The organism is Archangium violaceum (assembly GCF_016859125.1).
In the GTDB taxonomy this organism is placed as follows: domain Bacteria; phylum Myxococcota; class Myxococcia; order Myxococcales; family Myxococcaceae; genus Archangium; species Archangium violaceum_A.
Genome location: NZ_CP069338.1, coordinates 2,377,912 through 2,491,531, shown reverse-complemented (window position 1 = coordinate 2,491,531; position 113,620 = coordinate 2,377,912). Strand labels below are relative to the sequence as shown.

General features: G+C 68.8%; 96 protein-coding genes and 2 pseudogenes (2 of these 98 running past the window's edge). 49 read left to right on the top strand and 49 right to left on the bottom strand.

The features are described 5' to 3' along the window. Together JQX13_RS10695 and JQX13_RS10690 are read left to right on the top strand one after the other, a co-directional pair. Positions 1–173, top strand: the 3' end of a protein-coding gene (locus JQX13_RS10695; RefSeq protein WP_203408933.1) for an energy-coupling factor transporter transmembrane component T family protein. 439 nt of this gene lie to the left of the window's left edge; only the last 173 of its 612 coding nucleotides appear in the window; the start codon falls outside the window, past its left edge; its stop codon occupies positions 171–173. Then, a complete protein-coding gene (locus JQX13_RS10690) occupies positions 170–790 on the top strand; it encodes a biotin transporter BioY (protein WP_203408932.1) in 621 nt (206 codons plus the stop codon). The genes JQX13_RS10695 and JQX13_RS10690 overlap by 4 nt, the downstream gene beginning before the upstream one ends. Here the strand turns inward: JQX13_RS10690 and JQX13_RS10685 are convergent. Next, positions 726–1,895 carry a cytochrome-c peroxidase gene (locus tag JQX13_RS10685; protein WP_203408931.1) on the bottom strand — a complete coding sequence of 390 codons (1,170 nt, stop codon included), beginning with the start codon at positions 1,893–1,895 and terminating at the stop codon, positions 726–728. The two genes, JQX13_RS10690 and JQX13_RS10685, sit on opposite strands and share 65 nt — an antisense overlap. Before the next feature lie 547 nt (positions 1,896–2,442). On the opposite strand from JQX13_RS10685, the gene JQX13_RS10680 reads away from it, so the two are divergent. The 3 genes from JQX13_RS10680 to JQX13_RS10670 all read left to right on the top strand — a co-directional run bounded on the left by JQX13_RS10680 (position 2,443) and on the right by JQX13_RS10670 (position 5,853). Continuing rightward, the gene (locus JQX13_RS10680; protein WP_203408930.1) at positions 2,443–3,969 is read left to right on the top strand and encodes a GspE/PulE family protein; all 1,527 of its coding nucleotides are present in this window, start codon (positions 2,443–2,445) and stop codon (positions 3,967–3,969) included. Positions 3,970–3,999: 30 nt separating this feature from the next. Continuing rightward, positions 4,000–4,659, top strand: coding sequence for a PEGA domain-containing protein (locus JQX13_RS10675; protein ID WP_203408929.1), 660 nt, complete (start codon positions 4,000–4,002; stop codon positions 4,657–4,659). Positions 4,660–4,782: 123 nt separating this feature from the next. Then, positions 4,783–5,853, top strand: coding sequence for a chemotaxis protein CheB (locus JQX13_RS10670; protein WP_203408928.1), 1,071 nt, complete (start codon positions 4,783–4,785; stop codon positions 5,851–5,853). Positions 5,854–5,924: 71 nt separating this feature from the next. Here the strand turns inward: JQX13_RS10670 and agmC are convergent, their stop codons facing one another. Beyond that, on the bottom strand, positions 5,925–7,886 hold the full coding sequence (gene agmC / locus JQX13_RS10665; protein WP_239014673.1) for an adventurous gliding motility protein AgmC: 1,962 nt from the start codon (positions 7,884–7,886) through the stop codon (positions 5,925–5,927). Between the two features lie 33 nt (positions 7,887–7,919). Next, complete coding sequence (locus JQX13_RS10660; RefSeq protein WP_203408926.1) at positions 7,920–9,773, bottom strand: OmpA family protein; 1,854 nt, start codon at positions 9,771–9,773, stop codon at positions 7,920–7,922. Positions 9,774–10,066: 293 nt separating this feature from the next. Here JQX13_RS10660 and JQX13_RS10655 point away from each other — a divergent pair, with 293 nt between their 5' ends. From JQX13_RS10655 to JQX13_RS10640, 4 genes are all read left to right on the top strand, one after another. Further along, complete coding sequence (locus JQX13_RS10655) at positions 10,067–10,501, top strand: tellurite resistance TerB family protein (protein WP_203408925.1); 435 nt, start codon at positions 10,067–10,069, stop codon at positions 10,499–10,501. 246 nt (positions 10,502–10,747) lie between these two features. Beyond that, a complete protein-coding gene (locus tag JQX13_RS10650; RefSeq protein WP_203408924.1) occupies positions 10,748–11,938 on the top strand; it encodes a cytochrome P450 in 1,191 nt (396 codons plus the stop codon). A gap of 129 nt (positions 11,939–12,067) precedes the next feature. Further along, the gene (locus JQX13_RS10645; protein WP_203408923.1) at positions 12,068–13,906 is read left to right on the top strand and encodes a hypothetical protein; all 1,839 of its coding nucleotides are present in this window, start codon (positions 12,068–12,070) and stop codon (positions 13,904–13,906) included. A gap of 68 nt (positions 13,907–13,974) precedes the next feature. Beyond that, positions 13,975–15,450 carry a hypothetical protein gene (locus tag JQX13_RS10640; RefSeq protein ID WP_203411970.1) on the top strand — a complete coding sequence of 492 codons (1,476 nt, stop codon included), beginning with the start codon at positions 13,975–13,977 and terminating at the stop codon, positions 15,448–15,450. 8 nt (positions 15,451–15,458) lie between these two features. Here the strand turns inward: JQX13_RS10640 and JQX13_RS10635 are convergent, their stop codons facing one another. The 3 genes from JQX13_RS10635 to JQX13_RS10625 form a co-directional block, all read right to left on the bottom strand. Then, a complete protein-coding gene (locus JQX13_RS10635; RefSeq protein ID WP_203408922.1) occupies positions 15,459–16,793 on the bottom strand; it encodes a hypothetical protein in 1,335 nt (444 codons plus the stop codon). A gap of 168 nt (positions 16,794–16,961) precedes the next feature. After that, positions 16,962–17,843 (bottom strand): SDR family oxidoreductase, encoded by an 882-nt coding sequence (locus JQX13_RS10630; RefSeq protein ID WP_203408921.1) that lies wholly within the window; start codon positions 17,841–17,843, stop codon positions 16,962–16,964. A gap of 89 nt (positions 17,844–17,932) precedes the next feature. Next, positions 17,933–18,547, bottom strand: a complete 615-nt coding sequence (locus JQX13_RS10625) for a TetR/AcrR family transcriptional regulator (RefSeq protein ID WP_203408920.1) — start codon at positions 18,545–18,547, stop codon at positions 17,933–17,935. 143 nt (positions 18,548–18,690) lie between these two features. Here JQX13_RS10625 and JQX13_RS10620 point away from each other — a divergent pair, with 143 nt between their 5' ends. Then, positions 18,691–19,371, top strand: coding sequence for a GNAT family N-acetyltransferase (locus JQX13_RS10620; RefSeq protein ID WP_203408919.1), 681 nt, complete (start codon positions 18,691–18,693; stop codon positions 19,369–19,371). On the opposite strand, the gene JQX13_RS10615 is transcribed toward JQX13_RS10620, so the two are convergent. From JQX13_RS10615 to JQX13_RS10590, 7 genes and pseudogenes are all read right to left on the bottom strand, one after another. Beyond that, entirely contained in the window at positions 19,310–20,632 is a 1,323-nt protein-coding gene (locus JQX13_RS10615; protein WP_203408918.1) for a family 16 glycosylhydrolase, read from the bottom strand. The two genes, JQX13_RS10620 and JQX13_RS10615, sit on opposite strands and share 62 nt — an antisense overlap. A 74-nt stretch (positions 20,633–20,706) precedes the next feature. Continuing rightward, positions 20,707–20,892 (bottom strand): hypothetical protein, encoded by a 186-nt coding sequence (locus JQX13_RS53885; protein WP_239015570.1) that lies wholly within the window; start codon positions 20,890–20,892, stop codon positions 20,707–20,709. Positions 20,893–20,962: 70 nt separating this feature from the next. Then, positions 20,963–21,394, bottom strand: a pseudogene (locus JQX13_RS53880) (glycoside hydrolase family 18 protein); the annotation flags it as partial. A gap of 131 nt (positions 21,395–21,525) precedes the next feature. Then, positions 21,526–22,686, bottom strand: a complete 1,161-nt coding sequence (locus JQX13_RS10605; protein ID WP_203408917.1) for a DUF7305 domain-containing protein — start codon at positions 22,684–22,686, stop codon at positions 21,526–21,528. Positions 22,687–22,709: 23 nt separating this feature from the next. After that, positions 22,710–23,519, bottom strand: a complete 810-nt coding sequence (locus JQX13_RS10600) for a tetratricopeptide repeat protein (RefSeq protein WP_203408916.1) — start codon at positions 23,517–23,519, stop codon at positions 22,710–22,712. Beyond that, positions 23,516–24,157 (bottom strand): RNA polymerase sigma factor, encoded by a 642-nt coding sequence (locus JQX13_RS10595; protein WP_203408915.1) that lies wholly within the window; start codon positions 24,155–24,157, stop codon positions 23,516–23,518. The genes JQX13_RS10600 and JQX13_RS10595 overlap by 4 nt, the downstream gene beginning before the upstream one ends. Beyond that, positions 24,154–25,233 (bottom strand): hypothetical protein, encoded by a 1,080-nt coding sequence (locus tag JQX13_RS10590; RefSeq protein ID WP_203408914.1) that lies wholly within the window; start codon positions 25,231–25,233, stop codon positions 24,154–24,156. Before JQX13_RS10590 ends, JQX13_RS10595 begins: the two co-directional genes overlap by 4 nt. Positions 25,234–25,616: 383 nt before the next feature. Here JQX13_RS10590 and JQX13_RS10585 point away from each other — a divergent pair, with 383 nt between their 5' ends. Further along, on the top strand, positions 25,617–26,768 hold the full coding sequence (locus JQX13_RS10585; protein WP_203408913.1) for a S1 family peptidase: 1,152 nt from the start codon (positions 25,617–25,619) through the stop codon (positions 26,766–26,768). A gap of 100 nt (positions 26,769–26,868) precedes the next feature. On the opposite strand, the gene JQX13_RS10580 is transcribed toward JQX13_RS10585, so the two are convergent. Beyond that, the gene (locus JQX13_RS10580) at positions 26,869–27,429 is read right to left on the bottom strand and encodes a DUF1697 domain-containing protein (protein ID WP_203408912.1); all 561 of its coding nucleotides are present in this window, start codon (positions 27,427–27,429) and stop codon (positions 26,869–26,871) included. 137 nt (positions 27,430–27,566) lie between these two features. On the opposite strand from JQX13_RS10580, the gene JQX13_RS10575 reads away from it, so the two are divergent. The 4 genes from JQX13_RS10575 (at position 27,567) to JQX13_RS10560 (ending at position 32,615) form a co-directional block, all read left to right on the top strand. Then, entirely contained in the window at positions 27,567–29,354 is a 1,788-nt protein-coding gene (locus JQX13_RS10575) for a hypothetical protein (protein ID WP_203408911.1), read from the top strand. 70 nt (positions 29,355–29,424) lie between these two features. Next, positions 29,425–30,504 carry an NAD(P)H-dependent flavin oxidoreductase gene (locus tag JQX13_RS10570; RefSeq protein WP_203408910.1) on the top strand — a complete coding sequence of 360 codons (1,080 nt, stop codon included), beginning with the start codon at positions 29,425–29,427 and terminating at the stop codon, positions 30,502–30,504. A 106-nt stretch (positions 30,505–30,610) separates the two neighbouring features. Continuing rightward, the gene (locus tag JQX13_RS10565; RefSeq protein WP_203408909.1) at positions 30,611–31,801 is read left to right on the top strand and encodes a hypothetical protein; all 1,191 of its coding nucleotides are present in this window, start codon (positions 30,611–30,613) and stop codon (positions 31,799–31,801) included. After that, entirely contained in the window at positions 31,788–32,615 is an 828-nt protein-coding gene (locus tag JQX13_RS10560; protein WP_203408908.1) for an SEC-C domain-containing protein, read from the top strand. The genes JQX13_RS10565 and JQX13_RS10560 overlap by 14 nt, the downstream gene beginning before the upstream one ends. A gap of 62 nt (positions 32,616–32,677) precedes the next feature. Here the strand turns inward: JQX13_RS10560 and JQX13_RS10555 are convergent, their stop codons facing one another. Next, positions 32,678–33,130 carry a hypothetical protein gene (locus JQX13_RS10555; protein ID WP_203408907.1) on the bottom strand — a complete coding sequence of 151 codons (453 nt, stop codon included), beginning with the start codon at positions 33,128–33,130 and terminating at the stop codon, positions 32,678–32,680. A gap of 318 nt (positions 33,131–33,448) precedes the next feature. Here JQX13_RS10555 and JQX13_RS10550 point away from each other — a divergent pair, with 318 nt between their 5' ends. Then, a complete protein-coding gene (locus JQX13_RS10550) occupies positions 33,449–33,796 on the top strand; it encodes a hypothetical protein (protein WP_203408906.1) in 348 nt (115 codons plus the stop codon). 85 nt (positions 33,797–33,881) lie between these two features. Here JQX13_RS10550 and JQX13_RS10545 read toward each other — a convergent pair whose 3' ends face one another. After that, positions 33,882–34,538 carry a hypothetical protein gene (locus JQX13_RS10545; protein ID WP_203408905.1) on the bottom strand — a complete coding sequence of 219 codons (657 nt, stop codon included), beginning with the start codon at positions 34,536–34,538 and terminating at the stop codon, positions 33,882–33,884. Between the two features lie 189 nt (positions 34,539–34,727). On the opposite strand from JQX13_RS10545, the gene JQX13_RS10540 reads away from it, so the two are divergent. Further along, the gene (locus JQX13_RS10540; RefSeq protein ID WP_203408904.1) at positions 34,728–34,922 is read left to right on the top strand and encodes a hypothetical protein; all 195 of its coding nucleotides are present in this window, start codon (positions 34,728–34,730) and stop codon (positions 34,920–34,922) included. Between the two features lie 4 nt (positions 34,923–34,926). Here the strand turns inward: JQX13_RS10540 and JQX13_RS10535 are convergent, their stop codons facing one another. Both JQX13_RS10535 and JQX13_RS10530 read right to left on the bottom strand, forming a co-directional pair. Continuing rightward, positions 34,927–35,595: a potassium channel family protein gene (locus JQX13_RS10535; RefSeq protein WP_203408903.1), complete on the bottom strand. Its 669-nt coding sequence runs from the start codon at positions 35,593–35,595 to the stop codon at positions 34,927–34,929. Positions 35,596–35,601: 6 nt separating this feature from the next. After that, positions 35,602–37,395: a TrkH family potassium uptake protein gene (locus JQX13_RS10530; RefSeq protein WP_239015272.1), complete on the bottom strand. Its 1,794-nt coding sequence runs from the start codon at positions 37,393–37,395 to the stop codon at positions 35,602–35,604. 185 nt (positions 37,396–37,580) lie between these two features. On the opposite strand from JQX13_RS10530, the gene JQX13_RS10525 reads away from it, so the two are divergent. Beyond that, positions 37,581–41,222 carry a two-component regulator propeller domain-containing protein gene (locus tag JQX13_RS10525; RefSeq protein WP_203408901.1) on the top strand — a complete coding sequence of 1,214 codons (3,642 nt, stop codon included), beginning with the start codon at positions 37,581–37,583 and terminating at the stop codon, positions 41,220–41,222. A 25-nt stretch (positions 41,223–41,247) separates the two neighbouring features. Here JQX13_RS10525 and JQX13_RS10520 read toward each other — a convergent pair whose 3' ends face one another. Further along, positions 41,248–41,850, bottom strand: a complete 603-nt coding sequence (locus tag JQX13_RS10520) for a hypothetical protein (RefSeq protein ID WP_203408900.1) — start codon at positions 41,848–41,850, stop codon at positions 41,248–41,250. A gap of 89 nt (positions 41,851–41,939) precedes the next feature. Here JQX13_RS10520 and JQX13_RS10515 point away from each other — a divergent pair, with 89 nt between their 5' ends. Next, a complete protein-coding gene (locus JQX13_RS10515; RefSeq protein WP_203408899.1) occupies positions 41,940–42,710 on the top strand; it encodes an SIMPL domain-containing protein in 771 nt (256 codons plus the stop codon). A gap of 73 nt (positions 42,711–42,783) precedes the next feature. Here the strand turns inward: JQX13_RS10515 and JQX13_RS10510 are convergent, their stop codons facing one another. From JQX13_RS10510 to JQX13_RS10500, 3 genes are all read right to left on the bottom strand, one after another. After that, complete coding sequence (locus tag JQX13_RS10510; protein ID WP_203408898.1) at positions 42,784–43,242, bottom strand: DUF2267 domain-containing protein; 459 nt, start codon at positions 43,240–43,242, stop codon at positions 42,784–42,786. A 116-nt stretch (positions 43,243–43,358) separates the two neighbouring features. Continuing rightward, positions 43,359–44,789, bottom strand: a complete 1,431-nt coding sequence (locus JQX13_RS10505) for an IgA Peptidase M64 (protein ID WP_203408897.1) — start codon at positions 44,787–44,789, stop codon at positions 43,359–43,361. 25 nt (positions 44,790–44,814) lie between these two features. Then, the gene (locus JQX13_RS10500; RefSeq protein ID WP_203408896.1) at positions 44,815–46,311 is read right to left on the bottom strand and encodes a PEGA domain-containing protein; all 1,497 of its coding nucleotides are present in this window, start codon (positions 46,309–46,311) and stop codon (positions 44,815–44,817) included. A 420-nt stretch (positions 46,312–46,731) separates the two neighbouring features. Here JQX13_RS10500 and JQX13_RS10495 point away from each other — a divergent pair, with 420 nt between their 5' ends. After that, a complete protein-coding gene (locus JQX13_RS10495) occupies positions 46,732–47,745 on the top strand; it encodes a diacylglycerol/lipid kinase family protein (protein WP_203408895.1) in 1,014 nt (337 codons plus the stop codon). A 15-nt stretch (positions 47,746–47,760) separates the two neighbouring features. On the opposite strand, the gene JQX13_RS10490 is transcribed toward JQX13_RS10495, so the two are convergent. Next, positions 47,761–48,570: a hypothetical protein gene (locus JQX13_RS10490; protein ID WP_203408894.1), complete on the bottom strand. Its 810-nt coding sequence runs from the start codon at positions 48,568–48,570 to the stop codon at positions 47,761–47,763. A 309-nt stretch (positions 48,571–48,879) separates the two neighbouring features. Here JQX13_RS10490 and JQX13_RS10485 point away from each other — a divergent pair, with 309 nt between their 5' ends. From JQX13_RS10485 to JQX13_RS10450, 8 genes are all read left to right on the top strand, one after another. After that, complete coding sequence (locus JQX13_RS10485) at positions 48,880–50,901, top strand: endo-1,4-beta-xylanase (protein WP_203408893.1); 2,022 nt, start codon at positions 48,880–48,882, stop codon at positions 50,899–50,901. 181 nt (positions 50,902–51,082) lie between these two features. Next, on the top strand, positions 51,083–52,270 hold the full coding sequence (locus JQX13_RS10480; RefSeq protein ID WP_203408892.1) for a glycosyltransferase family 4 protein: 1,188 nt from the start codon (positions 51,083–51,085) through the stop codon (positions 52,268–52,270). Between the two features lie 546 nt (positions 52,271–52,816). Beyond that, positions 52,817–53,854, top strand: a complete 1,038-nt coding sequence (locus JQX13_RS10475; RefSeq protein ID WP_203408891.1) for an AraC family transcriptional regulator — start codon at positions 52,817–52,819, stop codon at positions 53,852–53,854. 180 nt (positions 53,855–54,034) lie between these two features. Next, positions 54,035–55,051, top strand: a complete 1,017-nt coding sequence (locus tag JQX13_RS10470; RefSeq protein WP_203408890.1) for an Rpn family recombination-promoting nuclease/putative transposase — start codon at positions 54,035–54,037, stop codon at positions 55,049–55,051. Positions 55,052–55,167: 116 nt separating this feature from the next. Then, on the top strand, positions 55,168–56,211 hold the full coding sequence (locus tag JQX13_RS10465) for a nucleoside hydrolase (RefSeq protein ID WP_203408889.1): 1,044 nt from the start codon (positions 55,168–55,170) through the stop codon (positions 56,209–56,211). Positions 56,212–56,286: 75 nt separating this feature from the next. Continuing rightward, positions 56,287–56,976: an NUDIX hydrolase gene (locus JQX13_RS10460; protein ID WP_203408888.1), complete on the top strand. Its 690-nt coding sequence runs from the start codon at positions 56,287–56,289 to the stop codon at positions 56,974–56,976. Positions 56,977–57,066: 90 nt separating this feature from the next. Then, positions 57,067–57,954, top strand: coding sequence for a bifunctional transcriptional activator/DNA repair enzyme AdaA (locus JQX13_RS10455; protein ID WP_203408887.1), 888 nt, complete (start codon positions 57,067–57,069; stop codon positions 57,952–57,954). Between the two features lie 148 nt (positions 57,955–58,102). After that, entirely contained in the window at positions 58,103–59,221 is a 1,119-nt protein-coding gene (locus tag JQX13_RS10450) for an aldo/keto reductase (protein ID WP_203408886.1), read from the top strand. Positions 59,222–59,465: 244 nt separating this feature from the next. On the opposite strand, the gene JQX13_RS10445 is transcribed toward JQX13_RS10450, so the two are convergent. Both JQX13_RS10445 and JQX13_RS10440 read right to left on the bottom strand, forming a co-directional pair. Then, complete coding sequence (locus tag JQX13_RS10445; RefSeq protein WP_203408885.1) at positions 59,466–59,870, bottom strand: hypothetical protein; 405 nt, start codon at positions 59,868–59,870, stop codon at positions 59,466–59,468. 574 nt (positions 59,871–60,444) lie between these two features. Continuing rightward, positions 60,445–61,131 carry an alpha/beta fold hydrolase gene (locus JQX13_RS10440; protein ID WP_203411969.1) on the bottom strand — a complete coding sequence of 229 codons (687 nt, stop codon included), beginning with the start codon at positions 61,129–61,131 and terminating at the stop codon, positions 60,445–60,447. Positions 61,132–61,561: 430 nt separating this feature from the next. Between JQX13_RS10440 and JQX13_RS10435 the strand changes: the two genes are divergently transcribed. After that, complete coding sequence (locus tag JQX13_RS10435) at positions 61,562–62,887, top strand: FG-GAP repeat domain-containing protein (protein ID WP_203408884.1); 1,326 nt, start codon at positions 61,562–61,564, stop codon at positions 62,885–62,887. A 258-nt stretch (positions 62,888–63,145) separates the two neighbouring features. Next, the gene (locus JQX13_RS10430) at positions 63,146–64,147 is read left to right on the top strand and encodes a transglycosylase SLT domain-containing protein (protein WP_203408883.1); all 1,002 of its coding nucleotides are present in this window, start codon (positions 63,146–63,148) and stop codon (positions 64,145–64,147) included. Positions 64,148–64,767: 620 nt separating this feature from the next. Here JQX13_RS10430 and JQX13_RS10425 read toward each other — a convergent pair. Continuing rightward, positions 64,768–65,814 (bottom strand): twin-arginine translocation signal domain-containing protein, encoded by a 1,047-nt coding sequence (locus JQX13_RS10425; protein WP_203408882.1) that lies wholly within the window; start codon positions 65,812–65,814, stop codon positions 64,768–64,770. 140 nt (positions 65,815–65,954) lie between these two features. After that, on the bottom strand, positions 65,955–66,845 hold the full coding sequence (gcvA, locus tag JQX13_RS10420; RefSeq protein ID WP_203408881.1) for a transcriptional regulator GcvA: 891 nt from the start codon (positions 66,843–66,845) through the stop codon (positions 65,955–65,957). Positions 66,846–66,957: 112 nt separating this feature from the next. Here gcvA and JQX13_RS10415 point away from each other — a divergent pair, with 112 nt between their 5' ends. Next, entirely contained in the window at positions 66,958–68,184 is a 1,227-nt protein-coding gene (locus JQX13_RS10415) for an MFS transporter (protein ID WP_203408880.1), read from the top strand. Between the two features lie 49 nt (positions 68,185–68,233). Here the strand turns inward: JQX13_RS10415 and JQX13_RS10410 are convergent, their stop codons facing one another. Further along, complete coding sequence (locus JQX13_RS10410) at positions 68,234–69,061, bottom strand: DJ-1/PfpI family protein (RefSeq protein ID WP_239014672.1); 828 nt, start codon at positions 69,059–69,061, stop codon at positions 68,234–68,236. 163 nt (positions 69,062–69,224) lie between these two features. On the opposite strand from JQX13_RS10410, the gene JQX13_RS10405 reads away from it, so the two are divergent. Continuing rightward, positions 69,225–70,259 carry a GlxA family transcriptional regulator gene (locus JQX13_RS10405; protein ID WP_239014671.1) on the top strand — a complete coding sequence of 345 codons (1,035 nt, stop codon included), beginning with the start codon at positions 69,225–69,227 and terminating at the stop codon, positions 70,257–70,259. 414 nt (positions 70,260–70,673) lie between these two features. On the opposite strand, the gene JQX13_RS10400 is transcribed toward JQX13_RS10405, so the two are convergent. The 10 genes from JQX13_RS10400 to JQX13_RS10355 all read right to left on the bottom strand — a co-directional run bounded on the left by JQX13_RS10400 (position 70,674) and on the right by JQX13_RS10355 (position 79,032). After that, entirely contained in the window at positions 70,674–71,615 is a 942-nt protein-coding gene (locus JQX13_RS10400; protein WP_203408879.1) for a DMT family transporter, read from the bottom strand. Between the two features lie 80 nt (positions 71,616–71,695). After that, positions 71,696–72,724: a zinc-binding dehydrogenase gene (locus JQX13_RS10395; RefSeq protein ID WP_203408878.1), complete on the bottom strand. Its 1,029-nt coding sequence runs from the start codon at positions 72,722–72,724 to the stop codon at positions 71,696–71,698. 31 nt (positions 72,725–72,755) lie between these two features. Then, complete coding sequence (locus JQX13_RS10390; protein WP_203408877.1) at positions 72,756–74,183, bottom strand: class I adenylate-forming enzyme family protein; 1,428 nt, start codon at positions 74,181–74,183, stop codon at positions 72,756–72,758. A 5-nt stretch (positions 74,184–74,188) separates the two neighbouring features. Then, entirely contained in the window at positions 74,189–74,752 is a 564-nt protein-coding gene (locus JQX13_RS10385; protein WP_203408876.1) for a coronafacic acid synthetase, read from the bottom strand. Positions 74,753–74,754: 2 nt separating this feature from the next. After that, a complete protein-coding gene (locus JQX13_RS10380) occupies positions 74,755–75,894 on the bottom strand; it encodes a beta-ketoacyl-[acyl-carrier-protein] synthase family protein (protein WP_239014670.1) in 1,140 nt (379 codons plus the stop codon). Beyond that, entirely contained in the window at positions 75,891–76,370 is a 480-nt protein-coding gene (locus tag JQX13_RS10375; RefSeq protein ID WP_239014669.1) for a 3-hydroxyacyl-ACP dehydratase FabZ family protein, read from the bottom strand. The genes JQX13_RS10380 and JQX13_RS10375 overlap by 4 nt, the downstream gene beginning before the upstream one ends. Positions 76,371–76,375: 5 nt before the next feature. Then, complete coding sequence (locus JQX13_RS10370) at positions 76,376–76,798, bottom strand: acyl-CoA thioesterase (RefSeq protein ID WP_203408875.1); 423 nt, start codon at positions 76,796–76,798, stop codon at positions 76,376–76,378. Next, on the bottom strand, positions 76,795–78,192 hold the full coding sequence (locus JQX13_RS10365) for an aminotransferase class III-fold pyridoxal phosphate-dependent enzyme (RefSeq protein WP_203408874.1): 1,398 nt from the start codon (positions 78,190–78,192) through the stop codon (positions 76,795–76,797). Before JQX13_RS10365 ends, JQX13_RS10370 begins: the two co-directional genes overlap by 4 nt. A 2-nt stretch (positions 78,193–78,194) precedes the next feature. Further along, the gene (locus JQX13_RS10360; RefSeq protein WP_203408873.1) at positions 78,195–78,461 is read right to left on the bottom strand and encodes an acyl carrier protein; all 267 of its coding nucleotides are present in this window, start codon (positions 78,459–78,461) and stop codon (positions 78,195–78,197) included. A 181-nt stretch (positions 78,462–78,642) separates the two neighbouring features. Continuing rightward, positions 78,643–79,032, bottom strand: a complete 390-nt coding sequence (locus tag JQX13_RS10355) for an aminoacyl-tRNA deacylase (protein WP_239014668.1) — start codon at positions 79,030–79,032, stop codon at positions 78,643–78,645. 572 nt (positions 79,033–79,604) lie between these two features. Between JQX13_RS10355 and JQX13_RS10350 the strand changes: the two genes are divergently transcribed. Then, on the top strand, positions 79,605–79,802 hold the full coding sequence (locus tag JQX13_RS10350; protein ID WP_203408872.1) for a fascin domain-containing protein: 198 nt from the start codon (positions 79,605–79,607) through the stop codon (positions 79,800–79,802). A gap of 257 nt (positions 79,803–80,059) precedes the next feature. Further along, on the top strand, positions 80,060–81,415 hold the full coding sequence (locus JQX13_RS10345; protein WP_239014667.1) for an MEDS domain-containing protein: 1,356 nt from the start codon (positions 80,060–80,062) through the stop codon (positions 81,413–81,415). Between the two features lie 42 nt (positions 81,416–81,457). On the opposite strand, the gene JQX13_RS10340 is transcribed toward JQX13_RS10345, so the two are convergent. Next, positions 81,458–81,979 (bottom strand): hypothetical protein, encoded by a 522-nt coding sequence (locus tag JQX13_RS10340; protein ID WP_203408870.1) that lies wholly within the window; start codon positions 81,977–81,979, stop codon positions 81,458–81,460. A gap of 150 nt (positions 81,980–82,129) precedes the next feature. After that, a complete protein-coding gene (locus JQX13_RS10335; protein WP_239014666.1) occupies positions 82,130–82,669 on the bottom strand; it encodes a TetR/AcrR family transcriptional regulator in 540 nt (179 codons plus the stop codon). A gap of 94 nt (positions 82,670–82,763) precedes the next feature. Here JQX13_RS10335 and JQX13_RS10330 point away from each other — a divergent pair, with 94 nt between their 5' ends. Together JQX13_RS10330 and JQX13_RS10325 are read left to right on the top strand one after the other, a co-directional pair. Beyond that, entirely contained in the window at positions 82,764–83,942 is a 1,179-nt protein-coding gene (locus JQX13_RS10330; protein ID WP_203408868.1) for an MBL fold metallo-hydrolase, read from the top strand. Between the two features lies 1 nt (position 83,943). Then, positions 83,944–84,612, top strand: a complete 669-nt coding sequence (locus JQX13_RS10325) for an NAD-dependent epimerase/dehydratase family protein (protein ID WP_203408867.1) — start codon at positions 83,944–83,946, stop codon at positions 84,610–84,612. Positions 84,613–84,678: 66 nt separating this feature from the next. Here the strand turns inward: JQX13_RS10325 and JQX13_RS10320 are convergent, their stop codons facing one another. Next, positions 84,679–85,317: a glutathione binding-like protein gene (locus tag JQX13_RS10320; protein WP_203408866.1), complete on the bottom strand. Its 639-nt coding sequence runs from the start codon at positions 85,315–85,317 to the stop codon at positions 84,679–84,681. A 104-nt stretch (positions 85,318–85,421) separates the two neighbouring features. Here JQX13_RS10320 and JQX13_RS10315 point away from each other — a divergent pair, with 104 nt between their 5' ends. From JQX13_RS10315 to JQX13_RS10305, 3 genes are all read left to right on the top strand, one after another. After that, the gene (locus JQX13_RS10315) at positions 85,422–86,354 is read left to right on the top strand and encodes a LysR family transcriptional regulator (RefSeq protein WP_203408865.1); all 933 of its coding nucleotides are present in this window, start codon (positions 85,422–85,424) and stop codon (positions 86,352–86,354) included. Between the two features lie 102 nt (positions 86,355–86,456). Further along, a complete protein-coding gene (locus tag JQX13_RS10310) occupies positions 86,457–87,074 on the top strand; it encodes a TetR/AcrR family transcriptional regulator (RefSeq protein ID WP_203408864.1) in 618 nt (205 codons plus the stop codon). Positions 87,075–87,124: 50 nt separating this feature from the next. Further along, complete coding sequence (locus JQX13_RS10305; protein WP_203408863.1) at positions 87,125–88,291, top strand: FAD-dependent oxidoreductase; 1,167 nt, start codon at positions 87,125–87,127, stop codon at positions 88,289–88,291. A gap of 105 nt (positions 88,292–88,396) precedes the next feature. Here JQX13_RS10305 and JQX13_RS10300 read toward each other — a convergent pair whose 3' ends face one another. Further along, positions 88,397–89,833 carry an alpha/beta fold hydrolase gene (locus JQX13_RS10300; RefSeq protein WP_203408862.1) on the bottom strand — a complete coding sequence of 479 codons (1,437 nt, stop codon included), beginning with the start codon at positions 89,831–89,833 and terminating at the stop codon, positions 88,397–88,399. Between the two features lie 118 nt (positions 89,834–89,951). On the opposite strand from JQX13_RS10300, the gene JQX13_RS10295 reads away from it, so the two are divergent. Then, positions 89,952–90,935: an AraC family transcriptional regulator gene (locus JQX13_RS10295; protein ID WP_203408861.1), complete on the top strand. Its 984-nt coding sequence runs from the start codon at positions 89,952–89,954 to the stop codon at positions 90,933–90,935. Here the strand turns inward: JQX13_RS10295 and JQX13_RS10290 are convergent. Further along, positions 90,857–91,510, bottom strand: a complete 654-nt coding sequence (locus JQX13_RS10290) for a class I SAM-dependent methyltransferase (protein ID WP_239014665.1) — start codon at positions 91,508–91,510, stop codon at positions 90,857–90,859. The genes JQX13_RS10295 and JQX13_RS10290 overlap by 79 nt on opposite strands. A 205-nt stretch (positions 91,511–91,715) precedes the next feature. Further along, positions 91,716–94,751 carry a kelch repeat-containing protein gene (locus JQX13_RS10285; RefSeq protein ID WP_203408859.1) on the bottom strand — a complete coding sequence of 1,012 codons (3,036 nt, stop codon included), beginning with the start codon at positions 94,749–94,751 and terminating at the stop codon, positions 91,716–91,718. A 111-nt stretch (positions 94,752–94,862) separates the two neighbouring features. On the opposite strand from JQX13_RS10285, the gene JQX13_RS10280 reads away from it, so the two are divergent. Continuing rightward, entirely contained in the window at positions 94,863–95,912 is a 1,050-nt protein-coding gene (locus JQX13_RS10280) for a hypothetical protein (protein WP_203408858.1), read from the top strand. A gap of 19 nt (positions 95,913–95,931) precedes the next feature. On the opposite strand, the gene JQX13_RS10275 is transcribed toward JQX13_RS10280, so the two are convergent. Further along, positions 95,932–101,199 (bottom strand): trifunctional serine/threonine-protein kinase/ATP-binding protein/sensor histidine kinase, encoded by a 5,268-nt coding sequence (locus JQX13_RS10275; RefSeq protein ID WP_203408857.1) that lies wholly within the window; start codon positions 101,197–101,199, stop codon positions 95,932–95,934. Positions 101,200–101,453: 254 nt separating this feature from the next. Between JQX13_RS10275 and JQX13_RS10270 the strand changes: the two genes are divergently transcribed. The 6 genes from JQX13_RS10270 (at position 101,454) to JQX13_RS10245 (ending at position 109,910) form a co-directional block, all read left to right on the top strand. Continuing rightward, complete coding sequence (locus JQX13_RS10270; RefSeq protein ID WP_203408856.1) at positions 101,454–102,260, top strand: protein phosphatase 2C domain-containing protein; 807 nt, start codon at positions 101,454–101,456, stop codon at positions 102,258–102,260. Between the two features lie 4 nt (positions 102,261–102,264). Beyond that, positions 102,265–104,133 (top strand): hypothetical protein, encoded by a 1,869-nt coding sequence (locus JQX13_RS10265; RefSeq protein WP_203408855.1) that lies wholly within the window; start codon positions 102,265–102,267, stop codon positions 104,131–104,133. Positions 104,134–104,237: 104 nt separating this feature from the next. Continuing rightward, positions 104,238–105,308: a cysteine hydrolase family protein gene (locus tag JQX13_RS10260; RefSeq protein WP_203408854.1), complete on the top strand. Its 1,071-nt coding sequence runs from the start codon at positions 104,238–104,240 to the stop codon at positions 105,306–105,308. 91 nt (positions 105,309–105,399) lie between these two features. After that, positions 105,400–106,197 carry a hypothetical protein gene (locus JQX13_RS10255; RefSeq protein WP_203408853.1) on the top strand — a complete coding sequence of 266 codons (798 nt, stop codon included), beginning with the start codon at positions 105,400–105,402 and terminating at the stop codon, positions 106,195–106,197. Positions 106,198–106,284: 87 nt separating this feature from the next. Continuing rightward, positions 106,285–108,315, top strand: coding sequence for a bifunctional metallophosphatase/5'-nucleotidase (locus JQX13_RS10250; protein ID WP_203408852.1), 2,031 nt, complete (start codon positions 106,285–106,287; stop codon positions 108,313–108,315). A gap of 122 nt (positions 108,316–108,437) precedes the next feature. Next, the gene (locus JQX13_RS10245) at positions 108,438–109,910 is read left to right on the top strand and encodes a HAMP domain-containing sensor histidine kinase (protein ID WP_203408851.1); all 1,473 of its coding nucleotides are present in this window, start codon (positions 108,438–108,440) and stop codon (positions 109,908–109,910) included. A gap of 9 nt (positions 109,911–109,919) precedes the next feature. Here JQX13_RS10245 and JQX13_RS10240 read toward each other — a convergent pair whose 3' ends face one another. The 4 genes and pseudogenes from JQX13_RS10240 to JQX13_RS10225 form a co-directional block, all read right to left on the bottom strand. After that, on the bottom strand, positions 109,920–110,288 hold the full coding sequence (locus JQX13_RS10240) for a cation transporting ATPase C-terminal domain-containing protein (RefSeq protein WP_203408850.1): 369 nt from the start codon (positions 110,286–110,288) through the stop codon (positions 109,920–109,922). 67 nt (positions 110,289–110,355) lie between these two features. Beyond that, positions 110,356–111,036: pseudogene (locus JQX13_RS56195) on the bottom strand (cation-transporting P-type ATPase); the annotation flags it as partial. Beyond that, positions 111,033–111,539 (bottom strand): universal stress protein, encoded by a 507-nt coding sequence (locus JQX13_RS10230; protein ID WP_203408849.1) that lies wholly within the window; start codon positions 111,537–111,539, stop codon positions 111,033–111,035. The pseudogene JQX13_RS56195 and the gene JQX13_RS10230, both read right to left, overlap by 4 nt. Positions 111,540–111,559: 20 nt before the next feature. Beyond that, positions 111,560–111,985 (bottom strand): universal stress protein, encoded by a 426-nt coding sequence (locus JQX13_RS10225; RefSeq protein ID WP_203408848.1) that lies wholly within the window; start codon positions 111,983–111,985, stop codon positions 111,560–111,562. Positions 111,986–112,392: 407 nt separating this feature from the next. Between JQX13_RS10225 and JQX13_RS10220 the strand changes: the two genes are divergently transcribed. Continuing rightward, positions 112,393–113,145, top strand: coding sequence for a hypothetical protein (locus tag JQX13_RS10220; protein ID WP_203408847.1), 753 nt, complete (start codon positions 112,393–112,395; stop codon positions 113,143–113,145). Between the two features lie 126 nt (positions 113,146–113,271). Beyond that, positions 113,272–113,620, top strand: the beginning of a protein-coding gene (locus tag JQX13_RS10215) for a sigma 54-interacting transcriptional regulator (RefSeq protein WP_203411963.1). It continues 1,289 nt past the right edge of the window; the window shows 349 of its 1,638 coding nt (coding positions 1–349); the start codon lies at positions 113,272–113,274; its stop codon lies beyond the right edge, outside the window.

Here is a 113,620-nt window from a genome sequence, read left to right as displayed (position 1 = left end):
TTCCCCTCCTGGCCACGTGGCTGCATGAAATCCAGGAGGCCCAGCGCGTGCGCGGGCTCGAGCGTGAGCCGCTCGCCGTGCTCGTGCCCCTGCTCGTCAAGACACTCCGTACCGCCGACACGCTCGCCGAGGCCATCGACGCGCGCTGTTTCGATTCCGAGGAGCCCTCGTGAAGACCCGCGACCTCGTCCACGTCGCCCTGTTCGCCGCCATCCTCGCCGTGCTCGGGGTGATGCCGCCCATCGCGCTGCCCTTCATCCCCGTGCCCATCAGCGTGCAGACGCTGGGCGTGATGCTCGCCGGCTCCTCGCTCGGAGCGCGCAAGGCGGGCCTGTCCATGCTGCTCTTCCACGTGCTCGTGGCCGCGGGGCTGCCGCTGCTCGCCGGAGGCCGTGGCGGGCTCGCCGTCTACGCCGGGCCCACCGGTGGCTTCTTCGTGGGCTTCCTGCCCGGGGCCTTCCTCGTCGGCTGGCTCACCGAGCGCGCCTGGACGCGGCTCTCGGTGCCGCTCGCCTTCGCCATCAACCTGCTCGGAGGCGCCTTCGTCCTCTATGCCCTCGGCATTCCCTGGCTCGCCGTGGCCGCGAAGCTGCCGCTCGCCAAGGCCGCGCTGGGCTCGCTCGCCTTCCTCCCCGGGGACTGTGTGAAGGCCGCCATCGCCGCCTCCACCGCCGTCACCCTCAAGCGCGCCTGGCCTCTCATTCAGGCACCCCGTCCCGCCGCGCCTACTTCTCCGCCCCCGTCATCGACTCGAGCAGCTTCACCAGGGCCCGCTTCTCCTCGTCAGTGAGCTCCAGCGGCTTGATGGTCTCCGACACCACGCCCGCGTAGTTGCCCACCGCCTCGCCGCCCTTGTCGTACAGCTCGATGACGTCCTCGAGCGTCTTCACCTCGCCGGTGTGCATGTACGGGGCCGTGAGCGACACGTTGCGCAGCGTGGGCGTCTTGTAGGCGCCCTCCATCTCCGACGCCTTGTCCCGCAGATCCCCGCGCAGCCTCTGCAGCCGCGTGGACTCGACACCCGTGGGCGCGTCGCTGTAGGGCCCCGCCGAGTTGAAGGGCCACGCGAGCATCTCGGTGCCCCCCGTCGCCACGCCGCGTTGGCTGCCGCTCTGGTCCTTCACCCCGACGTTGTGGAACTGGTCGTCGCTGAGCATCGGGCCCTTGTGGCACGCGGCGCACTGGCCCTTGCGCACGAAGGTCTTCAGCCCGAGGTAGGCGGGGTCCTTGTCGGCCGTGCCGGCCTCTACCGCCTCGAGGAAGCGGACGACGTCCTGGTCGAAGGGCGCGTCGTTGCGGTTGAGCGTGCGCTCGTACGCGGCGATGGCCTTGCCGAAGTTGGCCAGCAGCAGGTTGTCGTCCGTCTCCTCGGAGGGCAGCTTGCCGAAGAGGGCGCGGTAGTCCTCCGCGTAGAGCTCGGAGAGGCGGGCGCGCAGGATGTCGGGGCTGGAGGCCATCTCCACTGGGCTCAGGAGGGGCAGCAGGGCCTGGTTCCACAGCCGGTCCGCGCGTCCGTCCCACATGAACCATGTGCTGTAGCCCGAGTTCAACACGGTGGGCGGGTTGCGTCCGGTGAGCTGGCCGTCGCAGCCGATCGCCGTGGGCGTGTCCACCGTCCGGCCCGCGCCGTCATGGCAGCTCTGGCACGAGACGGTGCCGCACCGGGACAGGCCCGGGTCCTTGAAGAGCCGCAGGCCGAGCGCCGCCGCCGCGGGGTTGTCGCCGTACTTGTTCGTGGGATCCTTCGGCGGCGCGTGCGTGGGGGTGTGCAGGCTCTGGAGCAGCTCGAGCTCGTCGATGTTGGGGAACGGCTCCTCGGGCTCCGTACAGGACAGGCCCAGGGAGCCCGAGAGGGCGCCCACCAGCAGCCAGGTGCGCAGGGGGTGACGGCTCATCGACTGTCTTCCTTCTCGGTACCAGTGCTTCGGGGACCCTGGACGGGCCCACCCGGGTAAGCACTGTAACCGTGGAATATTCCGTCAGGCCAGCACCAGGGGGTGAGAGCGAGGCTCGCTCAAGGTGTAAGGACGGTGAGGGGGTTCTCCACCTGCTCCACGCCGGTGGACCGGCCAACTCCAGCAGCGGCTTCTTCGAGGCCACGTCCTGGACCTCGCCCTCCAGGACGAGCACGTCGTCCTCCTCGAGTGACAGGTGCACCGGACGCGGCGTGAGGTGGATGTGAGGATGGTGCTCCATCGCGTCGCGGATGGAGTCGAGGTCGCCACGGCGCGAGATATCCTCCGGATCTGCTCGACTTGCTGGGGAGGTATTGCTTGTCCGCTCTCTTCATGGAGCCGTGCCCGGTGGGCGAACAAGCCTCGCGGGCCAAGAATGGTTGCTGCGGCGGTGCGGATTCTCGCTGAAGATCGCTGCCATTCCCGCACACCGGACGTCCGTGGAATTGAGACGCGAGGACCCACCTGCTAGCGTGTGGGCTCTCACATGATCCAGCTTCTCCGAAGAGCCGCCCAGGCCACGTGGGTGCTGACCCTACTGGTGCTCGTCGGGAGCATCGGCGCGTGGCTCTACCAGAATCCCCTCGAGGACATGGACACCGCGCGCCGGCTCGGCACGCGCTTCCTGGGACTCGCCATCACACCCGCGGTGCTGGGCTGTGTGGGGCTGTGCCTGGCGCTGGGCGCGGGAGGCGCCTGGGCGGAGAGCCGGGTCCGTCGCTCGCGCCAGTCCTTCGCGCGGCGGCAGTCCCTGTCCCCGCTGGCGGTGGTGGACGCGGACGTGGCGGTCGCCGTGCGCGAGATGCTCGCCGAGCTGCAAGTCGTGCTGCGCGGCTACGTGCTGCGCGCCGAGCCGGACATGATCGCCTTCGTGGACATGCTGCTGGATGGGGCCATCCGCGTGGGCGCCAGCGACGTGCACATGCACCCGCTGGAGAAGGGCACGCGCATCGCCTTCCGCGTCCATGGCGTGCTCGAGGAGGTGATGATGCTGCCGCGCGAGCACCACCCGCGCCTCATCAACCGCCTCAAGGTGCTGGGCAAGGCGGTCCTCTTCCGCTCGGACCGGCCCCAGGACGGCCACTTCTCCATCAGCACGCAGGAGGGCCCCGCGGACATCCGTCTGTCATTGCTGCCCACCAACCACGGCGAGTCCGTGGCGCTGCGCATCGCCCGGAGCACCGTGCGCCTGCCCGAGCTGACCCGGCTGGGTTTCCCTCAGGGCGTCCTCACCACCTACCAGCGCCTGCTGGATGCTCCCCAGGGCGTCATCTTCGTCGCGGGCGCCACCGGCAGCGGCAAGACGACGACGCTGTACGCCTCGCTGGGCTACATCAAGCAGACGCGCGGGGACCTGACGCGCATCGCCACCATCGAGGATCCGGTGGAGTACGACGTGCCGCTCTTCTCCCAGACGCAGGTGAACGCCGAGCAGGGCTTCACCTTCGCCCAGGGTCTGCGGTCCGTGCTGCGCCAGGATCCCAACGTCATCATGGTGGGAGAGATTCGCGACGCGGAGACGGCGCGCACCGCCATCCAGGCCGGCCTCAGTGGACACCTGCTGCTCACCACGGTGCACGCGAGCTCGTCCGCGGGCGTCTTCAACCGGCTCATCGAGATGGGCGTGGAGCCCTTCCTGCTCGCGTCCGCCACGGTGGCGAGCATCTCGCAGCGGCTCGTGCGCGCGCTGTGCCCGCATTGCCGTGTGCCCACCAGCCCGGAGATCGACGAACTGGCGCGCCTGGAAGCGGCGGGCCTGCCCACCACGGGTCCGTTCTTCACGGCGGCGGGTTGTCAGCGCTGCGACGGCTCCGGCTACCTGGGACGCGCCGCCCTCTACGAGGTGCTGCGTGTCAGCCCGGCCATCCGCGAGTGCGTCAACACCAAGGTTCCCACGTCGCAGACGCACGACATCGCGGTGCAGGAGGGCATGATTCCGCTGCTCGCCGCGGGGTTGGAGCGCGTGAATTCCGGAGTCACGTCGTTGCGCGAGGTCTTCCGTGTGGTGGGTTGAGTCGTCCGGTGCATCCCTGGAGGTGGAGTCGTGAACGGTAACGCACCGCGTCCACAGGAGCCCTCCACCCCCGAGCCCGTGCGAGTGCCCCGTGCTTCCGATGGGGGCCCGCCCCGGGCCATGGCGTCGGTGCCTCCCGGCCGTGCGGCGGGAGGTGCCGGGAGCGAGTCGGTGGCCGCGGTGCTGAAGCTGGCCTCGGCGCTGTGCGCCCTGGTGGCGGTGGGGCTGTTCGTCCGTCCGTTGCTCCTCGGCGAACTCTCCACGAAACCGAGGATGCTCACCCTGATGCCCACCTTCTCCGAGGAGCCGGTGGAGCCCGAGGAGTCGGGCGCGCCCTCGGAGCCGGAGGCCGCGGCGCCAGAGGTGCCTGTGGGGAGCACCCCGGCTCCTCGGGCACCCACCTCGCCCTCGCGGGGCTCGGTGACGCGCGAGGCTCGCGCCGAGTTCGACGGGGCCATCCTCATGGTCGAGTCCGAGCCATCCGGGGCCAACGTCCGGGTGGATGGGAGGGATCAGGGCGAGACGCCCGTGTCGGTGGGGCTCGACTGCCTTCCGGGCAAGCCTGTCGTCGTCGACATCACCCTGCGTGGCTACGAGAAGGCGACGCACACCACGCTCTGCCCGCACGATGCGCTGGTGAAGGTGACGGCCTCGTTGCGCAAGGCTTCCAGGTCCTCCGGGAAGAAGTGAGCTTTCGGAGGGACACGGTGGGCTCGGCGGGCGGGGTTGGACGCGTCTGTGCTAAAGGGTGGGGCCGAACAGGCCACCTACCTGGGCCTGGTGTGAGCGTTGACGGGTAGGGAGGCCGCACAGTTGAAGCTGCTGCTGGTTGAGGACTCGCGTTCGGTCGTCGCCTTCCTCGAACAGATTCTGCGCCGTGAGCCGGACATCGAGCTGTTGCCGGCCGTGAACAATGGCCGCGACGCGGTGGCGGCGGTGCAGCGATGGAGTCCCCAACTGGTGCTGATGGATCTGGTCCTGCCCGGGGGCATGGACGGGGTGGAGGCCATCGCGGAGATCATGGCCACGGCGCCCTGTCCCATCGTGGTGCTCAGCGGGCAGCTGGACACGCCGGGGAGGGACAGGACCTTCGAGTCCTTGAGGGCGGGAGCGGTGGAGGTGCTGGCCAAGCCCATCGTGGGCGGGCTGGAGGCGGTGAAGGAGTTCCGCGAGCGGCTGCTGCGCACGGTGCGGGTGATGGCGCATGCGCGGGTGGTGGGCCGCAGACGGACGGCGCTGCGGCTGCCGGTGGTGCCGCCCGCTCCGTTGGTCGTGGTGCCGGCGTCCGAGGCGAGACCCTGCTCGCTGCTGGCGATAGGCGGTTCCACGGGAGCGCCGCCGCTGGTGTACGAGATGTTGCGCGCGTTGCCGTCGCCCGCGCCCTTTCCGGTGGTGGTGGCGCAGCACATCGTTCGGGGCTTCGAGCCGGGCTTCGCGCGCTGGCTGTGCGGCACGGGGCACCGGGTGGTGGCGGCGCAGGGAGGGGAGTGGCTGGAGCCCGGGACGGTGTTCGTGTCTCCGGCGGACCGGGACCTGGCGGTGCGCGGGGGCCGGTTGCAGACGCAGGTGTCGAGGGGCGTGGCGGTGCCCTCGGTGGACGTGCTCTTCGAGAGCGTGGCGGGCTTCTACGGCTCGAGGGCGGTGGGGCTGTTGCTGACGGGGATGGGCGAGGACGGCGCGCGAGGGCTGCTGGCGATGCGTCAGGCGGGAGCGCTGACGGTGGCGCAGGACGGGGCGAGCTGCGTGGTGGACGGGATGCCGGGTGCGGCGAGGGCGCTCGGGGCGGCGAGCCAGACGCTCACCCCGGGCGAGATGTCCTCGTTGCTGGTCGCGCTCGCGAGGTCCTGCCCCTCGCCCTCCGGCAGGGGCTCTCCCCTCGCGTAGATGAAGAAGAGTCGGGCCCCGCTTCCCAGGGGAGGGAAGGGGGCCCGGCCCGAATCACGACGTAGGCGTTGTCAGTTGTGGCGCCGGCGGCGGAGCAGCGCGGCGAGTGCTCCCAGTCCGATCAGGACCAGCGAGGAGTCGCGCCCCGTGGCCGAGCAGCCACTGCCCAGCAGGGCGAGGTCCGCGGTGGTGACGCGGAAGGTCCGGGAGGCCGGAGACTCATCCACGTTGCCCGCGGCATCGCGGGCTCGCACCTGCAGGGTGTGAGGTCCCTCGGCCAGATTGGTGAAGGTGACAGGCGACGGGCACGGGGTGAACTCGGCGCCATCCAGGCTGCACTCGTAGATTACATTCTGCTCGTTCGAGCTGAACTCGAACGTCGCGTCCCGCTCCTGGGTGTAGCCCGATGGACCGGAGACGATGGTGGTGTCTGGCACCGAGGTGTCCACGGTGAAGGTGTTGATCGCGCTCCGCTCACCTCGTACCGCCTCCACCTCCGTGACGGCCTGCACCATGTGCTCTCCGTCGGAGAGCGGCGAGGGCGGGGTGAGAGAGTAGTTGCCAGCCTCATCGGACGTCGTCGAGCCGATCTCGACGCCATCGAGGAAGATGATCACCGTGGCATTGGGCAGGGCCTTGCCCGTGATGAGGGGACGCGGGGTGGTGATGCTGCCGTTGGCCGGTGTGAGCACCGTGGGAGGCGGCGGGATGACGAATCCGCCCGGCACCACGGTGGAGGCGCCGTTGCTGCCCGCCTGGGCTCCGTAGGAGGCGTCCGCGGGATCCTGCTGGATTCCGGACGCGGCGCCGGTGGCGATGATGTTGTTGCCGCAGCTCCCTCCCGCGGCCTGGAACAGAACCCGCCCACCGCCACCACCCCCCCCAGGGCCCACGCGAATGGCGTTCACGTTGCCTCCGATACCGCCATTGGCGAGGAGCGAAGCGCAGTCGGCGGTTCTGATGACACGCAGGTAGATGGAGCCACCCGCTCCACCGCCACTGCTTCCATCCGAGGTCGCGGCACCGCCCAGGTTTCCCGAGGCGCTGATGCTGCCATTGCCCGTGAGCTGATCGGCCCGGATGAAGATGGCGCCACCGCCATTACCGCCCGGGACGCCTGTGTTGTTGGCGCCATGACCGGCTCCACCACCACCGCCGAACGAGAGGTGGTTCAGCGCCGAGTAGGTGAGCGCCGCGCCCCCCAGTCCACCCACATCCCGGCCGCCGTCGGTTGCACCCTCCGAGCGCCCTCCCTTCCCGCCCGCGCCACCATTGCCTCCTCCGCCACCGCCCGACTTGAAGCAGACGCCGCCGCCCGCGCCATTGGCCACGTTGCCGCGCCCGGTCTGCTCGGGCCCGTAGCGCGAGATTGCGATGCCCTCACCCTTCTGTGCGCCCGCGGGGGCCGGCTCATCCACCTCCGTGCAGCCGCGCAACCCGGTGGTGTCATTGACGTACTGGCCTCCCCGGAACCCGATACCCGTGGCGGTGATCAGCCCGTTGTTGGACACCACGCCATTGGCCAGGAACGCGACGATCCCGCCCGTGCGCCCGTTCCAGGCGGGAGCCGTGATGCCCTGGCCGGAGGCGATGGTGACCGTGGTGTACTCGGGCACCCGGATGACCTGGGTCACATCCGCCGCGTACGTATGGACGAGCGGCGCCGTCAGCTCCAGCGTCGACGCCGTCACCGAGGCCACCCGCGCGAGCTCCCAGCGCCCCACCGGATTATTGGTGAGGTCGACGGGAGCCTGGATTCCCGAGGCGGGGACGGGCGTGATGCCCGTCGTCTGGTACACCATCACCAGATCGCCATCCGCGAAGCAGCCGGTGCAGGCTTCGATCGGGAGGGAGGTGTCCCCCGTCGCCAGGGGCGCCGTCACCTGGGCATAGGTGTTGATGATGGTGCCACTCCCCGCCACGGTGAGCGGCCCATCGCGCCCCGTGCCCACTCCGAACGAGTCGGGCTCGGCCAGGGCCGTCCCCGTGCCGAGGGCCACCACGCACAGGGCGGCCGCGAGCCACTTCTTCATGAATGGAGTTTTCATGACCTTTGATTCCTTGGGTTACTGCTCGCTCTCGGGGGTGACGATGGTGAAGGCCACGCGGCGGTTGGCCGCGCGACCCTTGGCGGTCTTGTTGGACATCAGGGGCCGATCGGGCCCGTAGCCCCGGGCCTCCAGGCGCGAGGCCTCCACGCCCTTCTTCACGAGGTACTCCTTCACCGCCTGCGCCCGCGCCAGCGAGAGCCTGCGGTTGGCGTCCGGATCGCCGATGTTGTCGGAGTGGCCCTCGATGATGATCTTCTCGATCTCCGGGTGCTCCTTGATGACCCGGGCGACCTGATTCAGCATCCGGAAGGAGCGGCGCTGGATGATGGCCTTGTTGGTGGCGAAGAACACGGCCTGCTTGATCTCCAGCTGGCCCTTCTGGATGGCCACGAACTGCTCCTGCTGCGGCGGGCAGCCGTGGTTGGCCTCCACGCCCTTCTCCTTGGGGCAGTTGTCCAGGTGGTCCGACACGGCGTCGCCGTCCGAGTCCTTCGGCGGGCAGCCGCGCAGCTCCACCAGACCGGCCTCCTTGGGGCACGCGTCGCGCTCGTCCACGACGCCGTCGCCATCCGTGTCCTTCACCGGGCAGCCCTGACGCGCGCTCGGACCCGCCTCCGTGGGGCACTTGTCCTTGGCGTCCTCGATGCCGTCGCCATCCCGGTCCTTCACCGCACAGCCCTGGTTCTCGGGCGGGCCGGCCTCGTTGGGGCACTTGTCCTTGCCATCCGCGATGCCATCCCCGTCCGCGTCCGCCACCGCGCAGCCCTGGTTCTGGGCAGGGCCCGCCTCCGTGGGGCACTTGTCCACGGAGTCCACGATGCCGTCGCCATCCGTGTCCTTCTCCGGGCAGCCCTTGTTCCTGGCCGGGCCCGCCTGGTTGGGGCATGCGTCCTCGTCATTCGTCACGCCATCGCCGTCGTCATCCCGCGGCGCGGCATCCGGGGGCTCGGAACCTCCCAGGGCCACGCCGAGCAGCACGCGGAAGGACGGCGTGCCGGGCGTATCCCCGAAGCCGGGTCCGCCCAACGCATAGAGCTCCGCCAGTTGGCCCAGCGGCAGCCGCAGGCCGGCCAACAGCTCCAGGGAGCTCGGCTGGTTCGTGAGCGGCAGCGTGCCACGCACGTTGAGCTCTCCGCGCAACCCGGTGCCCGTGGTGGCGACGACCGCGCCCAGGCGTACCTCGTTGCCCACCTCGTCCTGGACGTTCTGGTCCGCGATGAGGGTGACCGTGGGACGGATCAGCGCGCCCGCCTCCACACCGGCGCGGAGCAGGCCGAAGCGCCGGCCCAGCATCACCTTGGGCGAGAACCGGAAGGTGTTGTCCCGCGAGAGCGTCTCCAGGCTGCCCACGGGAATCCCCGCGCCCAGCTCGACGGCCAGATCCAACGGGGCCTTCCGCCGCTGCGAGAGCAGCCCCACCCTCACATGGGCCGAGGGCGTACCGAGTCCCGTCTGGGCCGGAGCTCCGATACCCTGGGCGCCGAGGTCATCCCCGCGCTGCCAGACGACGAGGGGCAGGTGGAGGCCCAGCTCCAGCCACCGCATCGGCGCCCAGGCCATCAACAGGTGCGCCGTGGCCCGGTCTCCCACCACCGCGCCCACCGGATTTCCATCCGCGTACAGCACGAGTGGATCCTTCTCGTAATGACCTAGAAGCGAGAGGCGGAACCCTCCGGAGGGCAGCAACTCACCGGTGCCCATCACCAGCGAGCCCCGGCCGTTGGGGTTCAATTCCAGACGCTCCAACTCGAACCCCGGCACGCCCTGGGGTTGGGCGAGCGCGGTCGAGGCGAGCAACAGGGCGGCGAGGGCGGATAGACGCACGGACTGCGCCGAGCGCTTCGGCGGGCGCGGCTTCGTGTAGCTCATGGGTTCTCCGTGTGGAGCGCGATGGGAGGCGTCCTCCCTACCCATCGTGCGGGGAGGCATGACCTTGCGTGCAGCGGGGCACCGGAATTCCGGTATTTCGTCCCCGGCGCTGGTTTCTCCCGACTGTCCAATCATTCAAGCAATTCGCCCACTCCTACCCGCACTGCCGCCCGAGGGCAATGAAACGTTGCGGGGGAGGAGGCGGGGGCGTGCACCGATCATCAGTGGACCGGGTGTGTGCGGCCACGCATAGTGCGCCGGAAAACAACCGCAGCACCGTAGAGGGGGAAATCATGGGTCTTTTGAGCAGATTCCGCAGCGCCGCTCCGGCGAAGAGGCCGAGCGATGACGTCCTGTTGATGCTCTCGATGCTCTTGATGAGCGGGGCCGACGGGTACTTCGACGAATCCGAGGTGGGTTCTGTCGCGGCCTTCGTCGGGCAGCTCCCGGAGTTCAAGGGGAAGGAGCTGGAGGAGCTCATCGCCCAGGCCAGCAAGCTCGCGAACAAGTACTCCAACTTCCTCGACGCGGTGGAGTCCTTGAGGGAGCTCTCGAGCGACACGGTGAAGCGCAAGGCGTTCGTGCTTGCCGCGGATCTCGCGATGAGCTCGGGCGAGGTGGACGAGGCGGAGGACGAGCTCCTCACCCGGATGCAGCGGATTCTGGGCGTCGATGACTTCACCGCCCAGAAGGTGCTCGAGGTGCTCGCGATGAAGTACGCCCGCTGAAAGGGAGCGGAGCACGCTGCCTGGCGGTATCGGGACCCTTCCTGTGCAAGACCTCTCCTCGCGGGAGGGTCCCCTTTCTTTCGTCTCCCAGTTCCTTGTGTTTCAAAGCCGTGTCCCGTCGTCACGTAGAAGCAGTGAGGTGCCCATCTGGCTCCTCGGGCCCGGATCAGGGACAGTTCCAGTGGGGGGAGCGTTCGTGGGGTACGGCCGGTGTTCCAACGCTCCGCCCGCGCGGAGGACTGTCTGATGAGCGGACGTATCAATCTGTTGGCGCCCGAGGTCCGGGCCCATCCCTATGCGGTCTATGCCGAGCTGCGACGAAACTCGCCGGTGTGCCAGGTGGACCCGGGTGGTTACTGGGTCGTCACCCGCCACGATGACGTGGTGACTGCCTTCAAGAATCCCCAGATCTTCTCCAACGTGGGGATGCGCGTGGCCACGAAGCCGGAGTGGCTGGGGCACAACCCCTTCTCGGACTCGATGATCGGCCAGGATCCGCCGACCCACACCCGGCTGCGCAACCTGGTGAACCGGACCTTCGGACCCGCGGCGCTCGCCCGGTTGGAGGTGCGCGTGCGCCAGTACGCCGAATCCATCGTCGCGCGCATCCCCGAGGAACAACTGGTGGACTTCGTGGATGCCTTCACGCTCCCATTGCCCGCCAGTGTCATCGGCGAGCTCATCGGGCTGGAGCCCTCCCTGCACGCGCGCTGCAAGCGCTGGGCGGATGATCTCACCAGCATCAGCGCCAATCCCCAGGACGAGAAGCGCCGGGAGGAGATCCGCGCGACGGTCCGGGAGGTGGAGACGGAGATGGCCGCGGTGCTGGACCGTCGCCGTCGCGAGCCGCGCGAGGACCTGGTGACGGACCTGCTCCAGGCGCGCGTGGACGGCGAGTCACCTGGTGACGCGGAGCTGATGAGCTTCATGTTCCTGCTGCTGGTGGCGGGCCTGGAGACCACCATCCACCTGCTCGGGCACTGCATGCGTGTCCTCATGGAGCGCCCGGACGTGCTCGCGCGCCTGAGGGCGGACCGTTCGCTGCTCCCGCGTTTCATCGAGGAGGTGCTGCGCTACGAGCCGCCCGTGCAGGCCATGGGCCGGCTCACCACCGCCGAGACGGAGCTGAGCGGCGTGCGCATTCCGGCGGGCGCGAGGGTGATGCTGCTCATCGGCTCGGCCAACCACGACGACACGCGCTTCCCGGACGCGGACAGCTTCAACATGGACCGCGAGGGCGTGAACAACCTGCCCTTCGGGCACGGCATCCACTTCTGCCTCGGCGCGCCGCTCGCGAGGATGGAGGCCCGCATCGGACTGGACGTGCTGCTGTCGCGCTTCGCCGGTTTCACGTCCGGTGGCCCCGTGGAGTGGAACCACTCCTTCACCGTGCGAGGCCCCCGCGTCCTGCCCGTGGTCGCACACACTCAGCCGTAGCGCGCGGCCATTTCCCCTCTCCCAGGGGGAGAGGGGATGTCCACGGAGTGACCTGGTAGACACTCGCCCCACGAGAGTGGGCTCACCCCCTCGCGGCTCGCGAGCAGGGTGCCTTCCTTGAGGCGAAGGATGCCGCCGCTCTCCTCCCTCTCGCCTGTCTCCCGCCGCCTGGCCCGGTGGCGCCGTCCGCTCCTGGGAGGACTCGGGGCGCTGCTCGTGCTGGAGTTGCTCTACAACGCGCTCCTCGTGACCGGCCTCCTGGCCACGGTGCTCAATCTCTTCCTCGGGCGTTTGAGCGTGGACTGGAGCCGGGCCTGGAGTCTGATTCCCGGACACGTCCACGTCCGGGACCTGACGCTGCGGCAGGAGGAACTCAACGGTGGCCACTGGCAGCTCGAGATGGAGCAGGTCGAGGTGGAGCTGTCCCTCCTCTCCCTGCTGACGCGGCGGTTGAAGACCGAGTCCCTGGACGTCCGCGGTCTGCGCGTCCTGCTCCACACCGTGACACCCGAGCGTGGTGCGAAGACTTCGACGAAGGCGTCGCGACCCGATGACCCCTGGGAGCTGGCGCTCTACGGAGTGCGGGTCCACGAGGTGCGCGAGTTGCTGTGGAACGAGGCGCGGCTCACGGGCATCACGGAGGTCACCGGGAGCCTGGAGATGACACCGGGGCGGCGCGTCCTCGTGCGGGACGCGCGGGTACGACTCGGACCGGGCCAGCTCTTCTACCAACGCGCGGCCGTGGCCCACGTGGAACAGGGAGCGGGAGAAGTCACCCTCGAGGTGCAGCGCCAGGAGCCCGAGGGGCTCGACCTCATCACCGGGCTCACGCAAGGGCGGCTTCGCTTCACCGCCTCCCTCCCGTCGCTCGAGGGGCTGCGGCGGCTCTCGCCCCGGTTCGCCGGAGTCGTGCTGAGAGGGGGCGCGGGGCGCATCGAGGCGGATGTGCATGTGAAGGAGGGCCGCCTCGCACCGGGGACCCGGATCGAAGGCGAGGGAGCGCCCTTCGTGCTGCCCATGGTGAACCCCCTGGCGCTGAAGGCACCGTGGCGGTTGCGCGCGGATGTGTACGAGCGAGAGGACGGAGCGGATCGCTTCGGACTGAAGCTCACCCTGGGGCCGGTGCGGCTGGAGGGGGGAGCGGGGCCGGCGCTGGAGACCTCCGAGATGACCGTGTTGCTGGGCGCGAAGTCCCCGCGCCTGGGCCAACCACTCCCCGATGTCCACCTCGTGCTCCGAGCGGCGCGCAGCAATCCCCTGGAGCTGCGTCTGCTCAACGGATGGTTGGGGCCGTCCTTCCAGGTGGAGTCCGGCCGTCTGACGCTGGAGGCCTCGTCCCATGCCAATCCCGAGATGGAAGGGGGCGAGGCCCACCTGGAGCTGAGCACGGAGGACCTCCAGGCGCGCTGGGGCGGCGCGACGCTGGGCGGGCGTGTCCTGGTGGATGTCGACATGCGGAAGCTGGCCTTCCACCAGGACAGGGTGACGCTGCATGGCAGCCGCGTGTTGCTGCGGGACGTCTCCGTGCGAACGGGCGGCCGGGACGAGGCGCATGGCTGGGACGGCACCCTGGACTTTCCAGAGGCGACCCTCTCCCTGTCACCCCTGTCTTTCAAGGGGCGCTTCACGGGGAGCTTCTCCAACGCCACTCCATTCATCGCCCTGCTCACCGAGCAGGGCTCCTTGCCCCGCGTGCTCTCGTCCCTTCTCACCGCCAGGAACCTGGAGCTCTCCGGCTCGGTGTCGTTGGGAGCCGAGGGCGCGAAGGTGGAAGGCTTGCATGCTCGGGGCAGGGGGCTCGAGCTGCGAGGAAGGGCGGAGAGTGTCGGGGGCTCGCCTCACGCGGTGATGCTGGTGAAGGTGGGACCCATTCCCCTGGGCGTGGAGGCGAGCGCCGCGGGCACCCATGTCCAGGTACTGCGCCCGTTCCACTGGTACGAGCAGAAGACGGGAGAGCGGGTGAAGTAGGCCCGATATGTCTTTCCCTCGCGGGTCGTTGAATCGCCGGGTCACGGTTCTTGCCCGGAGGGTCGATGATGCGCTCGGGAGTATTCGTGTCGATGGGACTCGCGGTCCTGCTGGTCGGCTGCGCCTCGGGGCTGAAGGCATGGGAGGTTCCGGGCGAGGAGGCCATCTACGACGCTCCGTTGGAGGAGGTCTGGCCTTCCGTCCGCCAATTCTTCACGGACAACGGTCTGCCCTTCCGCGAGGACAAGGGCAACTTCGTCCTGGAGACGGAGTGGCGTGAGGAATTCGGGGGCTCGAGGGTGGCGGGCTACTGGCACCGCTACCTCGTGCAGGGCAAGCGCGAGACGCCCACGCGGAGCAAGCTGTGGATCATCCGCGTCACCCGGACCGCGAACAGGACGCTGGCTCGCGCGGGAGACGAGATCGACTGGAGTGTGGACCGGGGGTTGGGGGCCGGGGGCCCGGGCGGGGGCTCGGACATCGAGGCCTCACCGGATGGGATGGACTGGTACCAGAGCGCCGAGGATCTGGCGAAGATGGGCGAGATGCCACGAGGGGAGAACGGCATCGTGGCTGGCTCGGCGCAGGGCTCGCGCGACCTGGTGATGGAGTGGAAGGTGTACCAGTCGCTGGCGCCCGGATTGGCCAGGCGGGAGGAGCCGAGCGCGCGGGGAGCGGAGGCGCCGGAGGTGAAGAAGGGGGCGCCCCTCGCGGCGCTGGCGGTGGAGTGTGGTCAGCCCATCGCCGGACTCGCGGCCCGGGTGAAGCCCGGGGGCGTGTTGCTGCTGGGCGAGCTGCATGGCACGCAGGAGGTGCCGCGCTTCATCGCGCAGAGCGCCTGCCAGACGGCCGCGAGTGGGACTCCCGTGACGGTGGGACTGGAGCTGCCGGTGGTCCAGCAGGAGCGCGTGGCCACCTTCCTGCGGAGCGCTGGCACGGAGGAGGACTGGTTGAAGCTGATGGAGGCGCCCTTCTGGCGCAATCCCTATCAAGATGGGCGGAGCAGCGAGGCCATGGCCAACCTGCTGGAGCAACTGCGCCTGCTGCGCGCGCGGGGCTTGGACGTGGATGTCTTCGTCTTCGACCACCCCGGCACGAAGGGGCAGGCGCACGAGGACGCCATGGCCGCCACGGTGCTCTCGCACGTGCGCCAGGGGCCGGGGCGCTTCTTCCTGGTGGTGTCCGGCAACATCCACCCGCGCACCGTCCAGGGTCTGCCATGGGATGCCAGCTTCAAGCCCATGGGACTGCTGCTGTCCGGGCAGCTCGAGGACGTGGTGGCGCTGGACATGGCCTACGACAGCGGCTCCGCGTGGATCTGCGCGGCGGAGTCCACGAACCCTCGGCTGGAGTGCGGTGTGCGGCCCGCGCGCGGCAAGGACAACGGGGACCGCTTCTTCGTGCACCTGTTCGAGCGGCGGAACAAGGAGGGCTACCACGGCGTCTTCTACGTGGGCCCGGTCACCGCGTCGCTGCCCGCGGTGAACAGGGGTCTGGGTCGCCCCGGGGCGACTGACGACTCACGCCAGCCGCCCGTGAACTGAGCCCTGACTCAGAAGCTCAGGATGGCGCCCGTCTCGATTCCCAACGCGGTGCGCTCCGCCTCGAAGCGGCCCACGTCCACCGTCTGCAGCCGGAAGTGCGACTGGAAGAGGAAGCCCTCCAGCACGAAGGCCAGCCAGCGGGAGGGCTTGAGCTCGTAGCCCAGGCGCACCGTGCCGTTGTGCAGCAGGCCCGGCCCGGTGCCCGCGTTCGTGGCGCTGCCGAGCGCGGGCAGCGCATCCCCGGTCGTGGCGGCATAGGCGTAGTTGGGCACCACCTTCGAGGGCTCGAGCACCTTCTGGTAGCCCGCCATGCCGTAGACGGCGTGCATGCCCGTGAGCACCTGGCGGATGGAGATGTAGCCTCCCATCTCTCGCAGGTCCTCACTGGCGCGGCCCTGCGCCAGCGTCAGCAGGCCCAGGTTGGCGGCGTTCTGCCCGTGGTTGAGCTCCACCCGGATGTTGGTGTTGTCGGAGGGGGCGAGCTCGGTGAAGAGCGCGGCGGCGTAGGCGGTGGCGTAGCGCTCGTCCGCGGCGCCGAAGTTGAAGGGAATCCGCGTGGCCAGCGCCGATGCGCCGACCCGGTTCTTGCCGAACTTGTAGGTGCCGCGCACCGCGAAGGTGGGCAGGGCGCCAATCTCGAGGGCCGCGTCCCTGGCCGTGACGTTGGGGGCGGGGAATCCCACCGCCACGCCCAGCTCGAAGCTCGGCTTGCTGTAGAGGTACTTGACCTGCTGGCGCATGAAGCCGCTGTTGCCCGCCTGGAAGAGCGCTCCCACCAGGTTGATGCCGTGCGGGTTGAGGGGGGCGTGCAGATCCCAGTCCTGTCCCAGTGACACGGTGTGGCCGGGGTGGAAGGTGTAGTCCACGTGCGCCAGCCGCAGACGGGGCAGGCTGGCGACGGTGGGGGTGGCCTTGGTGAAGTCCACGAAGTCGACTTCGAGCTGCGCCCGCACGGGCCCCTTCTCGTTGAGCCAGAAGCCCACGCGCGACTGCGCCACCTGGAAGGTGTGGCGGGACCTGTCCGGAGCGATGGCGTAGGCGGGGTTGCCCGCGGCGGTGACGGCGGAGGCGTTGGGCTGGTTGAAGGACTCCACCGCTCCGTCGGCGACCACGATGCGCGGGTTGAGCGTGCCGTAGAACCGGAAGAGGTTCTCGTCGTCACTGGCGGCGGCCGGAGCCGGCGGGGTGGCGACGGCCGGGGGCGGCGTCGGAGTTGGCGCGGGCTGGGTGGCGGCCGGAGCGGTGGCATCACCGGTGCCGGGGGTCGTCGTCTGGGCCAGTGCCTGGGTGGCCGAGCAGAGTCCCCCCGAGATGATCAATGCGGCGAGTCGAGCTGTCTTCATGGCTTCCCTGGGGTTGTGGGGTCGATGGGTGCCTGGCGCTGAGAACGCAACCTCCGTACCACATCGCCCTCACTCTGGAAGTCCCGTGCTGCCGCACCGCGTCCAGTGTGATTTGGTAACCACTGTTACCGCTGGTAACACGCCTTGACACCTGGGACCTCGAGGACGTCATGACCTCCCAGGTCCGGGCGTGGCCCAGAGCGAGGCATGCTCCTGCGCGAACCGGGCGAAGGTCAGCGCGGGGCGTCCGAGCACCGTGCGCACATCGGGTGAGACGGGAGCGCAGAACCCCTCGCGGACGAGGCGGTAGAAGTGAATCAACCGCTCGATCCACTCATCCGGGAACCCGGCCCCCCGGAGCGCCGAACGCGCTTCGTCCTCGCCGAGGGGAACGTACCGCAGGGGCCGTTGGGCCGCGTGCGAGAGCAACTGTGCGACCTCGGCGGTATCGAACGCCTCGTCTCCGGTGAGCGTGTAGGCCTTCCCCCTGTGGCCGGGCCCGGTCAGCGCCAGGGCGGCGACGGACGCGATGTCGCGCGCGTCGATATAGGAGATCTTCGCGTGGCCGGCCGGGATGCGGATTTCGCCGGTCGCGCGCAGGCCCGAGAGCAGGGTCCCCGAGCTGAACACCTGCATGAACCAATTGGGCCGCAGGTGCGTGAACCCGATACCCGAGTCCTCCAGGTACAGCTCCACCTTCCGCAGCGCGAAGCCGCTCCGCAGCTCGGCGCCCATGGCGCTCAGGTCGACGACGTGCTGGACGCCCCGCCGCTTCATCTCGTCGATGAGGGGGAGGGCGAGCCGATCCGAGTGCTCGTCTCCGGGCCGGGCGATCAGGAAGACGCGATCCACTCCGTCCAGGGCCGGGGTGAACGTCTCGGGCCGCTCGAGGTCGAACGCGACGAAGCGGGCCCGCGTCCGGACGCCTGACGCGGCGCGTGCCGGCTCTCGCGTGGCGGCGAGCACCTCCTCTCCGCTCGTCTCGAGCTTCGCCAGGAGCTCGCGGCCCACCGCGCCCGTTGCCCCGATGATGAGAATCTTCCCCGCCATGATCGCCTCCATTCGCCGGTCCATTCCGGCCTGCGCGCCGTGCACTCCACATAAATGAACGGACGGTTCATTTATGTGACAAAAAAATATCAGCCCAAGAGGCTCGCGAGCCCCGCCAGGTGGTATCTGGAATAACCCTCGACGGCCTCTCGGATGAGGGGCTCTTCCTCGAAGCGCGTGAGGATGTCCACCAAGGCGCCCACGAGGTTGCGGTAGATGCGCTCCAGGTTGAACCGGGTCGTTTCGGTCACGCGAGTGCCGGGATGGAGCGAGCGGAAGTGGGCCACGGCGAGCTGGATGAGCTCCTGGACCAGCCGTTCGGAGAACTCCTCATGGCGGGAGCCCTGGGCGCGTCCCAGCAGCACGATGACGCGCAGCCGATGGTCGATGCAGAACCGGAGCAGTTCCTCGGAGGCCAGATGGAAGGCGGCCGTCGGTCCGAGCGTCCGGACGTCGGAGACCCCGTCGAGCGACTTCACCCTCTGGCGCAGGAGGGCCGTGAAGGTGCGGACGAAATCGTCGCTGACCACCTCGTCGAACAGGACGCTCTTGTTCTCGTAGTACCGGTAGATGTTGCCGGTGGAGATGCGCGCGGCCTTGGCGATCTCCGCCATGGTCGCGCTCGTGTACCCCTTGAGCGCGAAGACCTTCAGCGCGGCGGAGGCGATGCCTTCCTGGACTGCATCCTTGAGGTACTGGGCCATGGCGGAATCGTGAACCTTCCATTCACTTATAGCGCCGGGAACCCATGACGGCAAGGGAGGGCGTCCTACCGGGCAGCCGGGCGCCAGGCGCCTGCTCCTCCTCGTTGCGTGGAACCGGCGCTCGGGTCATGGTTTCCAGCTCCATGTTCTCGCACAAGCCCGTCATCCGTGGCGCCCACGTCGTGCTCCGGCCGTTCCGTCAGGAAGACATCCCCTCGCTCTGGGCGATGCTCCATGAGCCGGAGTGCATGCGGCTCACCGGCTCGCGGAGCTCATTCACCCGGGAGTCCGTGGACGCGTGGTACTCGAGCCGGGGGGCGGTGTCGGAGCGCCTCGACCTGGCCGTCGCGGATGCCACCACGGATGAGTGCCAGGGCGAAGTGGTGCTCAACAACCTCTCCGAGGTCAATCGCGCCTGCGGCTTCCGCATCTGCCTCACGGGGCCCCACGCCTTCGGCCGGGGATTGGGGACGGAGGCCACCCGGCTGATGTTGCGGCATGCCTTCGAGACCGTGGGCATGCACCGCGTGGAGCTGGAGGTCTACGACTTCAACCCCCGGGCCCGGCGCGTCTATGAGAAGGCGGGCTTCGTCATCGAGGGCGTCCGGCGGCAGAGCCTCCTCTGGGAGGGCGCCTGGCACGACACCCTCGTCATGGCGGTTCTCGCCCCCGAATGGGCGGTCCACCGTGGAACCCCGGGAGGGCTGAGCGCGGCGGCGGGGCTGGACCCCACCTCCAACCCCGCCGCGTTGCCTCACCCAACTACTGCCACTGATAGACGCGCACCCAGTCGACCTCGAACGCCTGCGGCGTCTGGCCGATGAGGTCCGCCGTGGACTGCGGCACGCCGTGGTACGGCTGGCTGGCCCCGTTGACTCCGGCCGGGTAGTCGCCACCGACGGCCAGGTTCAGGATGATGAACATGGGCTTGTCGTACACCCAGTTGCCGTACCGGGTGACCTCCGACTTCAGCGTGGTCTTGACCAGCTGGCCGTCGATGAACCACTTGATGTCGGTCGGCGAGTACTCGGTGCGGTACGTGTGCCAGTTGCTGACCGGGGAGCTCGGGTAGAACCGGCCGTTGATGGGCGTGTTGCCGGAGTAACCCGGGCCGTGCAGGGCGCCGGAGACCCAATCGCCGTAGCCGACGTTCTCCATGATGTCGAGCTCGCCGCACGCCGGCCAACCCACCCCCGGCTGGTTGATGTCGTTGCCGAGCAGCCAGAACGCCGGCCACAGGCCCGGGCCCACGGGCATCTTGAGCCGCGCCTCGATGGCGCCGTGGCGGAACTCGCGCTTGCCCGCGCTCTCCAGGCGGCCCGAGGTGAACGGGTAGCCGTTGTTCCACTCGCGGCGGGCGATGAGCTTCAGCGTGCCGTTGCTCACCTGCACGTTGTTGGGCGAGGTCGTGTACTGCTGCTGCTCGTTGTTGACGTGGATGTTGGTGATGTAGCTCCAGTTGGACGTGTCCACGCTGGTGCCGTTGAACTCGTCACTCCAGATCTGCTTCCAGCCCCCGGTGCCTCCAGAGGTTCCGAAGGAGAACGCCTCCCAGCAGCCGGCGGTCGTGCGGTCCGCGTACAGGGGCGCGTTCGCGCCGCGGTTCGTGTCGGTCGACACGTACTTGCCCGTGCTCTTGGCGATCAGGCCGATGGTGCCGTTGCCGAAGTCCACCCACGTGAAGCGCTCCCAGTCACCGATGGCGGTGCGGTCGGCGACGAGCTGGCCTCCGAGGTTCGTGTCGGCAGACACGTACTTGCCGGTCTCGCTGACGCGCAGCGCGATGGTGCCGTTGCCCGCATCGACGATCTGGAACAACTCCCAGCCCGCCGCCGCGGCGCGGTCCGCCACCAGCGGCGCCGTCGCTCCGAGGTTGCCATCCGCCGAGACGAACTTCCCGGTCAGACAGGCCTTCAGCCAGATGGTCTGCCCGATGGGGGCCGCCAGGGGCTGCTTCAGTGATTCCGGCGTTTCCGGAGCGAGCGCTGCCTCGGGCGAGCAGGCGGAAGCTCCCAGCAGCAGGCTTCCAACTCCGGCCATCAACATCCAACGGCTGCGCAGTGCCTTCTTGACGTTCAAAGCCATTCGATACTCCTTGGGGGGACTGCCGTGATATGCGGTTGTTGCTATTATTTCCAGGATTACTTGGTCTCAGGGGTTCACTGCTTGACGAGTTCGAACTGGTCGAGGGCCGCCCAGTTGTTCGCCAGGGCATCGCTGTAGACGCCCACCTCGATGTAGCCGTTGGAGAAGTGGATGTTGGGGAGGGTGTACTTCGTCCAGCCGGAGACGGCGCCCGAGCCGATCTCCGCCGCGCCATGGTTCTTGGCGTACAGGCGCAGCACGCGCTGACCGCCGCTGGAGCGGCTTCATCAACAGCGCGAAGTTCTGGGACTCGGTTCCCGGATCCGGGTACTCCCAGTCGATGTCCACTCCGTCCAACCCGGCCTGCGTCACGTAGTTCACCAGGTTGTTGACGAAGGCCGTGCGCGTGCTGGCGTTGGCGGCCAGACTCCTGAAGCCGGAGTCGTCCCCGTCGTTCCAGCCGCCCACCGCGATGGACACCTTGACGCCTCGCGAGTGCGCGCTCTGCACCAGCGACCTGAGCCGGCTGTCCCCACTGCCCGGCCCCGTGAGGCCTCCCTGCGCGGTGGGCACGACGAAGGCGTAGTTGATGTGGGTGAGCTTGTCGTACGGGATGGCGTTGACGTCACCATTCCACGTGGGGAAGTAGCCGACGACCCGGGTGGCGAGCGCGGCCTGCTCCCGCGTGCCCTCCGTCTCCTCGGCGGGGACCTCGGGCTGACCGGAGCATGCGATCTGCGACGAGAGGAAGGCTGCTCCCACGGCCAGTTTGCGGAAGGGAGATGCGATATAGGACAAAGACGGCTCCTCCGCTCAAGCGGGTTTCCAGCGTTTCGCTGGTTATCGGGCATGGAGGTGGCCGGTTGTCGCTTCGGGTCAAAAAACTCGTCGTCTCACCCTTCTGGGGGATGGGAGAGGGTGGGGGGTGGAAGCACATCCAGGTCGTAATGGATGGACACCTCCCCCGAAGAGGCCAGCCGGCCGATCAGCAGCGCGCCGAAGAGCTCGAGCTTCTCACTCATGTCCATGCTGGCCTCGGGCGCATGGAAGTTGCCCGCCAGCAGGCTCGAGGCGGGTACCTCGAAGGAGCCGGGGCCGCCCACGTAGACGCGCAGGCGCGAGGGAAAGCGGGCCGAGCCCAGCGAGAGCCGCTCCGCCGCGAACAGCCGGCCCGCGATGAACAGATCCAACTCCGCGCCCTCGAGCAGCGCCACCTCGAAGCGGCGCCCCACGTCCACATCCCCTCCGACGAACAACGCGCTCCGACCCCTCACGACGAGCTTCGCCGAGCCCGTACCCGCGATGCGGCTCAGATAGAACCGTCCGCACGGAAGCTCCAGGGTGCGGTCCTCCGAGAAGCCATCCAGCGCCGCCGGGTCGAGCCCGATGGAGGCGTTGTGGTTGTCGGTGACGTGGCCGCTGACGAGCGCTCCGATGTCCTCGCCGTCGAACGCGTCGCATGGGCACGGAGGCGCAAGGGGGGCCACGGGCTCGCGTCGCAGCTCGGACACCTGGAACGAACCCGACACGGAGAGGTTGCGCTCCGGCGGGAGCGTCAGGATCCCGCCCACCGTCAGCTCGCCGAGGGTGATGTCGCCTCCGACGTGCGCGTCCTCCTCCACCGACACGGGGCCATTGCCCTCCAGCGAGCCACGGGTTCGCAGCTCGCCCGCGATGGACAGGGTCGTGGCGGCCTGGATGCCGCGTGTGCCTCCTACCTGGAGCGAGCCTCCCACCTGCATCGACGCCGCGTTGGAGAAATCTCCATTCGTCCCGATGGACGCGCCTCTTCCCCCGGGAGACCAGGGGCCCTGGGAGCTCCGGAAGGCATCGGTGACGAAGGGGGTGCTGACCGTCAGCCCCTCGCAGGTGCACAGCGCGTGTTGGAAGGTCTGGGCGGCCAGGTCCACGAACCCGGTGGAGCCCTGTCCCGCGCAGTACTCGCTCCGGCCATCACCCTCCGGGTCGTGCAACGAGGCCACCGGATCCACGAGGGAACAGCTCCAGCCTCCTCCCGAGACCAGCGCGAGCAGAAGTCCGAAGCGCCAAGGCATGTGTGTCCTCGCGGAGGTGTCTGTCATTGGGCCGTCGAGGACAGCTCCTTCAACCGGCGCCTGGCCTGCTCGGCGAAGAGGGAGTCCGGGTGCGCGGCGAGGAACTCCTCCAGGGCCCGCGCTTCACGCGCCTCGTCTCCGAGCGCCCGCCAGGCCGCCGCCACGCCCTGGCTCGCCTCCTCGCTCAACGAGCCCCCCGGCTGCATCCGCCGCGCCTGCTGGAACTGGCGCAGGGCGCCTCGCGCGTCTCCCAGGTGCTCCAGCCGCAGCACCCCGGACGCCACGTGCGCCACGTACGCCGACGTCGTGCCTGGAGAGGATTGGATGACCCGCAGATAGAGCGTCTCCGCCTCGCGCCACCGGCCCTGGGCCCGCCGTTCGTTGGCCTGGCGCAACACGTCCTCCGGCTCGGCGGCGGCGACCCGGGCCCGGGCCCTGGGCGCCGGCGGGGACGGACGCACTACCGCGGCGGGCTCCACCAGCGCGGGGGCGGGCTCCACCGGCGTGGGAGTGGGTTCCATCCGGGCGGGTGCCGGTTCCTCGGGCGCCAGGGCCATCCGCGGCGCGGGCTCCGAGGGGGGAGACGAACGCCATTGCCAGATACCCGCCGCCGCCGAGCCCGCCAGGGCCAGGCACGCCCCGGTGACCCACATGCCCTTCCGGGCGTTCCACCGTCTTCGTTTCGGAGCCGGTTGCGTTTCGAACGTGGCGAGTGCCCCCTGGACGAGCTCGGCGGACCGCTGCCGGGAGATGCGCCGGGCGGGCCCGGAGCTCTCGTCCAACAATCCGAGCAGCTCGAACGGCTCCTCGTGCTCATCGGTCGAGCGACTCATTCCTGACTCCCCCCACGGCTCGACTCCTTCTCGTAAAGCTCCCGGAGCTGGCCCCTTCCCAGACGCAACCTGCTGCGCACCGTCTCGAAGGGGATGCCCAGCTCCTCTGTCATCTCCGGCACGCTCATCCCGAGGACGTAATGAAGCACGAGGGCATGCCGACGCTCGTCGGACAGCCTGTCGAGCAACTTCACCATGTCACGCCGGAAGACGTAGTCGTCCGGCGGTGCGTCCTCCGAGGGCACCGCCACCAGATCCACCACGTCCCCGCCGCTCTGCTGCTGATCGGCGCGGACCTTCTTGAGCGCCGCGAAGGTGACCCGCACCACCACCCGGTCCGCCCAGGACTTGAAGGAGCCCTCCCGGCGCCAGGTGGGCAGCCCTCGCAGGATGGCGATCAGCGCCTCCTGGGCGATGTCGTCCACGTCCGAGTCCCCGCGCAGCAGGTAGCGCACGAGGTTGCGCACGCGTGGCAACAGCTCCGTCAACAGCGACTCGGCCGCGTCCCGCTCTCCCGCCAATACCGCCTGGATGCGCTTGTCCTCGGGAGACCCGACCGCGCGCAGTCCCTCCCTGCTCAATGCCGTCATCGGCCCGATGGAGGGAGGGCCGGGCGATTTCGGGTCATGGGTTTTCATGGGGACCCGAGGACCAGCGCCAGTCCGAGGCGCGGCTGCACGCCCCAGAGCCGGTTCCGGACGACGACCGACTGCGCCCGCTGGTAGGTCAGGGTGGGTACTCCGGCCAGCACGTCCACGGCCACGGACGTCTCCAGAGCCACCGGGCCCGTGCGCCAGCGAGCCGAGAGCTCCGGGCTCGCGTAGGGGGTGGGGGTGAGCCGGGGGGGAGACGCCTCGGCCGCGGGTGCCAGGGACTCGGTGCTCCGCAGGAAGCCCGCGACGCCCACGCCCAGGCCCGCGCCCAGACGGAATCGCTCCGTGGACAGCGGGGACGCATCCACCACCACGCTGGCCGCGTGTCTCGACAGGGAGACCCGGGTGTATTCATCGGTGAGGTGGGCGGGGAGGCTCGCCAGCAGCAGCACGCGCGCACGCAGCCATCCTCTCTCCCATCCCAGTCCCAGCTGGAGCCCCTGTTGGCCTCGTGGACTGTTCCCGTCGAGGGATGCCTGCCAACCCACGGCCAGCGTCCAGGGGGAGGCCTCGCGGTTCTGAGGAGGGAGCGGAGCAGGAGGAGGGAGCGGAGTAGGAGGAGGCGGCACCTCCGGCTCGAGCGCCACCTCCACGGGCTCTCCCACGGGCAGCCGTGCATCCAACGCCTTCAACGCGGAGCGCACCACCAGGGCGGCGGTCTCGGCCGTCGCGGAGCGGCTCAACGTCGTGGGGGGCTCCTGGTGCTGGAGCCGCCTGACGAGCATCCGTCGCGTGGCGGGCTCCGCGATGTGGATGACGAGTGCTCGCGGTGTGTGGCTGAACCAGATCACCGCACGGGCCTGGTGATGCTCGGCCAGGGCCACGACGGCCCTCCATTGTTCCGCGGCGTCCGGGCCGGGTTCGGGTCCCGGGTCCACCTTCAGTACCAGGGGGAGGTCGCTGATCTGCCCCCGGATGCGGCCCTCCAGCGCCTCATCTTCTGGAGAGGATGTCCGCAGCACGGCGCTCCACGGCTCCGCGTGAGCCGCACTGCTCGCGCTCCCGCTCACGAGGACGCAAACGATGACGCGCTGTATCAATCCCACCAGGGTTCCACTCAAGCCGGGTTCGACCCTAACACGTACCCGGGAAGACGGAGAGGGGGCGGGCCTCCCTACCTACCGGTCGGAAGCCGCGAGCCCGTCGAGGAAGAAGCGCCGCGAGGTCGTTCTCCGTTTGTCTGACGTGATGCGTTGAAATGACAAGCATCACGGCCTTCTCGCTCATTGTCTTTGTTTGGAGTCTTTCGTTCCCGGTTCGATTCCTGCAACGCGGACGGTCATGACGATGTTGCAACCGCATTACAAAATACTACCAGGTTGTCGAAATCGGCTTTCCGGGTATTGATGGTTTTAATGGTTGAGCGTAGAGATTCTCCCGCGTGAGTTCGCGCTCACGTCCCCCACCCCTGGCTGAAAGGCCACAACCCCCGAGGGAGAAGTCCATGATCCGTAAGCTCAACGCTCTGTCCACCATGACGGCGCTGTTCGCTGGACTGGCAATCCAAGGCATCCCGATGACCGCCGCGGCGGCCTCCGCGGATGATGCAGAGCTCGCCAAGGTGTCGCCGGAGGTCATCTCCACGATGCAGCGGGACTTCGGCCTCTCCGAGGCGCAGGTCCGTCAGCGTCTGGCCGTCGAGGCGGCGGCTCCCCGCCTCGAGAGCAGGCTGAACAAGGAGTTGGGTGAGGGCTTCGGCGGCGCCTGGCTGAACGAGGATGGCAGCAAGCTCATCGTCGGTGTCACGGATGAGGCCAGCGCCGAGCGCGTTCGTCTCGCTGGCGCCGAGCCGCGGCTGGTAACCCGGAGCCTGAAGCAGCTCGAGCAGATCAAGGAGGAGCTGGACCGCGGCGCCTCCGAGGCCGACCCGGCCATCCACGCCTGGTACGTCGACGTGGCCACGAACACCGTCGTCGTGCTCGCCGATGACTCGGCCATGTCGAAGTCCCGCGTGGATGAGTTCCTCGCCCGCGCCGACAAGAAGGATGGCTCCATCCTCGTGCTCCCCTCGGCCGAGCGGCCCCGCCCGCTGTACGACGTGCGCGGTGGTGATGCCTATTACCCTGGCAGCTCGCGTTGCTCGATTGGCTTCTCCGTGACCGGCGGCTTCGTCACCGCGGGTCACTGTGGCGCCCGCGGCACCACCACCTCCGGCTCCAACCGGGTGGCGCAGGGCACCGTGCAGGCCTCGTCCTTCCCTGGCAATGATTACGCCTGGGTCAAGGTCAACGCCAACTGGACGCCCCGTGGTGTGGTGAACCGCTACAGCGGCAGCACCACCGTGTCCGTCACCGGCTCCTCGGAGGCCGCGGTGGGCGCTTCGGTGTGCCGCTCCGGCTCCACGACGGGTTGGAGGTGTGGCACCATCCAGGCCAAGAACAGCACCGTCAACTACCCCCAGGGTTCGGTCTCGGGTCTCACCCGGACCAACGCCTGCGCCGAGGGTGGTGACTCGGGCGGCTCGTGGATCTCCGGCAGCCAGGCGCAGGGCGTGACGTCCGGCGGCTCGGGCAACTGCACCTCGGGCGGCACGACGTACTTCCAGCCGGTCAATGAGATCCTGAGCGTCTACGGTCTGCGCCTCACGACCAACTGAGGACGGGCCGTGTGATGTGAAACGTGATGCCCGGCTGTTTCGAGCCGGGCATCACGTCCAGGCACCCCAGCGCGTAAGTGATTTCCCCGGGGAATGTCTGTCATCCACGTGGAGGCGCTGTGTGTTTGTTGGCGAGCTCCAGGAGCTTCGTGACGGTATTCCAATTGCGTGCCGTCGCGGTGACTCCCCATCGCGCTCCGCCGAGCAGGGTGGCCAGCTTCGAATCCCGGATGCCATTGGGAAACCGGGCGTAGATTTCCCGCCCGACCACGCGGAATTCGTCTGGCAGGTACGCCGCCGGGTCGATCTCCCGGAGCCGTTTTGGATCCGGCGCGTCGGACAGGAACGTCACCAGGAATTGCGAGGGCGCGTCCTCGGCACCCGGGAGGGGATTGGCCTCGATCGCCGCGGCCAGCTCGTCCCTCGTCCGGATGACGACGGCGACCTCGAAGCCGAACGTCTCGGCAAGGGCGGCCTCGAGCTGTTTGACAAGCCTCGCCGTGTTTTTCTCCTTGCTCGAGAAAACGGCGTTACCACTTTGGAGGAGTGTCGCGACGTCGGTGTAACCGAGTCCTTGCATCAGCTCGCGGAGCCGAGCCATCGGAACCTTCTTGTTTCCTCCCACGTTGATACCGCGCAGCAGGGCGACGTACCTGATCATGGGCATGTGTCCTAACATGCCCTCGAAGCGCACCGCGTCATCCTGGAAAGAACATCCATGCCGATCGGGGGCATTGGATTCGAATGTTCATTGGTGTATCCATAACCAAGCATCGAATCCGTTCGAGGAGCCCCCGAATGCACGATGATTCCGGTATTGGGAAGGTTTTTTGGAAGCGGCTGCCCGGGCAGCGGCTGGGTTTGACGGTGGGAATCATGGCGGCTGGCGTGTCGGGGTTGTTCCCCGTCGCGAGTCTGGCCGAGGGGTCTCCTCCCTCCAATGTCATGTTCCTGGTGGACAACAACGGGGCCATGCAGGAGTACTCCGAGTATCTCCCCGAGGCCTTCACGCCCGGCTTCTATCCCACCCCCGAGGACCCGGCCCCCGGCGATCTCGGCGGTGACGGGCCCGCCGGACACAACATCAACACGGGCTGCACGGACCCGGCGCTGGTCGCCGCGATGAGCTGGTTCGACAAGGACAGCTCGGATCCGGCGAAGAATGGCTCCGTCAGCATCGACGCGGATTCCACGCTGGGTTCGAAGTTCTTCGAGCCCGACAGGTTCTATCATTCGCGGGGGCGGCGTCTGGCCTGGCAGACGGATGAGTACCCGTTCTCGGTCTCCAGCGACTTCAACTCGCTGAACTCGCACGGCGACGCGCTGACGGCCTGCTACACCGTCACCAATTGGAAGGACGCGTACTTCAACTCGCCCATGATGGACGAGTGCATGACGTGTCTGACGACCAGGGGCTGGTGGCGTGGCCCGATGGTCTCCGCGCAGACCTCGCCCGGTCTCGATGGCCCGAAGCCGAATCCCGGTGAGGCGCCGCTTCCTCCCGAGGCCTTCCGCAAGTGGGTCGTCAGCGGCCGTGTCCTCAACGTGCGTCCGCCCAAGTTCGTGGTGGCGCGCAAGGCGCTCAAGGACGTCATCGCCCAGGCGTCCAACGTGCGCATCGGACTGGCCACCCTCGGAAGGGACCAGGGTTGGTTCGATCCGCCGGAGCTCCTCATGGGGATGAGCCCCACCTGTGACAAGTCCACCCCCACCGTGGACGAGACGGCGCTCGACCGTGCCGGTCTGATGCGTGCCGTCAATCAGATTCAATTCCGCAACCTGGACCGCAACGTCGGTGAGTCGTTGTTCGGCCTGGGCGGCTACTTCTCCTCCCAGATGCTGGACAACCAGTGGGGCAACTGGTTCGCGCAGCCCATTGATCCGGGTTGGGGCTGGCCGGGATGCTGCGACGGTGGCACCTATGACAACCCGTACACGGGCCAGTTCGGTGCGACCTGGGCCGCCGCCCCCGACGAGTGGCTCAAGGCGCCGTACATCGATGACGAGCGGGGAATCTATCTGCCGGGCCAGCCCTGGGAGGCGGCCGAGGGCGATGACAGGTCCATCTGCTTCGACAACCAGCGCACGGCCGTCGTCGTGGTGACGGGAGGCACGCCCCGCTACGAGGACAACTCGGTGCCCATCACCAAGATGATGGAGCTGCTCATCGCCCAGGGGGCCGCGCACCCGGATGAGTCGCCGGTCCGGTTCAACCCGGCCGACCCCGAGCACAACCCGAGCGTGGGAGGCATCAACTACTGCGACCAGGCCGTGAAGTATCCCCCCGCCAGCGGGACGTACACCAAGGCGGACTGCGACTACACCGACTACAACTGGCCGGCCGGTCTGGGCGTGGGCAACAAGAACTTCATGGATGACGTGGCCTTCTTCCTGTCGCACATGGATCTGCGTGGCGACCGGCCCGGCCACGAGCCCGTGCAGACGTACGTCGTGGGCTACGGCACGGACAGCCCCATGCTCCAGAGCATCGCGAAGGCGGGCGAGGGTGGGTTCTTCCGTGCGCAGAGCGTCTCCGAGCTGCGCGACTCCCTGACCGTCATCGTCGACACGGTTTCGGTGCCCTAGACGCACCGCGGTGCTGACCCGGAGGACCGGGGCTCTTAATGTAGCGGCCGAACCCCATGGGAGGGACGGCATGCCCCGGTCCAACGCCTGGAGTCACCTCGCGTCGTTGTTCGGAGTCGAGCACCCCATCATCCAGGCGCCCATGGCGGGCGGAGCCACGACGCCGGAGCTCGTCGCCGCCGTGTCGAACGCGGGCGGGCTGGGCTCCACCGGGGCCGCCTACCTGAAGCCAGAGGACATCGTGAAGCACTCGCGCCGCGTCCGCGAGCTCACGGACCGGCCCTTCGCCATCAATCTCTTCGCGCCCCTGCCCCCGCCCGGCGAGGTCGACCCGAGCCGGATGCTGGCGGTGCTGGCCCGCTACCATCAGGAGCTGGGGCTCGCTCCGCCCCAGCCGCCGGCCTCCCCGCTCCCGCCCTTCGAGGAGCAGGTCGACGCCATCGCCGAGAGCGGGGCCCGGGTGTTCAGCTTCACGTTCGGGATCCCCCCCGCCGAGGTGCTCCAGCGGCTGAAGGCGCGCGGGATGGTGCTCGCCGGGACCGCCACGACGGTGCGGGAGGCGCGGTTGCTGGAAGCCGCGGGCGTGGACGTCGTGGTCGCGCAGGGCAGCGAGGCGGGTGGCCACCGGGGCACCTTCGCGGGGCCCTTCGAGGCGGCGCTGGTGGGCACCATGGCGCTGGTTCCCCAGGTGGTGGACGCCGTGCGCCTCCCGGTGGTGGCGAGCGGCGGCATCATGGATGGGAGGGGCATCGTCGCCGCGCGCGTGCTCGGGGCGGGTGGCGTGCAGCTGGGGACGGCCTTCCTGACGTGCCCCGAGTCGGGTATCGCCGCCGTGTACAAGGCCGCGCTCCGGGAGGCGCGGGACGACATGACGGTGGTGACGCGAGCCTTCTCCGGCCGTCCGGCCCGTGGGCTCGCCAATGCCTTCACGGAGGCGCTCGCGGACACGAAGGAGCTTCTTCCGTACCCGCTCCAACACGCGGCCACGACGCCGTTGCGAAGTGCGGCGGCGGCGCGGGGCGATTCCCGATTCATCGCGCTCTGGTCGGGTCAGGCGGCCGCGTTGTCTCGAGGGAAACCGGCGGCGGAGTTGATGCGGGAGCTCATCTCGGAGTCCGAGCAGCTGACCCTCCAGGTCACGGAGCGGTAGTCCCCTCTCCCTCTGGGCGAGGGGGCAGCAGCACACGGGTGTGCACCCGACATCAAAGGTCATATTTTCGTGCCAACTTCTCCGGTCACGTCTACAGTGGGCGGCCATGGGGAACAAGCGGCACGACAAGGCACCGCGGGGGCAGCGGCTCCCGACGGATTCGAGTGGGGCCACCGGGAGTGAGCGGGAAGCGTCGGGGTTGCCCCTGACCTTCTACGAGCGTCTGGCGGAGGCCTCCGTGGACGAGAAGCTGGCACTGGCGCGCGAGGCCGCCAGTCACCCGGGGTTCGACGAGGAGGATGCCTTCGAGGTGGGCAGCCGCGTCGAGGAGGCCCTGTCGGCGGCCGGCCGGTACGCGGAGTTCGAGGGGCTGCTGGACGCGTGGAAGGAGCGGGCTCCGAAGGTGCACGACGCGGAGCCGGCGGTGCGCACCTGGCGCGCGGAGCTGGCCCTGCGCCTGCCGGGCCGGGATGTGAAGGAGGCGCTCGTGTCCGTGGCGCGGCTCACGGGGGACGCGGAGCTGGTGTCACGGCTGGCCGAGTGGTGTCTCTTCCGGGGGCGGCTCGATGAGGCGCGGGCGGGGCTGATGGAGGCGTGGCCGCGGGTGCGCGACGACGAGACGGTCGCCGAGTGGACCCGGGTGGACTACGTGACGCGTTCGGTCCTCACCTGCATGGACGCGGCGTTCCGGGAGTCGCCGGACCTGTCCGTGGATCAACTGGATGCGCTCCTCGTGCCCTTCGCCCAGGTGGTTCCGCTCTGGGTGCGTGAGGGGCTGCTGCTGCGCACCGGCCGGGCGCAGTGGTTGCGCATGACGGGCCAACAGGTGGTCGACCTGTCCTCGGAGGCGTTCTTCGACGAGCAGCGGGTCCTGGTGATGGCCCTCGAGCCGGAGCTGCGGGCGCGGCACGGGTGGCCGTTGGGGCGCACGCAGCTGCTCTTCCCGGAGTTCTTCAATCTGTTGCCCGGCCCCTTCGGGCACCATGGCAGGGCGGAGCGGGCCATGTTCCTGCTGCTGCCCGTGCTCAGTGACCTGGAGCATTGGGTCCGCGGCATGGTGGAGGAGCGGGCCCTGCATCCACACATCCATGCCGCCACGGCGCTCGCGCTGCGTCCCTGGGGCGAGTTCCTCGTCAGGCTGGGGCTGGTGGCGCCGGAGGAGCTGGCGCGGTGGTGGGAGCGGGCCTGGCAGATCCTCTCGGCGCTGCCCGAGCAGTTCGCGGCCGCGAGCGATCCCCTGCTCGTGGAGGAGGTTCGCTCCTCGCTCCAGGGAGGTGGGTCCGATGCGGGCCGGTGATGCTCGTGCGCTCGTGCGCCGGTTGCTGGAGCACACGGCGGAGCTCCCCGAGGACTTGAGCTCGGACATCGTTTCGCGAGGCCCCGAGGTGGTGGCGCCGCTGGTGGAAATCCTGAGCGACGCGTCACTGGCCGAGATGAGGGCTCCGGGAGAAGGCTTCGCGCCCATCCACGCGGCCAGGTTGCTGGTTCGCCGGAGGGACCTCGCGGCCGTGCCCGCCCTGGTGGAGCAACTCATGCGCTCCATGCCTGGGGAGGTGTTCTATGACACGCTCCTGTCCGGGTTGGAGGAGCTGGGGCCGGCGGTGACTCCCGTGGCCCTGGAGGCGCTCGCCCGTGCCCGGACCCCGGACGAGCGCTTCGGGCTGCTCTCCCTGTTGTCACGGGGCGGTGTGAAGGATGAACGCATCTACGCGGCGCTCCTCCAGCAGTTCGAGGAGGACCCCGTCCAGGGGGCGATGAACCTGGCGCGCTACGGCGACGCGCGGACGCTCGAGCCCCTGGTCCGGGCGTTGGATGCGTGCTCGGTGGCGGAGGACGAGGAGGATCTCTTCGCCCACCAGTCCGTCATCGAGCTGGCGATGGCCATCGAGACGCTCGGAGGGACGCTCAGCGGGGCGCAGCGGGAGAAGGTCGAACGGGCCCTGCGTGCACGTCGGCGGCTGGTGGCGATGTTCCAGAGCGTGCTGGAGTCGCTGCCTCCGCTCCCCGCGCCCCGGAGGAAGGATCGTCCCGGGCGCAACGAGCCCTGCTGGTGCGGCAGCGGGGTGAAGTACAAGAAGTGCCACCTGAGCCGTGACGCCCGCGGTGGGTAGTGACCGGGCCCCGGTGCGCTGCTCGTTCCGGGGCCCGGTGGGACGAAGGGGTGACTACGACCTCACTGCTGCGCGGCTTCGGCCGACGGCGTCTCGCAGGTCACGCGGAAGTCACGCGTCTCCGCCTGGTAGTCCCGCAGCTTGAGGGGCTGCTGCGCCGGCTCGAGCGTTGGCGTGCCCGCGTTGCCACACTTCCAGTCCGGCGACGGCGTCACGGTGAGCTGCAGCTCCGGGCCATCGCTGGGCAGGCCGGAAACCTGGTAGCTGCAGCGGCCGCGGCTGACCTTCACCATGCGGCTGCCGAGCACGTCCTCGGGTGCGTCCGCGTAGGCCACCTTCACGGTGAGGCCCTCGCAGAAGTCCCCGGTCTTCGGGCCCACCTCGTCGGCCAGAGAGATGATGCCTGTCACGGTGCCGTTTCCTTCACGCTCCGCGCGCCCCCCGGTCGCGCTACGGCTCGTTCCACAGCCAACGGCGGTGGAGAGCATCAGGACGGCGATGGTGATGCGATTCATGGATGTCGGGCTCCTCTTACTCGATGGGGTAATCGCCTGCTGTGCAGGCGGCCTGGGAGGCGCTACTCCGACAATCCGCCCGGTCCTTCATTCCAGACATGTGCTCGTGTGGATGGTGCGGTGACTTCCGGGTTGTTCAGGGAGTCAGGGGCGGATTTCCATACGCGGAGTGCGGGGGATAAGGCGGGTTTAATCGAGGGAAAATCGAGGGGCTCCGGGGAGGGAATCGCCTGGTCGCCCGTTGGCGCACGAGTGGGTGGTTGCCGTTCGGCCCCCGGGTGGAACAGGGTGGACCCCGAGTGGGAGGCACGAGAGGCGATGAGCGACGAGCAGAGCTGGAGGCCGGTGGAAGAGGGGCGGACGTTGGGGCTGGGAGGCGCGGAAGGCGGTACCATCGTCCGGGACGAGGAGCACCCGGCGGGGTTGCGCCTCACGCTGGAGGAGGACCCGGAGCGCTCGTTCTACGCGCTGACGTGTGGCATTTCGGGGTGGCTGGTGCACGCCCGCCACTTCGGGAGCGAGGCGGAGTCCCACGCGGCCTGGGACGAGATGAAGCCAGCGTTGGTGGAATTGGCGATGCAACTGCCGGCGGGGCCGAGGCGGTTGGATGAGGCGACGCGCGAGGCGGGCGCGAAGCTGGGCGCCTTCATGGCGCGCTTCTCCTGAGTGAGCCCGGGAACGTCAACGGGGAGACCCGAGGGCACGTAGCCCCGGGCCTCCCCTCGTTGCCGCGTGGAGATGGGCCGGCACGTCAGTAGGTTCCACCGAGCTGCAGCAGCGCCCTGTAGCGTCCGTCGCCCACGTCGTTGTCGGGTGCGAAGTCCTGGGCGAACGGGATGTTGTAGTCCACCCGCGCGTCCGCGGTGATCAGCGGGCCGATGTTGTAGCGCAGACCCACGCCGGCCGGCACGTACCCGCTGGTGTCATCCTCGAAGCCGAACACCGGGCTGGTGCCGCGGACGTTGTAGTTCTGGATGCCGATGCCGCCCAGCACGTAGGGCTGCAGCTTCGTCGTGGTGAGCCCGAGGGTGATCGCCGCCTGGCCGCCCTGACGCATGATGTCCGCGCCATCCGCCGTGCCCCCCGGCCCCGCCAGGTCGACGTCGTTGAAGGCGCCGTTGTAGTTGAGCTCGAAGCCCAGCATCCTCGAGGGCTTGACGCCGACGGTGGCGCCATAGGCGAAGCCCGGGTTCAGGGCGGAGGCGTTCGTGCCGGTGTAGCCCTCCGTGCCGCCTCCCAGGAGGACGTAGACGCCCGTGTCCGCTCCCCTGTCCTCGGCCCGGTAGATCGACCGATCCTGCTCCAGGCCGGAGCCGCCGGCGCCCGGCTGCTTCCAGTCCTCTCCTGCCAGGGCCGCGCCACCCCACAGCGCCGCCGCACACAAGCCAATCCGGATGACGGTCTTCATGTGTCGGACTCCTTTCGAGTGTCCGCTGGCAAGCTGGGGGTGTGTGGAATCCGGCTGCAACGGAGTGTGAAGCGCGGCTCGGCTTCCTGCCCGGTGGAACGCCGGAAGACCCTGCTCTTCCCAACCTGGCATGTCAGACCCGGAGTGCAGACTTCGTCCGGTGCCGCATTCCTTCCCGGGAGGCTCTCCATGTTGCACCAGACCGGACAGCATCCATGCACCCACCCGGGCACCGGGTGTCTGGGCCTCCCGCCCGCGGCGCTCGAGTCCAGGCCCCCGCGGTCCGAGGACCCCGCGCTGCCGTCGTTCGTGTCCTCGGCGCCGCCGCGCTCGGACGGAGAGGCGCTGCTGCGGCGCATCTTCTCGAAGGTCGAGCGGGTCTGAGCCGCTAGCGGCCCGGGTCCCACAGTCGCGCGAGCGCGGCCACCCGCTCGCCCTTGCCCGCCAGCAGGAGCACATCTCCCGCGTGGAGCATGGCCTCGGGGATGGGCTCGTTCACCACGCCCCGGTGCTGGATGGCGATGACGTTCAGCCCGTGCGTCTGCCGCAGCCGCAGCTCCTGCAGGCTCTTGCCCGCGGCGTGCTCGGGGACGCGCAGTTCGGCGAGCGCGTAGCCGTTGGGCAGCTCGGTGCTCGACTGCATGCTCGAGTGCAGCAGCAGGCGGGCGAGCTGATCTCCCATCTCCGCCTCCGGGTACACCACGCGGGTGGCGCCCGCGAGCGCGAGAATCTTTCCCCGCTGCCGGTTGGAGGAGCGCGCCACCACCGTCTTCACCCCGAGCCCCTTGAGCACCGCGGTGCCCAGCACGGCGGCCTCGAAGTCCTCCTCGCCCAGGGCCACCACGGCCACCTCGGCCTTGCCCACCCCGAGCACGCGCAGGGCCTCCTCCGAGGTGCAGTCCGCGCGCACCGCCTGGGCCACCACGTCCTTGAGGGCCTCCACGCGCTCGAGCGAGCGATCCACGGCCAGCACCTCGCCGCCGGCCTCGGAGAGGCGCCGTGCCACGTGCTCGCCGAACTGCCCCAGGCCCACCACCACGTACGTCCTGCGCATCATCGTTCCTCAGCCCACGACAATTTTCGTCGAGGGGTAGCTGTAGCTGGCGCGCGCCTTGGACAGCCCCAGGGCGAGCGCGAGGGTGAAGGGGCCCAGCCGCCCGGCGAACATCTGCGCGCACACCACCAGCTTGCCCGTGGCGGACAGCTGCGGAGTCACGCCGGTGGACAGCCCCACGGTGCCGAACGCGCTCACCGCCTCGAAGAGCAGGTCGCGGAAGGGCAGGTGGGGCTCGGCGGCGAAGAGGAGGAAGGCCAGGCCGAAGAGCAGGCCGAAGGAGATGAGGCTCACCGCGCACGCCCGGTACACGGTGGCCGGGGGGATGCTGCGTCCCATCACCTCCACCTCGGAGCGGTTGCGCAGCAGGGCCCGGAAGGTGAGGGCGAGCACCGCCACCGTCGTCGTCTTCACCCCGCCCGCGGTGCCTCCCGGCGAGCCGCCGATGAACATCAGCACTAGGCACAAGAGCAGCATGGGCGTGCCCAGCTTCGCGAAGTCCACCGAGTTGAAGCCCGCGGTGCGCAGCGACACGCTCTGGAAGAGGCTGGCCCACAGCCGCTGTCCCAGGGAGAGCCCCGCCAGCGAGTGGTTCCACTCCAGGACGAGCCAGGCGAGCGTGCCCCCCACCACGAGCGTGGCGCTGGTGAGGAGCACCACGCGCGAGTGCACCGGCAGGCCGCGCCAGGCCCCGCGCACGCCGCGCTCCTTCCACGGCCCACAGTCCAGCAGCGAGGTGACGACGGGGAAGCCCAGGCCCCCCAGCGTGATGAGGGAGATGACGGTGAGGTTGACGCCGGGGTTTCCCACGAAGCGCATCAGGCCGTCCGGGTAGAGGCCGAAGCCCGCGTTGCAGAAGGCGCTCACCGCGTGGAAGAGGGCGTAGAAGACGCGCTCCGAGGCGGCCAGCGCCCGGCCATCCGGGGCCAGTGCCATGGAGGGGTAGAGGGCCAGCGCGCCCAGCACCTCCAGCGTCACGGTGATGAGGGACATGGAGTAGAGCAGCCGCTGGAAGCCCTGGACCGTCTCCTCCTCGAGAATCTCCTGCATGGCCCCGCGCGTGCGCGCCGACAGTTGGCTGCGGAAGGCCAGGGCCAGCGTGGTGGTGAGCGTCATGATGCCCAGGCCGCCCACCTGGATGAGGCCGAGAATCACCCAATGGCCGAAGGTGCTGAAGTAGCTCCCGGTATCCACCACGGCCAGCCCCGTCACGCACGAGGCGCTGGTGGCGGTGAAGAGCGCCACGAGGAAGGGCGCGCCCGTGCCGTCCCGCGTGGCCGCGGGGAACATGAGCCCCAGCGTGCCCACGGCGATGGTGAGCAGGAAGGAGAGGCACAGGAGCGGCAGCGGGCGCTGCAGCAGGGCCTGGAGCACGGGCCGCGCCGGGCGCCACGCCACCAGATCGATGAGCTCGCGAGCCAGCAGGCGCAGGGCCACCAGGGTCGCCGCGCCCCGGGGGCTCCCCGCGCCCAGCGACAGCGTCGCCGGTACGGCGAAGAGCAGGTCCGGCCACCGGTGGCGCCACAGCCTCAGGCGGAAGGCCCAGCCATCGCGCACCAGCTCCCCGGCGAAGGTGGCCACCACCGCTCCGGCCAGCAGCGTGGCCACCACCTCACGCCAGGGACTGTCGTTGCCCCTCACGGTGAACTCGAAGACGAGCAGCGCCACCACCGAGACCTGGTTCGCCCGGCGGGGCCAGTCCGAGCGGTGACGGGGTCGGCGGCGGGGCTCCTCCGGCGGAGGCGCGAGCGCGGGGGGCTCGGGGGCGGGGTCGGGCGTTGCCCGGGGGCTCGTGGCGTTCATCACGGAGAATGGGCGAAGCTAGCACCTTCAAATGAAGTGGAAGCGCCATCGCGGCTGGGGCTCGTCTGGCCGCCTGCCCCCAGGTTTCCTGGAATCCAGGGAAGAAGGGGCGGCCCGGCGTGCGGCGGGAGTTCCCGGGATGGGGTTTGCTCCAGGGACGTCGAACATGGCACATGGTGACTGGAATGCGACGAGACGGGGTGCACGGCCTGCTGGGGCTGGTCATGACGGTGCTCATGGGCCTGGGCGGTCCCGCGCTCGCGTTGGACCCCGCCCGTCGCGTCACGCAGTACAGCCACGACACCTGGAAGGACGAGGACGGGCTGCCGCAGAACACCGGCTTCGCGCTCGCGCAGACGCGTGACGGCTACCTGTGGGTGGCCACGTGGGAGGGCCTGGCCCGGTTCGACGGCGTGCACTTCACCGTCTACGACAGGCGCAACACGCCCGAGCTGCGCGACGAGGTCATCCGCGCCCTCGTCGAGGACGCGTCCGGCACGTTGTGGGTGGGAACGGGGCGGGGACTGCTCTCGTACCGGGAGGGCCGCTTCCAGCGCATGGCTCCGGCGGGACCGGGCGAGGTGGAGGTGTCCGCGCTGGTGCGCGCCTTGGACGGGGGCCTGTGGGTAGGTGCGCAGGAGGGGCTCTTCCACGTGCGCGAGGGCCAGGCGCGGCGCTACGGCACCGCGGAGGGGTTGCCCTCCGAGTGGGTGTACGCGCTGCGGGTGGATCATGACGGGGTGCTGTGGGTGGGCACGGGGAAGGGACTGGTGCGGCTGTCCGGGGAGCGGGTGGAGCCGGTGCGTCTGCCGGGAGCCGCGGCCCGGGCGACGGTGCGGGCGCTGCTCGAGGGCCATGATGGCTCGATGTGGATGGGGACGGACGCGGGGCTCGTGCGCCTTCGCGAGGGGCAGGCCCGGCTCTTCACCACGCGCGACGGGCTGCCGGACGACAAGGTGATGGCCCTGGCGGAGGACCGGGACGGCAACCTGTGGGTGGGCACCGACACGGGCGGGCTGGCGCGCCTGTCGGGGGGCACCTTCTCGGTGCTCGGTCCGAAGCAGGGCTTCTCCAACTCGGCGGTGCTCTCCCTGTTGGAGGATCGCGAGGGCTCCCTCTGGGTGGGGACGATGATGGGAGGGCTCAGCCGGTTGCGGGACGCGCCCTTCGTCACCTTCGGCCAGCCCGAGGGCATCCAGGACGAGCTGACCTCGGTGGTGCTGGAGGATCGTCAGGGGGCGGTGTGGGTGGGGTCCTTCGCGGGCGGGGTGACGCGCCTGAAGGACGGGGTGTCCACCCACTTCGGCCCGGAGCAGGGGTTGCCCCACGCGAACGTCCGTTCCCTCTGCGAGGACCGGGAGGGCCGCTTGTGGGTGGGCACCACCGGGGGCGCCTTCCTCTTCGACGGCCGGGGCTTCTCCCGGGTAGGTCGCGAGCAGGGACTGCCGGACGAGTTGATCTACTCCATCTTCGCGGACTCGCGCGGGGACGTGTGGTTCGGCACCGGCACGGGCCTGAGCCGGTTGCGCCAGGGCACCTTCACGCACTTCGGCGCGGAGCAGGGCGCCCCGTCGGGCGCGGCGCTGCCCGTCGTCACCATGGCCGAGGACTCCGAGGGGACGCTCTGGTTCGGCGCCTTCGGGGGGTTGTACCGGCTGTCGGGCGACACCTTCACCCGCTACACCTCGGCGGACGGGCTGACGGGCAACCGTGTGTTGGACCTGTACGCGGATCCTCGGGGAGGCCTGTGGGTGGCCTCGGGCTCGGGCCTCACCCTGTTGCGCGGCGGGCGCTTCACCCGCTTCACCACCGCGCAGGGGCTCTACGAGGACTTCGTCCTGCGCGTGCTCGAGGACTCGGAGGGCTTCCTGTGGATGAGCAGCAACCGCGGCATCTCCCGGGTGTCCCGGCGCGAGCTGGAGGAGGTGGCCGAGGGTCTGCGCCCCACGGTGCGGCCCGTCTTCTTCGACCGGCGCGACGGCATGCGCAGCTCCGAGTGCAACGGGGGCCTGTTCCCCGCGGGGTGGCGCTCGCGCGACGGGCGGTTGTGGTTCCCCACGCTGCGCGGCGTGGTGGCGGTGGATCCAGAGCGGATGGTGGTGCGCTGGCCCGCGGCCGAGCCGCGCCTGGAGGAGGTGCGGGTGCGGGGCCGGCCGGTGCCGCCCTCGGGCAGGCTGGTGCTGGAGCCCGGGCAGCGGGACGTGGAGTTCCGCTTCACCGCGCTCTCGTTGGGAGACTCCACGCGGCTGCCGCTGCGCTACCGGTTGCTGGGCCACGACCCGGACTGGGTGGATGCCGAGGATCGGCGCACCGTTTCGTATACGAACCTGTCTCCGGGCGAGTACCGCTTCGTGGTGACGGCGGCCAACCGGGACGGGGTGTGGACGGAGCCCGGGGCCGTGGTGGAGCTGAGCGTCATCCCGCGCTTCCGCGAGACGCTGGCGTTCTACGCGCTCTGCGCGCTGGGCGTGGGGGCGCTGGCCCTGGGTGGGTACGTGTTGCAGATGAGCCGGCTCAAGCGGCGCGAGCGTTGGCTGCAGGCGCGCGTGGATGAGCGTACGCGCGAGCTCGCCGCGGCCAACCGCGAGCTGGACGAGAACCTGCGCGCCCTGCGTCAGGCCCAGTCGCAGTTGGTGCAGGCGGGGAAGATGGCCGCGGTGGGCACGCTGGCGGCGGGCGTGGGCCACGAAATCAACAACCCGCTGGCCTATATCGTCTCCAACCTGGAGTACGCCCTCGCGGAGTCGGCGGCGTTGGGGCGGGATTTGCCCGCGGGCGCTCCGGGCCGCCGGCGGCTCGAGGACATCGACCGGGTGCTGGGCGAGGCCCGGCACGGCGCGGATCGGGTGCGGCGCATCGTCCAGGACCTGAAGACGTTCTCCCGGGGCGACGAGGACGCGCGGGGGCCGGTGGACCTGCACGCGATGCTGGACTCGGCCGCCAAGCTGGCCGGCAGCGAGCTGGCGCCCCGGGCCCGGCTGGTGAAGGAGTACGGCGACTCCGGGTGGGTGGACGGCAACGAGTCCCGCCTGGCGCAGGTCTTCCTCAACCTCATCATCAACGCGGCCCAGGCGCTGCCCGAGGGGCATGCGCTGAGCAACGAGGTCCGTCTGGTGACGCGGCGGGACGGGGCGCGGATGGTGGCGGAGGTGCGCGATACCGGGTGTGGGATTCCCCCAGCGGTCATGGGTCGCATCTTCGACCCCTTCTTCACCACAAAGCCGGTGGGTGTGGGGACGGGGTTGGGACTGGCCCTGTGTCACCGATTCATCACCGCCATGGGGGGAGAAATCGCCGTGGAGAGCGAGCTGGGCAAGGGGACGGTAGTTCGTGTGACACTGCGGGCCGCGGCGGCGCCCGTGTCCTCGTCCCAGCAGCAGCAGGGAGTGCGTCAGATGCAACAAGAGCAGGAGGGTGCGCGCGTGCGTGGCCGGGTAATGATTGTCGATGACGATGTGATGGTGAGCTCGGCGCTGCGGCGGACGCTGGCGCGCGAGCACGACGTGGAGGTGGTGACGAGCTCGCGTCAGGCGCTGGAGCTGCTCAAGGGGCCGAAGGGCGCGGAGGTGGACGTCATCCTCTGCGACCTGATGATGCCGGACCTGACGGGCATGGATCTGCACGCGGACCTGACGGCGACGGCGCCGGGAGTGGCGCGCCGGATGGTGTTCGTCACCGGTGGAGCCTTCACGCCGGCCGCGAGGGCCTTCATGGACACGGTGCAGAACGCGCGGGTGGACAAGCCGTTCGATCCCCAGCGGCTGCGCGAGCAGGTGCGCGAGTGGGTGACCAAGGCGCGCAACGCGGAGCCGGGCCAGGCGGCCTGAGGCGCCGGACCCGGCACGCTTCGGCTCAGCTCCGGCTCGAGCCGTCCGACAAGGGAAGCTCCTGCCGCCCCAGCAACAGGTTCGCCGCCTGGGTGAGCACCTCGCGCTGTTGGAGGACGCGCTGGCGGAGAGTCGGATCGAGCCCGTGCAGCAGGGATGGGTCCCTCTCCGCGAGCTGGGCCTGGAGGGCGGCCTCGATGACGCCGCGAGGCGCGTCCGGGCGGACCCCGAGGAGCGCCGCGGCCTGCTCGCGAGAGACCACCGGGGCCGGTGTGGAGGAGGGGTCCGCGAGCTCCTGGGACGAGCCGTACGCGTCCTGGGCCGTGTCAGCGCGGCGCCTGCTCCGGACGAGCGTGAGGGCGAGCGCTCCCAGGAGGGAGAGTCCCGCCACACCGAGCGCCGCCTTCATATGAAGCGGCCGGGCCAGCTCCTCCCGGATGAGCGTCAGCGAGACGCGAAGGGCTTCGCTCTCGTCACCCTCGGCCGACAGGTACTGCCGGGTGTACTCGTCCTCGAGCTGGCCAAGCTGGGCCTGCGAGTAGGACGAGTAGGGCGTCTTGACGAAGAACGCCACATACCCCGCGTAACCTCCCGCGAGCAGCGCGATCAGCACCAGCAGTGTCCGCATGACATCTCCCTGTGGCTGGCGAGAATACCGCGCCTGCTCCTCCGTCAGCAGATTCAAGGCGTGACACCTCATTCACAGGAGGCACTTCGATGCCCGCCGTACGTACAACCCCGCTGCTCGTCCTGCTGCTGAGCACCCTTGCTCCGGTGGCCCTGGCCCAACCCAGGCAGCCGTCACCGGCTCCGGCGCCGCCGCTGGTGAATCCCCTGGCGCGGACCATCCGGGTGGAGGGCACCGGAGAGGTGAAGGTCGCGCCGGACGAGGCCTTCATCGACCTGGCCATGGAGACGCTGGCGCCCACGGCGAAGGCGGCGGCGGAGGAGAACGCGCGGAAGATGGACAAGGTGATCGCCGCGCTGGTGCAGGCCGGCATCCCGCGCAAGGAGATCGAGACGCGCAACTACACGGTGTTCCCGGAGTACGAGCCCCAGCCGAAGCCGAACGCGACGCCCAAGCTGAAGGGCTACCGGGTGAGCAACACGGTGGAGGTGCACGTGCGCGAGCTGGCGCGGGTGGGGCCGCTGCTGGACACGGCCTTGAACGCGGGGGCGAACCGGGTGGACGCGGTGCGCTTCGGGCTGAGCAAGCCGGAGGTGGTGAAGGGGGACGCGCTGCGCGACGCGGTGGAGCGGGCGAGGCAGTCGGCGCAGGTGCTGGCCACGTCGCTGGGCGTGAAGCTGGGGCCGGTGCTGGACGCGAGCACGGTGACGGAGCCGCCGCGCCCCTTCCCGATGGCGGCGCGCTTCGAGATGGCCTCGATGGCCGGAGCCGCGGACGTGTCGACGCCCATCCAGCCGCAGGAGCAGACGGTGAACGCGACGGTGACGCTCGTCTTCGCCATCGAGGGGCAGGGCCGGTAGTCGTCAGGGGGAAGGTACGGGAAACCCCGGGGGGCGATCGTGGCCCTCCGGGGTTTTCATGTCCAACGGGCGCTCAGCGAGGCAGATCCGCGTCGCGGCGCGCGGCGTCCCAGGTACCGGAGATGTTGGGAGGCATCTCGGCGGCGATCTTCTCCGCCAGCCGCTCGGTAATCTGGGAGTGGATGGAGCCGAAGACGACATGGAGCACGAGGCGGACGCTCTCGGGTTCGATCTGCAGCCGCTCGGCGATGTCCAGGTAGAAGTCGTCCTTGTCGAACTTGTGCGCGGGCGCGCTCCGGTCCTTCCAACTGCGCTCGAAGAGCTTGCGCAGACTCTCGGGGAACTGCTCCCTCAACTCCTGAACCAACCCGCCGGGGAGCCGTTCGCAGAGCGCGCTGATCACCGCGTCCGCCGCCTCGGTCGGAGAGTATTCGGGGACCTCACGGTTGATTCGCGCGAGGAAGGACTCCGCGCTCGTTCCTACTCCCTCACCAGACCAGGACTCCGTCTCCTGATTGTGCATCATGGCCATGGGTGTGTCCGCCTCCTTTCCGTGTCAGGTTGGAGACGTACAATCCGGCCCGCAGCAGGCAGGTGAGCAACGGCCTGGCGGCCCGGAACCCCACTCCCGGGCCGCGAGGACGAGGCTCAAGGTGCCTTCTTCGTCGCCTTCTTCGTCGCCTTCGCTCCCTTGCCCGCGTACAGGTCGATGACCTCGGAGATGGCGCGCTGGCACACGGCGCAGAAGGGCACCCGGTCCCGGGTGAACATCACGCAGTCGAGCTGGGGCCGGTAGTAGCCACGGGCCTCGTACATGGCGCCCTCGAAGGCGCCCACCTTGCCGGAGTACTGCTGCTTGCCGAGGAACCGCTCCTCCCAGTCGCGCTGGGCGGTGAAGAGCGCGTCCATCTCCGACTCGGGACGGCGCTCGGCACGGATGCGGCGGCGCTCCTTCTGCACCTCACGCGCGTGGGCCTCGTACTCCTCCTTCTTCCACGGCGTGGGCAGCGGCGTGCTGGCGGCCACCAGGTCCTTCCACTTGAGCGTCGACGGGTCCTTGAGCGCGGTGACGTTCTTCTCCCACGGCTCCACGCGCTCCTCGGCCGGGGCGTAGGCCGACTCGGAGGTGTAGTACTCATCCGCGAGCCCCGCGAAGTGATGGCCGAACTCGTGGACGAAGACGTAGGGGGACCACAGGTTGTCGGCGGCCACGGTGCTGTAGAGGCCGAAGATGCCACCGCCGCCATAGGTGTTGCCGTTGACGAGGATCTCGACGAACTCGTAGGGCGCGAACGCGGCGATGTCGCGGAAGCGGCGGTTCTCGAAGGTGAGGACGTAGCGCTCGCTGCCGAAGGCGTCGTAGGTGGCGCCCACGGGCGAGTCGCGGTGGATGCCGGTGGACGGGCGGGAGATGCCCGACTGCCGGGCGGCCGGCATCAGCCCCCAGACGTTGAAGTCCTGCTTGCGCTCCTTGAAGGGCGAGAAGGTGAAGAGGATGTCCACCAGCCGCCGCGCGTCCTTCTCGAAGCGGGCGCGCTCCTTCTCGGTGTAGCCGTCCCCGAGGATGAGGAAGTCCACCTTGTCCGCCGGCGGACCGTTGTCCAACAGCTTCACCAGCGCGCCGGGCGAGGCGGGCTCGGACGGGTCGACGAACATGTCCTTGGGGTCCACCGTGAGGCTCCACACCTCGCGGAAGGAGTTGTCCTTCGCGCGCTTCTTGAGAATCACCTGCACGGGCTTCTCCGGGGTGGGGAAGCGCAGGGACTCGTGGAAGGTGCGGTTCACCTCGCGCGCCTCGGGCGTCGTCTCCCACTCGCCGTAGATGGAGGCGAAGCCGCGCGAGTACAGCAGGCGGTTCGTGTCGCGGTCACGCACCTCGAAGAGGTACTTGCCGAGGTTGGTCTCGTCGATGGCGCGCGAGGGGCTGCCCGGCCAGGGCAGCGGTTCCACCACGAGCCGATCGAGGCTGAAGCGCTCCTCGGTGGCGTTGCCGGTGTGGAAGTAGTCGACGCGGAAGGTGCGGGGGGCCGGAGCGCTGGTGGCGCTCGCGGCCAGGAGCAGGGCCAGGAGTACGTTCATGCGCGGGAACGTACCCGAGCCGGCGTCAGAACGTCCCGGAGAGCGAGGCGCCCGCCCCGTCCGGGCCCGCCACGACGCCCACCGCCACGGGGGGAGGGGCCTCCGAGGGGGAGAGCAGGAAGAGCACGAGCCCGGTGGCGAGCGCCGCGCCCGAGCCGATGAGCAGCCCGTTGTGGATGCGGACCTTCCCCGCCATGCGGTTGACGATCTCCCGGCCGGCGCGATCACCGGCGCTGACATTGCCGTTGGCGTTGAGGTGGTTGCCCTTCTCGAGCGCCTGCATGTCCTGCTGGATGGCGAGCCGCAGGATGCCCGTGCCCGCCAGGGCCGCCACGCCCGCGCCCAGCGTCACGTACGAGACCACGCGCAGGGGACGCACGGAGCCGGACTTCTCCGTCACCTCGGTGAGCGCGGCCTGCTCGGCGGAAGGCGCCTCCCAGGGAGGCTGGATGTTGGCCTGGGCGACCACGAGGCTCGGCTGGGCCTTCCCGGTGGTGACGAAGTCGACCAGCGCGTTGAGCGACTCGGCCGGGGCGTCGAGCCCCCGCGTCTTGAAACCGCCCTCGCGCAGCTTCTGGCCCCCCTCCACGTTGAGAACGGTGGCGGCGAGCCACTTCGGTCCGCCGTTCGCCCCCTCCAGCTTCACGACGATGACCTCTTCCACGCCCGGGATGGTGCCCCCCAGACGGATGGCGCGGGAGAGCACCTGCTCCCCCTCCTCACTGCTGGAGGCGAGGCACGGGAAGGGATTGGCCGAGATGGAGCCCTCGTAGGCCAGGTCCACGAGCATCGGCATCTCCTCGCCCTGCACCAGGAGCTGACGTGGGAAGCTGACGGCCTCTCCCTTCTTCACGGTGAGCTCGTAGGTGCCGGCGTGCACCTCCATCGTCAGCGGGGTCTGCCCCATGCTCCGGCCATCGAGGAACACCTCGGAGGCGGGCAGGGTGGACTTCACCGAGAGCCTCACCTTCTTCACCCGGGCCATCTCGCGGCGCAGCTTGTCGAAGGCCTGGCGCGTGGAGGGCGTGTAGTAGTCCGGGTCGAGCTCGTACTGCGCGTCCAGCCGCAGCACGCCGCGGAAGGCCTCGTCGCTCTCCTTCACCCGGCCCATGGCGCGGTAGTTGACGGCCTGGAGCAGCAGCGCGTCGACGTACAGCTTCCAACGCGCCCCGCCCACCGGGAGGCGGGCCACCTGCCTCAGCACCTCGTCGAGGGCCGGGGCGACCCGGGTGTAGCGCGCCTCGTAGAACTGGCCCTGGGCGGCCTCGAGCTGCCGCTTGATGTCCTCGAAGCTCCCGGAGGGCTGCGGGAACAGACGCTCGGCGAAGTCCGTCACCGTGAGGACTTTCTCCCCCGGGCGGGCCACCAGCGTGTCGTAGAGGGCCTTGGTCTGACTGCTGAGCTCCGCGTCCTTGCAGTCGCCACTGGCGACCACCATGCGGCGCGGAGCCGCCTCCGCCATGTGACCCAGAGCGAGAGCGAGCACCACCACCAGCGAAGATGAGTTCTTGAGGAAGGTCATGATGTGGAGCGGAATTGCAGGGCCCGTTCCGTCGGCAGCCGGGCGTACGGCCTCGCAAATACCAGCCCGAGCACCGCTCCCACAACCCACCCTCCACGTCCCAAATCGCTGACATTTCGCGGCATTGGGCGGGTGCCGGACTCCCTACCCATCAGGGAGTCCCCACCTCGGGCGCGAGGCTCCGCCGTCTCGATCATGGACGCCCCATCCGGGCCGAGCCACCCCGCCTGCCCGGCGTGGGGGCGAGCCATGCCCTGCGTGCGCCGCCGTGCTTCGTCGCCATCTTGGGCAACGAAGGACCCGCGGACCGGGAGGGGACACCCGGCGGTCGAGGGCCCATGTGTCCGCTACCGGAACGTGACAACCGGTCACACCCGCCATGACGAAGCCGTGACATGGCTTGGGGAGAGTGGCACCGCCATGAATATCGCCGTGATGGTCAACTTGCGCGCACGCCGTGGTTCCGAACGAGTCGGCGGAATGGTGCAGCGCATCTTCCCCCGTGCCCGCCTCGCCCTCACCCGCTCGCTGGATGAGGCCCGGACCTGGATTTCCGAACAGCTCCGTCCCAACCCACCCACGCTGCTGCTGGCCGGCGGGGGAGACGGCACCATCACCGGGCTGCTCAATGAGCTGCGCGCCCAGGGGCTGGCTCTTCCCGCAATCGGCGTGCTGCCCCTGGGCACGGGCAATGCCTGGGCGCGCGTCACCGGAGCGCCGAAGCCCGTGGATGCCCTGCGCCAACTCGCGGCCTGTGGCGAGCGCCTGCCCCCCCTGCGCCTCTTCTCGCTCGTGCGGGTGGAGAACAAGGTGGCGCCCTTCGCGGGCACCGGCTGGGACGCGGAGACGCTGCAGGACTTCAAGGACCATATCTCGAGGTTTCCGGCCGGGCCCCTGCGCGAGGCGAACGGAGGCCTGCGCGGGTACATGGGTGCCCTCTTCACCCGCACCATCCCTCGGCACACGTTCGGCAGGGGCGCCCCGAGGGTGAAGGTGTACAACCTGGGCGCTCCGGCGCTCACCGTGGACGGGCGCGGCACCGTGGTGCCCCTCCCCGGTGGAGAGACCGGCGCGCTCCTCTACGACGGCCCTGTCGGAGTCGCTGGAGCGGCCACCACGCCCGAGTGGGGCTTCGGCTTCAAGGCCTTCCCCTTCGCCCAGGCGGTGCCGCACCGGCTGTCCGTGCGCGTCTACGGCGCCGGCGTGCTGGAGGCCACGCGCAACATGTTCAAGCTGTGGCGCGGGGCGCACCCGCTGCCCAGGATGCACGACTTCCTCGTGGAGCGCCTGCGCATGGACTTCGATCGCGAGGTGCCCTTCCAGATGGGGGGCGACATCATGGGCCTGCGCCGCTCGCTCGAGTTCTCCCTGGCCGAGGAGTCCGTGCAACTGGTGGACTGGCGGCAGCTCAAGCGGCTCGTCGCGAACGCGTGAGGCCCGTGGAGGGCCTCAGCGGGTGGGGCGGTCCGGCAGCCCGAGCACGTAGGTGACGGTGGGCCTGCCGGGCTTGCGCACCTCGCCCACCTCCCAGGTGTAGCCCTCGCGCGCCAGGGAGGCCGTCATGGCGCGCAGCTCCTCGGGACGGTGTGCCCGGAGCGCGGACACCAGCCCATCCCAGAGACTGGCGAGCGGCGCCACAGGTACCAGGTAGGTGAGCAGCAGGCGCAGCGGCGTCAGCGGGCGGATGAAGGGAGTGAAGAGCCACACCATCAGCGGCACCGGCAGCATGACGAGGAGGCCCGCGGGCGTGCGGCGCATCACCTCGAAGGCCGCGAAGGGGACGTTGCGCTCCTGGGCATCCGCGAGCATCCGCCTCACCTGCTCGGGCCGGAGGTGGTGCATCGTGTTGAAGAGGGTGCGCATGCCGCGCAGGTCCGGCGGCACCCGTGTGGCGTCCACCGGCCGTTCCAGGTAGTCGACGCCATGCTCGCGCGCCCGCCGCGCCGCATGGGCGGTGGGGTACAGGTCGCTGAGCACCACGTGGGGCTTCAGCCCGTGCTCCGACTCCAACCGCCGGCACAGTCGGGGCAGGGGGCCGGTTCCTCCCGAGCCCAGGTCGAGCAGCTCCGGTGTCTCCGAGGCGCGCAGGCCCCGGGCGAGGATGTCCGTGGCGGCATCGAAGGCGCCCGTCTTCTCGCTGACGGTGTGGAGGTAGTCCGTGCCCAGGTCCCGCAGGGTTCGCGGGTACCAGTCCAGATCCAACAGCTCGAAGAGGTGGAGGCGCGGGATGAGTGCGGTGGTGGAGGCGGTCCCGGTCATGGCTCGAACGTGCCACCCGCCCCCCCGGTACGCACTGGCACCGGGCGCCAGAACGGCTTGCCGCGGACGCCAACCGGTTCAGGCGGGAGCGAGGTCGGTGAACGGAAAAATTCCCCGCCCTTGAATCATTTGACGCGCATGGAGGTCTTGGAATATTTGTTTTGCTCGAATTGAAGTGAATCAGTGTCTGCGCCTGACTGTTGCCGCTGAGGAGCGCTTCTTTCAACCCTGAGCCCGGTGTTCATGCCCCGCTCTCCGGAGAGGCGGTGTCGGAGCGGAATCCAAGCACGAGGAAGGAGAACGAGTTCAATGAAGGAAAGGCCTGCCCTGAAAGTGCTTCAGACGTTCCTGGCGTCATTCTTGATTCTGCTGCTCTTCTCGTCGGCTCCCGCGTATTCGGAAAACAGCCTGCTCCTCCAGACTGATTTTGAGGATGGAACGGCGCAAGGTTGGACGGGGCGCGGTGGTGTGGAGACGTTGGAGGTGGTAGCGGAAGCGGCCCGTGGCGGCGTGTACGGCTTGAAGGTAGGTGGTCGCGAGCAGTCCTGGCACGGGCCGACGCTGGATGTAACGGCGCACATGGAGCCGGGTCAGACCTACGTGTTCACGGGGTGGCTCAAGCTACCGCCGGCAGCCCCGAGCACCACCGTCTCCATGACGATGCAACGCAGGATGCCGAGCACCACTCACTACGAGAGGATGTACTTCGACACGGTCACCTCCAACGATTGGGTGAGGTTCCAGGCCCAGTACAAGCTTCTCGAGGCGGCGGACAACCTGTCCGTATACTTCGAGGCGCCGGATAACTCCTCGCTGGTCTTCTATATCGACGACTTCCGCGTGGAGAGGCTGCCTGATCTCGGGCCCATCATCATCGAGGAAGGTATTCCTTCGCTCAAGGACGTCTTCGCCGATGATTTCCTGATCGGGACCGCGTTCTCCAACAGTGAGCTCATGGCGGAAGCGGACCGGAAGTTGCTCGCCAAGCACTTCAACAGCACGACACCGGGCAACGTCTTGAAGTGGGACAGCACGGAGCCTCGGGAGGGGGTCTTCGACTTCAGCGGTTCGGATGCCGCCGTTCAGTTCGCGGTCGAAAACGGGCAGCGGATTCGAGGCCATACTCTGGTCTGGCACTCACAAACGCCGGACTGGGTGTTCCGTGATGCGAACGGAAACCTGGCGAGCAAGGAGCTCTTGTTCCAACGGATGAAGAACCACATCAACGCGGTCATGGGCCGGTACAAGGGCCAGATATACGCTTGGGATGTGGTCAACGAGGTCCTCGATGCCTCGCAGCCTGACGGATTGCGTCGCAGCCCGTGGTACCAGATAGCCGGGGAGGAGTTCATCGAGAAGGCATTCCTGTTCGCCCGCGAAGCGGACCCGGATGCGGTGTTGTTCATCAACGACTACAACACACACGAATCAGGCAAGAGCCAGGCCATGTACAACCTGGTCAAGCGGTTGAAGGCCAAGGGGATTCCGATTGATGGTGTTGGACACCAGACGCACATCAGCCTCTACTATCCAACGATTCAGGAGATCGAAAGCTCCATCGCCAGATTCGCCGACCTGGGTGTCGAAACGCACATCACCGAACTGGATGTGAGCGTGTACTCCGACGCCTCGCAGCGGTACGACACGTTCCCGGAGGAGTTGAAGCAGAAGCAGGCCTCCCTCTACAAGCAGCTGTTCGAGGTCTTCAGAAGACACAAGAACCTGATCACCAGTGTCACGTTGTGGGGCAAGGATGACGCGAACACCTGGCTGCGAACGTTCCCGGTGGCCCGCAATGATTGGCCCCTCTTGTTCGATGAGCGTCTGCAGTCCAAGCCGGCCTACTGGGCCATCGTATCGACGCCTCCCTCGGGCGAGCTCGTGCTGCAATACCGCGCGGCGGACACCCAGGTGGGTGATAACGGCCTGAGGCCACACTTCAAGATCAAGAACAACGGTGGCGAGTCCGTGCGGCTGAGCGAACTGGCCATCCGCTATTGGTTCACGGTGGATGGGGAGAAGCCACTTGCCTTCTACTGTGACTATGCCCGCATCGGTAGCTCGAACGTCATCGGCAAGCATGTGAAGATGAGCACGGGGAAGACGGGGGCGGACCATTACCTGGAAATCACCTTCAGCTCCGCTGCTGGCGGCATTCCGGCGGGCGGCGATTCAGGGGGAATCGAGACCCGCAGCCACAAGGCCGATTGGTCGAACTTCGACGAATCCAATGACTACTCCTTCGACCCCTCCAAGACCTCCTTCGCCGATTGGGATGGCGTGACGCTCTACCGGAACGGTCAGCTCGTCTGGGGTGTCGAGCCGCGATGAGGGCGGCCTGGCCGTGACCTCGAAATCACAGGGTCGTCTCGAAGACCCTCGTGGCGGCGGTGGATGCTGACACCCCTCACCAGGGGAGGTGTTCACCGTGTTACGTGTCAGGTCGGTCACGGAGCAGCCACGGCACGACGAAGCCGTGGTACGGGAGCGATGGGGGTCCGCCTCGGGGCCGATGCGCATTGCCTACTTCAGCGAGGCGCTGCTGCCGCTGGTGGATGGTGTGACGCTGACGCTGGCACGGTTGTTCGAGACGCTGGAGGCCCGCCAGGTCGACTTCCGGGTGTTCTCCGCGTTCAGCCCGCCGGAGGACCTGCGGTGGGCGTGGCGTGCGCGGCGCGTCGGCTCCCTCACCTTTCCGCTGTACCGTGATTACCGGATGGGCCTGCCCCTGGGCGGTGGCGTGGCCCGGGAGCTGGACGCGTTCCGCCCGCAGCTCATCCACGTGGCCACACCCACGCCCATGTCCCTCTGGGCGCTGCGCTACGCCCGCTCCCGGGGCATCCCGGTGGTGAGCAGCTTCCACACGCACTTCGTGGCCTACCTGCGTTACTACGGCTTCGGGGCGCTCGAGGACGCCGCCTGGGCCTTCATGCGCTGGTTCTACGGCCAGTGCGCCCGCGTGTATGTCCCCACCCGCCGCATGATGGGGGAACTGGAGGCCCAGGGGCTGCGCCACTGCGAGCTGTGGAGCCGCGGCGTGGACCCGGTGCGCTTCTCGCCCGCGAACCGGGACGAGGAGCTGCGCCGCTCGGTGGGCGCCAGCGACACGGTGCCGCTGCTGCTGCTGGTCAGCAGGCTGGTGCGGGAGAAGGACCTGGAGGTCCTGGTGGAGCTGAGCCGCCGGCTGCGCGCGCGCGGGCATGCCTTCCGGCTGGTGCTGGTGGGAGACGGGCCCATGCGCGCCGAGCTCCAGACGCTGCTGCCGGACGCGTGGTTCATGGGGCACCAGACGGGAGAGGCGCTGGCGCGGTGGTACGCCTCGGCGGACCTGTTCGTCTTCCCCTCCACCACCGAGACGTTCGGCAACGTGGTGCTGGAGTCGCTCGCCTCCGGCGTGCCAGCGGTGGTGGTGGACGCGGGTGGGCCGCCCGAGTTGGTGCGGGAGGGCCACTGCGGCGCCGTGGCCCGGCCCCGGGACGTGGAGGACCTCACCCACCAGGTGGAGGCGCTCTTGCGGCCGGAGGCACGCCGACCGCTCGGTCAGCGTGCGCGTGCGTACGCGTTGCGGCGCGACACCCAGGCCGTCAACGGCGCGCTGGTGGACAGCTACGCCCAGGTCATCGCCGGACGCTCCTGGCCGGAGCCCGTGTCCTCTCAGGTCTCGGGCGCGAGCCGGATCCCCAGGGACTGTGGCGTATAGCCGGGTGAGCAGCAGTCACACGCCGTCCGCTCTCGCTTGAACACATTCACTTCGAGGTGGACCGGCTGGAAGCCTTGCGCCTGGATGTCGAGGACATACTGACCAGGCCCCGTGCCGATGAAGCAGGAGATTGACTCCGGCCCGAGGCGGCTGCACGAGGGGTTCTCCACTCCCGTCACGGTGATGTCGGGGAGTGGCTGTCCAGCGGGTGACCACACGGTGAGCGATACGGGTGGGGTGTATACGGCCGGACAGGGTTGTTCGCGGCAGACCTCGTCGACGGGGTCCTCGGCACAGGCGGACAGCATCAGCAATGCAAGCAGGGAGGGGATTCTCGATGTCATGTCCGGCGGGAATGCAGGGCGCGTACCCGCCCGAGCGCGGGGCTTCTCCATGATGTGCCCCGGCGCGCGGAGGAGGGGGCCTCGAGGAGGTGCCTCGGAAATCAAAGGCGGCATCAAAATATCGAGGGCTGAAGGCTGCCCGCCCAGGGGGGCCAGAACGGCTTGCGGTGGACGTCAGCCGGTCGCTAGCGTCCTCCTGTCGATGTCCTCTCCTCCCGCCGCTCTCTCCTCCCGGCTGGTCCTCCAGGCGCTGAACATCGCGGCCGAGCACGGCGTGCCCGTGGAGGCGCTCTGCCACGAGGTGGGCCTGCACCGGGCCGACCTCGATGACCCCGAGGCGCGCATCCCGTACAGCGTGCTGGACACCGTCATGGAGCGGGCGGTGGAGGTGATGGGGGACGACAACCTGGGCCTGCACATGGCGCGGATGAGCTACGTGGACCCGGATGATGCCGCCTCGCTCGTCATCCTCACGAGCGCGACGCTGAAGGAGTCCCTGGTGCGCGGGTGCCGCTACCAGCGCGTGTGGGGCGATGGGGAGCGCTTCAAGGTGGAGGAGACGGAGCGCGGGGTGCGCATGCGCTTCACCCCGGTGGGGCCCTGGCGTCCGGCCCACCGGCACGTGGTCGAGATCGCGATGGTGCAGCTCGCCACGGGGACGCGCTTCTTCACCGGGGCGGACGTACGGCCGCTCCAGGTGCGCTTCGTCCACCCGGCGCCCGCGGACATCCGGGAGCACGAGGCCCTCTTTGGCTGTCCGCTCGTCTTCGGTGCACCCCACAGCGACATCGAGTTCTCCTACGAGGACGCCGAGCGGCCCTTCGTCCACGCGGACGCGCTGCTGAGCACCATGTTCGAGAAGCAGGCCCAGCGCGCGTTGGCGCGGCTGCCGACGACGGCGAGCCCCTCCGAGCGTGTCCGGGAGCAGGTGCGGCGCACGCTGGCGGGAGGGGACTTCTCCTTCGAGGCCGTGGCGAGGGCTCTGCACATGTCCCAGCGCACGTTGCAGCGGAAGCTGGCCGAGGAGGGACAGAGCTACGCGGGCATCCTGGATGCGGTACGCCGCGAGCTGTCGGAGGACTACCTGCGGCGCCGGATGTCCATCGCGGAGGTCTCCTTCCTGCTGGGCTACGGTGAGCCCGCCACCTTCCACCGGGCCTTCAAGCGCTGGTGGGGCATGAGCCCCGAGTCCTTCCGCCGGGCCCACACTTCCGCTTCCCCTGGGAAAGGGCCGGGGTGAGGCGGCCGCGGCGCCACCAACGGCTCCATGTCCTGGCTGGCGGCAGGTCCGTTCGGAGAGAGACGCGGGTGCTGGTGTCTCTCGTGTGAGAGGGCTGTCGCCGAAACGGACGCACCCGGAGAGGCGGTTCCCTGTGCGGCACCGCTGGCCCACCGCATGCTTTCTCCGGCGCTGCTCGCCATGTCCGGACCTCATGACCTCTTCGTCCGCTACACCCTGGGTCAGCCCGAGCGGGCCGTGGCCGAGCTGCGCGCCGCTTTGCCCCCTCGGGTCATCTCCCAGGTGGACTGGTCCACGCTGCAGCGGGAGTCCGGCTCCGTGGTGGATCCGGAGCTGCGGGAGACCCAGAGCGATCTGCTCTTCTCGGCGCGCCTGCGCGGGGGGCGACCGCTGCTGTTCTACGTATTGTTGGAGCACCAGTCCCGGGTGGATGGCTGGATGGCGCTGCGCATGCTGCGCTACGTGGTGCGCCAGCTCGAGCACTGGCGCCAGACGAACCCGGACAGCGAGAAGCTGCCGGTGGTGGTGCCCCTGGTCATGTACCACGGGCCGGATGGCGCCTGGTCCGCTCCCCGGCGGGTGGAAGAACTCTTCGACCTGCCGGACGAGTCGGAGGCGCGGGAGCCCTGGCGCGCGCTCGTGCCACGCTTCGAGTACCTGCTCGATGACCTGACGGCCGAGCGGGCCGAGACGCTGATGGCACGCCCGGGTCCGGCCCTGACCCGGCTGGCCCTGCTCGTGCTGCGCTACGGGCGCACCGAGGAACTCACTCGGAGGCTGCCGGACTGGATGGCACTCTTCGCGGAGGTTCACGCCGCCCCCCATGGAGACGAGGAGCTGGGTCTGGTTGTCCGTTATCTCCTCCAGGTCGGGGACAGGACCGTCCGCGCCGCGATAGGCGGAGTGCTACGTTCCGTCATGGAGACACACCGAGCGGAGGAACTGATGCGGACCTATGGCGAGGAACTCATCGAGCAAGGGCGCCAACAGGGACTGGAGCAGGGCCGGGCACAGGGACGGGCACAGGGGCGGGCGGAGAGTGTGCTTCTGATTCTCGCCGCGAGGGGTTGGTCCGTCAGCGAACAGACCCGGCAGCGTATCCTGACCTGTACGGATGTGACCCTCCTCGAGCGTTGGTTCGAGCGAGCCCTGAAGGCTCCCACGCTCTCCGAAGTGTTGGGCGACCTTTCGCAGTAGGGGGATGAAGGGCCCACACTCCCTCTCCCCCTGGGAGAGGGCCGGGGTGAGGGTCTTCCTTCCCGTTCTCCTCCCCCGTGTTCCACCCCGATGACCGGGGATGCCATAAAGCAGCCATGACCCGAATCCTCTTCCGTCGGAGCGTGGCCGTCGTGGCCCTCCTGGCGCTCGGCGCCTGTGTTTCCCCTGAACCGCGCAAGCCCGTGGTGGTGGCCGATATCGACGCGGACATCGATGACATCTCGGCGCTGGCCTACCTCTGCCAGGAGCACAAGCTCGGGCGCATCGAGCTCGCGGCCGTCACCGTCACGAACACGGGGGCGGGCTATCCGGGGAAGGCGCTCCAGTACGTGCGCTGCACGCTCGCGGCGTGTGGCCTGACGGACGTGCCGGTGGCCGATGGCTCGCGCACGGCGACGAACCTGTTCCCCGCCCCGATGCGGGACGGCGTCGAGCGCATCCTCTCGAGGACCTTCGAGGGCTGCACCCAGAACGCCGAGCCCGCCCAGCGGAGCGCCCCCCAATTGCTGGCGGACATCCTTGGACGGGAGGACATCGTCCGGGTGGTGACGCTCGGGCCGGTGACGAACGTGGCCGAGGCGCTGAAGCTCGAGCCGGAGCTCGAGAGCCACGTCGAGGCCGTGTACGTCATGGGGGGCACCGTGTCCGTGCCGGGCAACATCTGCTGTGGCGCCGAGTCGCGGTACGACAACTCGCAGGAGCTCAACATGCTGGGGGACGCGGCCGCCGTGCGGGGCCTCATTGCGTCGCTCGCGCCCGAGAAGGTGTTCCTGGTGCCGCTGGACGCGACCCGGGCCGTGCCCGTCACGAAGACGTTCGCCAGCCGGTTGGAGTCCAGCCGGGTGGGAACCGAGCCCGCCACGGCCGAGGTGGGGCTCGTCTCGGCCATCCTCTCCAACGCGGAGGTACAGGGGGGCATCGAGTCCGGGTTGCTCTACTGGTGGGATCCGCTCACGGTGGTCGCGGCCACGCGGCCGGGCGTGGTCTCCTTCGAGACGCGGTCGCTGGAGGTGGTCCAGGAGGGCGCCTCGCTGGGCCGGACGAAGGTGTCCTCGACGGGCAGGCGCGTCCGGGTGGGCACCGAGACCCATACGGCCCTCTTCGAGGAGCTCTTCCTCGACACCCTGAATGGCCGGTAGACCCCCGACGCGCGGCTTGACTTCGTGTGGGCCCAACACTATGCGCTCGGGGCCATGAAACGAAAGGAGTCACCCGTGAGCTACACCTACGAGTACCCGCGTCCGGCGTTGACGGTGGATTGCGTGGTGTTCGGCCTGGACGAGGAGGACCTGAAGGTGCTGCTCATCCGGCGAGGGGTGGAGCCCTTCCAGGGAAAGTGGGCCCTGCCGGGTGGCTTCGTGCGCATGGAGGAGTCGCTCGAGGACGCCGCGCGCCGCGAGCTCCAGGAGGAGGCGGGCATCCGTCCCAACCTGCTGGAGCAGCTCTACACGTTCGGCGCTCCGGACCGGGATCCACGGGGCCGGGTGGTGAGCGTGGCCTACTTCGCCCTGGTGAAGCTGACGGACCATCGCGTCCACGCCGCCACCGACGCGAAGGAGGCCGCCTGGTTCTCCGTCTGGGATACGCCCAAGCTGGCCTTCGATCATGGGGACATCATCGCCACGGCGCTCCAGCGGCTGAAGGGCAAGGTGCGCTACCAGCCCATCGGCTTCGAGCTGCTGCCGCCCAAGTTCACCCTCACGCAGCTCCAGCGCATGTACGAGAAGATCCTCGAGCGTGAGCTCGACAAGCGGAACTTTCGCAAGAAGATCCTCTCCATGGACCTGCTCGAGGAGCTCGATGAGGTGGAGCAGGACGTCTCCCACCGAGCCGCGCGCCTCTACCGCTTCGACCACAAGAAGTACAAGCAGCTGGAGAAGGCCGGCTTCAACTTCGAACTGTAGGCCTGCTGGGCGAACCGCAAGAACCGGGTTGTTCCCGCGCGATTCGGCGGCCATATCGGGTACAGGAGCACCCTTCCCAGGAGCCGTGGCATGGCGACCAGCGACTACGCCCGAATCGAGCAGGCCATCCTCTACCTCGACGCCCATGCGCGCGAGCAGCCCTCCCTGGATGACGTCGCCGCGCACGTGGGCCTGAGCCCCTTCCACTTCCAGCGTCTCTTCACCCGCTGGGCGGGCATCAGCCCCAAGCGCTTCCTCCAGGTGCACACGCTCGTGTCGGCCCGTCGCCTGCTGGCCGAGCGGCACAGCGTGCTCGACACCTCCTACGCCGTGGGCCTGTCCGGTGGCGGTCGGCTGCACGAGCTCTTCGTGACCCTCACCGCCATGACACCGGGCGAGTTCAAGCAGGGCGGGGAGGGCCTCACCGTGCGCTACGGCATCCACCCATCGCCCTTCGGGGACTGCCTCATCGCCACCTGTGAGCGCGGCATCTGCGGCCTGCACTTCCTCTCCGACGAGTCCGCGGAGGAGGCACTGGTGTCGCTGCGAGCGCAGTGGCCGCGTGCCACCTTCGTGGAGTCCCGTGATGCGACCGCCGCGTGGGCGGAGCGTATCTTCCCCTCTCGGCCCCCGCGCGAGCCCACGCCGCTGTCCGTGCTGGTGAAGGGCACGCCCTTCCAGGTGCAGGTGTGGCAGGCGCTGCTGCGCATCTCTCCGGGCCACGTGGCCACGTACGAGGACATCGCCCGAAGCATCGGCAACCCGAACGCGGTGCGCGCGGTGGGCTCGGCGGTGGGAGACAATCCCGTGGCATTGCTCATCCCCTGCCACCGCGTGTTGCGCAAGACGGGCGCCTTCGGCGACTACCGCTGGGGCCCCGCGCGCAAGAAGGTGATGCTCGCATGGGAGTCGCTGCGTTACGGCGCGGAGGACGAGGCCGGCGAGGCGCCCGGCACGGTGAGCGCAACCGGCCCGTGAGAGCGCGCCAGGACTCGCGATATTCAGGGCAAGAAGCGGGTCGCTCTCAGGTGTGCTTCCTCCTATCTGTAGCGGCAAGACGGGCTCCTGAGCGGGTCTGTCGACAACGCAAAGGCAAGGCAACTTGCCAGAGATTGAGAGCTCCCTCATGTCTACCCATCACATCGATTCCCTGACGCAGTACCACCTGCTTGGCCGTTCGGGGCTCCGGGTGAGCCCGCTGGCGCTGGGCACCATGACGTTCGGTACCGAGTTCGGCTGGGGCAATCCCGAGAGCACCGCCCATCAAATCCTGGCACGCTACCTGGAGGCGGGCGGCAACTTCATCGACACCGCGGATGCGTACACCGCCGGCTCGAGCGAGCGCATCATCGGCGACTTCTTCGCGAAGCATGGCAAGCGCGACCAGGCCGTCATCGCCACCAAGTTCACCATGGGCACCTCGCCGGGAGACCCCAACTCGGGTGGCAATGGACGCAAGAACATCTACCGCGCGCTCGAAGGCTCGCTGCGCCGCCTCAAGACGGACTACGTGGACCTGTACTGGCTCCACGCCTGGGATGGCCTGACGCCCGTGGAAGAGGTGATGCGGACACTGACGGACCTCGTGCGCGAGGGCAAGGTCCGGTACATCGGCCTCTCCGACGTGCCGGCCTGGTACTTCGCGCGGGCCCAGACGCTGGCCGAGCGCAATGGCTGGGAGCGGGTCTCGGCGCTGCAACTGGAGTATTCGCTCGCCGAGCGCAACATCGAGCGCGAGCACCTCCCCGCGGCACTCGAGCTGGGTGCGGCCATCGTGCCCTGGAGCCCGCTCGCCGGTGGGCTCCTCACGGGCAAATACAAGCGCGAGGGGTCGGAGTTGAAAGGGGAGGGGCGTGCCCACGCGTTGCTGGCCACGGGTCTGCCCATCGCCGACAAGTTCTTGAAGGACCGCGCGTGGGCCATCGTCGAGCAGCTCGTGGCCGTGGCGAAGGAGGTGGGGCGCTCGCCCGCGCAGGTGGCGCTCAACTGGGTGGCGACGCGTCCCGCCGTGGCCTCCACCCTCATCGGCGCGAGCCGACTGGAGCAGCTCGAGAGCAACCTGCGTGCGCTCGAGTTCACGCTGCCGCCGGAGCTCTCGGCCAGGCTGGAGGCCGCGAGCCGGCCCGAGCTCGTGCACCCCTATGTGTTCTTCGAGGATCCGGTGTTCGCACGGGGCATGTTCACGGCCAACACCGTGGTGCGCGCGGAGCCGGGCTGGTTCCGAGCCAACACCCGCGGCCCGTGAGACGCATGCTCGCCCCCAGCCGCGGGCCTGAGCGGAGGCCGCGGTTCCTTCCGCCGCCTTCCCCGGCTGCGACCTCTACGTCCGCAGGCGATACCTATGGGGGTTGTGGCGCTCGTGCCATTCGCCCGTCGAGTGGCACCCCAGCGGCAACCAGGAGCTGACGTGCGACTCTACCGTTCCCGCCTCGCACAGCCGTGCAACCCGCCAGCCCCGGGACACCTTTCCCGGGGCTGGCGGGTGGGTGCTACTTCGCGATCTTCCAGACCTGGTAGAACTGGGTCCAGTAGATGCCCGAGTCATCCACGGCGAGATCTTCCGTGAGGTAGGTTTCCGCCGTCAGGGCCTGAGAGCTGCTGCCATCCTTGCACGTGGCCGTGAGGACCTCGTCCTTGAGCCAGTAGAGCCGCTCGTCATCGGCGACCAGGAAGTTCCCGGGCTCGTCCGCATAGGCGATGTTGGTGACGGCGCCGCCGTTCTTGGAAATCTTGTTGAGCCCCGTGTAGTAGTCGATGAAGTAGATGTCGTTCGCGTCCAGGGCGAAGCTGCGGAATCTGCCGGCCTGAACGGAGAGGAGCAGGGTTGGCGCTGCCCCGCCGGACCTGGGCGCCTTCCAGAGGGTCCAGCCCTTCTTGCTCGCGGGCTGGTTCACCCAGTCTGAGAACGAACTCGGTCGGGCCGCCTGCCTTGGAGACCTTGGCCACGAAGCCGTTGTCGGTGTACGGGTAGGCGCTGCCGGAGAAGAACACGTCGGTGTCGGTCAACGCGACATGATGCGAGGGCCAGATGTCCGCGAGCATGACAGGCGTGCAGGTCCCCCCGTTGCACAGAGGCGTGCATCCCGCGAGGGGAGTGGTGGGCTGCGCCGGGCTGGTCGGCATCGCAGCGCTCCCGGCGCTCGCCGTGGCGAAGTGGAAGGCTGACGCGGCGTTGAAGATGGTCCCGGCTGATGCCAGTGTCTTGTTTCGGAAGGGGAGAAGTCCTTGGGTGGATTTCTTCATGTGTTCACCTCTCGGTATCCGCCACCGCGCAAGTCTCCTGGCGGGCGTGAACCCAGCCATACATGGCGTTGGCTCGATGGTTGTGTGGCAATCAAGACCAGGAACATCAATGGAAGACAGGTTGAAGCATCAAGAACCAGCGTGTTTCGTATGGCAGGTTTGTGCTTTCCGGGTAAGCAGTTAACGCGAGAAAAAGCAGTAAATCGAGTTCTTGTTTTCGAGAAATCAAGAAGGCAGTTGCCCACCCCCGGCCTCCATAGAGCCCGCCTGAGCGTCAGGGAGTTCGTCAGGGGCCCGAGATGGGCAGTGCCTCCCCACGGGCGCTTGCAGGTTCCATACGTGCCCCACACCTGGCACCGTCACCGCTCGCGCGTCAGGCAGCCTCCGCGCGAGCACCCGCGCTGCCCGGTGTGCGGCCCACGTCTCGTGCTCGCCCACGGCCACGAGGAGGGGGACCCGTGTCTCGAGGGGCAACCGCAGTCCCATGAGCGCTCGGGTGAAGCTGCGCGTGAAGTCCGCCGTGGCGCAGCGCGCGAGGTCCTCCTGGAAGGCCTCGGTGAACTCCTCCGGAATGCCGAACTGCCGCGCGGAGAGCTCCGCCAGCCGTTCGGGAGACATCAGCCGGTAGAGCCCGGCACTCCACAGCGACACCGTGCCGAGCACTCGCCCCAGCCCGGACGCGGTCCCGGAGACCATCAGACTCTCCACCTGCTCGGGCGCGGTGCGCAACAGGGTGAGTCCCACCGCTCCGCCCAGCGATAGGCCCACCAGGTGGGCACGTCCGCTGGGTACACGCATGCGCACCAGTTCCGAGACGGCCCGAGCGGAGCCCTCCAGGGTGAAGGGGCGCACGTGGGCGCTGCGCCCCTGCTCGGGAAGGTCGGGCGCGAGGCAGTGGAAGTCCTGGGCCAGTTGCTCGAGCTGGGGGGGCCCATTGCCTGGAGCTCAGCCCTCCGCCATGCAGGAAGAGCAGGGCGGGGTGGCCGGGCTGGCCCGTCTCGAGGTAGGGCAGCACGGGCTCGGGGTGTTCTGGAGGGGGAGGGCTCATTCGCGCCGTGTGACGACTTGTAAGGGGCAAGGTGTCGGACCGGGTCCTTTGCGTGTCCCTGTCCCTTTTATGCGTCGGGCTTGCCCATGTCATACTTGGCGGGCCCGCGGGCCGGGTGAAACGGAGGAGCGCCTCCACCTGCCCGACGCCTGGCGGGTGGCGCCGTCCATTGACCGGGAGTGATGCTCACGCCCATACAAGGGGTCTGGGACAATGATTTTCATCGCCCCGCTCAGCAGCCGCCTGCTACAATCGCTTGCATCCCGCTGAAGGTTCGGCGAAGGGGGCTCAGCAATGCGTTGGTGCGCGGTGTCTTGTCTGGTGACGATGGCGTTGGCCGTGGGGTGCGATGAATCAGGTCCCCCGGTCGATCAGGGCGCGGTGTCCCTCCACGACGTTCCAAGGGATATGTACGGCAGACCGCTCGTCGGCACGGACGGGCCGATGCGCTATCGCGACGGCGTGGGCGTCCCCGCGCCTGGAGCCTCCAGCTCGTCGCCGAGTGGGGTCCTCGAGAGCGGCCTCGCCAGTGTCCAGTTCTCCCTCGGCGCGTACACGAGCCGTCCCGTCGGAAGCTGGCCGGAGGCGGTGGCGATCGGCGATGTCACCTGCGACGGGCGCCCCGATGTCGTCATGACGACGACACATTATTTCGACGCCGCACGTGATTACCGCGTCTTCGTCTTCCCGCAGCTGGCGGGGGGCGGCCTCGGTACTCCGGTGTCGTATCCCTACGGTGCCACCGCGAGTCGGAATGGAATCGCGCTGGCGGACTTGAGCAAGGACGGTTGTCTGGATGTCGTCGTCGGTCACGGGTCGGGGCTCAGCGTCCTGCTCGCGGACAAGGCGACGGGTGGCCTCTCGCCCGCCGTCGTGGTCGCCGACCATGATGCGGACACGCTCGCCGCAACGGACGTGAACCGCGATGGCAAGCTCGACATCATCTCGCTGGGATGGAGCCGCGGCGCCTCCATCTTCTACGGCGACGGCACCGGGGCCTTTTCGCGGATCGTCCCGTTCGCCACGAAAGCGTCGGGCTACAATGACCATGAAGTCGGTGACCTGAACGGCGACGGCATCCCGGACCTCGCCGTCATGTCCGGGCAGGGCTACGCCGTGCCGAACCTGTCGGTCCACCTGCACGACGGCACCAACGCCCTCGGCACGACCCCCGACTCCTATTTCATGGGGCAGAACGTGCTGGCTGGTGGAGTCGGACTCGGTGACGTGAATGGCGATGGCCGGCTCGACGCGGTGTTGTCGAAGCCTGGCAACAGCCCGACTGTCCTGTGGCTCATGGTGCAGGACGCCAACGGCAACCTCGTCGGCCCCACGGCCGTCTCGTCCTACGACATCCCGGAGTCCGTCCAGGTCGCGGATATCGACAGGGACGGAGACGACGACGTCGTGGTGGTGCACGGAGGATGGATGAAGGTGGGCGTCTACCTCCAGGAAGCCGGGGCGTTGATGCCGGAGGTGCTCTATTCCATTCCGTATGCGAGCCACTACGCGCCGCAGGGTCTGGCGGTCGGTGATTTCTCCGGAGACGGCTGCGGCGATGTCGCCATCGCGGACTACAACAACGGGCTCGTGACGCTTCAAGGCACCTGCCTGCGTTAGTGCACGAGCGCCACCGACGGGCCGCCCGCGACGATGCCCGGGGGCGGCCCAGGTGGTGACTCCAGTCACCAGGGAGGACTGCAGTCACCAGTCTCCCGGGGGGCGCCTGTCACGCGAATCAGGGGGGTGAACACCCCTCCCTTGGGTTGCTTTCGAGGAAGAACGGCCCATTTCGGGCCCTCCGGGAGCCGAGGAGCCGCTGGCACGCGTCCTGCTCCAGGGCAGGACATCTCCACTGCCTCGAATGGACTCCCGACCATGACCTCGCCCATTTCCTCTCGTGACCTCGCTGTTCGCCTCCCCACGCAGGACGTCTCCGCTCCCCGCGTGGGGCAGACCGCCACGCAGCCCGTGGCCCCTCTGGAGAGCGGCGCCAAGCGCGCTGGCTCGTTGGACATGCACAAGGATGGCTTCAGCGCGGGCCCGCAGACCGGTGCTCAGTGGACCCAGTTCCTGCAGGGGCTGCAGGGCCTCGACGCGGCCAAGCAGCAGGAGCAGATCATCCAGGCCCATCAGCAGATGGTGCAGGCCCAGATGCAGCAGATGCAGCAGCAGCTGCAGCAGATGATTCAACAGCAGCAGCAGATGATCCAGGGCGCCGCCGGGGCCACCCCGTCGGCCGGTGGTGTCCCGCCGGCCGGTGGCGCCAGCGCCCCTCCCGCCGCTCCGGCCGTTCCGCAGGCTCCCGCGGGCAACAGCGGCGTCCCCTCTACCCAGCAGGCCCCCGTGGAGCTCAACCCCTCCACCTCCAAGGACTCCGGTCCCGTCAACGTCTCGGGTGACGCGCGTCTGGGCTCCGGGTTCCCTCCGGCCTTGCAGCAGTTCAAGGGCGCCATCGAGTCGGCCGCCGCCAAGGCCGGAGTGCCCGCGTCCATGCTGGCGGGGCAGATCTGGCAGGAGTCGCGCGGCAACCTCGCCGCCGTCTCCACCAACGGCGGCAATGGCCTGACCGACACCGGCCTGATGCAGGTGAACCCCAACACCTTCCAGGAGCTCCAGGCCAAGCACCCCGAGCTCCAGGGCAAGAACCTCGCGGACCCCGAGACCAACATCCTGGCGGGCGCCTTCTACATGAAGGACATGAAGGAGCAGTTCGGGAACTGGGACCTGGCGCTGCGCGCCTACAACTCGGGTCCCAACGGTGTGGACCGCAACAACCCCAACGCCATCCCCGCCGGCACGGGTGACGCCACCTACGTGCAGAAGGTCAAGCAGTTCTGGAACACCATCCAGACGGGCAACGGCACCCTGCCCGCGTAGGCCCAGGACGGGAGAGTCCGTGCGCATCCACCGCCGGGCTCTCGGCATCGAATCGATTTCGCCCTGAGCTCCGTGCTAGCGGTTGTCCTGGTTCTGCTGGCCGTGGTGCGGCTTCAGTCCCATCAACTCCAGTGCCGCGCGTGGAGAGCGAGACGGGATGGAGCTCGTACATGCCGCTGCCGCGAAGTCCGCCCTTCACCGTGTCAGGCGGCAACCCGTGCTGACCAGGACGCGGACCCGCTGAGCCTACAGGTTGCGCAACGCGGCGTCCGCCCGCCGCACGTTCTCCACGTCGAGCATGTGGTTGCAGCTGCCGCACGCCGTGGAGGGTCAACCCCACCCCGAAGGTGCCCATCACGAGCAGCGTCGCCAGCGCGGATGGAGCCGGGGACTCATGGGAGCCCCGCGTCTGCTGCGTGGTCCCATACTCACGCAACCGCCGGTGGGCGGCGGGCCCCGTGGGCACATCCTCTTCGGCCCACGCCTGCTCGAGGAACTCACAGCCCGCGATTCCGCCCACCAGGGTCATGACGAGTCCCAGCAGGAGCTGCCACGATGGATTGCTTCGAATCATTCCGGAGGAGTCTCGCGCGGCCGGGGGGCGCGCGCTACACCGCAGGTCACCACAGCACTTTGGCAACGGCGATCGTGGCGTTGAGACGGTGACCGGCCTCGTAGAACATGTACTCCTCGCCATTCTCGGTGCCGAATGACGGCGCCGCCGCCCGGCCGTTATCTGGCCACCCGCCCAGCGGCGTGTGGAACACCCCGAGATGGAGCTCCTTGTCGAAGTTCAGCCCGACTTCCGTGATGTACATCCTACCGCTGCCTCCGTGGTAGATGACGTAGGCCGTTCCGTTGCGGAACACCACATGCGGCCCGGAGATGTCCGTCTCACCATCAGCGGCCGGCGAGATGAGGGGGGTCTGCTGGATTGTCCAGCTCTGCGCGTCACCGGTCTTGGACCAGCCCCAGAAGATCCGGCGTCTCCCGTTCTGGTTCCCCATGAACACCATGACGTAGTGGCTGCCCTTGGACGGAATGTCGTGCTCGAACACCCGCGCGTAGGACGTCTCGGTGACGGAGCCATCGGTGAAGAACCTCGTCGAGACGCACCCTCCCTGGTAGGTGAAGTGGATGCCGTCGGTGGACGTCGCCACGCGGGTGACCGTGTTCTCGCCGTGGAAATACAGGTAGAACTTGTTCACCCGCGAGTTCCAGAGCACGTGCGGTGACGAGACGTGGCTGATATCGGGTGGGCCCCCCGGCCACGTTCGCGAGAAGATCGGGTTGTAGGCGTACTCGGTGAACTGACCATAGAGGTGGTCGCCGTAAGCCAGGCAGATGCCACCGGGCGCATCGTGGGGCGCGTAATACAGGTAGTAGCGCGCCAACGGGTTCGCGACCCGGCCGATCGTGCCTCGGATGCAGGGGAAGATGAGCTCGCCAGTCGGGTTGTATCTCAAATTCACCTTGTTGAACGCCGTGCCGATGTATGTGTAGTTCGGGAAACCGGCCGGTGCCGCGTTGGCGAGTCCTGACACGAGTCCCGTTCCCCCTCCGAGGACGAGCCCTCCCGACGTCGCCAGCGACCCCTTGAGGAACGCTCGCCGGCTCACATCCATCCGAACCGCGTTGATGCGCTTGGAATCATCTCTGTCAGCCATTTCCGCTCCCTTGTCAGGTCATGCTGTAAACCATCATCGCAGGGGGACTCCTCGGCTATGAGAGGAACGGCCTGGCTTTTTCGGGTTTTCTGGATTGAAGATAGCGTTCCAGAGGTTTCCTCCCGGGTGTGGAGGGCGCGCTACCGAGCGGTGCCGAACTGCCGCAGCAGCCACGTGCGGAAGGCGCTCACCTTGGGCTGCCGGTTGCCGCGCGCAGTGGTGAGCAGGAAGTAGCCGCGGCCGTCCACCGCCTCGCCCGAGAACGGCCGGACCAGCCGTCCACTCTGGAGCTCGCGCTGGACGAGCGTGCTGCGCGCGATGGCGATTCCCTGCCCGGCCTCGGCCGCCGCGAGCACCGCCGCCAGCTCACTGAGCCGAGGGCCCCGCGTCGCGTCCACGTCGGTGGCGCCCACGGCCTTCAACCAGCTCGCCCAGTCCGGGGTGTCGGCGAAGTGCAGCAGCGTGTGCCTCGCCAGGTCCGCCACGTTGCGCAGCGGCCGGCCCCCGTGCAGCAACGAGGGCGCGCACACGGGGAACAGCCGCTCCTCGCCCAGCGAGTCCACCACCACGCCCGGCCAGGGGCCCTCGCCAAAGCGGATGCTCACATCCGCCTCGCCCCGGCCCAACTCCACCTCGTCGCGCGAGCTGTCCACGCGCAGCTCGATCCACGGGTGGGCCTCGGTGAACCCGGCCAGCCGAGGCGCCAGCCACCGGATGGAGAAGGCGCGCGGCACGCCCACCAGCAGCGTCGCCGCCGTGGGCTTCGCGTTGACGCGATCCACCGCCCACGCGAGGTCCGCGAAGATGCGCGTGGCACGCTCGGCCAGCTCCCGCCCGCGCTCGGTGAGCTCCAGTCCCCGCCCGACGCGGGCGAACAGGCGGTTTCCCAGGTGCTCCTCCAGGAGGTTCACCTGCCGGCTCACCGCACCGTGGGTGACGCCCAGCTCCCGTGCGGCGCGTCCCATGTGGCCATGGCGCGCGGCGGCCTCGAAGGCGCGGAGGGCATTGAGGGGAGGAAGGGGGGCGGGCATGGCGTGCTCCAGGCACCGGTGAGGAAAGCTCACCGTACCCGGGCACTTTAATCGATTGTCCTCACAGATGAGGCGGGCGCATCTTCCCCCCCACTGACGAGGAGGGATTCTCATGGCGGCGACGAGGCGGGGGGCCCTGTCCCTGGACCTGTGGCGGGAGCGGACGTGGCGACGGTGGGTGCTGACGGCGTTGTTCGCGCGGCTGCCCGGGACGATGACGGCCTTCGCGCTGCTCATGGCCGGCCGGGAGGCCACCGGCTCCTTCACCTTCGGCGCCTGGATGGCGAGTGCGTGCTCCGTGGGGGCGGCCCTCGCGGCGCCGTGGCGCGGGCGGATGCTCGACCGCGAGCCCCTGCTCACGGGACTGAGGCGGGGGCTGTACTGGCAGGCGCTCCTCACGGTGGGACTCTGCGCGGCGGCCACCCTGCGCGCGCCGGCACCGGTGCTGCTGGCCGGAGCACTGCTGCTGGGGGTGATGCCCTCCGGAGTGCAGGGAGGCATCCGCGCCCTGTTGGCCTCGGTGGCGCCGGCCTCGCGGCTGGAGGCGGCCTTCGCGCTCGACGCCGTCCTCGTGGAGGTGCAGTGGGTGTTGGGACCGCTGCTGGTGGGGATGGCGTCCGCCAGTGGCGTCCCCCTCCTCGCGCTGGGGCTGATGGGCATGAGCGCGCTCGCCGCGAGCGTGCTGAGCCAGGGCCTCCCGGAGCGGCCTCTCTCTCCCGTGCCGGCGTCCGTCGTCACGCGGGAGGGCCCGGGTGTGTGGCGTACCCCGGGGGTGCTGGCGGTCCTGGTCCTGGTGACGGTGCTGGGCGTGAGCTGGGGCGCGCTGGAGGCGGGAGTCCCTCCGAGGCTGGAGGAGGTGGGCGTGGGCGCGGCGCAATGGGGCGTGCTGGCCGCGCTGCTGTCCGCCGTGAGCGCCGTGGGAGGACTCGTCTATACCCTGTTGCCTGGGGCGCGGGGGCGCGCGGAGGGCACCTGGCGCGCGAAGCTCATGCTGGGGCTGTGGGGTCTGCTGCTGCTCCCGCTCGGGTGGATGGCCTCGCTCCAAGGGCTGGGACTGTGGCTCGTCGCGGCGGGCCTCTTCCTGGCTCCGCTGACCGGGACGTTGACCTTCCTCCTCCAGCGGACGCTTCCCCCCGCGCGGCACGCCGAGGGCTTCTCCTTCTATAGCGCGTGCTGGTCGCTCGGGGTCGCGGGAGGCGGTGCGCTGGCGGGCTCGCTGCTCGCCCAGGGCGGTGCGCGCCCGGTGCTGGCGGGGGCGGCCCTGCTCCCCCTCGCGGTCGTCGTCCTCCTCGCAGGGGGAGCCGGGCTGGGACGACTCCCAGTCACCGAGAAGCCCTGAAGGGGAGCGAGGTCGATGCATGAGCAACACGACGAAAGGATGACGTGGTTCAGCGCTCGTCGAGTCGCCTCCCTGCCTCGAGAGCCGCCTGTCGGCCAGCCTCGAGCTCAGGCGCCAGCATCTCCAGGACCTGGGCCGTAATGGCCTCTCCGGCGCTCTCGGGACTTCCAGCCTGGAACGGCGGCTGTGGATCGTACTCGATGGACAGTTGTTGCATCCGGGCGAACGTCTCTCCACGCAGCCGAGCCGAGAGGTAGAGGCCGAAGTCGAGGCCCGCGGTGACACCGCCTCCCGTGATGCGGTTGCGATCCTCGACGATTCGCTCGGCGATGGGCCTGGCCCCGAGCAGCGGAAGCAGGTTCCTCACCGCCCAGTACGAGGCGGCCTCGTACCCGCGCAGCAGGCCGGCGGCTCCCAGCACGAGCGAACCGGTGCAGACGCTGGTCACGTACCGGGCGCGATGACCCCTGTCCTCGAGAAAGTCGAGGACCTCCAGATCGTTCATGAGGGCCCATGTGCCCGACAAGCCACCCCCCACGAACAGGATGTCCAGGTCCCTCGGACATTCCTGGAGCGTGGCGGTGGGCAGGATGGGGACTCCGGTGTCACTGACCACGGCCTCCCGGGTCTTCCACACGAGGTGGACGTCGACATTCCCGAGCGAGGCGAAGATGAGCTGCGGGCCGATCATGTCCTGTGCGGTCATTCCCGGGTAGATGAGCATGGCGATCCGCAACCGCGTGCCCGGGGTCGGCGGGGGCGAGTCCCGGCCGCCGCGAGTTGTCTCGGGAGCGGCGGCCAGGCCCTCCAGCCCGCCCGTCAGGGCCGAGGCGGTCAGGAGGGTGCCGAGAGTCTTTCCGAAGTCGCGCCTGTTCATTCGAGTCCTTCGCGAGAATCCATGCGTGTGCGCATGGGTTGCCGTCTGATGGCCCGAGCAAGGTACTGTCCGCGCGGATTTGCCGTCAGGACGAAGACCCCACGATTCCTGCCAGAGTCGGGCGAGCACTCGTGGGTTGGCGTTCGCGGGCTGGGAGGACGAGGTGAGCACACGTGCGGCGCAGCTGGTGCGGAGTGGAAGGAAGAATGGCTCGGTCCGTCAGGCGCGACGCGTGGTCGTGCTCGCCGTGCCGCCCGTTCAGGAACTCGATGTCGTGGGCCCCGTGGAGGTTTTCGCGGGCCTCAACCGTCTCCTCGGGAGGAGCGGCTCCGGTTATGAAATCGAGCTCGTGACGAGCACGGCGGAACGGCTCGTCACGGGGGAGTCGGGACTCTCGCTCCTGGCCGGGCAGAGCTTCCACGAGGTCCGCGGACGGATCGACACGCTGTTGGTGGCTGGAGGCACTGGCGTGCTGAACGTGCGCGATCCTTCGCTCCTGCGCTGGTTGTGCGAGAGAGCTTCCCAGGTGCGGCGCCTGGGCTCCATCTGTACCGGTGCCTTCCTGCTGGCCGAAGCCGGGCTCCTCGATGGCCGGCGCGCCACCACGCATTGGGGGTGGGCTCGCGAGATGGCCCTGCGCTACCCCCGTGTGTCCGTCGATCCCAATCCCATCTGGATTCAGGACGGCCGCATCTACACCTCGGCGGGAGTCACCACCGGGATGGATCTCGCCCTGGGGTTGGTGGAGGAGGACTTCGGAAGCACCGCCGCGCTCCAGGTCGCGCGTGGTCTGGTGCTGTTCCTGCGGAGATCCGGAGGGCAGGCCCAGTTCAGCGTCGCCCTGTCCGCCCAGTCCGCCGAGCGCAAGGCGCTCCACGAGCTCCAGGTCTGGATGGCCGAGAACCCTGGCGAGCGGATGTCGGTTGAATCCCTGGCCGCGCGAGTGGCGATGAGCCCTCGCAACTTCGCCCGCGTGTTCCTCCAGGAACTGGGGAAGACCCCGGCCCGCTACGTCCAGCAATTGCGCGTCGAAGCGGCCCGGCGCCTGCTCGAACGGACCGACAAGGGGGTCGAGGAGATCGCCAACTCCTGCGGCTTTGGCAGCGCCGAGGTGATGCGGCGTGCCTTCCTGCGCGGACTCGGCGTCACTCCAGCGCGCTACCGGGAGCACTTTCAGGGGAAGTCGAATGACTCGTGACTACGCCGCCACGCGCGCTGACGACGTGCCCCGGTCGTGCGCCGAGCCCATCTGCCAACCCTGAGTCGAGTACCAGATTCGATACCCGGGGAAATCCCCCTTTCGAGGGAGAGAATACATACATCATTCTTGTCCTGGTTTTCGCTTGCGTGGACAAGCTCTTTTCTGAATAAGCAGAAGCCGCTGCCGAAGAGCTCGGTGAATGAAAGCCAGGGGAGCAATGAAAATACTGTATCCGTTCATCAATTGTTCGAACGGTTTCGTGGCCACCGTCACCGGAAACACAGAGACCTTCTCCGTCCGGATTCACTGAGCCGCGGAGGACCCTCTCCGAGCCCAATCCCTCCACCCGGGACTTCTTCGCGGCCCCGGGTAACAAGGGCAAGACACGGCGGGAATTTCAGGTGGCCGGGCTCAGCCGCCGTCGGTGGTGCTGGTACTCTCGCTCGACCGCGCCCACGAACCCCCCGACACCTGCTCCTGGCGGGGGAGGGGGGTGGGGGGGCTCTCGGGCTTCGAGAGCAGCACCACCGCCGCGAGGATGAGCAGTCCTCCCACGCCCTGCGACGCGCTCAACCGTTCGCTCAGCAGGAGCGCCCCCAGCAACACCGCCACCAGCGGCTCCACCGTCGACAGCAGTGATGCCACCACCGGCCCCACCCGCTCCAGCCCCGCGAAGAACGTCAGCACCGCCATCACCGTCGACAGCAGCATCATGCCCGCCACCGCCATCCAGCCCTGCGGCGTCTGCGGCAGCGCCGGCCCCTGCGCTGCCATCAGCGCTCCGTACACCACTCCCGCCGAGCCCAGGATGACCGTCGACGAAGCCAGCGGCCCCGCCGGCCCCACCACCCGCGAGCTCGTGAATACGTACACCGCGTACACCAGTGCCGAGAGCAACCCGAAGAGAATCCCCTTCGGACTCGCTCCCCCATTCAAGTCAATCGTCAGCGCCGTCCCCCCGAGCGCCAGCACGACGGCCACCACACGCCTCCGCGTCAACCGCTCGCCGTCCACCACCACCGACAGCAGCGCCACCAGCGCCGGGAAGAGGTAGAGCAACAGCGCCGTCAACCCAGCCGACGCGTGCTTCAGCGCCGAGAAGTACGCCAGGCTCTGCCCCACGTACCCCAACGCTCCCAGCAGCACCAGGCCGCCCAGCACGCGCCCTCGGGGCAGCGGCACCCGCCTCGCCACCATCACCGCGCCCAGCAGCAGCGCCGCCAGGCCGAAGCGCAGGAACAACACCGTGGGCGTGTTCGCTCCCGACGCGTACGCCACGCGCCCGAAGATGCCCAGCGCTCCGAAGGAAGCGCCCGACAACAGGATGAGAAGGATGCCCGCGGTTCGTCTCATGCGAACACTGGACTAGCCCACCCGCCGCCGTCGTGCGAGTCCCGGCGCAGCACCAGCGCCTCCAGGTTGTTCTCCGCGAGTCACGGAGTGAGGACGATGTGTCCGAATTGGGCCCGCTGCTCCATCAGCTGGTGGGCCTGGGCGGCTTCCTCCAGCGGCAGGGTGCGATCCAGCACCGGCCGCAGCCTGCCCTGCTCCACCAGCCGGAGCAGGTGCAGCAGGTCCCCCTTGGAGCCCAGCGTGGAGCCCAGCACGGAGAGGCGCTTGGAGAAGAGCACCCGCAGATCCAGCTTCACCTCGGCCCCCGTGGTGGCCCCGCAGAGCACCATCCGCCCCCCACCCGCCAGGCACGCCACGCTCTTCTCGAAGGTGGCCGCGCCGGTATGCTCGACGACCACGTCCACCATGCGTCGGCGTGTGAGGCGCCGGACCTCCGTGACGAAGTCCTGCTCGGCGTAGTTGATGAGGTGGTCGACCCCGAGCTCCTGGAGCCGGGCCAGCTTCTCGGCGCTGGAGGCGGTGGCGATCACCGTGGCACCCAGCAGCTTGCAGATCTGCACCGCCGCGCTGCCCACCCCGGAACCGGCCGCCTGGACCAGCACCCACTCGCCCGGCTTCACCTGCGCGCGCCGCACGAGCATGGTCCACGCGGTGAGGAAGGACAGGGGCAGGCAGGCGGCCTCGGGGAAGGAGAGCCGGGCGGGTTTGGGAACCACGTTGCGCCGGGGCACGGCCACGTACTCGGCATAGCCCCCAGGCAGGTGCTCACCCACCAGCTGGAAACCGCGGCACGCCGGATCGTCACCCGCCAGGCACGCCTCGCAGTGTCCGCACGAGAGCCCGGGGTTGACGAGCACCTCCGTCCCCGGCGCCAGATCCTTGACCTCGGCGCCCACGCTCGCCACCACTCCGGCCACGTTGCTGCCCGGGACGTGAGGGAGGCTCGGCCGCAGCCCCGAGCCCCCGCGTCGCAGCCAGATGTCCAGATGGTTGAGCGCGACTGCCTTCACCCGCACGAGCACATCCTGCGCCCGCGGGGCGGGCTCGGGCAGCTCCACCACCTGCAACACCTCCGGCCCTCCATGCTGTTGGATCGCCACGGCCTTCATGGTCTTTTCTGCTCCCTGGCGGCCCGGCCGCTCACTTGTGCCCGAGCTGGGCTCGACTGTCGTTGGTGCTCATGAGGTAGATGGTGCGGGGCGTCTCCGTGCGCCGGAGCTGACCCTGGAGGTGGCGCCGGACGGACTCGGAGGTCAGCTCGGGACTGGTGACCACCAGGTGCAGGTCGTAGTTCGTCTCCACCCGATCGACGATGACCTCGGTGCGGGCCGACACCACCCCTGGCAACGACGTGGCCAGCCGCCGCACGGAGGCCAGGCTGATCTTCTCTCCGCCCTTGACGACGAAGTCCGACAGCCGGCCGATGAAGGAGAGGTAGCCCTGGGGGTCGATCTCGAAGATGTCACCCGTGGCGAGCAGGCCGGGAGCACGCCACTCATGCGCCTTGCGCCCCTCAACGAAGCCAATGCGCCGCTTCATCAGCGTGTCCGAGGAGACCAGCAGCTCTCCCTGACCCGGTATCCGCTGGCCCTCCAACTCCACGCGCGTGCCGGGGAGGGGACGCCCCACGGAGGTGTAACGGTGGGGCGGCTCGAGGTGGGCCGCCAGGGTGGCCACGCGCGGCCCCGCCTCGGACAGCCCGTAGGTGAGGTACAGCTCGCCACCGGGCCGCAGCTTCAACAGCCGCTCGACCTGCGGGGCGGCCAGGGCATCGCCTCCAACGGTGAGGACGCGCAGCCTCTCGGGCAGGTGCTCCTGGGCGAGGAGCGAGCGCACCAGCAGCGGGGTCACCGAGGAGACGGTGATGTGGTGCTCATGGACCAGCCGCAGGTAGCTCTCTGGATTGAAGGGAGGCCCGCTGATGACCAGCCGCCCGCCACTCAGCAGCGTGGCGAAGGCCTGGGCCACCAGGGCGTACGAGTAGTACAGCGGCAGGTTGACCAGGACCGAGTCCTCCTCCCGCTGTCCCACCGCTCCCGTGTGCTTGAAGGCGTTGCGCATCAGCGCCTCCAGGTCGAAGACACAGCCGCTGGCGAAGCCCGAGGTCCCCGAGGTGAGCATGACCACCTCGCCCGGTTTGAGCGGTGGGGGCTGGCTCGGAGGCAGCAGCGCCGTCTCGCTGCCCAACAGGGAGGAGCGCTCCAGCCCCGCCATATCGAGCTCGGGCAGCCGGGGCGTCACCAGCCCGCGCGCCGAGAAGGTCTCGAACAGCACCTTCAGCCGCGCCACGGGCGTGGCGGGCGCCACCAGGGCGGGAACGCCGCCGGCCGCCAGCACTCCGAAGAAGTGCGCCAGCAGCGAGGGCCCGTTGGGCATGGCCACGAACACCAGGTCCCCGGAGCGCAGGCCCAACCGACGCCACCCCTCCGCGAGGGCGTCGAGCCGCCACGGCTGCTGGGAGGCCGCGCCACCGGTGGTGGCATCGGTGATGCGTTCGTTCAGGAAGGAATCGATGAGAGCCGGGGAGAGCCCCGAGGCCGGTCCCGAGAGCTGAAAGGGAAAGCGCATGTCAGTTACCCCAGGGAGGTGGAGAAGAAACCGAGGAGTTGCTCGACATTGGCGGGCTCTCCCTCGGGAGAAGGAGTCAGCAACACGCAGGCCGCGCGCGGGGGGGCACCACCCGCCGGCAGGTGGAAGGAAGCCAGGAGCACCCCCTCCACCTGTCCGCGACCCAACCAGCCCCGGGCGAGAGCGAGTGCCACGGGCAGGCCCTGTCGCAGGGGCTGGAGCAACGACAAGGTGGGGCCTCGAATCCCCCAGGCGATGCAGCTCAGCGCGACCGCCGCGCTGGGAGAGGCGGCGGGGAATCGCACGGGGGACACAGAGCCTTCCCACACGGACCCGGCCACCTGCGCCATGGCCTCGGAAGGGCCCTGCAGCCCCAGGTTCACCAGGGCCACCCGGTTGGTGTCCAGCGGGCGGGGGGAAGCGGTGAGCGCCGCGTCCACGGCGTTGGCCATGGCCCAGGACGAGGGGTCGGCGTAGCGCACGGCGCGGCGCACCTGCGCCAGCCGCGGGCCCACCTCGCCCCCGGACGCCTGGCCCCGGCCGCCCACGGTGAGGATGTCTGGATTCATGTTCATTCCGGCGCCTGGATGACGAGAGAGGTGTCGAAGCCGCCGAAGCCCAACGTCAGACTCAGGCCCAGGCGTGCCTGATGGGGTTGGGGTCTGCCCACCGGAAGCGGGAAGGGGAAGCCGGGCAGGGGCTGCTCCAGGCCGGCGATGGGAGGAACCCGCCCGTCGCGCAGCGCCAGCACCACGGCGATGGCCTCGATGGCCCCGGTGGCCCCCAGGCTGTGACCGAAGTTGCTCTTGGTGGCGAAGACGATGGGGGCGTTGCCGCGGAAGATCGCCTGGAAGGTCTCACCCTCCACACGATCGTTGACCGGCGTGGCGGTTCCGTGCGCGTTGATGAGCCCCACCTCGGCCGGAGCCACGCCCGCGTCCGCGAGCGAGCGCTCGATGGCGAGCCGGGCGCCGAGGGCCTCGGCATCCGGCGACGTCATGCTCGCCGCGTCGTTGGCCGAGCCCACCCCCCGCAGCAGCGCCAGCACCGGCGCGCCCCTGCGGGCCGCGTGGGCGGGGGACTCCAGCACCAGCACGCCCGCGCCCTCGCCCAGGAGCATGCCGTCATGCCGCTGATCGAAGGGGCGGATCAGCCCCGGTGACATGGTGGTGAGGGCCGAGTGGGCCAGGCGCTTGCTTTCGGTGATGACATCCACGCCGCCGCAGACGCAGACCTCCGCCAGGCCCGCGCGGATGAGCTCGGCCCCGACCAACAGGGCGTCCGCGCCGGAGGAGCAGGCGGTGGACAGACAGAGGGCGGGCTCGCTGGCGCCCAGCTCCCGGGCCACGTCCTGGGCCCAGGCATCCAGCGGCGCGGTCCGCTCCTCGGCTTCGTCCAGGTAGGCGCCCAGGCTGGTGCCCAGCACCAGCCGGAGCCCGGGACTGCTGGCCTCCAGGCCTCCCTGACGCAGGGCCCGGCGCAGCGTCTGGCTGGCCAGGTACCGCAGCCGCTGGTGCGCCCGGGTGGCGGACGTGCCCGACGTGGGCACGGCGGCCACCCGGAGGTTGCGCACCCGGTGTTCGCTGGGCATCTCGACGAAGCCCATTTCGCCCGCCAGCATCCGACGCCAGACGCCCTCCAGGTCGTCGCCCAGGGAAGTCGTCCAGGCCATGCCGGTGATGGCGACTGGCGTGGAGCTGGAGGCGCTCACCACAGCGGATTCCCCATGTTGGACACCGGGGTGCGCACCAGGCTGGCCCGGAACGCGGCCACCCGGACACCGTCCACCGTGGCCTTGCCCGCGAAGTGGAACAGGTTGTTGATCAGCCGCTCCGCGGTGACGTGGAAGATGACCTGGTCACCGGGCACCACGGGCTTGAGGAAGCGCGACTCGACCGAGCCGATGACGGTCAGCTCGTCCTCCCTCAGCGGCGACGTGCACATCTGGTAGAGGATGATGCCCGCCTGGGCGTAGGCCTGGATGAGGTGGCTGCCCGGGAAGATGGCGCGCTCGGGGAAGTGTCCCACGATGCAGTCCATGCTCCCGGACACCGACATCAGCGCGGTGAGGAACTTGCCCGGCTCGTGGTCGACGATGCGGTCGAGGTAGATCATCGGGTGGCGGTGCCGCAGCCACCCCTTGAGTGCCGTGAAGCCAATGGGCTTCGGTTGACGTTCCGTGTTCACCGTGTTCACTGAGTGCTCCTCGACAAGGCTTGTTTGATTGAGTCCGGCAGGGTGACGGGGGTGCCCGCCGCCCTGTCCACCGTCACCAGCTCCAGGGTGCCGGTGGTCAACGGGATGCGCTCTCTCTCGGGCGACGGCTGGTGGAACACCTGCACCGCCATCCGGATGCGGGCCACCCCGACCTGCTCGACGCGTGCCTCCAACCGCAGCACGTTCCTGAATTGCGCGGGGGCGAGATACTGGATGCGCAGCTCGCGCACCCGCATGTCGATCCCCGCCGCCAGCAGGGCCTCCAGGCCCGCCCCACGGCGCTCCAGCTCCTCGAGCGCCGCGGTCTCCATCAGCGCGGCATAGCGGGAGAAGTGGACGACGCCGGAGGCGTCCGTATCCACGTGCTGGACCTGGTACTGGAACGCGGGGCTCGTCATGCGGCGCTCTCGAAGCGGCCGGCGGCCCGGCGGATCCGCGCGACGATCTCCTGCAGCTGCTGATCACTGGTGACGAGCGGCGGAGCGATGCGCATGGCGGGATAGCTGTAGCGCAGCCCTCGCGAGCGGCGGCCGGCGCCCGCCATGAACTCCACGAAGAGCCCCTCCTCGAGCAGCAGGGAGCGCAGCTTGGAGAGCTGCGGCGCGGACTTCTCCGTCAGCTCGATGCCATTCATGAAGCCCAGGCCCCGCACCTCCTGGAAGAGCGAGGGGAACTGCTGCACCACGTCGCGCTGGAGCCGGGCACGGAGCTCCTCGCCCGCCGGGCCCGCGCGCTCCACCAGTCGCTCGGAGACCATGTGGCGGATGCCGGCGCGGATGACGCCGCAGGTGAGCGGCCGCAGATCCGAGGTGGACACCGCGCCGCTGGAGCGGATGCTCAGATTGCGCCGGGCGATCACCATGGAGGTGGACAGCGCCCCCATGCCCAGGCTCTTGCCAATGACGGTGACGTCCGTGGCGATGGGGCCCTCCTCATCCCCCATGGCGAAGAAGCCACCCGACTTCGCGAAGGTGAGCACCTCGTCGGCCACCAGCAGCACCTCGTACTCGCGGCAGAGCGCCGCCAGCCGGCGCAGGTAGCCACGGGGCGGCACGATGATGCCGGCGTCTCCCTGGATGGGCTCGACGACCACGCCCGCGAGCTGCCGGCCGTTCTCGGCGAAGAAGCGCTCGAGCGCCTCCAGCTCCCCGAAGGGCAGGAAGGCCGTCTTCAGGCCGTAGGTGCCCTCCTGGGTGTACTCCGGAAGTCCCACGCGGTAGTGGCGCCGGTTGAGCAGGGACACCACTCCGCCGGTCCAGCCGTGCCAGGCGCCCTCGAAGCCGAGCACCATGCGGCGCTGCTCCCGGCCGGGCAGGGGGGCCAGCCGCTTCCTGTCGAAGCCCGACTCCAGCACCAGCCGCAGCGCCATCTCCAGCCCCTCGGAGCCGGAGTTGCGGCCGCTGACGTGGTAGTCGCTGGCGGGGAAGCGGTCCGCCCACAGGCCCTTGTCCCCGAAGAGCTCGGTCAGCAGCAGCGAGCGCTCCAGCGAGCCCAGCTCGTCCGTCACGTAGCCGCCGCGCTCCACCGCCTGCGTGAGCGCCTGGATGACCACGGGATGCCCGGCCCCCAGACAGGCGCTGGCGTAGCCGCCACTGGCGTCGATGACCTCGTGCACCAGACCCGCCGTCTCGCCCTCCAGCGGGGTCATCTTCTGCACCACCCCCTGCGCCTCGATGCACGCATAGGGCAGCCGGTGGCCGTCATAGTGGTCCATGTGCACGGCCCGGCCGGCGCGCAGCGTCTCGAGCACCTTGGGCTCGAGCCTCTTGCCATCCGCTTGCAGGATTCCCATGGCTACGCCCGCCCCTGTGCCCGGAGCTGCTGCACCAGGTTCGCGACGGTCCGCAGGTTCTGGAAGTTCTCCGCGGAGAGCGCCTCGTCGGGGATCTTCACCTGGAAGTGCTTCTCGCTGAGCACGCGCAGCTCGAGGAAGCCCACCGAGTCGAGCCCCAGCACGGACTGCAATCCATCGTCGGCCCCGATGTTCTGCTCGGGAATCTCGACGAAGAGGTCCGTCACCATGATCTTCTTGAGGGTTGAGATGATTTCTTCCTGGCTCATTGTATTCCGGCTCCTGGGGTGTAGGACTTCTGAATGAAGACAGACCACCACCTGCCGGTGGTCCGGGTCCTGATGTTCTACAAGTTCAATGACAGTCAGCTGGACGGCTGGGGCCGCCATGGACAAACGGCCGCCTCGAGCCGGACGGGCCCCGAGGACAAGCCACTGCGGCATGTCTGGCTTAGAGACTGATGGGCGCTGCGATGGCCCCACTCACACGTAACAATTCCGTGGGCTGTATACGCAGCAACAGCTCGGGGCGCCCCCCTCCACAATAGATTTCCTCATGGTCATTGATGGAGTCATCAATGACAGTGCGGAGTGGCGTCTCCCATCCGATGGGGGGCGTACCTCCGGGTGGGTAACCCGTCCGTTCCAGTGCCACCTCGGGCCTGGCGAACGACAGCTTTCGGCAGCCCATGACCTGACAAATCCTCTTGAAGTCGACACGCTTGTCACCGGGCAGCACCGCGATCACGATCTCGCCCTGCTCCGTACAGAGCACCAGCGACTTGAAGACCCCCGCCATCTCTATGCCCAGACGTTCCGCGGCGGCCGCGGTCGTGGTCATGGGGTGCCCCAGGTCCAGCAACTGGGCTTGTACGGACTCTCTCTCCAAGAAGACTTTTAGATCGAGCATTGGGCGTACCCCGGACACTCTGAACAGCATCATCCGGTCAGTTCGCGGGATGTTTTTCTCTGTGAGAGGCGCGCTGATTAACAGACCCACTTGGAATCCGTCAATATCCGTTTTTGCACGTTGCCAGGTAATGACGTTCTCGGAGTGTGAGCGATGCGCAAACCCGTTCTGGCTTCACGACAACCAACCGTGGCGGGTCGCGGCCTATTTCAGACCCGTCACCGTTCCCTCTCAAACCATACGGGCTTTCCATGTCAGGGCGTTCCCTTAGTGGAAATCCCCAATCCAATTCGGGCTGCAGTAGTCTTGAAGAATTGGGGAATGACCATAGGGAGTGAGCTGTGGCCCCCGTCTGCATGACCCCTCATCCAGACGCTTCGCGGAAGTGCTCTTGCTTGTACCGTGAGTGGTGCCTCCAATCACTTCCACCTGTTGGTATGGGCTCGGCGTGGATTGGCATGGAGGCTTCTGGGAGAGGCGCTACTCGGCGGAGCCGGTGCTGGATGACGGTTTCTCCGGGACTGGACGGGGTGGTCATTTCACCCCCGTTCCATCCAGCTCCCACCGGGTCCGCGACGATGCTGGCCAGATGCGTGGGCAACGGGCAGTACGTCTGCGCGGAGGATTCTGGGGACAGCCCGCTCATCGTCAACCGCACCGCGGTCGGCCCGTGGGAGACCTTCGCCGTCCAGATTCACTGAGTAGCGCCGTGCGCGCGCCCAGGCGCCAGCCTCGAGCAGGCCGGCTGGTTGACAGTGCCCCAACTCGGGACGAGTCGTCCGGGCTCGGCACCATGGAGCCGCCAGTTGTCGATCGTGGCTGCTCCTCGGTGTCCTGCTCCTCGTCCTCGACGAGCGCTCGCCTGGCGGGCCGATTCCGGAGCCACGGTGGCGAATTTCCGACAAGGGCGTGTACGCCGGTTGTAGTACACCTGACTCCAGCCTAAGAAAGGTCCTCCATGCACGATGCTCCCAGGCCCAGTGGGCTTTCGGTCGTTGGCTCCCTCCCTTGGGGCTCGCATTTCTGCCAGTTCTATGAGGAGCGAGAAGACCTCGTGGACTCGCTGGTGCCCTATTTCAAAGCGGGCCTTGACAACAACGAGAAATGCCTGTGGGTGACCTCTGAGCCCTTCCGCGCCGAAGACGCCCGGACGGCGCTTCGTTCCGTCGTTCCGGATCTCATGGAGCGAGAGCGGCGCAACCAGATCGAGATCATCGACCACCAGGACTGGTATGCGCGGACGGGAAGGTCGGACCCGGACGACACCCTGCGAGGATGGTTGGAGCGTGAAGAGCAGGCCCTGGCGAATGGGTTCGCCGGGCTGCGGCTGACGGGAAATACGTACTGGGTCGAGCGCTCGGATTGGAATGGCTTCGTCGATTACGAGGCTCGGGTCTCGCGGACCTTCAAGTCCCGTCACATCATTGGGATGTGCAGCTACTGCCTGAGTCGCTGCCAGCCTCATGACATCCTCGATGTGGTCGCCAACCACCAGTTCGCCCTCACGCGCAGGGCGGGCAATTGGCAGATGATCGAGAGCTCCGCGCTGAGCATGGCGAAGGATGAACTGCAGCGCCTCAACGCCGAGCTCGAACGCCGGGTTCTCGACCGGACCGCCGCTCTCGCGCTCGCCGTCCGGTCACGAGATGAGTTCCTCTCCGTCGCGTCACATGAATTGAAGACCCCCATCACCTCGCTCCAGCTCTATGTCCAGGGGATGGTTCGCGCCAAGGCGAAGGGAACGCTGACCGCGGAACAGCTCAACGTCCGGCTGCTCCGGATCCAGGAGCAGTGCGGCCGGCTCGAGAAGCTCATCAACAACCTGCTGGACGTCTCTCGTGCGGATGTCAGGACTCCGGTGCTCCAGAGAGAGTCCTTCGACATGTCGGAATTGGTGACGGATACCGTGGAGCGATTCGCGGAGGAGTTCGCGCGGGCCCGGTGCCAGGTCACTGTCGACGCTCGCGAAGCCATCGTGGGCTGCTGGGACAGGATGCGTGTCGAGCAGGCGCTCACCAACCTGCTGCAAAACGCGACCCGTTACGCCCCAGGCGCTCCCGTGCACATCCGGGTGCAAGCGGAAGGCCCCTGGGTGAGGCTCGTCGTTCGAGACGCTGGACCGGGTATCGCCGAGAAGGACCACGAGCGGATCTTCGAGCGTTTCGTCCAGGCGGGGAGCCAGACGTTCTCAGGTGGATTCGGCTTGGGGCTTTGGATTGTGAAACAGATGGTGGATGCTCACCAGGGCACTGTGACGCTCGTCAGCCGGCCTGGGGCGGGCGCGACGTTCACCCTCATGCTGCCGCTCGACTGAGCGACGCTTCGGGCCGTGCACCGGGCTGTCGCGCCCGGCTCCTCAGCGTGCCGCGCGCGCGAGGCTGAGAGGCACGGGCCTCGCCGTGAACGGCAGCTTCACCTCGCAGGTGAGCTGGCACGTGCCGCCGCGGCACTCATCGCGCGCGCTCAGGGTGAGGGTTCCCGTCCAGCGCTCCTCACCGGGCATGAGCTCGATCTCGATTGTCGTGTGATGCGTGATGATGCTCGAGCCCTCCACGCGAGCCTGGAAGCTCTGGAGGGAGTACCGCGCATCGGAGCCGAGCAGTTGCTGGGGGAGGCTCACCCTTCCCGCGTCGCCCAGGGTGAAGGAGGGAGCACCCGATTCGAGCGTGCTCGAGCCTCCCTGCCCGTCGCGCAACACCCAGGTGAAGTCCTGCTCCGGCGCAGGTGCGTGCGAGGCCTTCGTGGGCTCGCGGAAGCACGAGGGAGGAAGCGCCGAAAGGGCTGCTGTATCCAACGCCACGCGCAGCAGGTGTGACGAGCCGTCACCAGGCGCGGTCGCCAGGGTCAACGAGGCCACGGCCGTGAGGAGGAGCATCATTCGCGGACTCCGGGGGAGGGTGGCTTGTGGATGACGGCGGAACGACGCCGGACACCTTCACCTGGGATACAGCTCAAGGCAAATTCGTAGCCCCCTGTAGCTCCGTGTATGGCTCCGGGGCTTGAGGCGCCTGACCGGCGCCAGCGGTCCTCAAGGCACGAAGCGCTCGGCGAGCAGTTGCAGGCGGCGGCGCAGCACACGTGTCGCCGGCAGGTCGCCCTGGAGCCCGTCCACCGCGAGCATGAAGACCTCGGAGAGCTCCTTGCTCTCCAGGAGGGCCTGTGTGAGCTCCAGCTGCCGCCGGGCGTGCTTCGCCTCCACCTGGGGGAAGAGTCGCGAGCAGACCTCGTAGAAATCGGCCGCCATGGGCGCGCCCATCAGCTCGTCCCACGGCTCGAGCAGGAGGATCTCATAGAGGCGCAGGAGCTTGTCCCGCCGGGTGCCGGGCGAGGCCAGCACCTGCTCGGCCCGGGGATAGCGCTCCTCGAAGAGCTCCTCGATGACTGCGGTGAAGATGTCGTCCTTGTTCTTGAACTTCCGGTAGATGAGCGGCCGCGAAATGTTCGCTCGCCTGGCGATGTCGTCGAGCGATGTCTTCGCGTAGCCGAACTGGAGGAAGCACTCCCGCGCGGCCTGGAGGATCTCCGCCCGTCGTTGCGCGTCGCGCTCCTGGCTCTTCTCATCCGGCATGCGAACAAGTTGACAATATTTATGTACTTTGTCAATTTGTATCGAGCGGGCGAGCCCTCCCGGCATGCGTCCCTCCGAGGAGCCGGTGAAGCCCATGAAGATTCGAAGCAGACTGGCGCGCGTGGCGCTCGGGATGGGGGGAGTGCTGGCCGTGGTCCTGGCCGCCATCGCCGCCGACGCGTGGCCCGCCCTGGGTGCTCGTGCCAGCGGTGTGCGGCGCGTGCGGATGGAGCGCTCGCCGCAATGGAAGGACGGGCACTTCGAGAACCCGCAGCCGCTCTGGAATGACTGGTGGGGCTCGCTGTCGGCCATGTTCAAGGCGAGCCCCGACGTGGGCCCCGCCGAGCCGCCTCCCTCCGTGCCCGGCGACCGCCGCCGGTTCGACACACCGCCAGCCACGGGTCTGCGCGTCACGTGGCTCGGGCACTCCACGACGCTGATCGAGATCGACGGCCACCGCGTCCTCACGGATCCCATCTGGAGCGAGCGCGCCTCGCCACTGAGCTGGGTGGGTCCCAAGCGGTGGTATGCCCCGCCCGTCGCGCTCTCGGAGCTGCCGCCCATCGACGCGGTCGTCATCTCGCACGACCACTATGATCACCTGGACCATCCCACCGTCTCGGCCATGAAGGACTGGGACACCACCTTCGTGGTGCCGCTCGGCGTTGGTGCGCATCTGGCCGCGTGGGGTGTGCCCGAGGCGCGCATCGTCGAGCTCGACTGGTGGGAGCACACGCGGGTCCGCGGGCTCGACATCACCGCCACTCCGGCGCGGCATGCCTCGGGGCGGACCGGGCTCGACAAGGACGCGACGCTGTGGGCCGGCTTCGCGCTCCACGGCCCCGCGCACCGCGCGTTCTACTCGGGTGACACCGGGCTGTTCCCGGCCATGAAGGACATTGGCGCGCGCCTGGGGCCTTTCGACGTGACGATGATCGAGGTGGGCCAGTACCACAGCGCCTGGCCCGACTGGCACATCGGACCCGAGCAGGCGGTGCTCGCCCACCGGATGCTCCAGGGCCGCGTTCTCCTGCCGGTGCACTGGGGGCTGTTCACGCTCGCCGCCCATGGCTGGACCGAGCCCATCGAGCGCGTGCTCGCGGCGGCCGAGGAGGGGAACGACATGGTCGTCGTGCCCAGGCCCGGCCAGAGCATCGAGCCGGGCGCTCCGGCGCCGCTCGAGCGCTGGTGGCCGAACCTGCCCTGGGACACCGCGGCGCAGCACCCCATCGTCTCCACCCAGCTCGGCGACATCCACCCGGGAGGCCGATGACATGAAGGTTCTGCTCTTTGGCGCGACGGGGATGGTCGGACAGGGCGTGCTGCGCGAGTGCCTGCTCGACCCCGAGGTGGAGCGGGTGCTCGTGGTGGGCCGCGGCGAGACGGGGCAGCGGCACGAGAAGCTCACCGAGCTCCTGCACCGCGACTTCACCGACTTCTCCACCGTGGAGGCGGAGCTCTCGGGCCATGACGCGTGCTTCTTCTGCCTGGGTGTGTCCTCAGCGGGCATGAAGGAGCAGGACTACCGGCGCGTGACGTACGACTACACGCTCGCGGCGGCGCGCACGTTGGTGCGGCTGAACCCGGGCATGACGTTCATCTACGTGTCGGGTGTCGGCACCGACAGCACCGGGAAGGGCCGCGTCATGTGGGCGCGCGTCAAGGGCGAGACCGAGAACGCGCTGTTCCAGCTGCCGTTCAAGGCCGCGTACATGTTCCGCCCGGGGTTCATCCAGCCGATGCACGGCGAGACGTCGAAGACGCGGCTGTACCGGGTCCTCTATTGGGTGATGGGGCCGCTCTCTCCGGTCTTGAAGACGCTCTTTCCCGGGGTCATCACGACGACCGAGCGCGTTGGTCGCGCGATGCTCCGGGTCGCGAAACAGGGCGCGCCCCAGCGCCTGCTCGAGAACCAGGACATCAACGCACTCGCCGCCACCTGAGCGATCCCCTCTATCGCTTCACCCGCCTGGGTCCTGGCCCTGCTCGCGAGGTCCGGCTGCGTGGGCTCAAGCGCTGGCCTTGTGCCGCGCCTGCTCCTCCGCGTAGAGCACCCGCTCCTCCGCGAACGCCTTCGCCACGCTCGGCCTGTCCCGCAGGCGCGCGACGTATGCGCTGATCGCCGGCCACTTCTTCAGGTCCACCGGCGTCACCACGGACCAGTTCAGGACCGTGAACAGGTACGCGTCCGCGACGCTGAAGCGGTCGAGCAGGAACTCGCGGCCGGTCAGGTGCTTCTCCAGATGGGAGAGGCGGGACGTCTCCTTCTCCAGCGCGTAGGCCTTCGCCCCCTCGGGGGCCTTCGCGTCGAGGAGTGGTACGAAGAGCGCCTTGTGCAGCTCGGTCCCGATGAAGCACAACCACTCGTGCAACCGGGCACGCTCCATGCGGTCCGTCGGCGCGAGCTTCGCCTTGGGGAAGAAGTCGGCCACATACTGAAGGATCGCCGCGTTCTCCGTGAGGATGTCGCCGTCGTCGGTGCGGAGGGTTGGGACGAGGCCAAGCGGATGGATCTCCCGGAAGTCCGTTCCGTCGCGCGTGAGCTTGGTCTTCGGGTCAACCTCGATGAACGTGGCGTCCGCGCCTGCCTCGTAGAACGCGATTCGGGCCGCCATCGAACAAGCCAGGGGCGAATAATAGAGTTGCATGGTATTTCCTCCAGGGAGCGGTCTCGTTCCGTTCGTCGGAACGAGCGTTACTCTGCGCATCTCGGGGCAATGCGTCCAACGCATCCTTGGCATAGACTCAATGCATGGACGACATTGCTCCCCTTCCGAGTCCCCGTCTCGACGTGCGCGACCTTCGCGTCGTGCTCGCCCTGGCCTCCGCCGGCACCACGGCGCAGGCGGCGTCCGTGCTGCATCTCACGCAGCCAGCGGTGAGTCGCGCGCTCCTCGCGGCGGAGGACAAGCTCGGCACGCGCCTCTTCGACCGTACGCCTCGCGGGCTCGTCCCCACCGCGGCGGGGCAGCGCCTCGTCACCGGCGCGACGCGCCTTCTGGTGGAGTTGGGCGACCTCGAGCATCTCGTGCGAGCCCCGGTGACTCCGCCCATGCGCATCCGCCTCGTCTGCGAGTGCTACACCGTGTACCACTGGCTTCCGTCCACGCTCATGAGGTTGCGCAAGAGCCTGCCGGAGCTCGAGGTCGCGCTGGCGCTGGAGCACACGTATTCTCCCGTCGCGGCGCTCGAGGCCGGGGAGATCGACGTCGCGCTCGTCACGACGTCGGTGGTCCCTCGCGACAGGCTCGAGGAGCGTCAGATCTTCTCCGATGAGGTCGTGTTCATCATGTCGGCGTCGCATCCGCTCGCGGCGCGCAAGACGCTCACGCCCGCGGACCTCCGCGAGAACAAGCTCCTGATCGCGCAGGGCGCGCCAGCGGAGTCGCACTGGTTCATGGCGAGCGTGTTTGGCCGGGCGAGGCCGCGGCTTCACATCGAGCGGCTGCCGCTCACGGAGGCAATTCTCGACGTGGCGCGTGCGGGCATGGGCATCGCGGTGCTCTCCGAGTGGATCTCCAGCCCGCACCTCGGCAAGGGGGACCTGGTCGCGAAGCGTCTCGCGTCGGGACCGCTCCGCCGACCCTGGCGCCTCGCGTGGCGGCGGGAGGTCGATGACGCCGCGCTCCGCCTCCTGTCCGCGCTCGAGGCCACTGCGCCCCGAGGAGGGCTTCTGGCTGGCTGAGGAGCGGAAATCCGGCCCATGGCGACCAGGGGGGAAGGGGACGGAAGGTGTTGAAGGCGAGAATGCGTTGCGGTTTAGACCAGTGGTCTATACCATTGGTCCATGCCACTCGAACGGTTCTACAAACTTCCCGAGGCCCGGCGCGCCGAGCTGCTGCGCATCGCGCTCCATGAGTTCACGGAGAAGGGAATCGAGGGGGCTTCGCTCAATGCGATCCTCGCGAAGGCGGGCCTGAGCAAGGGGGCCTACTACTATTACTTCGTGGACAAGGAGGACCTCTTCACGGCCGTCGCGGAGGACCTGTACGACCGCCTGGAGGCGCAGCTTCCGCCGCTCCTGCCCCGGCAGCCGGTGAGCGCCGAGGAATTCTGGCCGAGCCTGGAGCAGACCTTCTCTGCCTGGCTGGTGGCGGCTTCCAAATTCCCCGAGATGCTCGGTGCGTTCCGTCAGCTCAGCCAGCAATTGCGCGCGAGCCCGCGGTTGGCCCCGATGCTGCGCCGTCGGCAGGAGGAGCAATTCCGCTCGGTCATCCAGTTGGGCCGCAAGCTCGGTTGCGTGCGCACGGATCTCCCGGTCGAGCTCCTGGTCTCGCTGATGGTGGTGAGCGACTCCGTGCTCGACGAGGCGCTCGTCGCCAGCCGCAAGACGTTGAGCGAGGCCGTCGTGCGCAAGCACGCGCGGGTGGTGTTCGACACCTACCAGCGCCTGCTGCGCCCCTGAGTTCACTGTGTGCGCCGAAACCGCGCATTCGAACCGAAGGAGGAATGAACATGAAGGTACTCATCTCGGGAGGTGGAATCGGCGGCTTCGCCCTCGCGCGGCTTCTCCGCGACGCGGGCCATGACTGCCTGGTGATCGAGCGGGCGCGCGAATTCCGGCCGCTGGGCCACTTCGTTGCTCTGAAGGCCGAGGGCGTGGCCATGCTCGACCGGCTTGGGGTGCGCGAGGATTGCGAGGCCCGCGCGCTTCCGCTCTCGGGCCGGGTGCGGTTTCTCACGCGGGGTGGGCAACTCCTCCGCTCCGAGCGCCTGGCCGCCTTGAACGCGGGATTGGGGGGGTTCCTCCCGATTCGGCGGGCCGATCTCCACGACGTGCTCCACCGGCGCGTGCGCGACGACGTCGACGTGCGCTTTGGGACCGAGGTCACCGATTTCCGCGAGGAGGCCGGGCGCGTGACCGTGGTGCTCTCCGATGGCCGCGAGGAGTGGGGAGACGTGCTGATTGGCGCCGATGGAGTCCACTCGAAGGTGCGCAAGCGGCTCTTCGGCGAGAGCGGAGAGCTCCTGCTCGGAGGCAGCTACGTCGCCATCGACATCGATGTGGCGCATGGGCTCGAGCTCGGGGAGATCTCGGCGTATCTCGGCTGCGGCAAGATGGTGGGGATGATCCCGAGCGCACCGGGGCGCCTCTCGGTGATCGTGTACCACGGCGGGGAGAGTCTCCGGCCGAAGCTCCGGGGGGCCGCCGCCACGCGAGCGTTCTTCGCTCGTGAGTACAACGCATTCGCACCGGTGGTGCGCACCGCCTTCGCGGGGATCGACGACCAGAGCTTCGTGTTCGTCGATGACATCAAGATGATCCGCCTCGACTCCATCGTGCGCGGGAGGGTCGGCCTGCTGGGTGATGCCGCCGCGTGCCCCACGTTCCTGTCGGGGATGGGAAGTGCCTTCGCGCTCCAGAGCGCCGTCGTGTTGGCCGAGGCGCTGAGCACCACCTCCGAGGCCCAGGCCGCGCTCGCTGCCTACTCGGCCCGCGTGCAACCCATCGCCGAACGGCTCCAGCGCAATGCCCGGTGGATGGGGTCGATGATCCTCGGACGGAACCGGGCGGTGGTGGCGGTTCGCGATTCCTTCCTCGCGCTCACGCCTCGTGGCTGGATGATGGAGGGGATGCGGGGCTTCTACAGAGCGCGCAGTGAGGGCGCTCGGGCCGCGTGACGTGGCTTCCCGGCCCGAGCGGGAGTGCGCATTTCGTGGCCAATGGGACACCGCGGGCCGCGGGAAGTGTCACCCGGCACTTCGACACGCGCCCTGGGTTCTCCGTTATCGAGAGTCACCAGCGGCGTCGGGCGCGGTCGCCCGTCCCGGGTCCGACGACAGGAACGCACGGATCTCCGGGAGCATCTGTTCCGCGGTGTCCTCGAAGAAGAAGTGGTTCGCGTCGGGCAGCTCGATCGTCTTGTGGTTCGGGAAGGTCCGTTCGAACCGTTCGAGATCGGCCCGGGGAAACCCAAGGTCCTGGAGCGCCCAGAAGATGAGCGCCTTCTTGTCCGCCAGGCGAGACAGGCCGGCCTCGACCTCCGCGAAGTACTCGCTCGCGGCGGTGATCTGCCCCGGATAGAACGCCGCGATGCCACGGCGCTCCAGGGGACGGAAGGGTCGCAGGTAGACATCGAGGACGTCGGAGGGGAGCTCGCGCACGACGCCGTTCTTGATTCCGAACGAGGCGAAGCCGTTGAAGTTCACCTGCGCGAACTCGCCGAGGGGTCCGCCGGCGATGACCGAGAACCTGCCGCGCGGAGAGCTGGTGTCTGTCGGCCATGCCCACGTGCTCCCGAGAACGACGCGGCGCACGAGCTCGGGACGGCGTCCGGCGAGTCCGAGGCCGATGGGTCCGCCCCAGTCCTGCATGACCAACGTCACGTCGCGAAGCCCAAGGCGCTCGACGAACTCCTCGACGACGAGGCTCTGCTCGCGAGGCGTGAATCCAAACCCGGCGGGAGCCTCGGACAAGCCAAAGCCAGGGTAGTCGAGCGCGATGCAGCGGTACGAGCCTCGAAGGCCTCGAATGAGGTCGCGCCACTGGAACGACCACGCCGGGTTGCCGTGCAGGAAGAGGAGCGTCTCGCCCTCGCCTTCGTCCACGTAGTGGATACGGGCTCCGCTGGGGAGCCCGATGAACTTGTGGTCGACGTCGAACATCTCGCGCGGAATTCCGAACGCAAGCCCCCGAGCGTCGCGCGGGGCGACGGTTTCGCTCGAGAGCGCGCCGAAGACACCGATGACCTCGAGCATGCCGAAGGCCACGAGCGCGATGGTGCCTCCTCGCGAGCGTCGCGGGCGATCGGCGAAGCGCGGGATGAGCAGGGCCAACGCGACACCGACGCCGAGCACGGCGGGGAAGGCCGCGGCGGCGAGGCCGGGTGTTCCTACGGCTGCCATCCCGAGGAGGACGGCTAGCGCGAGCCCAACGAGCGCTGCCGCCAGGAGCGCGCGAGGGTGCGCGGATCGCTTGGTGAGAGCGCGGTACAGGAATGCCGACGCGACCGCGACGAGAATGCAGGCGGGCGTGACGACCGCGTAGCGAAGCGCCGGGAAGAACGCGATGCCACGAACGTGCGGCGTCACGTGGACGGCGAGCGTGGCCAGCACGACGACGGGGACGGACGCAGCCCACCCGGGCCAGAGCACGCGGACGAGTGCCGCGCGGGACCAGGAAGTCGCCTTCGTGGTGGTGGGAGTGATGGAAACGGCGGTCATGGATGGCTCCTGGGCGAACGGCTTCCTTCCTTGGAGCCCATGTCTAGAGCTGTGATGTCGGACGTTCCATGTGCAATCCTCTGATTTTCTGGTCCGATCGTCTGATGGGGAGGCACGAATGGACGTCCTGGCGGATTCGCTGCGCAGCCTTCAATTGAAGACCGAGGTCTATGGTCGACTGGAGCTGAGCGCGCCGTGGGGGCTCGCACTCGACCTCGGACATCCGGGGTTCTTCCACGCGATTTCTCGCGGAGGCTGTTGGCTGGAGCTCGAACGCAAGCGCATCCCGCTCGCCGCGGGCGACTGGGTCTTCATTCTGGGTGGCACGCCCCATGTCTTGAGGGACTCACCCAGGACGCGCGCGTATCCCCTACCTGAAATCTACGCGGCACACGGCGGCCGATGCGGAGGCATCCTGCGCTACGGCGGGGATGGGACGCCGACGACGCTCATCTCCTTCAGCTTCGGGTTCAAGGGGACGTGGCTCAACCCCGTGCTCGCGGGCCTGCCTCGGGTGCTGCACGTCAAAGGAGACGGGGTCGTCTCCTCGCGTTGGGTGGAGTCCACCGTCCAGCTCGTCGCCGCGGAGATGGAGGCGGGACGGCCCGGGCACGAAATCGTTGCCACCCGGCTGGCCGACGTCCTGTTCATCCACGCGCTGCGCACCTACGTCGAGACGTTGCCCCCCGAGAGGGGCGGATGGCTTCGAGCGTTGGAGCACCCTCAACTGGGGCCGGTCCTTCAGCAGTTGCACGAACGGCCCCAGCATCCGTGGACGGTGGAAGCGATGGCGAGAATCGCCCGCATGTCGCGCTCGATGTTCGCCGCACGCTTCCAACGCGTCATTGGCGAGAGCCCCTTGTCGTATCTCACGCGCTGGAGGATGCACACGGCCATGCAATTGATGGCGGAGAGCGAGGACTCATTGACTGCCATCGCCGAGGCCGTGGGTTACGAGACCGACAGCGCCTTTGGAAAGGTCTTCAAGCGACACGTCGGCCAGACGCCCGGCGCGTACCGTCGTCAGCTCCGCCAGAGCAGGGAGAGCAGGCGGGGCACGGCCGTGCGCGGTTCACCGTCATCCCGGCAATCCCTTGCTTGAACCAACACGAAGCCCGCATCCGCGGCTGCGTTCAGGTACTCCGAGACGTCGTGCAGGTAACTGCGGATGCTCTGGTGGGCGCCGGTGTTCGGATTCACGAAATACGCCTGCCTGCCCTGGAGCTGCCGGTAGGGGTGTAGCTCGCAGATGAAGAGCCTGCCACCTGGCCTGAGGACGCGTTTCGCCTCGGAGAAGACGAAGGACAGGTCCTCGATGTGCTCGAGTACCAGATTGCAGGTGACGGTGTCGCGAGAGGCCTCCCCAACGGGCCAAGGTTTGCGCAGGTCATGCAGGAAGAACTGGACGTGTTGAACCCCGGTGCGTTCGCGCGCGCGGTTCAACATCTTCTCCGAGGCGTCGAGCGCGACCAGGTTGCGGACCCTGGGGGCGAGCCATTCAGTGTTCTTCCCGGTGCCACACCCAATCTCCAGGACGTCACCTCGGAAGAGAGAGGGGTCCTGGCTCTGGAGGATGGTGGCATCGAGGTCGCGCGTGGCGTTGGTCTGGGTGTCGTACACCTCGGACCAGGCGTCGTACGCGGTCGCCACTTCGTCGGGGGTGGGCTTCGTCGTCATCTTCATCTCCTCCTGGGGAGGTGACGAAGGCTCGCCACCTCCCCGCGTCTCGGGCCTCTCGGCCCACGGGTTCAGGTGACGTAGCTTTGTTCGCCTCCTCGAGGAGGAGGCCCGCAGCAGCGTCACTGCTGCGGCCCAGCGGTCATTTGGCTACCACGGCCCGTGGAGGGGGTCAAAGCGCCCCGGTCACCGGTGGCAGCCCAAATCACCGGCTTCGACGTGCGCCTTCTCGATGGAGCCAGAAGGCCACCAGCACCCAGGCCCAGAGCAGCGGGAAGGCGGGAGAGGTGGTGCAGCTCCAGCCGTAGTAGCTGCCGGGAGTGGCGAGGGTGAAGGAGGAGGTGGTGGGCTCGCTGGTGTTGCCCGCGAGGTCCGTCGCGGTGACGGAGACGACATGGCGTCCGAGCGCCAGGGGTTGGGGGGGCGTGAACTTCCACGCGCCCACGCCATTGGCCTTCAGCGTCACTGCCTCACCCCCATCCAGTCTCAGCCGCACCGTGATGTCCGGCTCGGTCCTGCCCATGATGTCTGGCGTCCGGGTGGAATAGAAGGAGCTGCCCTCGAAGGGGGCCGTCACCCTCGGCGCATTGGGGGACAGCGTGTCCACGGTGAAGCCGAGCTCCTCGGTCGCCGGGCTCTCGTTTCCGGCCTCGTCGAGGGCGGTGATCGAGACCGTGTAGAGCCCCTCGGCCAGCGCCGTGTCCGGGGTGTGGCTCCAGGCGCCTCGCGCGTCGGCCGTGAGCGTCCACGTCTGCCCTCCGGACAGCGCCAGCCGCACCGTGCTGCCCGGATCGGCGGTGCCGGAGAGGGTGGGCCGGGAGGTGTTGAGCCAGGCCCCGTTGGCCGGAGTCTCCACCTGGGGCGGAGCCGGAGCGGTGCCGTCCACCCGGAGGAACTGCCCGCCGGTGATGCCGTTCGTCATCACGGACAGCAGGTAATGGCCATCCTTCACCGCGGGCAGTGAGACGGTGACGGCCGTGTCCGAGAAGTCGCTCCCCGGAAGGCGGAGGAGCGAGTTTCCCTCCGGGGTCAGCAGACCGACCAGGGGGAAGTTGGTCGTGGAGCCCTGGGTGATGCCGCCGCTGGCCTCGGACAGGCCCCGGAAGCCGCGCCCGGTGAGCCGGAACGCCGCTCCTGGCCTCGCGACCAGCGCGTCCACGGCCGGGCGCCAGGTCTCGAGAACCCGCGGGTCCGTGTACAGCGCCGCGTGGGAGGCATTCAGGGTGTCCGTGCCGCCGACCACCAGCACCTGGCCCGTGGGGAGCAGGGTCGCCGTGTGGCCGGAGCGGGCGTCGGGCAGGGTGGCCGCCGCGCTCCAGGTGCCCGTGGCCGGGTCGTACTCCTCCGAGCTGAAGCCGCCAGTCACGCCGCCCGAGGCCAGCACCTTGCCCGAGGGCAGCAGCGTCGCCGTGTGGCCGGAGCGGGCGTGGGCCAGTGCACCCGTCTCGTGCCAGATGCCCGTGTCCGGGTCGTACACCTCGGAGCTGGTCAGCGCGCCGCCATCCTCTCCGGCGCCCCCGGTGAGCAGCACCTGGCTCGAGGGCAACAGCGTCGCCGTGTGGTGGGCACGGGCCTGGCTCATCACCCTCGTCGTGCTCCAGGTGCGCCCGGCCGGGTCGTAGAGCTCCGCGGTGACCGTTCCTCCTCCGGCGACCAGCACCTTGCCCGAGGGCAGCAGCGTCGCCGTGTGGTGGGTGTGAGCCGTGGCCAGCCGGCCCGTCTCGCTCCAGGTGCCCGTGCCAGGGTCGTATTCCTCCGCATCCGTTCCGCTGACCACCAGGACCCTGCCCGAGGGCAACAGCGTCGCCGTGTGGCCGGAGCGGTTCGTCTTCATCGCGCCCGTCTCGAGCCAGGTGCCCGTGTCCGGGTCGTACACCTCCGCGCTGGCCGCCCCCCCTCCGACGGCCAGCACCTGGCCCGAGGGCAGCAGCGTCGCCGTATGGCCGGAGCGGGTGTGGGCCAGCGCCCCCGTCTCGCGCCAGGTGTTCGTGGCCGGGTCGTACACCTCCGAGCGGACCGACCCCTCGCCCGCGGCCACCAGCACCTGACCGGAGGGCAGCAGGGTCGCCGTGTGGCCACGATGGAACAGGGCCGGCACGGCGACTGGGCTCCAGGTGCTCGTGGTGGGAGGCTCATACACCTCCGCCTGCTGGCCGTGGACGAACAGCACCTTGCCCGAGGGCAGCAGGGTCGCCGTTTGCAAGACGTGGCCCGACGTGATGAGCGGAGCCGTCACGCTCCAGGTGCCCGTGACGGGGTCGTACACCTCCACGCTGGTGAGGACGCCATCGGAGTCACCCCCGGCCACCAGCACCCGGCCCGAGGGCAGCAGGGTCGCCGTGTGGTCGGCGCGGGCCGTGGTGAGGGCGCCCGTCGCGCTCCAGGTGCCCGTGGCCGGGTCGTACACCTCGGCGCTGGTCAGTGCGCCGTCATCCTCTCCGGAGCCCCCGGTGACCAGCACCTTGCCCGAGGGAAGCAGCGTCGCCGTGTGGTTTCGGCGGGCCTGGTTCATGGGCGCCGTCGTGCGCCAGGTGCCCTTGGCCGGGTCGTACACCTCCGCGCTGGCCAGCGTGTGGTCCTGCCCGTGACCTCCGGTGATGAGCACTTCGCCCGAGGGCAGTAGCGTCGCCGCGTGCTCGAGGCGGTCCGTGGCCATCGCACGTGTCGTGCGCCAGGTGTTGGTGGCCGGGTCGTATTCCTCCGCTTCATCCCGGCTCACCACCAGCACCCTGCCCGAGGGCAGCAGCGTCGCCGTGTGGAGGTAGCGGCTGTTGCTCAGCGGCCCCGTCATGCTCCAGATGCGCGTGGCCGGGTCGTACACCTCCGCGGTGGTGCCGTTGGGTTCCAGGAAGTCACCGACCACCAGCACCTTGCCCGAGGGCAGCAGCGTCGCCGTGGCGGTGTAGCGGGCCTCGAGCATCGGGCCCATCGTGCTCCAGGTGCCCGTGGCCGGGTCGAACTCCTCGGCGTTCGTTCCAGGCCCCCCGGCCACCAGCACCTTGCCCGAGGGCAGCAGCGTCGCCGTGTGCATCTCGTGGTAGCCGCGCAGCGTCGACACCGGCCCGGCCGCCAGCGCGGCCTGGCGCCGCCCCTGTGTCACGGCGGCACGGCCGTCCTCGTGAAGCGCCCGCGCTTCCCTTCCTCCGGACCCGCCGCAGCTCAGCCACACGCACACCAGGGGCAGCAGTCTCCAGGCACCCGCAGGTGAGGGTGCTCCACTTCCCAGCCATGAAATCGTCATGCTCGCTCCCATACCGGGCACAACCAGAGCTCGCGGCTCCCGCCTGGCACGGCCGCACCCATGTTGCCGTACTTCGTCACCGAGAGCACCTCCCTCTAGACTCGGCGCGACATGAGCAAGAGAACGATACGCCCCCTCGCTGCACCCGCCTGGGCCCTGGCCCTGCTCGCGATGTCCGGCTGTGTGGGCTCGAGCAGTGGCACGAGCGGCGCGGAGGCCCCGGCCGAGGTAGCGGATGAACGGCTGTTTTCCTCCGCGTCACCCTGGAACACGCCGGCCACGGGGAGCCCCGACCCGACGTCCGCCCTGAGGATCTCCAGTGATTCGGTTGGAAGCCTGAAGCATGCGTTCAAGGTCGCGGGCAAGGGCTTCGACATCGCGGGAACGACGGCCTACCCGGACTACGGCGTCCCCCTGTACACCGCCGATGCCTCGACTCGAAGAGTCCGGGTCGGGGATACGTATGGCTGGTGGGGTGGTTTCTCGTCGGTGCCCCTTCCCGAGCAGGCCACGCCCGCCGTGGGCTCCGACCATCACCTCGCCGTGTGGGATGTGCCCCAGCACACGCTGTATGAGTTCTGGGAGCTGCGAAAGAACGAGGCGGGAGAATGGATGGCCGGGGCGGGTGCGCGCTTCGATACGCACGGCATGGGCTATCAGACCGAGGCGGGTGCGCTGAGCGCCCGGGCCTATGGCGGCTCCTTGATCGCGGGCAGCATCCTCCACAAGGAAATGAAGGCGGGCGTGATTCCCCATGCGCTCGCGATGGCCTACCCCTGGACGGGCGGCCACCATTACGCCAGGGGGCTGGGGACGGATGGCGTGACCGTCAATATCGCGTCGCACAGCGACAACGTGGACGACCCGGAGCGAAATGGACCGGCCTGCATTCCGGAGGGGGCACGCCTGCGGCTGAAGTCCTCGGTCGACGTGAACCGCGCGTGTGGAGCGAACACGGCGTGTCGAATCATCGGCACGGCGCTGAAGACGTATGGCGCCTACGTCGTCGACCGCGCGGGGGTCGCGACGTTCTATGCCGAAGTGCTGACGGGCAAGGACGAGTCCTGGACGGGGTTGCTCACGGCGACGGACGCGAGGGCCTTCACGGCGGATGACTTCGAGCTGCTGTCGCTGCCAGCAACGCTGACCCCATCACGGTGAGCGGCAGGGGCCTGGGCCTCTAGGAGAGAGGTAGCTCCAGCGTGGTCACGGCGCCCTTTCCGGGTCCCTCGCTCTCGATGCTCAGACGGCCATTGAGGAGCTGTGCCGCCAGGGCGCTGGAGTGCAGGCCGAAGCCGTGGCCGTCCTTGCGGGTGGTGAAGCCGTGGGCGAACAGTTTCCCCTTCACCTCGGGCGCGATTCCCATCCCATCATCCACCACCTGGATGCGTGCCACCGGCCCTTCCGCTCTCAGCTTCACCCACAGGTTGCGCTGCCCCTCGGGCTTCGAGTCCAGCGCGTGTTTGGCATTGCTCAGCAGGTTGATGAGGATCTGCAGCACCTTGTGCTTGTCCACCTTCACCTTGGGGACGGGAACGCGTTCGATGCGGACGGACACTCCGTGGCGCTGCAGGGCGGGCATCTGGATGCGCAGGGCGTCGTCGATGAGGTGGCCCAGGTCGCACTCCTCCGTCATGAGCGTGGTCCTGGCATACGTCTGCTGAACCTGGACGATGGTGCGGATGTGATCGATGTGACGGCCCATGGCATCGACGTCATCCATGAGGCGGGTCTGCTCGTGCATCAACTCGTCAGCGAGCGCGGAGAGGTAGTCCGGCAGGTGGCTGCCGCGAGATCCCTCGGCGAGGAAGTCGGCCAGTCCGGCCCGGTTCTCCAGCAGCAGGTTCGAGGCCTGCTTCAGGCGGCCCACGCGCGAGGAGCCCACGGCTTTACGAATCATCTCGAGGTTGACGACGGCGCTGGTGAGCACGTTGCCCACGTTGTGCAGCACGTTGGAGGCCACCTCCGCCATGCCCACCTCGCGAGCGGTATCCACCAGGCGGGCCTGGGCCTGCTTGAGCTCACGCGTACGCTCCTCCACCCGCTGCTCCAGCTCCTCATTGGCCTGGCGGAGCTCCGCCCTGGCGCGCTGGACGTCCTCATAGAGCCGGGCGTTCTCGATGGAGATGGCCGCCTGGGAGGCGATGTGACCCAGGAGCGCCAGGCGCGCGGGGCTGAAGGCGTTGGTGGCCAGGTTGTTCTCCAGGTAGAGCGCGCCGGAGAACCGCTCCTGCCTCATCAGGGGCAGGCACAACACCGAGCGCGCTCCACTGTGTGCCAGGTACGCGTCGGACGAGAAGGGATGGGGCTTGGAGGCATCGCCGATGAGCACGTGCTCCTGTGCGCGCCGGACATAGGCGAGGAGCGTCCACGGGAGCTCGGGGGCCGCTCCCTCCGACGACGTATCGGAGCTGGCGGCCACCGACAGGGTGTCGCCGTCGGGCAGTAGCAGGGCGCCTCGCTGGGCGCCCGCGTTCTCGATGGCCGCGTGCAGCAGCGTGGTGACCAGTCGCTCCAGGACGATTTCACTGGAGACGGCCTGCTGGGCCTTGACGACCGTGAGCGCGTCGATGCGGGTCGAGTCCGTACTGCTGGTGGTCAGCTCGTCCTCCGCGGACGCCACGGAAGAGAGGTGGGGCCACTGGGACTCCAGGTGCTGGACCTTGCCCAGGGCGCCCCACTGCCGGTACGCCGCCCGGGCTTCACGTGCGAAGGCGTGAGCGACGATGGGCGCCTTCCGCGTGCGCCAGAAGTTCGCGGCGAGCTCGCTGGCCAGTGCCACGTACTGGGTGGCACCATTCTCTCTCGCCGAGTTGATGGCTTCCTCGTAAGCGCACGTGGCCTCCTCGGACCGTCCCGCGAGGCGGGCCAGCTCCGCGGACACCAGTCGCTCGAGCGCGTGGAAGTTCTCGGGGCAATTCTCCGCCCACTCCGCGAGCTGCCGCTGGTGCGACTGGATGGCCTCGAGGAACCGCCGCTGCTCCTCGGGCGTGGCCCCCTCGAAGCACGCCGCCAGGGCGAGGGCGCGGTAGAAATGGAAGACGCACTGGGGGAGTGTGCCCTGCATGACCCACAGGAACTCGGCCGTCTTGTCCGCTGCCTCCCGGGCCTCCGCGTAGGCACCGCACATGAATCGCGACTGGAGTCTGGCGAGCCAATAGTTGCTCTTCAGGGTCGCCTGGCGTTGGGGGAGCTGGGCCTCGAAGGCCTGCTCATCGAAGCCGTCCCCGTTCAGCGTGCCGAACGAGTGGGTGTGCCCGCGCATGTTCTGCACGTAGCGCTGATCCAACAGGACATAGTCCTGGGGCTCCCTGATGCCCGTCTTGCTCAAGAACCCGCCGCGCACGAGCGTCTCCCGGTAGACCTCATCCAGGTGATGCCCCATGAAGAGACGGTTGTAGACGATGTACCAGTTGCTGTAGGCGGCACCCAGGATGTCCCCCACCTGAAGCGCGTGGTGGAGTCCCTTGGTGACGAACTCCTGCGCCTGGGGCAGGGGCCGGGTCCAATAGCTGCAGAACTGCATGCAGTAGAGAACCCTCCCGCGGTGGGCGGTCAGGTTGTACTGCTCGACGAACCCGAGGGCGAGCCTGGAGAAGGCAAGGCCTTCCCGGTACCGCTTGAAGTACGAGCTGGAGATGAAGCCAAACCAGCCACATCCGGGCGTGGCGGCATCCACGAAACCGTGGCGGATGGTGAGGGAGACAATCCTGCTCACGATGATGATGAACAGGTGGTGATTGGTGGCGTACGCGGTCGGGTAGAACTCCAGGAGGGTGCTGACGGCCAGCTTCACGTCCGGGTCGGTCATGGGTGGCAGGTCGATGAGGCTCTCGATGGGGCGCTCCCCCAGCAAGGTCCACACCTCCTCATGAGCGGCCACCGCCTCCTCCCAGGAGGGGGTTGTCGAGAGCGGCATGCCCAGCACGGCCAGGCATTCCCGCATGCAGGCCAGACCCCGCTGGCTCTCGCTCATGGCGAAGTGGACGTCCATCCTCAGGATGTGGACGGCCACGGAGTCCGCGCGGGTACGAGCCCGGGGGAGGAGCGTGTCGACCTGCCGGCGCGCCTCGGCGATGTTGCCGTGCATGAATTCACAGCGCGCCTGGGTGAATTTCAGTTTGAAGGCCAGCTCGGGGTCCGTCTCCCAGGGGTCTCCTGGAATGAGCGAGAAGGCCGTCGAGAAGTAGGTGATGGCGGGGCGGAGCGCCATCGCGGCCCTGGCCTTGTCACCCGCCTCGGTGTTCAACCGCATGAGGTGGTGGCGCTCCGCGGGGTCCTCCATCAGCTCCACCCCGGCGTTGAGCTGGCTCACCACGTCGAAGAGCGATTCGCGCAGTTGTTCCTGGGAGAGGCCCTCGAGCATCAACCGGCCGATGCGCAGGTGGGCGGCCTTGCGCTGGGACTCGGAGAGGAGGGAATGGGCAGCCTGTTGGATGCGGTCATGGAGGAAGCGGTACAGGGTCGGGCTGGCGCGCACCAGCATGCCTTCCTGGAGCGCGGGCTCGATGCCTTGCTCCACCTCTCCTTCCTCGGACAGACCGGCGAGGGTGCCCAACATCTGGAGGGGGAAGACATTGCCCACACACGCCGCCAGCTGCAGCAGATGCTGCGTGCCCGGGGGGAGCTGACGCAGCTTGCCCACCATGAAGTCGACGATGTTTTCCGAATAGTCCCGGGCCCGCACTCCCTCGGCGTCCCACCGCCAGCCTCCTCCGGGCACACGCACCAGCAGGCCGTCCTGGTGGAGCGCCACCAGCAGCTGCAACAGGAAGAAGGGGTTGCCGCCCGTCTTCTCGTGCACCATCGCCGAGAGGGGGGCGACCACTTCCCTGTCCGCTCCTGGCAGCGTGTCGGCGACCAGCTGCTCCACCTGGGCCACGTTCAGCGGCTCCAGGCGGATGTCCGTCATTCGTGCCCCCGTCTTGCGCGCCTCGTCCAACACGGAGAGGAGCGAGTGGGAGGGGCCCACCTCGTTGTCCCGGTAGGCGCCAATCCACAACACCGGGAGGGCTTCCGGCTGCGACAGCATATGAGAGAGCAGCTGCAGACTGGCGAGGTCCGCCCACTGCAGGTCATCCAGGAACACCACCAGGGGGTGCCGCGGGGTGGCGAACACCGAGAGGAACTGGCGGACCACCCGATAGAAGCGGTGCTGCACCTCGCCAGGGGGCACCTCCTGGAGCGCGGGCTGAGGGCCCACCAGCACCTCCAGCTGGGGCACGAGATCCACGAGCAGCTGGCCCTGGCCTTCCCAGGCCTGGTTCACCTGCTGGCGCCACCGGGCGAGCTCCTCATCGCTCCCCGCGAGCAACTGCTGCACGAGGCCCCGGAGTGTCTGGGCCAGGGTGGTGTAGGGGATGTCCCGCTGGAACTGGTCGAACTTGCCACTCAGGAAGAAGCCGCGGCGCTGGACCACGGGCTTGTGCAACTCGTTCACCACGGAGGACTTGCCGATGCCCGAGTACCCGCTGACGAGGACCAGCTCCGGCCTGCCCGTGCTCGCCACCCGCTCGAAGCCCTCGAGCAGGGTGGACACCTGCTCCTCTCGTCCGTAGAGCCGTTGCGGCAGTTGGAAGTGGTTGGGCGTGTCCTGTGTGCCCAACGTGAATTCCTCCCGCACGCCCTGGCTCAGCGCCTGGCGGCAGCGCTCCAGGTCGGCCTGGAGTCCCTCGGCGCTCTGGTAGCGTTCCTCGGCCACCTTCGCCAGGAGCTTGAGGACGAGGGCGGACAAGACCGGGGGCACCTGCGGGTTCAACTCGTGCGGCGGCCTGGGCTTCTGCGCCATGTGGGCGTGGAACCACTCGAGCGCGTCCTTCCCCTGGAAGGGGCGACGCCCTGTGAGCAGCTCGTAGAAGGTGATCCCCAGGGAGTAGAAGTCGGTGCGGTAGTCCACCGCCCGGTTCATCCGCCCCGTCTGCTCTGGCGACATGTAGGCCAGCGTGCCTTCGATGAGGTGTGTCGGCGCCGCGTCCAGGTGCTCCACCTTCTGCAGGGTGGCCACCCCGAAGTCGATGAGCCGTGCGTCGCCCGAGGGCTCCAGGATGATGTTGGAGGGCTTGATGTCCTTGTGGATGACGTTGCGCCCGTGGACCTCACCCAGGGTGGAAGCCAGGGAGAGGGCCAGCTGCAGGAACCGGGAGAGCTCCAGGGGGTGGCCCGTGGACTCGGACAGGGAGTGGCCCTGCACCCGCTCCAGCAGCAACAGGGGCCGCTCGCCGAGCCGTTCGTAGGCATAGGGCCTGACCACGCCCCGCACGTCCCGAAGCCGCTGCAGGATCGAGAACTCGCGCCGGTAGCGCTCGCTCTCCGGGCGACCGGGCGAGGCCAGCATGGGGGTCTTGATGATGACGGGCAGGCCATCGGCCTCACGCACCGCCTGAAACAAAGCGTTCGAGCCCGTGGCTCGGATGGTTCCCAGAACCCGGTACCCCGGAATATCCAACATGGATGAGCACACCTGTTGGCGAGAACCGGTCCCCATGACGTCGTCGCGCCGACACGACGAATTGTACGCTTTCGGACGCGAACGGGGCACCCGCCTTGATTGTTCGCCTGGAGGGCTTCGTCGAGCGGATGGGAAGGACCTGGTACCCCCAACCAGCGGGTAGTGGCCACGCCCGGCTTGACTTGGTGTTTCGTGGACACTAACTATGTGTTGGAAAAACACGAAGTCCGTCAGGTCCCCAGGAGAGGAGAGCCATGTCCTCGCTGCCCTTCGAGCTTGCCGCCGCCACCGTCATGGGCCGGGAGCACGCCCGAGCCGGACGCAACAACCAGGATGCCCTCTGGGCGCGGGCCAGCGAGCACGGGCTCGCCGCCGTCGTCGCGGACGGGTGCGGCAGTGGCGCCCAGAGTGAGCTGGGGGCGCAGCTCGGCGCCCGCAGGGTAGTGGAGGGAGCGCTCTCGCTGCTGGGCCAGCAGGTGCCCGTCGACTCGCCCGGGTTCCTCCAGCGCCTGGGCGCGGACGTGCTCTGTTTCCTCCAGGCCCTCTCTGGGGAGCTCGGGCAGCGGTCCATCGGCGAGGCGCTGCTCTTCACCCTCGTGGGCGCCGTCGTCACCCCGGAGCACACGCTCGTCTTCTCCGCGGGTGACGGGCTCTGGGCCCTCAATGGCGAGGTCCACCGGCTCGGGCCCTTTCCCGGCAACGCGCCGCCCTACCTCGCCTATGGGTTGCTGAAGCCGGGCGCCGTCTCCCTGCGGGCCCAGGCACTCCAGCGCACCGGGGAGGTGGACTCGCTGCTGCTCGGCACGGATGGTGTCTGTGACCTGGAGGGGCTCGCCGAGGCGCGGGTTCCCGAGCGCGACGAGCCCGTGGGCCCGCTCTCGCAGTTCTGGAGCGACGACCGGTTCTTCTCCAACCCGGACGCACTGCGCCGCCGTCTCGCGCTCCTCAACCGCGAGTCCGTCCGCGCCGACTTCCCGGCCCAGCGACTCGTGCGCGTGCCCGGGTTGCTCTCCGATGACACCACCCTCGTCGTCCTGCGCCGCCGGCAGGGAAGGGCCTGACTCCATGGACGTCTACCTCGAAGGCAAGAAGCTCCGGTTGGATCCCACGAAGGCGCTCGGCAAGGGCGGCGAGGCCGACGTGTTCGACCTCGGAGACGGGCGCGTCCTCAAGCTCTTCAAGCCCCCCGAGCACCCCGATTACGGCAACCTTCCCGACGAGCAGGCCGCCGCCCGCGCCCGCATCGCCGAGCACCAGCACAAGCTCCCCGCCTTCCCCAGGCCGCTGCCCCCACGCGTCATCTCTCCGCGGACGCTCGCCACCGACAAGAAGGGGAAGACGGTGCTCGGCTACGCCATGCGCAAGCTCGAGGGCGCCGAGCCCCTGCGCCGCTTCGGTGAGCCGTCCTTCCGCCGCGCCGGCGTATCGTCCTCCCGCGTCGCGGAGATCTTCCGCGGTCTGCACCGCTCGCTCTCCGCGCTCCATGGTTGCGGCGTGGTGGTGGGGGACTTCAATGATCTCAACATCCTCGTCACCGGCAACGACGCCTGGCTCATCGACGCGGACAGCTTCCAGTTCGGCCCCTACCTCGCCACCGTCTTCACCGAGAAGTTCCTCGATCCGCTGCGCCTGGGGGGCTCGACCCAGGGACTGATGCCCTCGCGCCCGGCGTCCAGGGAGAGTGATTGGTATGCCTTCGCCGTCGCGCTGATGCAGAGCCTCCTGTGCGTGGGGCCTCATGGCGGCATCCACCGCCCCACGCCTCCCGCGCCCAAGGCCACGCCCACCGCTCGCGTCCTCCAGCGCATCACCGTCTTCCACCCGGAGGTGCAGTACCCCAGGCCCGCCACGCCCTTCGGCGTCCTCCCGGATGACCTGCTGCACTGCCTGCACCGGGTGTTCGTCGAGGACGCACGAGGGCCCTTTCCCCTGCCGCTGCTGGACTCGCTGCGCTTCACCGTCTGCGCTTCGTGCGGGGTGGAGCACGCGAGGGCCTCGTGCCCCACATGCCGCCCGAGCGCGACGGCGGCCACCACGCCCGTCACCACCGTGCGCGGCCAGGTGGTGGCCACCCGTCTCTTCACCACCAAGGGCGTCATCCTCCACGCCTGTGTCGAGGACGGCGCCTTGCGCTGGCTCTTCCACGCGGACGGGGCGTACCGGCGCGAAACGGGCTCGGACGTGCTCCAGGGCGGATTGGACCCCTCGCTGCAATGGGCCCTCCACGGCGCCGTCACGCTGGTGGGGAAGGGCGGGGAGCTCGCGGTGCTCGCTCCGGGCCAGCGCCCCGAGCGTCTTGGCGTGGATGCGCCCGAGCAGCGTCCGGCCTTCGCGGCGAACGCGCGCCACCGCTACTGGGCTCATGCCGGTGCCTTGTGGCGGGACGGGACGTTCGGTCCCGAGCGCATGGGCGAGGTGCTCGCCGGGCAGACGCGCCTCTTCGTGGGGCCGCGCTTCGGGCTCGGCTTCCACCGTGCGGGCTCGCTGCGTGGCGCCTTCGTCTTCGACGCCGAGCGCCCGGGCCTCAAGGATGGGCTCGCCCTGCCGTGGCCCTCGGGCAGGCTGGTGGACGCCGAGGCCGTCTTCGATGGCGCCCTCTGCTGGCTCTTCCTCGCCGAGGAGACCGGAGGTCGCACCGTGCACCACTGCGTGGTGGTGGCCGCGGATGGCTCGGTGAAGGCCAGTGCGAAGGGGGAGGCGGGGGATGGCTCGTGGCTCGGCTCTCCGCGAGGCAGGTGCGCCGCGGGAGAGGCCCTCTTCGCCCCCACCGACGCGGGGCTCGTCCGCGTGGAACTACGTCAGGGCCGGCTCGAGGTCGTTCGCGAGTTCCCCGACACCGAGCCCTTCGTCGATGCCGACAGCCGCCTCTTCCTCACGAAGCACGGGCTCACCGTCGTGCGCCGTCAGGACATCACCGCCCTGCGCATGACCTGACACTCCGCCGTACCCGGGGGCGGCCCCGAATCGGGCCACCTTGCCTTGACTATGTGTAGATTGAACACTATGTTGGTGTTGTCGATACACGAAGGGGGATGCACATGAAGACGCAGTCGAAGCTCCAGACGCTGCCGCTTCCGTCGTTCTACAAGCCCGCCAATGCCAGCGCGTACGCCTACGGGCCCAATGCCCTGGCGCTCCAGGCCGAGGCCCACGCCTGGCGCGGCGCCCACGGCCTCTCCGCCGCCGCCACCGATTCCTTCAACCTCCACCTGCTCCTCATCGACGTCCAGAAGGACTTCTGCTTCCCCGAGGGCTCCCTCTACGTCGGCGGCCGCTCCGGCCGCGGCGCCATCGACGACAGCCGCCGCATCGCCGAGTTCATCTACAAGAACCTCGGCGCCCTGACGAACGTCACCACCACGCTCGATACCCACTTCGCCTACCAGATCTTCTTCCCGTCCTTCTGGGTCGACCAGAACGACCAGCCCCTCACCGCCTACCGCGAGGTCACTCGCGAGCAGATCGAACGCGGCCTCGTCCGCCCCAATCCCGCCATGGCGAAGTGGCTCTGCGGCGGCAACTACCCCTGGCTCCTCAAGCAGGTGAAGTACTACTGCGAGGAGCTCGAGCGCGCCGGGAAGTACACCCTCTACCTCTGGCCCCCTCACTGCCTGCTCGGTGGTGAGGGGCATGCCATCGCCGGTGTCGTGCAGGAGGCTCGGCTGTTCCACTCGTTCGTCCGCGGCGCCCAGTCCTGGGCCGAGGTCAAGGGCGGCAATCCCCTCACCGAGAACTACTCCGTGCTCCGCCCCGAGGTCCTCTCCCGCCACGACGGGCAGCCTCTCGCCCAGCGCAATACCCAGTTCATCAAGACGCTCCTCACCGCCGATGCCGTCGTCATCGCCGGCCAGGCCGCCAGTCACTGCGTGAAGAGCTCCATCGATGACCTGCTCGGGGAGATCCTCGCCCAGGACGCCGCGCTCGCTCGCAAGGTGTATCTGCTCACGGATTGTATGTCTTCCGTTACCGTCCCCGATGGCAAGGGCGGCTTCGCCGCGGACTTCACTCCCCAGACCGAGGCCGCTCTCAAGCGCTTCGCCGATGCCGGTATGCACCTCGTGAAGTCCACGGATCCGCTCGCCTCGTGGCCGGATCTCCGCATCGCCTAGTCAGCACGGTTCTGTTCGCACGGTTTCCCGGCACGGTTCTACGTACCCTCACCCCGACCCTCTCCCATTGGGAGAGGGAGTGGAGGTTCAGATGAGCTCCTCTTCCCGTAGCTCCAATGTCTCTCAACTCTTCCAGGCCGCTCACTCCGAGGGCATCCTCAGCCCCGCCGCCCTCCAGGCCCTCACCGTCGTCGACCTCGGTGCGCAGATCCAGGCGGGGCTCGGCATCAGCGTCGATGATGTCCAGGCCTCCGAGGTCGTCCTCGTCACCGTCATGCCCGATGACTCCGGCTCCATTCAGCACTCGGGTCATGCCCGCACCGTCTGCGAGGGTCACAACCTCGTCCTCGATGCCCTCCTCTCCTCCCAGCAGAAGGACGGCATCCTCTTCCACACCCGCTACCTCAATGGCTTCGTCCTCAATCCCTTCCGGCCCCTCGAGGACGTCGTCCGCTTGCACTCCAAGAACTATGACCCCGACAAGGGCACGCCCCTCTATGACCAGGCCGTCGTCCTGCTCGGCACCGTGCTCGCCAAGGCCCAGGAGTTCACCCGCAACGGCGTCTCCGCTCGCACCGTCACCCTCCTCATCACCGATGGGGCCGACTGCCACTCGCAGAGCTCCCGCCCCCGCGATGTCGCCGCGCTCGTGAGCGACCTGCGCCGCGCCGAGAACCACATCGTCGCCGCCATGGGCATCGACGACGGCAGCACCGACTTCCGCAAGGTCTTCCGCGAGATGGGCATCGAGGACAAGTGGATCCTCACCCCCGGTCAGAGCGCCCAGGACATCCGCAAGGCCTTCCAGGTCTTCAGCCAGTCCGCCGTCCGCGTCAGCCAGGGCGCCGCCAGCTTCAGCCGTACCGCGCTCGGCGGTTTCGGAGCCTGATTCGTCATTTCTCCTGGCGTGGATTTTTTCGCTACCCTCCGGCCCCTCCCACGGCCGAAGGGCCGTCCCAACCGACGGAACGCATCCATGCTCCATTCGAAGAAACGACCCGTCTTCCTGGCCAGCGCTCTTCTGGCGCTGGCCTTCACCTCGGGCTGTGGCAACACCGAGGAGCCGACGCCTCCTCCTCCCTCTCCTCCGCGGGCCGCCTTCACCTTCCAGGTCCTCCACGCCTCGGACATGGAGTCGGGTCTCCCCGCCACCGAGGATGCCCCGCGCTTCTCCGCCGTGCTGCGCGTGCTCGAGGCGCAGTTCCCCCGCCGGACCCTCAAGCTCGCCAGCGGTGACCTGTGGCTCCCCGGTGTCTTCTTCAACGCCGGAGGTGACCCCGACATGGCGACCGTTCCCGGCGTGGGCACGGCGAGCGCCGGCCGCGCCGACATGGCCATGTTCAACGAGATGGGCTTCCACGCCGCCTCGTTCGGCAACCATGAGTTCGACAACGGCACGCGGGAGATTCGCAACATCATCGCCAGTGATGGCACCTGGTCCGGCGCGAAGTTCCCCTACCTCACGTCCAACCTCGACTTCAGCGCCAACAGCGACCTCAAGGGGCAGGTCGTGCCCGCGGGCACCGAGCTCGATGCCAACGACCCGGGCACGAGTCTGCACAACAAGATCACCCCCAGCGTCATCTACACCCTCGAGGGCCAGAAGGTCGGCATCGTGGGCGCCACCACCCCGCTGCTGCCGAACATCTCCTCTCCGGGCACCGTCGTCACCTCGCCCGCGGACCCTGTCGACCATGACGGGCTGGCCTCCATCATCCAGGCCCAGGTGGACGCGCTGCGCGACTCCGGCGTGGACAAGATCATCCTCATGGCGCACATGCAGCAATACGTCGTCGAGGTGGACGAGCTGCCCAGGCGCCTCGAGGGCGTGGACATCATCATCGCCGGTGGCAACCATGCCGTCTGGGCCGACGCGGATGACGCGCTCTACTCCGGTGATACCGCCACCGTGGAGTATCCACAGTGGAAGACGTCGAAGTCCGATCAGCCCATCGCCGTGTTGAACGTGTCCTCCAACTGGCACTACGTGGGGCGCTTCATCGCCCACTTCGATGAGGCGGGCGTGCTCATCCCGGCGCTGCACAACCCGCTGCAGAATGGTGCCTACGCCACGGACGCGGCGGGTGTCGCTCGTCTCGCGGCGGCCTCCCAGGTGGACCCCGAGGTCAAGGCCATCGCCGAAGGCGTGAAGGCCGTGGTGCTCGCCAAGGACGGCGCCATCTTCGGCAAGACGCAGGTGTACCTCAATGGCCTGCGCACCTCCGTGCGCACCGAGGAGACCAACCTCGGAAACATCACCTCCGATGCGAACCTCTGGTACGCCCAGAAGGCGGATCCCTCCACCGTCATCTCCCTGAAGAATGGCGGCGGCATCCGCGACTCCATCGGCACCGTGGGCACCGGCTCCAACCCCACCTACGGCCCTCCCGCCGCCAACCCCGCCGCCAACAAGCACGAGGGCGACATCAGCCAGCTCGACATCGAGAACAGCCTGCGCTTCAACAACGACCTGGTGCTGGTGACCGTCACCGCGAAGCAGCTCGAGGAGGTGCTCGAGCACTCCGTGGCGGCCGTGTCCCCTGGCGCCACCCCCGGGCAGTTCCCCCAGGTGGGCGGCATCCGCTTCGAGTATGACGCCAGCAAGCCGGCGCAGGTGCTCGATAAGGACTACAACGTCACCACTCCCGGTCAGCGCATCATCAAGGCCGTCATCGTGAACGCGGATGGCACGGAGGAGCTCCTGGTGGAGGATGGCGTCCTCGTGGGCGATGTGGCGCGCACCTTCCGCCTGGTGACGCTCGGCTTCATGGCCGGTGGTGGTGACAGCTACCCGTTCCCCCGCTTCGAGCGGGAGAACGACGGGTTCTACAACCGCGTCTCGCTGGACACCAATCCCGGCAGCAATGGCTTCTCGGACGAGGGCCACGAGCAGAAGGCCTTCGCGGACTACCTCGCCGCGAAGTTCCCCGCCTCGGGTCCGGGCTACTCCGAGGCCGACACCGCCAAGGAGGCCGACGCGCGCATCAAGCCCGTCAGCCAGCAGTAGGCGGGCGGGGACCCTGGTCTCGAAGGCCCCCCCTCCTGCCGAGCGTGGGGGGCCGACACCTCCCGGACACATCTTCTGTCTCTGAGAGGATACGGCGCGGGAGGTCCGCGCCCGGAGGTGCCATGAGTCTCAAGGGGGTCATCACCATGGCGGTGTCCCTGCTGGGCGTGCTCGCCCTGGCGGCCGCTGCCTCGCTCATCACCCTGACGACCTACCTCCACCGCACCACCGAGAGCATGGGCGAGGCGGTGGAGGGCGTTCGTCTCGCCGAAGCGCTCCAGGTGGATCTGCTCTCCCTCGCGCGGTTGCCTGTCTCCTCCCAGCAGCCATCCGCGGACAACGGCCGCTCACTCGCCAGCACGCAGGCCGCCGTCCAACTCCATCTCTCCGAGGCCCGGCGCAACGCCCGGACGGAGCAGGAGCGGGCGTTGCTCGACGAGGTCGAGCGTTCCATCTCCGACTTCTTCCTCGCGCGAGAGGGGTTGGAGAACCAGCCCACGGAGGAGGTGTCCCGGGTGATGGGCCCCCGCATGGAGTCCGCGCTCTCCGTGCTGGACCGGCTCGTCGAGTTCAACGTGCAGGAGGCCCGCGCCGCCCGGGCCCAGGCCGACCGGTGGGATGGCATCGCCGACGTCATCGGCATCGGCGTGGCCTCGCTCCTGGTGCTCGGCGGGGCGGGGCTGCTGCTGTGGATGCGCCGCTTCGTCTTCCGCCCCCTGCTCGACATCAGCCAGGCCATGCGCCGCTTCGGCTCCGGCCGCAAGCGCACCCGCGCCCCCGAGGAGGGCCCCGCCGAGCTGCGCGAGATGGCGCACACCTTCAACGAGATGGCCAACTCCCTGTCACGCCAGCAGGACCAGCAGCTCACCTTCCTCGCGGGCGTGGCGCACGACCTGCGCAATCCCCTCTCCGCGTTGAAGATGTCCGCCGCGCTCGTCACCTCCGGCCGTCCCGTGACCGAGGAGCGCATGCGCAAGACGATGGCGCTCGTGCGGCGCCAGGTGGCGCGGTTGGACCGGATGGTGGGGGACCTGCTCGACGCCACCCGCATCGAGGCCGGCCGCTTCGAGTTGAGCCTGGAGGAGCGCGATGCCCGCGAGCTGGCCACCGAGGTGGTGGAGTTGTACCAGGCCGGGGGTTCCTCCCATGACCTGCGGCTCCTGCTCCCCGAGGAGCCCGTCCTCCTGAGCTGTGACTCCACGCGCGTGGAGCAGGTGCTGCACAACCTGGTGAGCAACGCGCTGAAGTACTCCCCGGGGGGCAGCGTGGTGGAGGTGCGGGTCGAGCGCGCGGGGGACGAGGCGCTGCTGTCCGTGGTGGACCGGGGCATCGGCATCTCGGCCGAGGAGATGCGCCACCTCTTCGCGCCCTTCCGGCGCACGGGGAGGGCGCGCGAGACGGCTCCAGGCGTCGGGCTCGGCCTGTCGGTGACCCGGCGCATCGTGGAGGCCCACGGCGGCCGTATCGAGGTGGACAGCCGTCCCGGCAAGGGCTCCACCTTCCGCGTGCGGTTGCCCCTGTCCCGCGCCGCGGCCCACCCGCCGGAGGCCAGGCCCGGGGAGAGCGCCGCGGGTCCGGCCGACAGCGTGCACTAGCTTTCTTCGTCAGCCACGCACATGGCGGCGCGCCAGCTTCGACAGCTCGAGCATCGTCGCGGGGATGAGGCCCAGCGCGAACGCCAGCCCCAGCTCCCACAGGTGCAGCTCCCCCAGCCCGAACAGCGCGCGCGCGGCGGGCAGCTCGTAGATGGCCAGTTGCAGCCCCGCCGAGAAGAGGACGACGCCCAGCAGCACCCGGTTGGTGAGCGGTCCCACCTCCCAGAAGATGCGCGTGGCGCTGCGCGCGGCGAACGCTCGCATCAGCTCCGCGAACACCAGCGTGGAGAAGGCCAGCGCCCGCGCCCGCTCCACGTGCGCCACCGGGTCCGCCCACACGAAGATCCCCATCACCACCGCCGCCTCCAGCGCGCCCATCAGCAGGCTCCAACGGGGTGTCCGTGTCGCTCGTCGAGGCCAGCAGGTGGGCGATCTTCCCCAGCTCCGTGCGCATGCCGGTGGCCCGCACCTCGGCCACGCCCGTACCGCGCGTCACCGCCGTGCCCAGGAACACCGAGTCCGTGCGCTGCGCCAGCGGCGCGTCCGTGGCCACCGGCATCGCCGCCTTGTCCACCGGCACGCTCTCGCCCGTCAGCGCCGCCTCGTTGGTGGCCAGCGCATGGGCCTCCAGCAGGCGCGCGTCCGCGGCCACCACGTCCCCGGCCTCCAGCAGCAGCACGTCCCCGGGCACCACCTCCGAGGCGGGGAGCTGTACCGCGTAGCCGTCCCGCATCACCCTCGCCCTCGGCGCCGTCATCGAGCGCAGCGCGAGCAGGGCCCGCTCGGCCTTGAACTCCTGCGCGAGGCCGATGAGGGCGTTGAGCACCACGATGGCGCCGATGGCGATGGCGTCCGCGTGCTCCCCCAGCAACGCGGACACGCCGCATGCGCCCAGCAGCAGGAGGATCATCGGCGAGCGGAACTGCTCCAGCAGCACCCCCCACGGCGAGCGCGTCTTCTCCCGTTGGATTTCGTTCCGCCCATGCTCCGCCAGACGCCGCGTGGCCTCGTCCTGGCTCAGTCCCAGGCGGCCCGTTCCGGTGACGTTGACCGGACGCGGCTCTGGCGGGGGTAGCTTGCCCGGGGATGTCTCCTCCCGGGCGGCGGTGGAATTCAGGTCGCTCATCCCGGGCCTCCCGCCGTCGAGGGCGCGAGCGCCCCGGTGGGTGCCTCCTCCACCTCCTCCTCGTGGGTGCGCGCCTTCCTGGGCGTCTCGGGCACGACCATCAGCGGCTTGGGGCATTGCCGCAGCAGCGTGTCCGCCACGCTCCCCAGCAGCGTGCGCGCCAGCGCCCCGCGCGCCCGCGTGCCCACGATGACCAGGTCCACGTCCTCCGCCTCGGCCGCCTTCGAGATGGCCTCCGCCGGCTCGCCGTGGAGCACCGTCACCTCCGTCTGGGGCCCGCTGCGGCCGGTGAGCTGGCGCACCTCCGCCAGCAGTCCGCTCGCGTAGTCCTCGCAGGCGCGCTCGAAGGCGGCGAAGTCCGCCGTCTCACCCTCGGCGATCGAGGGCGGCAGCACGTGCACCAGCGTCACCCGGGCGTTCACCCGCCCGCCGAGGTCCAGCGCCATGCGCGCCGCCTCGCGCGCCACCTCGGTGCTGTCGACCGCCACCAGTATCCGCCTCATCTCGCTTCCTCCGGGCCCGCTCATCGCACCACCACCACGGGTTTGCCGCTCGCGTGCACCACCTGGGTGGCCACGCTGCCGAGCAGCAGCCGTGCCATCGCTCCGTGTCCCCGGCTCCCCATCACCACCATCTGGATGTCCGGAGCCTCCGAGCGGTCATGGATGACGAGCGCCGGCGTTCCCATGCCCAGTTCCGTCTCCACCTCCACGCCGTGGGAGCGCACCTCGTCCGCCAGGGACGCCAGGAGCCGGGTGCCCTCGGTCTGGAGGGAGTCCTGCAACTCGGAGAGCGTCCCCGGGCCGCCGCCGCCCATCGGGAGCACCACCTGCTGCATGACGTACAACAGGACGGCCCCCACCCCGAGCTTCGCCGCCAACGAGGCCCCGAACTCCAGGGCGCGCAGGGACGCGGGGGAGCCATCGACCGCGATGAGGATGCGAGCCATGACCCGCTCCATTCCATGTCCCGTGCCAGCCCATTTCCCAGGCACGGGCACGCCTCGCGCCCGCGAGAGCGCAAGGGCTGCGCGGGCCGGACGCAAGGGTTGCGCTCCGCCCGCTCCTTCTCTTCCAAAGTTGCACACCCCGGTCCCGCGCAGCCGGGGCTTGCAGGCGGGCGCTCGGATGCTCTGGCGCCCGGCTCATGAACAGGCGCCCGGCACTTCGGCGGGTGCACGGGCCGGCGGCTCGGCTGACGTGCCATTGACGCGCCCGTGACGTGTCAGCGCGGACGGGGGCGTCGTCCAAGTCCGCGTATTTCCTGACCCGGAGGGGTGGTGGGCCCGGGTATCCGTGGGAGGCCTCTTCCTTGCTCTGGGGCAGGGCTCCATCCCCTCACAGGAGCGAAGAGAGAATGTTCCACGAAGGTCTGCCTCGTCTGCGTTGGCTTCCGGCCACCGCGGCCCTGTTGTCGCTGGTCGCGTGCGGTGGTGAGGAGGAGCCGACGCCGGAGCCGCAGCAGCCCGCGGCCTGCACCCAGGAGACCTACGACGAGGCCGTCCTCGACGCCGCCGAGCCCACCCAGGAGGATGTCATCGACGGACTCTGGGCCATCACGCCGAGCAATCCGCGTCTGTCGTGGAACGAGGAGCGGAGCGCGGTGCGCATGGTCGCGTGGACCACGTGGACGGGCTACGAGCAGGGGGACAACACGCTGTCGCAGGAAATCTGGGTCACCGCGGTGCCGCAGCTCCAGGAGCTGTGCAGGACGCTGCCGGACGACGCGGCCCGCATCGCGCGCATCAACCAGTTCCTCGGCCTGCCCCCGGCCACCGAGCACGACAACGGGCGGTTCTTCGTCGAGATGTGGGTGAGGCCGGGCGACATGTTCCGGCCTTGCCCGGACGCGGAGATCGACGACACCACGTGCGGCCTGTCCTTCCCCGAGGGCGTATCCGCCGAGCACGAGAGTTGGATCGCCAACACCTACGCCTCGCGCTACGGCTTCTGGCAGACGACGCGCTACCCGTGGACGGGCCTGGGCTACACCTACGACTGGTGCAGCCAGGACACGAAGCACGTGGGCGCCAGCGAGTTCGTCGTCCGCTCCGGCTCGGTCGTCGACGTGACGGCCCTCATCGACCGCGACAGCTACTGCGCGCCCTGACAGGAGACGAGGTATTCTGCCGCCGGACATGTCGGTAGGGCTCCGGCCTGTCCGGCGTGCTCCTTCCGTGCGGTTGTGGGGTGGGGTGGTGTAGACTCCCCCATGGCGAAACTCCCGCCAGCCCCCATGCAGCGCAAGATCTCCGACGACCACTCGACGACCGCCGTGCAAGCACGTGGCAAGGAAGCCCATGCCGCGCGCTCCGTGCCCACGCTGACCATCGTCTCGCACCCACAGCCCCAGCGCATCGGCGAGCGGCTGTTGCTCGAGGCGCTGGCCACCCTGGGCAGGACGGCGTCCGTGTCACGCAATGAGCCGGACTTCTCCCGCCCTGGCAGCCTCCTGGCGCTGCCCCTGGGGGACCCCTTCATCAGCCGCAAGCCCGTGCAGTTCGAGCCCGGAGTGCGCGGTGGCGTGCGGCTGCTCGTGCCCGAGGATGGCACGCAGGTTCACGTCGCCGGGCGCCCCGTCGTCG

Coding starts and splice junctions, on each gene's coding strand:
- JQX13_RS10615 (WP_203408918.1), bottom strand. CDS start 20,632: ATGGCTTTGAACGTCAAGAAGGCACTGCGCAGCCGTTGGATGTTGATG.
- JQX13_RS10230 (WP_203408849.1), bottom strand. CDS start 111,539: ATGAGGCGGATACTGGTGGCGGTCGACAGCACCGAGGTGGCGCGCGAG.
- JQX13_RS10240 (WP_203408850.1), bottom strand. CDS start 110,288: ATGGGCGCGCTGGAGGCGGCGGTGGTGATGGGGATCTTCGTGTGGGCG.
- JQX13_RS10285 (WP_203408859.1), bottom strand. CDS start 94,751: ATGACGATTTCATGGCTGGGAAGTGGAGCACCCTCACCTGCGGGTGCC.
- JQX13_RS10275 (WP_203408857.1), bottom strand. CDS start 101,199: ATGTTGGATATTCCGGGGTACCGGGTTCTGGGAACCATCCGAGCCACG.
- gcvA (WP_203408881.1), bottom strand. CDS start 66,845: ATGCCCGCCCCCCTTCCTCCCCTCAATGCCCTCCGCGCCTTCGAGGCC.
- JQX13_RS10340 (WP_203408870.1), bottom strand. CDS start 81,979: ATGATGCTCCTCCTCACGGCCGTGGCCTCGTTGACCCTGGCGACCGCG.
- JQX13_RS10630 (WP_203408921.1), bottom strand. CDS start 17,843: ATGGCGGGGAAGATTCTCATCATCGGGGCAACGGGCGCGGTGGGCCGC.
- JQX13_RS10450 (WP_203408886.1), top strand. CDS start 58,103: ATGTCTACCCATCACATCGATTCCCTGACGCAGTACCACCTGCTTGGC.
- JQX13_RS10415 (WP_203408880.1), top strand. CDS start 66,958: ATGGCGGCGACGAGGCGGGGGGCCCTGTCCCTGGACCTGTGGCGGGAG.
- JQX13_RS10470 (WP_203408890.1), top strand. CDS start 54,035: ATGTCCGGACCTCATGACCTCTTCGTCCGCTACACCCTGGGTCAGCCC.
- JQX13_RS10570 (WP_203408910.1), top strand. CDS start 29,425: ATGCCCCGGTCCAACGCCTGGAGTCACCTCGCGTCGTTGTTCGGAGTC.
- JQX13_RS10500 (WP_203408896.1), bottom strand. CDS start 46,311: ATGACCTTCCTCAAGAACTCATCTTCGCTGGTGGTGGTGCTCGCTCTC.
- JQX13_RS10325 (WP_203408867.1), top strand. CDS start 83,944: ATGAAGGTTCTGCTCTTTGGCGCGACGGGGATGGTCGGACAGGGCGTG.
- JQX13_RS10650 (WP_203408924.1), top strand. CDS start 10,748: ATGAGCGGACGTATCAATCTGTTGGCGCCCGAGGTCCGGGCCCATCCC.
- JQX13_RS10645 (WP_203408923.1), top strand. CDS start 12,068: ATGCCGCCGCTCTCCTCCCTCTCGCCTGTCTCCCGCCGCCTGGCCCGG.
- JQX13_RS10620 (WP_203408919.1), top strand. CDS start 18,691: ATGTTCTCGCACAAGCCCGTCATCCGTGGCGCCCACGTCGTGCTCCGG.
- JQX13_RS10685 (WP_203408931.1), bottom strand. CDS start 1,895: ATGAGCCGTCACCCCCTGCGCACCTGGCTGCTGGTGGGCGCCCTCTCG.
- JQX13_RS10280 (WP_203408858.1), top strand. CDS start 94,863: ATGAGCAAGAGAACGATACGCCCCCTCGCTGCACCCGCCTGGGCCCTG.
- JQX13_RS10310 (WP_203408864.1), top strand. CDS start 86,457: ATGCCACTCGAACGGTTCTACAAACTTCCCGAGGCCCGGCGCGCCGAG.
- JQX13_RS10475 (WP_203408891.1), top strand. CDS start 52,817: ATGTCCTCTCCTCCCGCCGCTCTCTCCTCCCGGCTGGTCCTCCAGGCG.
- JQX13_RS10515 (WP_203408899.1), top strand. CDS start 41,940: ATGCCCGCCGTACGTACAACCCCGCTGCTCGTCCTGCTGCTGAGCACC.
- JQX13_RS10330 (WP_203408868.1), top strand. CDS start 82,764: ATGAAGATTCGAAGCAGACTGGCGCGCGTGGCGCTCGGGATGGGGGGA.
- JQX13_RS10295 (WP_203408861.1), top strand. CDS start 89,952: ATGGACGTCCTGGCGGATTCGCTGCGCAGCCTTCAATTGAAGACCGAG.
- JQX13_RS10370 (WP_203408875.1), bottom strand. CDS start 76,798: ATGACGAGCCCCGCGTTCCAGTACCAGGTCCAGCACGTGGATACGGAC.
- JQX13_RS10495 (WP_203408895.1), top strand. CDS start 46,732: ATGAATATCGCCGTGATGGTCAACTTGCGCGCACGCCGTGGTTCCGAA.
- JQX13_RS10605 (WP_203408917.1), bottom strand. CDS start 22,686: ATGCCTTGGCGCTTCGGACTTCTGCTCGCGCTGGTCTCGGGAGGAGGC.
- JQX13_RS10465 (WP_203408889.1), top strand. CDS start 55,168: ATGACCCGAATCCTCTTCCGTCGGAGCGTGGCCGTCGTGGCCCTCCTG.
- JQX13_RS10565 (WP_203408909.1), top strand. CDS start 30,611: ATGGGGAACAAGCGGCACGACAAGGCACCGCGGGGGCAGCGGCTCCCG.
- JQX13_RS10480 (WP_203408892.1), top strand. CDS start 51,083: ATGCGCATTGCCTACTTCAGCGAGGCGCTGCTGCCGCTGGTGGATGGT.
- agmC (WP_239014673.1), bottom strand. CDS start 7,886: ATGAAGAAGTGGCTCGCGGCCGCCCTGTGCGTGGTGGCCCTCGGCACG.
- JQX13_RS10625 (WP_203408920.1), bottom strand. CDS start 18,547: ATGGCCCAGTACCTCAAGGATGCAGTCCAGGAAGGCATCGCCTCCGCC.
- JQX13_RS10300 (WP_203408862.1), bottom strand. CDS start 89,833: ATGACCGCCGTTTCCATCACTCCCACCACCACGAAGGCGACTTCCTGG.
- JQX13_RS10505 (WP_203408897.1), bottom strand. CDS start 44,789: ATGAACGTACTCCTGGCCCTGCTCCTGGCCGCGAGCGCCACCAGCGCT.
- JQX13_RS10350 (WP_203408872.1), top strand. CDS start 79,605: ATGACGGTTTCTCCGGGACTGGACGGGGTGGTCATTTCACCCCCGTTC.
- JQX13_RS10430 (WP_203408883.1), top strand. CDS start 63,146: ATGACCTCGCCCATTTCCTCTCGTGACCTCGCTGTTCGCCTCCCCACG.
- JQX13_RS10225 (WP_203408848.1), bottom strand. CDS start 111,985: ATGGCTCGCATCCTCATCGCGGTCGATGGCTCCCCCGCGTCCCTGCGC.
- JQX13_RS10455 (WP_203408887.1), top strand. CDS start 57,067: ATGGCGACCAGCGACTACGCCCGAATCGAGCAGGCCATCCTCTACCTC.
- JQX13_RS10660 (WP_203408926.1), bottom strand. CDS start 9,773: ATGAGCTACACGAAGCCGCGCCCGCCGAAGCGCTCGGCGCAGTCCGTG.
- JQX13_RS10305 (WP_203408863.1), top strand. CDS start 87,125: ATGAAGGTACTCATCTCGGGAGGTGGAATCGGCGGCTTCGCCCTCGCG.
- JQX13_RS10250 (WP_203408852.1), top strand. CDS start 106,285: ATGCTCCATTCGAAGAAACGACCCGTCTTCCTGGCCAGCGCTCTTCTG.
- JQX13_RS10640 (WP_203411970.1), top strand. CDS start 13,975: ATGCGCTCGGGAGTATTCGTGTCGATGGGACTCGCGGTCCTGCTGGTC.
- JQX13_RS10265 (WP_203408855.1), top strand. CDS start 102,265: ATGGACGTCTACCTCGAAGGCAAGAAGCTCCGGTTGGATCCCACGAAG.
- JQX13_RS10680 (WP_203408930.1), top strand. CDS start 2,443: ATGATCCAGCTTCTCCGAAGAGCCGCCCAGGCCACGTGGGTGCTGACC.
- JQX13_RS10345 (WP_239014667.1), top strand. CDS start 80,060: ATGCACGATGCTCCCAGGCCCAGTGGGCTTTCGGTCGTTGGCTCCCTC.
- JQX13_RS10585 (WP_203408913.1), top strand. CDS start 25,617: ATGATCCGTAAGCTCAACGCTCTGTCCACCATGACGGCGCTGTTCGCT.
- JQX13_RS10655 (WP_203408925.1), top strand. CDS start 10,067: ATGGGTCTTTTGAGCAGATTCCGCAGCGCCGCTCCGGCGAAGAGGCCG.
- JQX13_RS10490 (WP_203408894.1), bottom strand. CDS start 48,570: ATGACCGGGACCGCCTCCACCACCGCACTCATCCCGCGCCTCCACCTC.
- JQX13_RS10360 (WP_203408873.1), bottom strand. CDS start 78,461: ATGAGCCAGGAAGAAATCATCTCAACCCTCAAGAAGATCATGGTGACG.
- JQX13_RS10335 (WP_239014666.1), bottom strand. CDS start 82,669: ATGCCGGATGAGAAGAGCCAGGAGCGCGACGCGCAACGACGGGCGGAG.
- JQX13_RS10520 (WP_203408900.1), bottom strand. CDS start 41,850: ATGCGGACACTGCTGGTGCTGATCGCGCTGCTCGCGGGAGGTTACGCG.
- JQX13_RS10395 (WP_203408878.1), bottom strand. CDS start 72,724: ATGAAGGCCGTGGCGATCCAACAGCATGGAGGGCCGGAGGTGTTGCAG.
- JQX13_RS10245 (WP_203408851.1), top strand. CDS start 108,438: ATGAGTCTCAAGGGGGTCATCACCATGGCGGTGTCCCTGCTGGGCGTG.
- JQX13_RS10545 (WP_203408905.1), bottom strand. CDS start 34,538: ATGAAGACCGTCATCCGGATTGGCTTGTGTGCGGCGGCGCTGTGGGGT.
- JQX13_RS10540 (WP_203408904.1), top strand. CDS start 34,728: ATGTTGCACCAGACCGGACAGCATCCATGCACCCACCCGGGCACCGGG.
- JQX13_RS10485 (WP_203408893.1), top strand. CDS start 48,880: ATGAAGGAAAGGCCTGCCCTGAAAGTGCTTCAGACGTTCCTGGCGTCA.
- JQX13_RS10390 (WP_203408877.1), bottom strand. CDS start 74,183: ATGCGCTTTCCCTTTCAGCTCTCGGGACCGGCCTCGGGGCTCTCCCCG.
- JQX13_RS10315 (WP_203408865.1), top strand. CDS start 85,422: ATGGACGACATTGCTCCCCTTCCGAGTCCCCGTCTCGACGTGCGCGAC.
- JQX13_RS10525 (WP_203408901.1), top strand. CDS start 37,581: ATGCGACGAGACGGGGTGCACGGCCTGCTGGGGCTGGTCATGACGGTG.
- JQX13_RS10635 (WP_203408922.1), bottom strand. CDS start 16,793: ATGAAGACAGCTCGACTCGCCGCATTGATCATCTCGGGGGGACTCTGC.
- JQX13_RS10550 (WP_203408906.1), top strand. CDS start 33,449: ATGAGCGACGAGCAGAGCTGGAGGCCGGTGGAAGAGGGGCGGACGTTG.
- JQX13_RS10320 (WP_203408866.1), bottom strand. CDS start 85,317: ATGCAACTCTATTATTCGCCCCTGGCTTGTTCGATGGCGGCCCGAATC.
- JQX13_RS10220 (WP_203408847.1), top strand. CDS start 112,393: ATGTTCCACGAAGGTCTGCCTCGTCTGCGTTGGCTTCCGGCCACCGCG.
- JQX13_RS10400 (WP_203408879.1), bottom strand. CDS start 71,615: ATGAGACGAACCGCGGGCATCCTTCTCATCCTGTTGTCGGGCGCTTCC.
- JQX13_RS10555 (WP_203408907.1), bottom strand. CDS start 33,130: ATGAATCGCATCACCATCGCCGTCCTGATGCTCTCCACCGCCGTTGGC.
- JQX13_RS10385 (WP_203408876.1), bottom strand. CDS start 74,752: ATGAATCCAGACATCCTCACCGTGGGCGGCCGGGGCCAGGCGTCCGGG.
- JQX13_RS10355 (WP_239014668.1), bottom strand. CDS start 79,032: ATGACCACGACCGCGGCCGCCGCGGAACGTCTGGGCATAGAGATGGCG.
- JQX13_RS10425 (WP_203408882.1), bottom strand. CDS start 65,814: ATGGCTGACAGAGATGATTCCAAGCGCATCAACGCGGTTCGGATGGAT.
- JQX13_RS10365 (WP_203408874.1), bottom strand. CDS start 78,192: ATGGGAATCCTGCAAGCGGATGGCAAGAGGCTCGAGCCCAAGGTGCTC.
- JQX13_RS10270 (WP_203408856.1), top strand. CDS start 101,454: ATGTCCTCGCTGCCCTTCGAGCTTGCCGCCGCCACCGTCATGGGCCGG.
- JQX13_RS10595 (WP_203408915.1), bottom strand. CDS start 24,157: ATGAAAACCCATGACCCGAAATCGCCCGGCCCTCCCTCCATCGGGCCG.
- JQX13_RS10580 (WP_203408912.1), bottom strand. CDS start 27,429: ATGATCAGGTACGTCGCCCTGCTGCGCGGTATCAACGTGGGAGGAAAC.
- JQX13_RS10255 (WP_203408853.1), top strand. CDS start 105,400: ATGAGCTCCTCTTCCCGTAGCTCCAATGTCTCTCAACTCTTCCAGGCC.
- JQX13_RS10290 (WP_239014665.1), bottom strand. CDS start 91,510: ATGACGACGAAGCCCACCCCCGACGAAGTGGCGACCGCGTACGACGCC.
- JQX13_RS10600 (WP_203408916.1), bottom strand. CDS start 23,519: ATGAGTCGCTCGACCGATGAGCACGAGGAGCCGTTCGAGCTGCTCGGA.
- JQX13_RS10410 (WP_239014672.1), bottom strand. CDS start 69,061: ATGAACAGGCGCGACTTCGGAAAGACTCTCGGCACCCTCCTGACCGCC.
- JQX13_RS10530 (WP_239015272.1), bottom strand. CDS start 37,395: ATGAACGCCACGAGCCCCCGGGCAACGCCCGACCCCGCCCCCGAGCCC.
- JQX13_RS10510 (WP_203408898.1), bottom strand. CDS start 43,242: ATGGCCATGATGCACAATCAGGAGACGGAGTCCTGGTCTGGTGAGGGA.
- JQX13_RS10575 (WP_203408911.1), top strand. CDS start 27,567: ATGCACGATGATTCCGGTATTGGGAAGGTTTTTTGGAAGCGGCTGCCC.
- JQX13_RS10435 (WP_203408884.1), top strand. CDS start 61,562: ATGCGTTGGTGCGCGGTGTCTTGTCTGGTGACGATGGCGTTGGCCGTG.
- JQX13_RS10535 (WP_203408903.1), bottom strand. CDS start 35,595: ATGATGCGCAGGACGTACGTGGTGGTGGGCCTGGGGCAGTTCGGCGAG.
- JQX13_RS10560 (WP_203408908.1), top strand. CDS start 31,788: ATGCGGGCCGGTGATGCTCGTGCGCTCGTGCGCCGGTTGCTGGAGCAC.
- JQX13_RS10260 (WP_203408854.1), top strand. CDS start 104,238: ATGAAGACGCAGTCGAAGCTCCAGACGCTGCCGCTTCCGTCGTTCTAC.